Raw genomic sequence first — 91,979 nt, 5'->3', positions numbered from 1 at the left:
AGCTCATGATCTAAACAGGAGTGCTATCTTATTATTGGGAGGAATGCGCATTTGATCTTGTAACTCATAGACTGTTTTTATAATTTTACAATATGAAGGCTGCGAATGTTATTGGAAGATAAAGGATTGAAATGGGAGTTGCTAGGGCAACATTTGGTATTACTATCCGAAAAGGGCATATATTGGGAAGAACAAGAAACTCTTATTGTGTCTGATCTGCATATCGGTAAGGTAGGGCATTTTCGAAAAGCAGGTATTGCTATTCCTAAAATCATGGAGCAAGAAGAATTAGCTGTATTATCAGACCTAATTCATACTTATCATCCAAAGCGAATTATATTTCTGGGGGATCTCTTTCATAGTGAATATAATGATGACTGGAACTGGTTAATGCTCTGGACCGGCTTATTCCCAAACATTCAAATGGTTTTAGTAAAGGGGAACCATGACATCTTAAATGATAAACAGTACTGTGAGGCCGGATTTATTGTAATGAAAGAATATCGGTTATTTCCCTTTAAATTTATACATGAGCCTGTACCTTTCATTCATGACGCGCTACTTGAAAATGAAGATACTGAATGGTACTGTATCAGTGGACACATTCACCCTGGAGTTAAACTTAAAGGCAAAGGGAAACAGTCGGTCACCTTATCTTGCTTTTATTTTAATGCAACACAGGCGATAATACCCGCTTTTGGAAAGTTTACAGGTAACTACTGTATGGAGGTTACTCAGGGGGTACATGTCTTTGGTGTTTTAAACAATAAAGTGCTTAAGTTGTGATTAGATTGGTTCTAAATTGGGTAATGTAGCGCGTTTTTGACCAAATGGGTTATATTATTGTCATGTTATTGAATACTTTTGCAGTTCTATATATAATTTAAGAAAGGAAAATGGGTAGTTTAAGTAAAGCTTTCTCCTCAACACTGGGAAGAAAATTAATAATGGGATTAACTGGTTTATTTCTTAGCCTGTTTCTCGTCATCCATCTAGTTGGAAATCTTCAATTGTTTAAAGATGATGGTGGTAAAGCGTTTAATGAGTATTCTTATTTTATGACTCATTTTCTGCCAATTAAAATTGTTTCGTATGTATTGTATATCTCCATCATTTTGCATGCTGTTTATGCTTTAATTATTACGGCAAGGAATAAAAAAGCAAGAACTGTTCAATATGCGCAGTATAACGGAGCGGCAAACAGTAGCTGGAACTCCAGGAATATGGGTATTCTGGGAACTATCATTCTGTTATTTCTGGTTATTCACATGAAATCATTCTGGGCAGAGTATCATTGGGGAGGTTTACCTTATGTGCAATATGAAATGAAACTGGATAACCCGAATGTTGTAAAGATTACACAATTGCCGTTTAACGGTAAAGAATTGGTGCACGCTGAATATGTGGATGTACAGAACCAAACAGAAGTGGTTGTAGCAAAAGATCTTTACCTGATAGTAAAAGACTCATTTAGCGAGGCATGGTATGTGATATTATATGTATTGTCCATGATTGCTTTGGGCTTCCATTTGTATCATGGTTTTCAAAGTGGTTTCCAGACGCTTGGGTTTGATCACGTAAAGTATAAGCCAATTATTGATTTTGTGGGACTTTGGGTATTTAGTATTATCATACCTGCGGTATTTGCTGCAATGCCCATATATATGTATTTCGCACAATAGATGAATCCTCCCGTATAGGGATAAAATATAATTCTGACATGGTATTAGATTCAAAAACACCACAAGGCCCATTAGCGGAAAAGTGGAATAAATATAAATTCGATCTGAAGCTTGTAAATCCTTCAAATAAAAGGAAGTTTACAGTTATTGTAGTCGGAACTGGTTTGGCTGGTGCTTCTGCAGCTGCATCACTTGCAGAGCTTGGTTATAATGTAAAAGCATTTTGTTATCAGGATAGTCCCCGTCGTGCTCACTCTATCGCAGCACAAGGTGGGATCAATGCAGCAAAAAATTATCAGAATGACGGTGATAGCGTTTATCGCTTGTTTTATGATACCATTAAGGGAGGCGATTATCGCTCCAGAGAATCAAACGTACATCGGTTGGCAGAGGAATCTGTTAATATTATTGACCAATGTGTGGCACAGGGTGTTCCTTTTGCTCGTGAATATGGTGGCTTACTTGATAACCGCTCTTTTGGTGGTGCTCAGGTTTCCCGTACTTTTTATGCTAGAGGTCAAACTGGACAACAGTTATTGTTAGGTGCTTATTCTGCCTTAAACCGCCAGATTAATTTAGATAAAGTAGAGATGTACAACCGTCACGAAATGCTTGATTTGGTTATGGTTGATGGTAAGGCTCAGGGTATCGTTACCCGTGACCTGATTTCAGGTGAGATCGAATCTTTTGCTGGTCATGCTGTGTTGTTGTGTACTGGTGGATACGGTAACGTGTTCTACTTGTCTACTAATGCCATGGGATGTAATGCAACAGCAATTTGGAGAGCTCATAAAAAGGGTGCTTTTTTTGCTAATCCTTGTTATACGCAAATTCATCCTACTTGTATTCCTGTAACGGGTGACTATCAGTCTAAGTTGACATTGATGTCTGAGTCTCTTCGTAATGATGGACGTGTTTGGGTTCCTAAAACGAAAGAGTTGGCTGAACAGGTTCGTAAGGGACAGGTTAAGCCTGGTGATATTAAGGAAGATGATCGTGATTACTTTCTGGAACGTAAATATCCTTCATTTGGAAATCTTGTTCCCCGTGATGTGGCTTCCCGTAATGCCAAGGAAGCATGTGATGATGGTAAAGGAGTAGGAACAACAGGAAAGGCTGTTTATCTGGATTTTGCAGATGCTATTCATCGTCTTGGAAAGGATGCTGTTCAAGCTAAATACGGAAACTTATTTGATATGTATTATCAGATTACAGATGAGAATCCTTACGAAATGCCAATGCGGATCTACCCTGCTGTACATTATACCATGGGTGGACTTTGGGTTGATTATAACCTGATGACTACTGTACCTGGATTATATGCACTGGGAGAATGTAATTTTTCTGATCATGGAGCAAATCGTCTTGGAGCTTCTGCTTTGATGCAGGGACTTGCGGATGGCTACTTTGTGATTCCATATACTTTGGGTGATTACCTTGCAGGGATCGGTCCGAAACCTGTTGATACGAGTCATCCTGCTTTTGCCCAAACAAAGAAGGATATCACAGACCGGATCAATAAGTTTCTGGCGATGAAGGGAACGAAGACACTTGATGAGTACCATCGTGACCTTGGCTTAATTATGTGGGAATACTGTGGTATGGCCCGTAATGAAGCTGGTTTATTAAAAGCTAAGGGATTAATTCAGGCATTAAAAGTTGATTTCTGGAAAAATGCAATTGTGCTGGGTGAAAATGAAGAAATGAATATGTCTCTTGAAAAAGCAGGACGTGTGGCTGATTTTATTGAATTGGGCGAATTGATGGTGGATGATGCACTGAATCGTAAAGAATCTTGCGGTGGTCACTTTAGAGAAGAGAGCCAGACTGAAGAAGGCGAAGCGAAACGTGATGATGAGAATTTTGCATACGTAGCAGCTTGGAAATTCAAAGGGGAGAATACTCCTTCAGAATTGCATAAAGAGGACCTGATATTTGAAAATGTCAAACTTACTCAACGTAGTTATAAATAGTTATATAAGAAATCTAGATAAGCCATGAGTGGAAACATGAATTTAACCCTGAAGGTATGGAGACAGAAGAACGCTGCAGACAAGGGTCAATTTGTAACATATAAAGCTGCCGATATATCTCCTGAAATGTCTTTCCTTGAAATGCTTGACGTTGTGAATGAGCGTTTGGTTAAAGGGACACAGGATCCTATTCACTTTGATCATGATTGTCGCGAAGGAATTTGTGGCGCATGTTCATTATATATAAATGGTCGTCCACATGGTCCTAAACAGGCTATTACAACTTGTCAGTTGCATATGCGCAGTTTTCATGATGGGGAGATTATTACAATTGAACCATGGAGAGCAACTGCGTTTCCTGTAATTAAGGATTTAGCGGTAGATCGTTCTGCTTTTGAACGAATTCAACAAGCTGGTGGATTTATATCTGTCAATACAGGGGGTGTCCCGGATGCTAATGAAATACCTATTTCTAAGGTTATTTCAGATGAAGCATTTAACTCTGCGACTTGTATTTCTTGTGGTGCTTGTGTTGCGGCATGTAAAAATGCTTCTGCTTCTTTGTTTGTATCAGCTAAGATTTCTCAGTTGGCATTACTGCCTCAGGGACAACCTGAAAGATACCGAAGAGCGCAGGCAATGGTCGCACAAATGGACAAGGAAGGGTTCGGAAACTGTACGAATACAGGCGCTTGTGAGATTGAATGTCCTAAAGAAATTTCGTTAACAAACATCAATAGAATGCGTCGCGATTTTTACAACGCTAAGTTTTTTAAAGAAGAAGAGATAAATTAATTATTTTTGTTTTACGAGGCAAGGAGATATTGTGAAAAGAGCCCAGTTGCGAAAGCACTGGGCTCTTGTGATTATAATTGTTTTTATTACTTTTTGCTCGTAATAATCATCACTCCATTTTTACCTTTTGCTCCATATTTTTTAGTGGCTTCATCATTATTTAAAATAGATATAGACTGGATGGTCTCTGGATTGATGCTTTTTAAATTTGAGGAAGGGGTTTCTTTTCCATCAATAATTAAGAGGCCGTTGAAACTGGGAACGCTATTATCATTCATATTGATGGTGTTTGTATTGTAACCCACCACTACTACTGGGGATAATTTATTTGTGTTTTGATTTATTTCTTTGACAGGAACTTCCAAAGAGAGTCTGCTCAATTCACCTGGTTTTTTCAATTGAAGCTTAACTACTCCATTTTTACCCTTTTCTCCGTATTGAGCTGTTTGATCGCTCCGAATCACGTCAATAGATTTGATGGTATTTGCATCAATTGCAGATATCTCACTTTGTTTGATTTCCTTTCCGTCTAAGAGGTAAAGAGGCTGATTAGAGTCAATCTTTAAATTAGAATGTAGAGAGCCAATTTTTTTATCCCCTTCAAGATTGAGCATGATAGGTAGTGTATATTGAACACGTACGGGCTTTTTGTCTTTTATTCCAGGTTGCCATTTAGGACAATTTTGAAGTAATTTTAGTCCCTCTTCTGCAGTTCCATATCCAAGGTCTTGTAAGGTTTTAATATCAGTCAGTGTTCCATCTGTTTCAATAATAAAAGAAAATATCAATTTACCGGTTACCCCTTCTTTCTCGCTTCAACAGGATATATGTAGTTTTTCCCAACATAAGCATAGAAAGCAGGAATTCCTCCTTGAAATTCGGGTAGTTTATCTATGGCAGCGAAGGTAAATACACTGTCAGTGCTATTAAGCAGCGTATTCCTAGGCGTTGCTGTTGATTTGGGTTTAATCAGAGCGGATAAAGAGTTACTAACTGATTCTGAATAACCTCCTGTATTATCTGCGATTTCTGTATTAACATTACTAACCGTGTTCTTGATTTGTTCGGTTAGTTTATCAGACTGCGGACTAGCGGATGCAATAACTACCATACAGGCAAATAATGGAGCTGACAATCCGTACTTCAGCAAGGCGGTGCGTTTAGATTTGGTTTTTTGTAACATGATAATTCTCTTTTTTAGTAATGATTGGTTAAAAAAACTATTGGTTAAATGAAGTGGTTTAACTCCGAAAGCATTGCTCACCAGTAATACAGAATAATCGTGTTTCCCCATTGTATCTGCTGTATCCTCATCTGCAATGAACTCATGGATATACTTAATGGATTTGGTATAGAGATAACTTATTGGATTAAACCAGTTGATGATGGCCAGTATTTCGAAGAGGATCACATCAGCAGAATGCAACTGGTTTGCATGCACCATCTCATGTCTCCTAATCGATTCTTTTTCATCCAGTTCATCTGAGATCCTGATTTTGCTAAAGAATGACCAAGCTGGTTGCGTACTTTTATCTTTACTTTTTGTAATTTGATATAAATAATAAACAAACTTACCTGTTGCTATTAGAACGCCTGATAGGTAAATAATAAGTAACCAGTCTGTCAACGCCTTTGATTGAGTCACTGTAACCCCTGTTAAGTATAAGGATTCCAGCGTAACCGATACGGTATCCTGTTGAGTAAAAAACAGAGCATATATCCATTGAGATTGTAACACCGGAATGCAAAAGGAGAGCACTGCAGTTGAGACTAAGTAGATTCTGTTTAGAATAAAAAAGGTTTCGCGACACAATAGTAGGGTATAAAAACAATAGAATAAAATGAGGTAAATGTTGACCTGTATGAGATATATTGCCCAATTCATGACTTATTCTTTTTAAAGTTTCCAATCAGTTTCAGAATTTCATCAGCCTCTTCCAGATCAATTTTTTCCTTTTTTACAAAGAATGAAAACATTTTTTCTACCGAGTTGCCAAAGTAATTGTGGAGCAATTTGTCCGTAGCAAAACTTCGGTATTGCTCCCGTGTAATAACCGGAAAATACTGATGGCTATTTCCAAGTGCCAGATGATCTGCAAAACCCTTAGTTTCGAGAATCCGGATAATAGTGGATACTGTATTATAGGCAGGTTTTGGCTCAGGCAAGATTTCAATTAGATCTTTAACGAAGCCCTTACCTATGTCCCATAAGACCTGCATAATCTGCTCTTCCGCTTTAGTTAGTTCCTTGATTTCCATATGCTCACATTGTTTATATAAAAGTATAACTAAGTTTTTAGTTTTGCAACTAAATTATTAGTTCAATGAATAAAAAACTAATAATATATTTTGATGTTGTGGTTTACACATCTACTACTAAGAATATGACGATAACATTTCATGGGGCGGCAGGAACCGTCACGGGCAGTAAACACCTTATAAAACTTAAGAATGGCATTCAGCTTTTGCTCGATTGTGGAATGTTTCAGGGAAGAGGAGATGAGACAGATGAATTAAACGAGCATTTCGGTTTTAATCCTGAAGAAGTAAACTATCTTATTTTATCGCATGCGCATATTGATCATTGTGGATTGATACCGCGTTTGGTTGCTGATGGATTTAAGGGAACCATATTTTCTACTGCTGCTACTATGGATCTGGCGCGAATTCTTTTAAACGATTCGGCAGGTATTCAGAAAAATGATACCGATTATATTAATAAAAAAGAGGTAAGGACTGGTCGGGTTCCTATGGTGCCCTTGTATACGGAAGAGGATGTAATGGAAGCGATGCGACTTTTTAAAATTGTCGAGTATAACGAAGATTATGAAATTGACTCCAGGATAAAATTTTGCTTTACAGATGCAGGGCATATATTAGGGAGTGCGGCAATAAATATTACCATTTTGGAAGACGCTAAGTTTACTCAGATTACATTTAGTGGTGACCTTGGACGTTATAATGATATGTTGCTCAAGAGTCCGCAATCTTTCCCTCAGGCTGATTATATTATAATGGAGTCTACTTATGGGGATTCTTATCATAAAGATCTGGAGCCTATTGAAGGGCAATTGCAAGAAATTATCACGCAAACCTGTCTGGTTAAAAAGGGAAAATTAATTATTCCAGCGTTTAGTGTAGGGCGTACCCAGGAACTACTTTACGCGTTAAATGCACTTGAACTGAATGGTACTTTGCCTGATGTTCCCTTTTATGTTGATAGTCCACTGTCTTTAAAAGCTACTGAAGTGTTGAAAGGACATACTCAGGTATATAATAATAAGGTTCAGGATGTGTTGAAGCGCGATGAAGATATATTTCAGTTTACAGGGTTAAAGTTTATTGATAGTGTGGAAGAATCTAAGCGCTTAAATGATGATCCAAGACCTTGTGTTATTATATCCTCTTCTGGTATGGCAGAGGCGGGTAGAGTTAAACATCATATCAGGAACAACATTCAAAATAATAAGAATACCATATTACTGGTTGGCTATTGTGAACCAAATTCTTTAGGAGGACAGTTAATGTCAGGTAAAAAGATCGTTCAGATTTTTGGTGATGATTATGATGTTAGAGCTGAGGTAAAAGTGATCAGATCGATGAGTGCACATGGTGATTGTGCAGATTTGCTTCAATTTTTGTCTTGTCAGGACCCTAAAGAAGTGAAGCAGATTTATCTGGTTCATGGCGAAAACAAGGTACAAGAGAATTTTCGTGATAAACTATTGGAAGTAGGTTTTGCAAGCATAAAAATACCAGCTCAGCATCAGGTCGAAAACTTAGAATTAAAGGAAGTGATTCAGGATTAATATAAAGACTGAATCACTCCTTTTAGTACAGGTACGCTAAAGTAACTGGAAACTGTGTATTTTTCAGGATTCTTGTCTTTGCCTGCATTACTTACAGAAAGTATAATTGCAAGTAAAGCTGGAATTAACAACATAATAAATGGCGAAACTGAATGATGTGATTTGTTCATTGCTTTTTTAATTTCTTAATCAAATCAACAGTATAATTTCTTTAATTGAAATTTATTTAGACTAATAGCCATTTAGACTAGATGAACAGGTCAAAACAGAACGTTATTAATTTGGATTATTAATAATTAAATCGGTGTGCGATACTCTGGTTTCGAATTCTGTAATTGGTTTTTTGGTTTCAATAAGCTGAATAAGCAATTCCATTGCAGCCTGTCCCATCTCAAAGGCAGGTTGTCGTATCGCTGTAATTGGGGGATTAAATAAGTCGACGACTGTAGAATTAGTAAACCCTGCGATCTTTGTGCACAAAATGGCCGTAGTACCAAACTGGGAATGCTCCTGATGGATCGTTTTATCTTGGGAGACCATGGAGGCCTTATGCTATAGTCGTTTTTATTAAGTGTGATCTACGTAAAGTAATCAAACCTGAAGGATGGAATAATTGGGGTTAGGTTGCTAATGAACAAACCACCTATTATGCGGAATACAAAACACAGGTGCAGGGTTTTAGCCAACTCAGCGAGTCTCATGGTCACATCAGATTACCGATGAGGAAGTAAAAGAATACCAAATAGAGAAAATCTTTAGGAATTGGATTTCAGAATAAGATTGTAAGATCCAGGATGCTTTTCCAAAATATTAAATATGAAAAAAGGCTGCCTGATTAGGCAGCCTTTCCATATGATAAGGGCTAGATGCCCGATAATAATTATTCGTTTGATGCTTTTCCTAAAGAAGCAAGGATTCCACCGTCAACATAAAGAATATGTCCGTTTACGAAATCAGAAGCTTGAGAGGATAAAAAGATTGCAGCACCTTGTAAGTCATCTGTTTTTCCCCAACGGGCAGCTGGAGTACGACTTATAATGAAATCGTTAAATGGATGACCATCTACACGAATAGGAGCAGTCTGTGAAGTAGCAAAATAACCTGGACCGATACCATTAACCTGAATGTTAAATCCAGCCCATTCAGTTGCAAGATTTTTTGTCAGCATTTTTAAACCGCCTTTTGCAGCTGCATAAGCACTAACTGTATTTCTTCCAACTTCACTCATCATGGAGCACATATTGATAATTTTACCTGCACGACGTTCAATCATGTTACGGCCAACGTGTTTAGCCATAATGAACGGACCTGTAAGATCAATTTTTAATACAAGTTCCCAATCAGCCACTTCCATATCGATTACGGGAGTACGTTTGATTATACCTGCGTTATTAATTAAAATATCGATAGGACCTACTTCAGCTTCAATTTTAGCCACATTAGCTATTACAGCAGCTTCATCAGTTACATCAAAAAGATATCCTTTGATAGCAATACCTAAAACTGCGTATTCTTTAATTGCACTATCAAGTTTTTCTTGAGATATATCATTGATGATAATTTGTGCACCGGCATTGGCTAAGCCTACTGCCATTGACATTCCTAAACCGTGAGTAGCACCAGTAACGAGTGCTCTTTTACCTGTCAGATCAAATAGAGATAGAGACATTTTATTATTTTTTATAGTTTGAGTTCCAAATCAATAGGTGTTTGGAAACTTATGCAAGATTGTAATTATATCACAGGTAAAAAATGATCTGTATCACCTTGTGAGCTTTAAAGACTAATAAAACAATCAAAATGCTTTAATTTGTTGCTCCTGCACTAAATTTTAAATATACTTTAGACGGGGTCTTTATTTTGTGTATAAAATGTAATTTTGCATCACATTTTATCTCAAAAAGTAATGGGCAACAATTCTTTATTTGACTTATCGGGGAAAGTGGCCCTGGTAACCGGTTGTAATCGTGGTATAGGAAAGGCCATGGCCGAAGCTCTTGCAGAAGCAGGAGCAGATATAATTGGTGTTTCTTCCTCCATCGCACTGAGTGGTAGCGAAACGGAAAGAGACATCCATGCAATTGGACGGAAATTTACGGCTTATCAGTGTGATCTGAGTAATAGAAAGTCTGTAGAAGAGTTTTTGCAAAAAGTATTATCAGAAAATCTGACTATAGATATTTTGGTAAACAATGCAGGAACCATCTTAAGACAGCCAGCAGCAGAGCATTCTGATGAATTCTGGGACAAGGTTATCGAGATCAATCTGAATAGTCAGTTTGTAATCAGCCGGGAAATTGGAGCAAGAATGATTGAAAACGGGTCAGGTAAAATTATATTCACAGCTTCTCTGCTTACCTTCCAGGGCGGAATACATGTTCCAGGATATGCAGCTAGTAAAGGGGCTATAGGAAGTTTAGTTAAGGCTCTGTCAAATGAATGGGCCTCAAAGGGTGTAAATGTAAATGGCATTGCTCCCGGATATATTTCTACTGATAATACAGAAGCACTACGAAATGATGAAGAGCGGAGTAAATCAATTTTAGGCCGTATTCCCGCTGGCCGTTGGGGCGAAACAGATGACTTTAAAGGGCCTGTCGTTTTTCTGGCATCTAAAGCCTCTGATTATGTAAGTGGTACAATCCTGACAGTTGATGGTGGCTGGATGGGACGTTAATAAACACGTTAATTAATAAATTAGATTATGATAATGAATCAACGTTATGCACAAAGTCCTAAAGAAGTTGCCACTCTTGGCACTGCAGAACTTCGTGCAAGTTTCTTATTAGAAGACCTGATGCAATTAGGTCAGTTCAATTTTACTTATTCTCATTATGATCGTGCAATCACTGGAAGTGTTGTACCGGTAGATAAGCCTTTGGAGCTTCCTGGTTATGAAAATCTTCGTTCTGATTTCTTTTTACAAAGGCGGGAATTAGGTATTATCAATGTAGGTGGTGCTGGTACTGTTAACATTGATGGCACTGTATATGAAGTGAATAAACTTGATGCTGTTTATGTTGGAAAGGGGTCAGTATCCGTTGTTTTTTCAAGCAATGTAGCTACCGATCCTGCCAAGTTTTTCCTTTATTCAGTGCCTGCGCACAAGGAATACCCACATCAACTGATTAAGAAGGAAAATGCTATTCCTACAACTATTGGAAGTAAAGATACTGCTAACGAGCGAACTATTTATAAATATATCCACCTTGAAGGTGCTAAAAGTTGCCAGTTAGTAATGGGATTAACTGTTCTGAGTACTGGTTGTGTTTGGAATACCATGCCAGCTCATGTTCATGACCGCAGAATGGAATCTTACTTCTATTTTGATGTTCCTGCAGGCCAGGTTGTATTTCATTTAATGGGTCAGCCTCAAGAGACACGTCATGTGGTTGTTCAAAATCATCAGGCAATCATTTCACCGCCATGGTCTATTCATTCTGGAGGTGGTACTTCTAACTACGGATTTATATGGGCAATGGCTGGAGAAAATCTGGTATACTCAGATATGGATGCTGTAGCAATTAATGAATTAAGATAATAACTGACATATATTGTAACAGGCTTTTGAAAATCAATAGTCTTTTTACGATAACACACTAAATCGACAAAAGCACCCGAATTAACCGGGTGCTTTTTTTTTGCATCTATATTGTTACCTCCGATAACGTTTGCGTAAATATATATCCTCATTTCATCTTTATTTAAGGCTAAAGTCTGTAATCTTGCTTAATTCCTAATGAATCATTTATACTAACCATATAAAGATTAGATAATTGTAACAAAAATGCTGAATAAGTTGAGGGACCAACCGATTAGGTCAAACTTGAAGCTTAAGCATTTAGTGCCAACAAATAATATGAATAATATACAGAAATTAAAAGGAGCAATCTTAGTTGGAATACTGCAATTCGTGTCATTTCAGTCGTTTTCACAAACTGATCTTTCATGGGCAATCAGTAACCTACCCAAGGTAGAAAAACCAACATTCAAAGCTGATACCTTTAATATAATAAAATACGGTGCTGTAAGTGACGGAATTATCCTGAACTCTAAAAGTATTCATGATGCCACTGAGGATTGTAGCATTAAAAGTGGAGGTGTCGTGCTCATACCTGCAGGTTTATGGTCTACAGGGCCTATCGTGCTCAACAGTAACGTCAATCTGCATCTTCAAAGTGATGCTGTGTTAAGCTTCACAAAAGATCATTCTCAGTATAAACTAGTTCAAACTAATTGCGAAGGACTTGATGCAGTCCGTAACGAATCTCCTATTTCTGGGACCAATTTTGTCAACATTGCCATAACAGGTAAGGGGATCATTGATGGAAATGATGATTCATGGCGAATGGTGAAAAAGGAAAAGTTAACTGCTAGTCAATGGGACAATGTAGTGGCTTCCGGTGGCGTAGTTGATCCAAAAGGAAGAATCTGGTATCCTTCAGAACAATCTTTAAAAGGATCAACCTTAAAAGGAGCTGGTATTTTGGAAGCTGGCAAATTCCTCAAGGATTATGAAGATAACAAAGACTTTTTAAGGCCCAATTTAATTGGGCTGGCATCTTCCAAGAAAGTCTTGCTCGAAGGTGTAACCTTTCAGAATTCACCTGCATGGAATGTTCATCCATTGATGTGCGAAAACTTAACAATAAGCGATATTAGAGTTAGGAATCTATGGTATGGCCAGAATGGCGATGGCTTAGATTTTGAATCCTGCAAAAATGGGATGATTGAAAACAGTGTATTTGATGTCGGGGATGATGGAATCTGTATTGAATTAGGTCGCGATGCACAAGGTCGTAAAATAGCCATGCCTACCGAAAACATATTAATTAAAAATTGTACCGTATACCATGTTCATGATAGTTGTGTTGTAAGAAGTGAAATGTCTGGTGGTGCAAAGAATTTGTTTGGTACCGATATCGGCCTTCGTTTCAAAACTACACGTGGCAGAGGTGGTATTGTAGAGAAAATATACATCAAAAATATCACCATGAAAGATAGTGCCAGTGAGGCTATCTTATTTAATATGTACTACGCTGCCCTGGATCCTGTTGTATTAAAGGGAGAAAATCGCGAAGCTCCTAAAGTAGATCTTCTTCCTGTTACTGAAGAAACTCCGCAGTTCAAAGATATCTATGTTAAAAATGTAGTCTGCAACGGTGCCGAAACAGCTGTATTCATAAGAGGATTACGTGAGAGGAAAATTAATAATATTCATCTCGAGAATATCACCATTCAAGCGAAAAAAGGCATTGAAAGTCAGGATGCGAAAGACATTTCCTTTAAATACGTAAATCTCATCGTTAAAGAAACAACACCTGTTGTAGATGTTACAAATAGCAGTGGCCTTTCTTTCGACGGTTTAAAATACAGTAAGAATGCAGCGTTGCTTTTTAATATCAAGGGGGCAAGCAGTTAAAATATTTCTGATACTAATACAAATACCATAATAGCAAAGAGTAATGCCGAGTTTAAAGACGGAGCCAATAAGAAAGCAATAAAAATTAAATAGGAATCTTTATGAAAAGAATTACTACTATATTAACGCTCAGCCTGTTTTTCTGTTTTCAGGTACTCATTACTAAAGCACAGACCATTCCGTTGTCAGAACGGATGACCAATACTGTTATGGATATCTGGAGTGACTCGCTATGGGTTGGAAGACCATTTAAATGGACTTATGATCAAGGTGTATTACTGGAAGGTGTTTCATCTGTATGGCAACGTACGGGCGACAAAAAGTACTTTGACTATATTAAGAAAAGTATGGATTTCTTCGTTCAGGAAAATGGCGATATCCGTACCTACGATAAGAACTCACATAACATCGATAATATTAAAAATGGAAGGGCATTATTGCTGTTGTACAATGTAACAGGACAAGTAAAATATTTTAAGGCTGCTCAGCTTTTAAGACATCAGCTTAGCGAGCAACCTCGTACAAAAGAAGGAGGATTCTGGCATAAACGTATTTATCCTAATCAAATGTGGTTGGATGGTCTTTATATGGGACAACCTTTTTATGCTGAATTTTCAGCTGTAACCAATGATACCAAGGCTTTTGATGATATTACCAATCAGTTTGTATTTATGGAACGTCATTCCAGAGATGCAAAAACAGGTCTAATGATTCATGGCTGGGATGAATCTAAAGAGCAACAATGGGCTAATAAAACAACCGGTCAATCTCCACATGTATGGGGAAGAGCAATGGGCTGGTACGGAATGGCACTCGTTGATGCTTTAGAATATTTTCCTGATACACATCCAGGCAAAAAACAGCTGATCGATATCCTTAACCGTTATTCAGCTGCAGTAACCAAATCACAACAACCATCAGGCCTTTGGTATGATATTATCGACGTTCCAAAAGGAAAGGGTAACTATTTCGAATCCTCAGCAGCAAGCATGTTTGTTTATGCACTAGCTAAGGGTGTAAGACAAGGTTATCTTCCTCAGAGCTATTTCAAAGTTGCCCAAAAGGGTTACGAAGGAATGAAAAAAGAGTTTGTTGAAGAGGTAAACGCAGAAAAAATTAATTTCAAAGGAACAGTGACCGTTTCCGGTCTTGGTGGTAAACCTTATCGCGATGGTAGTTATGGATACTACATGAGCGAAAAGGCAATTACAAATGATCCTAAGGGTGTTGGGGCATTTATCAGTGCATCTAATGAAATGGAACTGGCAACCATGCCTAAACCAGGAATAGGTAAAACCGTAACCCTGGATTATTACTTCAATAATGAATATAAAAAGGGTCCACTAGGACAAGATGTTCGCTTTCATTATACCTGGGAAGATCAGGCTAATAGTGGCTTCTGGTTTTGGAGAAACTTATTTAATTACGCTGGTGCAAAAACTAACCACCTCGAAGTTGCTCCTACAGCATTAAATTTAAAAAATACATCAGTTTACATCATTGTCGATCCTGATACAGAAAAGGAATCACCGAAGCCTAACTTTGTTCAGGCAAAGGATGCAACGGAATTAGTAAATTGGGTAGAAGGCGGTGGCGTACTGGTATTAATGACTAACGATGTGGGTAATGCTGAATTTACACACTTTAATACACTGGCTCAAAAGTTCGGTATCACTTTTAATGAAGATCAGAAAAACCCGGTTACAGGCAGTCAGTTTGAAATGGCCGCCATACCAGTTCCTGCAGGCAATGCAATTTTCAAAACAGCAAAGAAGCTGTATATTAAAGAACTGAGCACGATACAAATAAAAGCTCCGGCTAAGCCATTCTTCACACATAAGGGCGATATCATTATGGCTACCGCTAAATTAGGTAAGGGAACTGTATTCGCAATTGGCGACCCTTGGTTTTACAATGAGTATGTTGATGGACGTAGGCTTTCTGCAGACTTTGATAATTTCAAGGCAGCAAATGACCTTGCAAACTGGTTGTTGCAACAAGCCTCAAAAAGATAAAAGAACGATCTCCTAAGGAGGTAAATTTATAAATCATGAAAAATTTTTTAGACGATAATTTTTTATTAACAAATCGTACCGCTGAGCGTCTCTTCCATGAGTACGCAAAGGATATGCCGATTATTGATTACCATAATCACCTTATTCCTGAGCAGATTGCCAATGATGTTAACTTTGATAATTTAACCCAGGTTTGGTTATATGGCGATCATTACAAGTGGCGTGCCATGCGTGCAAATGGTGTTAATGAAGATTTTATCACAGGTAAAAAAAGTGATTACGAGAAGTTTGAAAAATGGGCTGAAACAGTTCCTTATACGTTAAGAAACCCATTGTACCATTGGACACACTTAGAGTTGCGTCGTTATTTTGATGTACAGGATATCTTATCTGGCAGCACAGCAAAAAAGGTATATGACGAGTGTACCGCTAAACTACAGACTCCTGAATATTCCGTGCGTGGTTTATTAAGTAAGATGAAAGTGGAAGCAGTTTGCACCACTGACGATCCTATCGATTCATTGGAACATCATCAGAAAATTGCTAAAGAAGGTATCGCTTTGCAGGTTAGACCAGCATTCCGTCCCGATAAAGCAATGAGTGCAGATGACGTGGCCGGACTTAACGAATACATTGCTAAAGTAGAGCAGGTAACAAATTTAAGTATCGCCGATTTTGATACTTATTTAAAAGCACTAAAACTGCGTCACGATTACTTCGACCAGAATGGTTGTCGTGTATCGGATCATGGTTTAGAGCAGATCTACGCAGAAGACTATACAGATGAAGAGATTAGTAAGATCTTTATTAAAATACGAAGCAATGCAACACTTACAGACATGGAAGTGTTGAAATTTAAATCGGCTATGCTGGTTCATTTTGCCAAATGGGATCATGCAACAGGATGGGTACAACAGTTTCACCTTGGCGCGCTAAGAAATAATAACGCACGTATGTTATCTGTTCTTGGTCCTGATACAGGATGGGATTCTATCGGTGATTTCAGTCAGGGAAGACAATTATCTAAATTCCTTAACGGATTGGATGCTACTGATCAACTTGCAAAAACAATCATCTATAACTTAAATCCTGCAGACAACGAATTAATTGCAACCATGATTGGTAACTTCAATGATGGTTCAGTTGCCGGTAAGGTTCAGTTTGGTTCTGCATGGTGGTTCCTTGATCAAAAAGATGGAATGGTGAAACAAATGAATGCGCTATCCAATATGGGGCTTATCAGTAAATTCATTGGTATGCTTACCGATTCAAGAAGTTTCCTTTCTTACCCCCGTCATGAATATTTTAGAAGGATCTTATGTAACCTTTTCGGCGAAGAAGTAGAAAATGGGGAGCTTCCTAATGATGTCGAATGGATAGGGAAAGTGATAAAAGATATCTGTTACTATAATGCTAAAAACTATATCAACTGGTGATGAGTAAAGTGCTGTGTTTTGGAGAATTATTATTGAGGGTATCTCCTTCCTCAGATGAAGAAATGGATAAACACCCCTTTGCACTATATGTAGGGGGAGCTGAAGCCAATACTGCAACTGCACTTGCCGGATGGAATATTCCGGTTAAGTATTGTACGGTATTGCCTGATAACTTTATGTCGAAGTATGTATTGGAATACCTGGAATATAAGGGTATTTATACCTCTTCGGTAATTTTAACAGGTAACCGGATTGGCGTTTATTATTTGGATAGAGGGGCAGATTTAAAAAGCAGTGTGGTGTATGATCGGGATTACTCTTCGTTCGCCGGACTGAAAAGAGGCATGATTGATTGGGACAAAGTGCTCCGGGATGTTTCCTGGTTTAATTTTACAGCAATAAGTCCCGCCTTAAATGCTAATGTTGCCGATGTATGCCTCGAAGCCGTAGAAGCTGCTTCCCGGAAAAACATCACCATCTCTGTCGATCTGAATTACCGTTCCCGCTTATGGAAATATGGCAAAGAGCCTATTGATGTAATGCCTGAGTTGGTTAAATATTGTGACGTGGTGATGGGAAATATCTGGGCTGCCAACACGCTGCTTGGTACATCAATTGATGAAGATATACATGTAAAGGGGACTAGACAAGCCTATCTGGATCATGCAAAGAAAACATCTCTTGAAATTATTGAACGCTTTCCAAAGTGCAAAACGGTAGCCAATACCTTCCGGTTTGACAGTGATAAAAATGATCTTTCTTACTATACCAGTTTGTACACAGAAGGTAAGCAATACAATTCACCGGAATTGAGAACTGAAGGAGTGGTAGACCGCTCCGGTAGTGGAGATTGTTTTATGGGAGGATTAATATATGGATCTTATCTGTATCATTCCCCGCAGGAAATCGTAAACTATGCTACAGCAGCCGCATTTGGTAAGCTGCAGGAACAAGGCGACTCTACCAAACAGGATATTCTTCGTGTATCTAAAATTAAGAAAGACAGTCAAAAAGATTAAATCAAACGATAATAAAAGTCAATATATGCAATTGAGTAAAAAAGTATTCTCAGATTATGTTGAACGCCCTGAAAAAGTGCTCCAGTTTGGAGAAGGCAATTTCTTGCGTTGTTTCGTAGATTGGATGTGCTTTGAAATTAACAAATCTCTTAAAAGAGATCTACGCTCAGGTTAAACAGGATAAAAGAGTACCAATTCCTATCTCTAAAATTATCCGCGTTGCAAGCGGTGAGAAAGCGCATCACGAGGAATCAGGTTTCCGCGAGATTGCTATTTTCAAAACAGGAGTTACACTTTAAGCTGGTTTTAGTGTTCAATGAGAAGACCGGGTCTAATGACCCGGTCTTTGTTGTATAACAGCTTATTTTTTAAATACTTAGTCTTTTCTAACCTTAACAACCAATTTCTTAATCAGTCCTTCACCAATCATTGGTGCATGAACATCCTCAGGAAAGAAGATGGCAAACTGACCTGCTTTCAACTCGAAATACATACCTGGTTTATCATTAAAGAAGATCACGTCCTTTTCAGGATTGTACGCATCCTTCGGATCATTACACAAACTGCGTGTGCTCCATCCCATTGTCTCGCTAGCAGAGATACAAACCTGGATATCAAGGAAATTATTATGAGCTTCAAATTTAGCATCTTCTACAGACACGCCATCTTTAGCCGACACTGAAGCATGGATATTTGTACCGTCAATAGGGAATTTACCAGGTTCCATTGCGTTTAAATCCTGGCTTTTCAGATAGCCAAATGCCTGAGCAAAACGAGGGTGAACACTGTAATATTTTTTAGCGTTTTCTAATGAATCTATTATCATAATTTTGGTTTTAATAAAAAAATCCGCCGTTTAAACTAAACGGCGGATCTCTATAATGTAATTAACTTATCTCTGAACGCGACCTGAAGCATCACCCTTCATCAAGGTACTTACTTCTGCTAAAGTAGCATGGTTAAGGTCACCTGGAATAGTGTGTTTCAATGCAGAAGCAGCAACACCAAATTCAGCAGCTTCTCCCATTGGTAAACCAGTTACTAATCCATAAATGAATCCACTTGCGAATGAGTCACCACTACCAACACGGTCAACTATACGAACTTCGTATTTTTTAGTATTATAAAATTCAGTTCCATCATATACCAATGCAGACCATCCATTATCAGAAGCACTGTGGCTTACGCGAAGAGTAGAAGCAATATATTTGAATCCGAATTTTTCTTTCATTTGTTGGAATACATCTTTGTATCCGTCCAAATTCAATTCACCTTTTGTAATGTCAGTACCATGGCTTTTAAATCCTAATGTAGTTTCAGCATCTTCTTCATTTCCGATACATACATCAACATATTTACAAAGCTCAGTCATCACTTCTTTGGCTTTATCTTTACTCCAAAGTTTTTTACGGTAGTTAAGGTCGATACTAGTTGTAATTCCCTTTGCTTTTGCAGCCTTTAAAGCAGCAAGAGTAAGAGCAGCTGCTTTGTCGCTTAATGCAGGAGTAATACCTGTAGTATGGAACCAATCAGCACCTTCAAATATTTTATCAAAGTCAAAATCTGATATTTCAGCGTCAGCAATTGAAGCATCTGCACGGTCATATACAACCTGAGATGCACGTGCAGAAGCACCTGTCTCCAGGAAATAAATACCTAATCTTTTTCCACCACGAGCGACATATTGCGTGTCAACACCGTAACGGCGGATGTGATTAATAGCCGCTTGTCCTAATGCATTATCAGGAACTTTAGATACAAATACGCCGTCAAGACCGTAATTTGATATTGCTACAGCAACGTTTGCTTCTCCGCCACCATAGGTAACATCAAAAGAATCAGCCTGAACAAAACGCTCAAATCCTGGGGTGGAAAGACGCATCATGATCTCTCCAAGGGTTACTACTTTTTTAGACATCTTAAAACTATAAAATTAATATTATAACGGTTTATGAATATAATTACCAAAATTACTTTATTAAAGTCACACAGGCTCCGATTTTGTCACATCTTTTATTAAAATATTACGCAATCGTTTCCGAACCTACTTAAGGAATTAAACAATTCTATTTATTTCCATTTTTGTAACAAAACATTCTTTTTGTTGATACTTTAGTAAAATAACATTCTCCTCTAATATATGATTCTAGTCATGTTTAAATTAAACCTAAACTAAATTTTATACATTTATGCTCAATATATTTCCTAAAAATTCTAAAACAATGAGTAAGAAAGAAGAAGTTTTAAAAGTTATTCCTGCACAAGGAATTTTACCACTTTATTTTAACAAAGACACACAAGTAAGTATCGATTTATTAAAAGCATTATATACTGCTGGCATCAGAGCGGTAGAATACACAAACCGTGGAGAAGCAGCTTTTGCAAACTTTAAGGCAATGCGTAAAGTTTGCGATGCTGAACTTAAAGGTATGTATTTAGGTATCGGTACAATTAAAGATGCAGCAACAGCACAGTCATTTATTGACGAAGGAGCGGACTATATTATTAGCCCCGGACTTGTTGAAGATGTAGCTGAAGTTTCTGATAAAAACGGTATGTTATGGGTTCCCGGATGTATGACTCCTACTGAAATTATCAAAGCAGAAAACATGGGAGCAACATTTGTTAAATTATTCCCAGGTAACCTTTTAGGCCCATCATTCCTTTCCGGAATTAAAGAATTGTTCCCTAAATTATTGTTCATGCCTACAGGCGGCGTTGATTTAGAACGTGAGAATATTGCTGGTTGGTTTAAAGCTGGTGTTTGTGCAGTGGGTATGGGAAGTAAACTCGTAACCAAAGACATCATGGAAAATAAAAAGTATGATGAACTGATTGTATTAACCAAACAGGTTATGGAAACAATCAAGTCTATCAAACACTAAATTGCCGCTAACCACAAACTAATATTTAAATGGGTAAAGACAAAATAGGCAATTACAGGTGGACAATTTGTTCCTTGTTGTTTTTTGCTACAACAATTAACTATCTGGACAGACAAGTACTTTCCTTAACATGGACAGACTTTATCGCTCCTGAGTTCCACTGGACAAATAATGATTACGGAAATATAACTGCCTTATTTTCTATTTTTTATGCAGTAAGTATGTTGTTTGCCGGTCGTTTAGTCGATTGGTTAGACACAAAGAAAGGTTTTCTGCTGGCCATCGGAATATGGTCATTCGGAGCTTGTCTACATGCATTCTGCGGAATCGCCACATCAGGTATTACTACAGGCAACTGGTTCGTAGGGTTTGAAGAAGCCAGACATCACATTGCTATGGTTGATAATACAGGAATGGTTATTACTGTGAGTGTGACGTTATTCATATTTGCACGTTTTGTATTAGCAATAGGAGAAGCCGGAAACTTTCCAGCAGCTATTAAAGCTACAGCAGAATACTTTCCAAAGAAAGACAGAGCATTATCTACCAGTATCTTTAACGCTGGAGCCACTGTTGGAGCACTTGCTGCACCAATAACAGTTCCTTTTATCGCTAAAGCTTATGGATGGGAAATGGCTTTCATCATTATCGGTGCACTAGGCTTTGTGTGGATGGGATTCTGGGTCTTAATTTACAAGAAACCAGAGGTAAATCCTAAAATAAGCACTGCCGAGCTTGCGTATATCCAACAGGATGTAATATTTGATAAGAAATTTGTAGCTAATCCTGATGGAATTCCTGAAAAGGGAGTCACATTTACAGAGTGTTTTAAATACAAACAGACCTGGGCATTTGCATTTGGTAAATTTATGACCGATGGTGTATGGTGGTTTTTCTTATTCTGGACACCGGCTTATTTAAGCTCTGTGTACGGTATGGATTCGACTCAAAGTGCATTGCCATTGTTTCTACTTTACATGATCACATTACTATCAATTATCGGAGGATGGTTACCAACCTACTTCGTGGATAAGAAAGGAATGGATCCATATGCAGGCCGTATGAAATCGATGCTTATTTTTGCATTTTTCCCTCTTCTGGCTCTATTGGCACAACCGTTAGGTCATATAACTTACTGGATACCGGTTATTATCATCGGTATTGCCGGAGCTGCACATCAGGCTTGGTCAGCGAATATATTCACCACAGTTAGTGATATGTTTCCCAGGAAAGCGATTGGTACAATCACTGGTATAGGTGGTATGGCAGGTGGTATAGGTTCATTCTTTATCAATAAGGGTTCTGGTATGCTGTTTGATTATTCAAACGAGACACAAATGGTGTTTATGGGCTTTAAAGGCATAGAATCTGGATACTTTATTATCTTTTCAGTATGTGCGGTATCGTACCTTATCGGATGGGTTGTCATGAAGTCTTTGGTTCCTAAGTATTCACCTATTACTGATTTATAGACTAACTGAAGCTTGATCAGGGCGACAATTTGTTTTTTCCTGATCGTTGCAACAAGCGTTTATTATCAATAATAAAGTTTTAAATAAAGGCCTCCTGTATTCATTTACAGGAGGCCTTTTTGCGTCATGTATTTTGTTTTTCTTTGCTTGGCTGATCGGTATTACAGGTGCGATTTGCTTTTTTTTAGTAACTGAAAATTCTCTTTCCGATTCCTTATAACCTCAAGTCATTACATTCAAAGGACGAAGATTTTACCTATACGCGTATATTTGTAAGCTGTTACGTTGCGTTTCAGGTAGTCTTGATTTTTATAAAAAATCCGATTTCTGATACGGTACATGTGCAAATAAAAAATCAAACACGACTATGAGTGAAAAGTTAAATTTGGAGTCAATATTTGTTGAGGAAAGCCAGATTCCTTCAGAATTCCTTATCGATGAAGTCCATCAACGGGAATATCTGAGTAATGGAGAAATGAAACCATGGAATGGTGATGTACATTCCGTTTACTCTCCAGTATGTATAAAGACCGCTGAAGGTTATAAAAGAAAGCTGATAGGTACTTATCCCATTTGTACGCAAGAAGAGGCTATGTCCTCTCTGGATGCCGCTGTTGCCGCTTATAATAACGGTCGCGGACAATGGCCTACCATGAGTGTAGCCGATAGGATCCATCACGTAGAGCACTTTACTAAAATGATGATCGCACAGAAAGACATCGTTGTCAAGCTGATCATGTGGGAAATTGGTAAATCTTTTGCAGATTCAATTAAAGAATTTGACCGTACGGTTGAATATATCTATGCTACTATCGACGCATTGAAAGACGTAGATCGTCAGTCATCCCGTTTCGAAATAGAACAAGGCATCATTGCACAGATCAGACGATCACCACTTGGTGTAGTATTGTGTATGGGACCTTTTAATTATCCATTAAACGAAACCTTCACTACCCTGATTCCTGCTTTAATAATGGGCAATACCATTATGTTTAAACCACCTAAGCATGGAACGTTATTGTTTTATCCCTTGTTGAATGCGTTTAAAGAGTGTTTTCCAAAAGGAGTAGTCAATACAATTTACGGCCGTGGAGCAACCATTGTTCCTGAACTGATGAAGTCAGGAAAGATCAATGTGCTGACACTTATTGGCTCCAGTAAGGTTGCTAATGAGCTGAAAAAACTTCACCCTAAGGTGAATCGTTTACGTGCAATATTGGGACTGGATGCTAAGAATTTAGCTATCGTTACCCCAAATGCCGATATTAAACTAGCCGTTAGTGAGATCGTTTTAGGTTCCTTGTCGTTCAATGGGCAACGTTGTACCGCTTTAAAGATCATATACGTCCACGAAAAAGTTGTTGACGAATTCCTGCAATTACTATCCGCCGAAGTATCTAAACTTAAATATGGCATGCCATGGGAAAAAGGTGTTACTTTAACTCCGCTTCCAGAGCCTGGTAAACCAGCTTATTTAAAGGAATGTATTGACAATGCTATTGCGAATGGTGCAAAAGTGATCAATGAGCATGGAGGTGAATCATTTGAATCGTTCGTGTACCCAGCTATAGTTTATCCGGTGAATAAGAACATGAAGCTGTACAGGGAAGAGCAATTCGGACCTATTATTCCGGTTGTGTCTTATTCTGATGTTGATGAACCTATCGAATACCTGATCGAATCAACACATGGTCAACAGGTGAGTATCTTCAGTAATGATTCAGAAGAGCTTTCTGTATTGATTGACCCTCTGGTCAACCTGGTAAGTCGTGTGAATCTAAATTGCCAGTGTCAACGTGGTCCGGATGCATTTCCATTTACAGGAAGGAAAGATAGTGCAGAGGGAACCTTGTCGGTAGTTGATGCGTTAAGGTCGTTCTCTATGCGGTCATTGGTTGCTACAAAGATGAACGAGACGAATAAACAATTACTTAATGAGATTGTGAGTGAAAACACGTCAAATTTCTTAAGTACGAAGTATATTTTTTAATCATAAAATAAAGGATTTTTAAAAAAGCGGTCTGTCTCGAATGAGGTAGGGCGCTTTTTTTATTTATATGAATCTTATATAGAGAAGTTGACAGAAAGGAGGTAGGTAGGTAACGGGTGTATACTTGCTTCTTGGGTTGTTCGTTGTTTCTGGCTTGGTTACCCTTTGGTTGTTCGTCTCGAGGCGAAGCTAGAAGGGTGGACTGAGGAGCAAGCAGCGAGCAAGGGAGGGAGAGTGGATATAGACGGGTCGCTCTCAGTATACGACAGGGTAGGAAATTATAAACCGGTGAATTGAAACTTTCAAATAAATACAATCGTTATCCTTGTAAAATTTATGTTTGTTAAATTGACATCTATTATGAAAAGACGTTTTTTCGTAAAGACAACGATCCTAAGCAGTGCTGCTTCAGCATTACTACCTCGGATTGGATTTACTCAACTTAAACCTAAAAATAAGACATTCCTATATTATGAACTTAGAACCTATACATTAAAGGATGCGAACCAGCAGAGCCTAGTGGAAGACTATTTTGAAAAAGCGGCAATTTCTGCCTTGAATAAATTAGGTATCAAAAACGTCGGTGTATTTACCGAACTTAAGCCTTCAGGACAATCGATGTTGATTGCGCTAATCCCTTATCAATCGCTACAGGATTTTGAAACGATAAATAATAGGCTTGAACAGGATAAACGCTATATTACTGAAGGAGCTGCATATTTGAATGCTCCGGCAACAGAACCGGCTTATGAGCGTATAAATAGTTCCTTACTTAAAGCCTTTAAAAACATGCCTGGCCTAGAGCTCCCACCGAAGAATAAACGTATTTTCGAGCTGCGTAGATATGAGCATGCGAATGAGGCGGCAGGAACAAAAAAACGTGAGATGTTCAATGATGCTGGGGAGATTAACATTTTCAAACGGCTAGGTTTTAAGCCAGTTTTCTTTGGAGAAACGATCATAGGAGAGGCCCGTCCTAACCTTATTTATATGGTTACCTTCGATGATATGGCCGAGCACGACCAGCACTGGAAGTCTTTTGGTGCTGATCCTGAATGGAAGAAAATAAGTGTAATTCCTGAATATGCAAACTCAAAGCTTATATCCAATATAACGTCTACATTTCTCCAACCTACGGGGTATTCGCAGATCTAGCTAGTTATGTAAAGGTTAAAACGAGTTCATGAATTGAGCCACAACGAATTCATGAAAAGTCTATATTGCATTGTCTAAGAAAACGACTGTTTTTTGAAAATTTTATGTAGAGTAACCGGCTGATAAACGGAGCAATAAATGGTCATTCGCGCATGTGTTGATTAAAAATCTTCCTTCAGCTCTTTTAAGTTAGTCTTCAATGATTTTATCTTGTCACTGTATTTTAGTATGTGTAATAAATGTCCTATTGCTAATGTAAAAATGGTTAATAGTGCACACGTTAGCAAAAGAATATTTGTAGATGGGGTCCAAAAAGTTATAAACTTAATTATAGAATAAAAATAAGCCGGGTAAAGAAACATGTAAATGATGTTGAATTTCACATAATATTTTGTAAAATCATCAATAATTTTTGCAACTGTTTCTTTCAAATTTTTCGTATTATTCAAGGTAAATATTTCTTGTTGCCGTTTAAATATCCAAACGGTTGTGAAATAGTGAATTAGAATAATTGCCATGTATATTAATGATGTACCTATGTTTATTGCAAATGCCTCAATAGTTTCAGTTTTGTCAGCCATTAAAAATGCCTTCAATATGATGACCAGCAAAAAAGGTATAAGCAAACCTTTAAGCTTTTGGACATTAGTATTATTTGTCCTGATCCAGTAAGCCGATGTTTTTTGTAAGTAGTCTAAAGTGTCTGTTGTTTTCATAATAATCTGGTCTAATTTTTCGTTTGTTAGTTCTTGTTGTGTAAATTCTTTATCCTGAATTGTTTTCCAGTAATTTTTAAATTCATCCAGTTCCATATTATACAATTATTACGAGTGATCTTAATTTGGCCTTTATTTTATTCAGCTTAAAACCTACGTTTGTTTCTGATAGGCCCATAACCTCAGCAATTTCTTTGTAACTGCAATTATCTAAGTAGAGCATGGATAGCGCGCGCTCTACCTCTGTAAGCTTTTTTATGGCTTCATACATCATCAAAGCCTTTTCATCTATAGCGTTTTCTTCAACCATAACTTCAAAAGCTTCATCATTTAAACCTGAAAACTTTTCTCTTTTCGTTTCTTTTCTTAAGCGCGTAATCGCATTGTTAATAGCAATACGGTACATCCAGGTAGATACCTTGGCATCTCCTTTAAATGACGGAAAGGACCGCCATAGTTGTAAAACAATGTCCTGAAAAAGGTCTTCCTTATCCTCCTTGTTATTGCAATACATATTGCATACTTTAAAAATAAGACCTTGATGATTTGCTATCAGTAATGAAAATTGCTCTTTCAAAAACGTTGTTTAATAATTAGTCGTATAGTAGGAGAAAAACTTAGAGAAAATATAAAATAATTTTTTTACAGATTTTAAACTTGATTAAAATACAAGAAGCTACTGTAAAAAGATCCAATTAGTCACGTATAAAGTAAACTCTACCTTGATGCGATTGGCAAATTTACCATATAAACGACCTTTTTTTGATATTAATCATCTTTTACCATACATCTAGGTGATGATGATCTGGGTAATGCAGCAATGCTATTTTTAGACAAAATTATTTTTACAGCTGTTACCAATAATCCTGAACCTACATTGCCTATCTTTGTAAATCGAGCTTATGAGACAGGATATATCATATTTGTACTAGTACCAAGAATTTAACTAATGGAATCCTTGAATAAAGATTTGCGAATTACAACTGCTTTTTTGGCCACACTGATCTTGTTATGTGTCTTGTCGTGCAAAAAGTCTGAAGAATTGAGTAATGCCGAAGTACTGAAGGGTAAGTACAATCCTATATCAGCGTATGCAGATCATCCAGTAGACATAAATTTCGATGGATTTGAATCTATTGATCTTTTACAAGAAATTCCAGATATCAAAACTGCGCAACTGGAACTAATCGGAACCGACGGTTATAATTTATATTCCCACTTTTGGCCTGAACCATACTTTTTGTATGCGGAGCCCTCAGATATATATAATCCTGAAATTAAAGTAGTGTACGCTAAAAAAGCAAGCTATGGAAAGTTCCATATAAATAAAGATTTTACTGAAATTATAGTTCCGGATAAATCTTTATTAGATTTTGTCTCACCCTCTAAAATTTTGATTCTAAGTGATAATGATGTTAGTATTTTCTTCAATAAGCGCATCTATACGAAATCAGGTTGGCAGGACCTAAAAATCAATGTAATTTATAAGAGCTACACAACAACGTATTAAAAACGACTGGACGCTTAATCAGTTAAGATCCTATCTGATACCTGTCCTATTAATCCATCTCAATAATTAATGTGTTACTATCTTGCTAATAATGTTTTTATGAAAATTTAGAAATGTTAGTCGTTCAGTCATGTTGAATACGAAATGATCATTAGCTTTTGTCTCTTACTATTTTTCTATTTTTATGACAGCAGTTGTTGTAGTATTCATTGGGATTTATTAATAATTATCCTACTGATATAAGGTTGCGGACAAAAGTCATCAGGTATTGATACGGCATAAACTAATGTATCCACTTTTAGATTTTTTATTTTAACATAACAAGTATCACTGGCTTTTGACGAAGAAGTAGAGAAGGAAAAGTACTTCTTTGAGTCGTTTATTATTACTGGCGGCGTAATTGAATCTAATTTATTGATGCCATTTCTAAAATATACCTTAATATCTGATGAGGGGGAATATAAAGGAGAAGAAAAAAAGAAATCATCATTATTTGTCTGATTGATGACTTGAAAGTTAAGGACAGGTGGATTGTAAACATATACACAACCTAAAGTCTCTTTTTCTTTGTTATTAGAGCATGGATTAACGCATAGGATTGAAAATGCGCTGACTGAATTTGGTTGCACAAATATCTACCAAGAAAAGATTTCCGGAAAGAATACAGATAGACCGGAACTTAAAAAACTTCTCAAAAAGTTTAGAAAAGGCGATCAGATTGTTTGGAAATTGGATCGTCTCGGCAGCCCGCTAAGAGACTTGGTTAATCTAGTTGCAATTTTCTATAATCCTTTTATGCTAATTGCTCTTAAACTGCATCTTATAGCTATAATACCAGTAATCAATTCACTAATTTTAGCAAAGACCCAATTTCCTAAATTTATAATCGTATGAAAACTAAATTTTATACGACTAGAAAACCTAAAGACCCCCTTTTTAAACGCGAAATCAGGGTATGAGATAAACATCCCTTATCTTAATCCGTTTAATTTAAGTGATGTCTTGATAGGTTTAGTTTTTTTGCTTTTGATTGGAGCCGTATACCGAACGGTATGTACGGTGGTGTGAGAGGACCGATAGCCAAATAATGGCTATCTTCCTACTCGATTTGTCTTATTATTGAGGGATACTAATCGTCATCTGATGTATTTGGATCAAATTTCCAAAGATCATCAAGACGTGTTGCTCCTGATCTTCCAGTTGCAACATATCCTTTGTTATTTAAAGTGAAACCTGCTGCTCCTTCACGTGATACTCCTTCAAATACATCGACTTCAGTCCAGAAATCTGTTGAAGGATTGTACTGCCATGTTGTATTCAGCACCGAACTATTTGTTCCGGTAGTAATATAACCTTGTCCATCAATAACGAATGTAGCTGGTGATGTGCGTTGAAGATTATAGTCGTAATTGTCATTATCCTGAATCTCCTCACTATCTTCTGAATCGGTCGCTTGTGGATACAGGGAGGTTTTTCTATCCCAGGTGTTTGCTGTAGGATTAAATGCATAAAATGAAGATACCATTGATCCATTGTTGGATCCTCCTCCAACATATGCAACGTTGTTGATTACAAATACAAATGGGTTAATCCTTTTTGATTTCATACTGGATACCTGTGTCCAGGTATTGCTGGTTACGTTATAACGGTAAAAATCTTGTTGATCATTGTCGCCATCGTTTCCGCAACCTACATATCCGCTTTCGTTTATAGCAAAAGCGACTGCTCCATATCTGCCCTTAGTAGTAGGGAAGTCTGCAATTTGTTTCCATGTGTTGGTTCCTGGAGTGTATTCCCAGAAATCCTTCAGCACATTTGTTCCGTCTGTACCCAGACCTACATATCCTTTTCCATTTGCTGTGAAAGCTACTGCCTTATTTCTTGCTGTTCCTGGGAAAGCGGCAATAGAGAACCAGTTGTCCTGTGTGGGATCGTATTTCCAAAAATCTGTTAATCTAGTCTCAGTTGATGTTGCTGAAGTAAATCCTGTGCCTAAATAGGCAATATTGTCAATAACAAAAGAGGCAGCATCACTTCTGGAAACGCCTTCAAAATCTGATTGTCTTGTCCAGTCACCAGCCAAATCATCGTCATCACTATTGGAAGAACATCCGGCTAGAAAAATGACAAGGAATAAAAAAGAAATACATGAGAATAGTTTTTTCATAACTATAAAAGTTTAGTGTAAGTAATTATTAATTTAATTTTCGTGGAAGAGTTGTCTTGTGAACCTAGCTCAAGCCGGGTTAACGTGTTTTGTAAGTCGCTTATAGGCAGACTGAGCAGTAAAGAAGTATTGGTATAGGATTTAACATAACTGTTGATATAATCTGTAATAGGGTAATTGTACGAGGCTTTTGCTATTCCATCATCCGTATTCCTTAAATAGATACTTGAGGTACCAGCGGCTGCATCTGTGAGGGTTGACTGGGGCTGATCGTGTTGGTTGGCGACTAGCAAAATGAGTTCCGAGGGTAGCTTATAGGGCTTATCGGAGGCTTTGGTGCTTTGAATAATAAGCTCCGCCTTATTTATGGAAATAGTTTCATTGCCAACAATGGAGCTGATTGTTGGAAACTCAATTTTAGTAACCAAACCCAGTCCGCCCTGGATATATGTTTTATTGCCAGTTATGGCTGAAGCGATCTGTTTGTTTTGCAAACTGATGTCTTTTAGTGCGGTGTTACTTCTGTCGGCAGTGATGCTATTGAACTGATAACTGTTGTCGTAGAGACTGAATTTAAGTTCGTTTTTTATTTTTAATCCGTTTGTGCCTGTATAGGAATAGTAGATTTTAACTTCAGCCGTATCTTTATAGCCTATAACTGCATTTCCATCTGCCTTGAGCACAATGCCATTAAAGTAATCCAGGAACTCTTCGGTATTGCTGATTTTTGTATTACTAGTTTGGATCATAGAGAAAAGTTCTTTGCCTAGACTATTGGGAAGAGCCATCATGATACTGTCTCCGGATGCTGGTCGTGGGGAAAGTGTTTTCGAAGTTAGCGGAGTTGTATTGTAATTTACTTTGCTCCGGTTGTAGAAGGTTGCCGTGGACGAAAACACGTTCTGTTCTTCTGGCTCCAGATATCCGGGCTTTGTTTCAATTACAATGCGGTCTGTTAACTGGTGTGCTGATAAGGTTTGTTTAACTGTGGTATCCCCATAATAGTACCCCGAATACTGGAGCTTGAGCCGTATGGAATCAAACTTAGCATCATCGGGTAAAGTAATCCCGCTAAGATCTGTAGGCGAAATTTGAAAGTAAGATGCGGCTGTAATTATACCCAGATCGGGATCTGAAATCGTTCCAGCTAATAGAACCCCTTTTCCTGCAGTCGGTAACGAATCCAAAAGTAAAGTGGATGTTTTGACATTAAAGGTGTCCGAAATAATTACTCCTTGTAATTCATCTTGATTTAAACCTACCATATCGTTTTTACTACAAGAGAAGAGAAATAGTAAACATGAAAATAGGAGGAGTGCTTTGTAGACTTTTATTTTAAATAGTCCGTTAATGGATCGACGCATCGTATGATAAAGTATATTCTGTCTTGCAAATATGGCCTTTAGGTGTGTTTAAAGGCAATTTTTAACAGTATTTAACGATTCGATAGACATTGAGCATGTTTAATTAACAGTCATTAACATAGCGGAACAAAGGATAAACCTGTATTTAACAACATTTAACATTGCTGCAAAAGAAAAAGTTATTTCTTTATCTTAGCGCCAAATATTTGAATGATAAAGATCTATAATAAACATATGAACTATTTAAGCAGGAGCTTATTCATTCTGGTAAGCTTCTTTGCATTGAGCAGCTGCCAGAAAACGGATAATATAGGATTGGACATTGATCCACAAGATACTATTAACAGTAGCTATCTGGAAGAGTATAACATCGGCACTGTAACTGTAAGAGAAGATAGTGTGCTTGCATACAACCTGGCACAATTTCCGGTAGGACTTTTAACTGATCCTATTTTTGGTAGAACACAATCAGATATAGCTGTTGGTCTTGCCTTACCTTCTACGGCATTAACATTTGGAACAAGTCCCCAATTGGATTCAGGAGTTCTGGTACTGAAATATGGAAAGGAATTTTTTGGAGACTCTATTAATTCAACCTATAGTGTTACTGTTCATCAGTTAGATGAAGAATATAAGCCATCTTCGCAATATTTTAACACTAGAAACTGGAAATATAAAAGTACAGAAGTGATTGGATCCTTATCAAATGTGAGACATTTCACATGGAATGATAGCGTCTTTGTAAGACAGATTATCAAGGGAGCTGCTGATACTTTGCTAAAAGTTCAGCCTCAGTTGCGGATTCCAATGGATAGAACATTTATGGAAACTCATTTTCTTAATGCTGACCCTTCAAATTTTTTAACCGATGCAGCTTTTAAAAAGTATATACAGGGACTCTATGTAACCGTGAAAAAGGAACAGGCTGATGGTAAGGGTGGGGTTATTTTCTTTGACCTTGCGACTACTGGTGTAAGTGGTTTAGAATTATACTATAGGTCAACAAATACTAGTGCAACACTTGATACGACCAAAGTTACATTTGCAATAAGCAATACGACAACTTCTGCCAGTATTAAACATGACTATACCGGCACTCCTGTTAAAACGCAGCTTGACTACCCCAGTCAGTCATTCAGCACTGTTTATACACAGCCAATGGGTGGTCTTCGAACTAAAATTACCATGCCTAGTTTAGAACAGATTAGAGCGCTTGGGAAAATAGCAATCAATAAAGCGGAGTTGGTGATTTATGTTGAAAATCAAAGTGAAACATCCATAATTGAGAATTTCCCCAGATTGGCTCTATATACGACAGATATTGCCGGACAACGACAAGTGGTTGATCAGGTTTCTTATTTAGGAGTACCTTATGATAAGACGAATAAGCGATATATATTTAATGTGAGTACGTATGTACAGCGGCTTATTAATGGTAAGTCTGATCAGTACAATACCTACTTAGCTCCATTGGATGAAAAGTTTTTAAGTACTACGACTGCGAATATTAGTCCGGTTTTATCTACTGCAGGAAGGACTGCTTTGGCCGGAGAAAATAATTCAGATATGAAGATTAAACTGAATATTTACTATACCCGTCCGGATTAATATCTTAAGTTTTTCCTAATGTGGCTCAATTTTTTATAAATTCGCTGCTTTCGATCATAAAATTATGTGTGGAATTGTTGGATATATAGGTTATCGTAGTGCCTGGGATATTGTTATTAAGGGACTTCATCGGTTAGAATACCGGGGTTACGACAGTGCGGGAGTTGCCTTGATGAATGGGGGATTAAAAATTCTAAAAAAAGCAGGAAAGGTAAGCGACTTAGAAGCATTTGCTGTCGATGCAGATAAAACAGGTACTACCGGAATGGGACATACCCGATGGGCAACTCATGGAGAACCATCAGACCGTAATTCCCATCCCCATCAATCCGGAGATGGAAAGCTTTCTATCATCCATAATGGAATCATTGAAAACTATGCTGTAATTAAGGAAGCCTTAATCGCTAAAGGGCATGTTTTTAAAAGTGATACCGATACCGAAGTTCTTATTCATTTAATTGAAGAAATTCAGACTGATTCTGTAGATTTATTAGAGGCAGTACGTTTAGCTTTAAATAAGGTGATTGGTGCTTACGCAATTGTAGTTATGAGCAAGGATTTCCCTGATCAGCTAATTGCAGCACGTAAGGGTAGTCCAATGGTTATTGGTGTAGGCGAAGGTGAGTATTTCATTGCTTCTGATGCAACTCCTATTGTGGAGTATACCAAGAATGTGATCTACCTTAAAGATTTAGAGATTGCGCTGTTAAAACGCGATGAGCTGATCGTTAAATCCATTGATAATATTATTCAAACTCCCTATATCCAGGAACTTTCTTTAAAGTTGGAAATGCTTGAAAAGGGCGGCTTTGAGCATTTTATGCTGAAAGAGATTTACGAACAACCACGATCTGTTAGGGATTGTATGCGTGGTCGTATCTATCCGATTGAGGGCATGGTTCGCTTAGGTGGAATCAAAGACTATGCGGAAAAGTTAAAGAACGCAGAACGGATTGTAATCATTGCCTGTGGTACATCCTGGCATGCAGGATTGGTAGGTGAATATCTGATAGAAGAATTTGCGCGCGTATCGGTAGAAGTAGAATATGCTTCGGAATTCAGGTATCGGAATCCAATCATTTCTGAAAAAGATATTGTAATTGCTATTTCTCAGTCTGGTGAAACCGCTGATACTATTGCTGCAATTGAACTGGCAAAAGAACGGGGTGCAACCATATTCGGGATCTGTAATGTAGTGGGTTCATCCATTCCAAGACTTACACATGCTGGGGTATATACACATGCTGGTCCGGAAATAGGAGTAGCTTCAACTAAGGCGTTTACCGGACAGGTTACTGTGTTAACCTTAATGGCTTTATATATCGCTCAGCTAAAAGGAACGATTAACAATGCCAAGTTGGTTAACCTGCTTACTGAACTGGATGAAATTCCAGCACTAATTGAAAGGTGTTTTAAAGAAGATAAGAAGATTGCTTTAATCGCTGAAAAATTTAAGGATTCACCTAACTGTTTGTTCCTGGGACGAGGAAGTGGTTTCCCTGTTGCCCTTGAAGGCGCATTGAAACTGAAAGAGATTTCTTACATTCATGCTGAAGGGTATCCTGCGGCTGAAATGAAACATGGTCCTATTGCATTGATTGATGCAGATATGCCTGTAGTTTTTATAGCTACTAAAAACTCTTCTTACGAGAAAGTAATTAGTAATATCCAGGAAGTAAAGGCTAGAAAAGGAAAGGTAATCGCTATTGTGACCGAAGGTGATAAAATAGTGAAGGATATGGTCGATTATGTGATTGAAATTCCGGAGTCTAATGAAGCATTTTTGCCTTTGTTGGCTACTATTCCTCTTCAACTATTATCTTATCATATCGCTGTATTAAGGGGATGTAACGTAGATCAGCCTAGAAATCTGGCTAAATCAGTAACTGTAGAATAAAAATCCCTTTTAGAAGGGAACTACTTTTGATATAAATAAAGAGCCCCGGTTGATAAGATCAACCAGGGCTTCTTTATTTAATAATGATATATATAATTAAGCGGGCATCTGCTGCATGGCTTTTTCCATGTCAACACTTAATGCCTTAGCTACCCCAATTCCTAAACTTAAGTCTGCTCTAAACCAATGGCAGAGCTGGCGATTCACAATTTCTTCTTTTCTAGGTCCCTCAATTCCACTCATGGAGCTTGCAATATTGGCAATCAGATGTGCCTTATTTTGAGCATCCATTAAACGGTAAAGATCGCCTGGTTGTGTATAGTGGTCATTTTCACCTTCTGCATTCCTGTCATACCAATCAGCAAGGGATGAATCAAGGGCCATAGCTGGTTCCTTATACTTTGCATCTGCTTCAATGTTATCAAAGCTGTTAGGGAAATAATTAGGATTCGATCCGCCATTTCCATCTACACGCATTGCACCGTCACGTTGATAGTTGCTCACCATGAAAGGACATTGATTTACCGGAATATATTCGTAATTAGTACCCAGTCTGTAACGTTGTGCATCCGGATAGGATAATATTCTTCCCTGAAGCATTTTGTCGGGTGAATAACTGATTCCGCTTACTACATGTGCAGGAGCGAATGCTGCCTGTTCCACATCAGCAAAGTAGTTATCAGGGATGCGATTGAGTTCCAGTACCCCTACATCAATTAAAGAAAACTCACCCTGAGGCCATACTTTAGTTAAATCAAAAGGGTTCCATCTGAATTTAGCTGCTTGTGTTTCGGACATCAGCTGGATCTTTAAATCCCATTTAGGGAAATCTCCTCTTTCTATGGATTGAACCAAGTCGCGTTGAGCCCAATCAGGATCTGTACCTCTTTTTAATCCAGCTTCAGCATCGGTAAAATTCTTAATCCCCTGCTGGGTTTTAAAGTGGAATTTCACCCAGTTGCGTTCGCCTTTTTCATTTATTAAGGAGAAGGTGTGACTTCCAAAACCGTGCATGTGCCTGAAGGAGTATGGAGTGCCCCGATCTGACATTAATATCGTTACCTGATGTAAACTTTCCGGGTTCAGTGACCAGAAATCCCACATCATAGTAGCGCTTTTACAATTGGTACGCGGGTCTCTCTTCTGGGTATGGATAAAGTCAGAAAATTTTTTGGCGTCTTTGATAAAGAAAACAGGTGTATTGTTACCCACAAGGTCCCAGTTACCATCTTCCGTATAAAATTTCATAGCGAAACCACGAGGATCGCGTTCGGTATCTGCAGATCCTTTTTCGCCACCTACTGTAGAAAAGCGGGTAAACATTGGGGTTTCTTTCCCTATTTTATTAAATATTTTAGCTTTTGTATATTGTGTAATATCATGTGTTACCGTAAACTTTCCGAATGCTCCAGACCCTTTTGCATGAACTACACGTTCAGGGATGCGCTCACGGTTAAAATGAGCCATCTTTTCATGAAGTATAAAATCCTGCAACAGAACTGGACCTCTTGGCCCAGCAGTCATTGAGTTCTCATCTTCCGTATAAGGCATTCCTGAAGCGGTAGTGAGCTTTTGTTTATTGATCGTCATAATTACAAGGGTTTATTCCCGTTTGAAATCTTGTATAAATATCATCTTAATATATCGCAGTAAAAAATCGATATTTGTTATCTAATATAGATTTTAACTATATGACTCTTGTTCAATTAGAATATGTTGTAGCGGTAGACACACTCCGCAACTTTGTGCAGGCGGCTGATAAGTGTTGCGTAACGCAGCCCACCTTAAGTATGCAGATCCAGAAGCTGGAAGATAATTTAGGAGTAATTTTATTTGACCGGAGTAAGCAACCCGTGGTGCCAACTGAGATCGGTGTACAGGTGATTGATCAGGCGCGACTTGTTCTGGCAGAAGCTGATAATTTGAATGAAATTATCCATTCCTTTAAAAAAGAGCTTAGTGGTACGCTTAAAATAGGCGTAATTCCCACTGTTGCACCCTATCTGCTCCCTAAGATTATTTTAAGCTTCACCTCTAAATATCCAAAGGTACAGCTGTTGATATGGGAGTTTACAACGGAGCAAATTGTTCAAAAGCTAAAGGTGGGATTGTTGGATTGCGGAATTGTTTCCACTCCATTGGATGACAAGACGTTGAATGAGCTTCCCTTGTTTTATGAACCTTTTGCCTTGTATGCTTCAAAAGATAATCCGGTATTGAAAAGAAAGAGTATCGTGGCAGAGAATATTGAAATTAAAGACCTGTGGTTACTTAATGAAGGGCATTGTATGCGAAATCAGGTGCTGAATCTTTGCAGTAAAAAAGCCGAGCTGAACAAACTTAAGCTCTTTGAATACAATACTGGGAGTGTAGAAACCCTCAAGCGGATGGTTGATTTGAATTCAGGAATAACTATTTTGCCTGAATTGAGCCTTTCGGACCTGAGTAAAGAACAACTTAAACGGGTAAGGCGATTTAAAGACCCTGTGCCGGCAAGGGAAATAAGCATTATAACGCATCGTAATTTCTTGAAACGAAGTATTATAACTGCTCTTGAAAAGGAAATTTTAGATTCGCTAACAGATGAAATGAAAGCAAGTACGAAAAAAGAAATACTGGAGGGCTTCATGTAGATTCCCTCCAGTAGCTATTATTTTCTTCTAAAAAGGCTAAACAGCCAAAAGATCAACACTAACACAGCTATTACAACAAATATGCCTACGTAATAACCTGCCTTAAATATGTCGCCTATAGCCTGGCAACTTGATAACATGCTGATTAAAAAAAATACAGCTAAATAAGATAGTTTCTTTCCCATAAAAAAAGTAGTATACTCTTAAGTACACTACTTTTTAACAAAAGTTTTTAAAGAAAATTATTTTTTAAAACGTGCTGCAACTTCAGTCCAGTTCACCACATTCCAAAAAGCTGCAATGTAATCAGGACGTTTGTTTTGGTATTTTAAGTAGTAAGCATGTTCCCAAACATCTAATCCTAAAATTGGTGTTCCTTTAACATCCGCAACATCCATTAATGGATTGTCCTGATTTGGAGTAGATGATACCTGAAGAGCACCATCAGCAGAAACAGTTAACCATGCCCAACCTGATCCAAAACGAGTGGCACCAGCTTCAGCAAACTTCTTTTTGAAATCTTCAAATGAACCGAAAGCAGATTTGATTGCTTCTGCAAGTTCACCAGTAGGTTCTCCACCACCATTAGGACCGATAACAGTCCAGAATAAACTGTGGTTGAAGTGTCCGCCACCATTGTTACGTACAGGGGCTGGGTATGAAGAAATATTAGCTAAAATTTCTTCAATAGTTTTACCATCACCTGCAGTACCGGCGATCGCTTTATTTAAATTGTCTACATAAGCTTGATGGTGTTTCCCATGATGGATTTCCATTGTCGCTTTGTCGATATAAGGTTCCAGGGCATCAGTTGCGTATGTTAACGCAGGAAGTTCAAAAGCCATAATATTAAGTTTTTAAGTTAAAATTTAAGTTCTACAAAGATAACTTATGTGTGAAGATTTTGTTCAGCGCTATGTAAACTTTACTTTCTTTTGCTCAAAAAGAAATTTTTAATCAGCAATGCACAGTCTGATTCCTTCACTCCGGATACTATTTCAGTCTTAGGATGTGTGATCATGGATTTCACCAAACTAAAGCCTCTCTTTTCATCCTTAGCCCCATAGACAATACGGCTTATTTGTGTCCAGTAGGAGGCACCTGCACACATGACGCAAGGTTCTATGGTGACATATAAAGTGCAGCCTTTTAAATACTTACCACCCAGATAATTTGCTGCCGCTGTAAAGGCCTGCATTTCAGCATGTGCGGTTACATCATTGAGTTGTTCAGTTAAATTATGCCCTTTTCCTATGATCGTTCCGTTGCTGACTATGACCGCACCAATAGGAACTTCATCGAGACTTAAGGCTATTTTTGCTTCTTTAATGGCTTCATTCATAAAGAAGTCATCAGCAGATTGCGATGGTTCCGCTGTAAAGTTGTAGTATCTCATTGTTCCTAAAATCCTTTAATTCCTTTAAAATTCAAAATTTAATACCTTTAAGAATATAATTTTAAATCCTTTATGTAGCAAAATTAGACAAAAGCGAACAACTGAAACTATATCTTTGCGCGTATGCCACAGGTTAGTTTAAAAAAAGGTAAAGAAAAAGCGGTTCGCCAATTGCATCCATGGATATTTTCAGGTGCAATAGAAAACATCAAAGGTAAGCCGGAGAATGGGGAAATTGTTGACGTAACAGATCATTCAGGAGCATTTCTGGCAAGAGGTTTTTTTAATGACCAGTCACGTGTGGCAGTTCGAATATTAGAGTGGAATGAAGATGTGGTTGTAGATGAAACCTGGTGGAGAGCCCGAATTAAAAAGGCTGTTTCTGCTCGTCAGAGCCTTTTAGATTCTACTCATACCAACACCTACAGGCTTATATTTAGTGAAGCAGATTTTCTTCCCGGATTAATTGTAGATCGTTATGGTGATTATCTTTCTCTTCAACTCCTCACTTCAGGTATAGAAAAGCTTAAAGACGTCATTGTAGATGAATTGGTGACTTTACTCCAGGTGAAAGGGATCTTTGACCGGAGTGACGCCTCTGCGAGAGCTCATGACGGAATGGAAGCATCCTTTGGGATCCTTTATGGTGCAGAGCCCCCTGAATTTGTAGAAGTAATTGAAAATGATGTTAAATACCTGATTAATATAGCTGCAGGTCAGAAGTCAGGTTTCTTCTGTGATCAGCGGGATAACCGCCGGATCGTAGCACAGCATGCAAAGGGTAAAAGAGTATTGGATTGTTTTTCTTATTCTGGTGGATTTACATTGAATGCATTAAAATATGGGGCGTCGTCTGTAGTCAGTGTGGACAGTTCGGCACTTGCTATCGAAACGATGAACCAGAATATTGTATTGAATGGTTTTGATGCCAGTCAGTATCAGGCTATCCAATCCGATGTAAATAAATATCTCCGGGTATTAAAGGAGGGAAATGAGAAGTTTGATGTTATCGTTCTGGATCCGCCTAAATATGCTCCATCACGGTCATCCCTTGATAAAGCATCAAGAGCGTATAAGGACCTGAATCGGATGGCTATGGGGCTTTTAAATAGCGGAGGCATCCTTGCAACGTTTTCTTGTTCAGGCGCTGTTGATATCAGTCACTTTAAACAGATTCTTGCCTGGGCAGCATTAGATGCCGGAAAAGAAATTCAGTATATCTATCAGTTTTGTCAGCCAGAAGACCATCCTGTACGCTCCTCTTTTCCTGAAGGGGAATATTTAAAAGGATTGCTTTGTCGGGTGGTATAAAGGACAATATTGAATTTTAGGGATACCGTTTAGCAGTGATAAATTTTAGGTAGTCTAATAACTTAATTTTGGCCTTAACCCACTGAAATTAATTTTTAAAGAGGGCTTCATTTATACTAAAAAACGGTAATTTTCAATTTGAAAATTGCCGTTTTTTATTCTTTAGTAAAGTTTACCAAAATTACTTCTGTTTGTGAATCTTGATTTTGACTTATGAAACAGCCTCATTTTTTATTACTGAATTGAAAATACTACTAAGCTAGATGGAAGTAGGATACCGTAACTCCCTTTTGCAAAATTACTTCTTTTCCTCTTCTGGGAAATTCCTTAAATGAACAGGCTTTTCCGTACTAGCTTTCCTCAATTTTAAGTTCAGCATCTCTACAAGCACAGAGAAGGCCATAGCAAAATAGATATACCCTTTAGGAATATGCTGATCAAAGCCTTCAGCAAGAAGAGAAACCCCAATCAATAATAAAAACGATAAGGCCAGCATTTTAACTGTTGGATGCTCATTCACAAAGCCACTGATTGCATCAGCAGAGAAAAGCATAACTACTATCGCCAGGATCACAGCAGCAATCATAACCTCTACATGATCGGCCATACCAACAGCGGTAATCACAGAATCCAGAGAAAATACCACATCCAGAATCAGGATCTGAGCTAGTACACCCACAAATGAATGTACCTTTTTATTCTCTGTAATATGGTCCTCACCCTCCAGTTTGTCGTGAATCTCGGATGTGCTCTTATATATTAAAAATAACCCCCCTATCAGTAAGATTAAATCTCTTCCTGAGATAGCCAGCTTTTCCAGTAAATCAGGATTTGTAACGCCAACCCAATCGCCCATGTTAAACAATGCGGAGGTCAACGTCATCACCCAGCTTAAGGACAATAATAAGAGGACCCGGGTAATCATAGCCAGACCTAAACCCAACTGTCTGGCTTTTTTCTGTTGATTTACAGGAAGTTTGCCAGATAGTATCGAGATAAAGATAATGTTATCGATACCTAGTACAATTTCTAAAACAGTAAGAGTTAAAAGGGAGATCCAGATCTCTGGATTTGAAAGAAATTCCATAGTTACAAGTTGATGCCTCTAATATAATGCTTATGAAACAAAAAAACCTTCTGAGGGGCAGAAGGTTTTTAATCATTAATTAAAAAGAACGTATACTTAGGAGAGCTAAGTCAAAAGCTAAAAAATATTAACACTATCAATATAATACTTCTCAAATTCCGCCTCTCCAACTGTGCCTCAATGTAAATAGTCATTACTCGGAATGGCTAGTTACGTGGTGTTAATATTATGTTGTAAAAATAAAAAAACATTCTAAGATATTGTGTCAAAATATGTTAAGTAATTGTTAATTGCTATAATAGCATTTTCTTTTCTTAATGATGCTAAACCTGAAATAACTTGGTAGTTCGCATGAAGCATTTGCAATTCTTTATGCCATATATTCATAAAGTGCTCCCTCAAATGTGGGAAATCTCTTAAAGGATCCTCTTGCCAGGGCAAATCAATGTCCATTAATAAATAAAAATCGTAGGGACGCTTTGATAATTCGGATAGCACTTCTTCAGGCGCTTTGCCGAACATATATTCGCTCCAGATCTTTACTGTGATAAAAGTGGTGTCACAAATTAAGATTCCATTGGCTTGAGGGATTAACTGATTCTCCAGATCAATCTGTCCTTTAAACATATTGATTTCATCCTGCCAACTACAAGGTTCCGTGAGCTTACTGCAATATTCGCGGGAATACTCAGGCACCCATACCGTATTATAATGTAATGCTAACTCAGCCGAAATGGTTGATTTACCTGTAGATTCAGGTCCAACGACGGCTATTTTTTTTATTTCCTTGTAGCGATCCATGTTTTATTCCAGTCATTGTAACCCATTACTGCTATCCCCAGAAACAGAAGATACAATATTGCAGTAAGAGCCAGTTCTTTATATAAATAGAGGGGCACATAGATGGCATCAACCAGGATCCACAGCGTCCAGTTCTGCAGAATCTTCCTGGTCATCATGATCTGGGCCACAAAACTCATAGCGGTACAGGTGCCATCAAGGTATGGAACATCAGATGGGGTAAAATGATCCAGAAAAAGTCCTAATACAACAGATAATATGAGCACTGCTCCAATGGCCACCATGTAACCCTTTCTATCTAATGATGCGATGGGCTTTTGATGCTCTTCCTTGTTTTTTGCCCAGTAATACCAACCATATATAGCTGTTGCTAAGAAGTAAAGTTGTAAAACAGCGTCTCCAAAAAGATGGTAGTCATAAAATAGCAAAGCATAGGCGGCAACACTAATAATGGATATCGGCCAGTTTAAAATATTCTGTTTAGCTGCCAGATACACGCATAAAAAACCGGTTATAGTACCCAGCCATTCCAATGCCGATGTTTGAAGGAGTTGGTTTAGGAATAATTGTCCAAATGAAGCTTCGCAGATGATCACATACAAACTTAATTAAAATAACAGATAAGGGATGGGATAGTGTATTTCTATTCAGCCAATTTTTACAACTAAATTTCAAGGAATCACTATTACTATCTGCTTAAATGCGTTAAAATATCGCTAAAACCTTGTTTCTTAGTCCTACACGGAACGCCTCTTAAAAACTTTTCTAATTTTAATTAGCAGAAGTACTAGAATTATGTACCTTTGCATCCCGACAATCAGGTCGGGATTTTCAGTTAACAGCATAGGAAATCTCGCTGATTAAGAAGTCTTAAAATTTTTAATTTTAAACTTTTGACTTTAAACAACCTATGCCAAAAGATTCGTCCATCAAATCAGTCCTGATCATTGGTTCAGGACCCATTATTATCGGTCAGGCTTGCGAATTTGATTACGCAGGCTCACAGGCTGCTTTATCTCTTAAAGATGAAGGGATAGCAGTATCCATTATTAATTCCAATCCGGCTACCATTATGACAGATAAAGTGATCGGTGATCATATTTATCTTCTCCCTCTAACATGCGAAAGCCTTGAACAAATCCTTCAGGAACAAAAAATTGATGCTGTACTGCCTACAATGGGTGGACAAACAGCCTTAAATCTTTGTAAAGAAGCTGAAGAGAGAGGTATCTGGGAAAAGTATCATGTAAGAGTGATCGGAGTGGATGTCGCTGCTATCGAGAAGACTGAAAACCGGGAAGCATTCCGCCAGTTGATGGTAGATATCAATGTGGGTGTTGCCAAATCTAAGATTGCCAATTCCTTCCTCGAAGGAAAAGAAGCAGCTCAGGAAATTGGTTTCCCTCTTGTTATCCGCCCTTCCTATACCCTTGGTGGTACCGGAGGTGGTATTGTCCACAAAAAAGAAGAGTTTGACGCAGCTTTAAGTCGCGGTTTGCAAGCATCACCTACTCATGAAGTTTTGGTAGAGCAAGCGGTACTGGGCTGGAAAGAGTTTGAACTTGAGCTATTAAGGGACAGTAAGGATAATGTGATCATCATCTGCTCTATCGAAAACTTCGATCCAATGGGCGTTCATACTGGTGATTCCATTACGGTGGCTCCAGCAATGACCCTGAGTGACCGTTGTTACCAGGACATGCGTAATCAGGCTATAAAAATGATGCGTGCTATCGGTAACTTTGCCGGAGGCTGTAATGTTCAGTTTTCAGTAAATCCTGCCGACGAATCGATCATTGCCATTGAAATTAATCCACGTGTATCGCGTTCATCCGCTTTAGCATCAAAAGCAACAGGTTATCCGATTGCTAAAATTGCTGCTAAGCTAGCTATAGGTTACAACCTGGATGAAGTAGAAAATCAAATTACTAAAACCACTTCCGCTTATTTTGAGCCTACGCTCGATTACGTGATCGTGAAAATACCCAGATGGAACTTCGATAAGTTTAAGGGTGCCAACATGGAGCTGGGCTTGCAGATGAAGTCGGTAGGTGAAGTAATGGCCATTGGCCGTACTTTCATTGAAGCACTTCAAAAAGCAACACAGAGTCTTGAAATTGGCCGTTCTGGTTTAGGTGCCGACGGGAGACAAAAACGTAACCTCGACGAGATTATGTATGGTCTTGAGCATCCAAGCTGGAACAGGTTGTTCCTCATCAAAGATGCCATGAGTATGGGTGTGCCTTTGGAGTCTATCCGCAAGGCTACCCGTATCGATAAATGGTTCCTGATCCAGATTCAGGAATTGGTTAATCTGGAAATAGAAATCAAACGCTATTCGCTTAAAAATATACCCAAAGACTTCTTCCTTACCTTAAAGCAAAAAGGATATTCTGATATTCAGATTTCCTGGCTCCTGGGTAACGTAACTGAGGATGAGGTATATGACCGCAGAAAAGAATTGGGCATTAACCGGGTCTACAAAATGGTAGATACCTGTGCTGCAGAATTCCAGGCTAAAACACCATATTACTACTCTACCTTCGAAGATGAAAATGAATCCATTCCATCCGAAAAGAAAAAGATTATTGTATTAGGCTCCGGACCTAACCGTATCGGTCAGGGAATTGAGTTTGATTACTCTTGTGTTCATGGTCTGATGGCAGCTAAAGAAGCCGGTTATGAGTCCATTATGATCAATTGTAATCCCGAAACAGTATCTACCGATTTCAATATGGCTGATAAGCTATACTTCGAGCCGGTATTCTGGGAGCACGTACGTGAGATCATTGAGCTTGAAAAACCTGAAGGTGTCATTGTTCAGCTAGGTGGTCAAACTGCGCTTAAAATGGCGGAAAAGCTGCATGCGCTAGGTATTAAGATCATTGGTACTTCTTTTGACAGCATGGATATTGCTGAAGACAGAGGTCGCTTCTCCGATTTGCTGAAAGAGCTTGACATTCCTTATCCAAAATATGGTGTGGCAGAAAATGCTGAAGAGGCTATTGAAGTAGCACATCATGTCGGTTATCCAGTATTGGTTCGCCCGAGTTATGTATTGGGTGGACAGGGTATGAGTATCGTTATTAACGATGAGGATCTGGAAAAGGCAGTAGTTAAACTGTTGGGTGATCTTCCTGGTAACCGGGTATTGATTGACCATTTCCTCGACCGTGCGGAAGAAGCGGAGTCTGACTCCATCTGCGATGGTGAGGATGTGCATATCATCGGTTTAATGGAGCATATAGAGCCTGCCGGAATTCATTCGGGTGACTCCAATGCCATCTTGCCTCCTTTTAATTTATCCAAACATGTCACTGATTTAATGGAAGAATACACCATTAAACTGGCAAAGGCGATTGAGGTAAGAGGCTTGCTGAATATTCAGTTTGCTATAAAGGAGAACGTGGTATATGTAATTGAAGCGAATCCAAGGGCATCCCGTACGGTTCCTTTCATTGCAAAAGCCTACGACGTGCCTTATATCAATATTGCCACTAAGATCATGCTTGGCGCAAATAAGTTGAAAGACTTTAAGATTGAGCGTAAATTGATCGGCTTTGCGATTAAGGAACCTGTTTTCTCCTATGATAAGTTCCCTGAAGTAGAAAAGGAACTGGGACCTGAAATGAAGTCTACCGGAGAAGCGATTCGCTTTATTAAAGATCTGAATGATCCTTACTTTGTGAGATTGTACAAAGAGAAATCAATGTATTTAAGTAAATAAAGAGATAAGGGCTGCTTCAGAATTGGAGTGGATTTTTATTCTTTTAGGTTATTATAAAGCCTGGCTCTATTTGAGTCAGGCTTTTTTGTTGGTATTGAGTTTGTTTTATTGGGTTATGGCATAAAAAATGGCTTTTATTTTGCTTGGGTTTATGAGGGTTGGATGTGCCTTTATGATTGAGGTAAAAAGATATCATCCTATAGTCTGGTAGTTATTAATTGTATAATGAATCTAGGTTGAGTCCGTGTTAAGTCCATGTTTTTACGTAAATACATGGACTTAACATGGACTCAACCTAGTATCAATGTAGTTTCAATAATAATCTATCTATAGAAAGGGTATGTTTTAGTATTATGCTTACTTACCTTAATGATGTAAAATAACCTTTATTTTTTACATAAAAAAACAGGCTGTCTCTTTGGAAGAGGCAGCCTGCTATCTTAAAATGTAATCTATTTACTAGTTATCCGAATAAACTTTTTTCAAGATCATCTTAGTATTTATCCAATGCTTCTACATTGTTTTCATAACCGGAATATCCTTTATTCTGGTTAATCCGACCATTTGCGTTAAACCGCTGTGCTGATGCAGGAATTGGCCAAAGCACGTGGTAAGGAGCAATTTTATAATTTACTCCCATTACAGTAGGAACTTGATTCCTATAAAAGTCATTCTTCTCAATGATGCGGTCATAGAAGAAATTGTTCTCTGAGAAAGAAGCTAAATTATAAGTTTTACCATTATACGCGGTCTTTCCTGTCTTGGCAAAAATATAAGCTATCCTGGTTAGTTCTGTTTTACGGGGCTCTTCCCAATAAAGTTCGCGGGCTCTTTCATCGAGTATCGTGCCAATAGTAATGGCAGCAGAATTAGTCAATAATTGTGCATTTGCACGAGAGCGGACTTGGTTAATATCTGCCATTGCAGATGCAAGGTCACCTTTCCAGTAATAAGCTTCAGCGCGGAGTAAATAAGTTTCAGCTATACGGAATACATACCAATCTGTGTTTGTTCCTCTTGGTGGAGTCCAGTAAGGGTCATTGGCAATCAGGTTTGTCGAATTGATGAAAACCTTATAATGTGGCCATCCAAACCAATGACGGATCGTATCCAGTGCACCGTTTGTAAATCGTGCGGCTACATTAGAACTGTTGTATTCCTGAAGAGGTTTTCCGTAAAGGGCTTTATCTGCTGCATTGCTAGAGTTTTTTAGAGCCGGATTGTTATAAACCAAATCGGTCATGTTCATCCACATGCCGGGTGCATGTCTAAAATCGGTATTATCAGTCCATATATATTTAGTACTGTAGGGTGTACCTCTATAGCGGCCAATGCCTCTACCATACCATCTGGTAAGTGGAAATTCAGCGGTAACCGCATCTGTTATAGCTGTTGCACCAGATGGAGTTTTCACATTTGCAAAATGCCATGCAGGTACACAGTTACGCATCACCTGCGATCCAAAAGCAGTAAAGCCACTAGCCAGGTTATCGCGGTCTATCACTAGTAATAATGCTTCCTTGTTACTAGAAAGTGCTTTATTGTCCATGCGGTGAAGATCCCAGATAACATTTTTGCTGGCATCTGCAGCAGTACTTCCAAAGCGTGTTTTCATCAGGGCATACTGCGTTCCGTTAATGATATTGCTTGCTGATGCAATTGCGTCATCAAAATTGCCTAAAGCCAGGTTTACTTTTGTTAGTAAATGGCTTACAGCACCTTTCGTAACTTCTCCTTTGTTTACATTGTCTAATACCCAGGTTTGAGCGAATAATAGGTCTTCTTTTATTTTCTGAAGTATTACATCGCGTTTTGTAGAGTAGTAGTCATCTTTGGGTGCTACGATATCAACAAGTGGAAAAGGAACATCTCCGAACTGATTTACTAAACGGTAGTAATGGTATGCTCGATAGAAATATGCGGACCCTAGGATCGAATTACGTTCTGCTTCAGAAGTATATTTTACATTATCGATATAAGTGATGATCGTATTGGCATATCGAACGCCTCTGTACTCTTCAAGCCAATACCAACCGATCTTATTAAAATCGGTGTTATTTAACTCAGCGTCGGGTGTGATACGTGTAATCAAATCCTGTGCGGAGGTGCTTTTGTCGGTGGTTCCGTCTACTGCTACATCTGAAAAGATTGATTCTGTAAGTATTGGTGCGGCGTCTCCAAAATATTCCTGTCTCATATTCGCACCCAGCGAATTAAGGGCCGCTTTCATCGCAGCAACGTTGATCAATGATGTTTCTGGGGAATAGGAGGATAGTTGATCTGATTTAAGGTAATCTTTCTTACATCCGTTAGTTCCCAGCAAAATCGCCAAAATCAGTAATAGGGGTAATTTCTTATTCAAGGTTTTCATAATTATTAATCTGATTACAGTGAAATATTAAGTCCTAGTGTATAATATACAGGTGTTGGGCCATCATTTTGAGGATCCCAGTAATTCCAGGTAGGGGAATACACGGCTGCATTATTCACATTCAGATATATTTTAGTACTCTTCATTTTAAGTCTGTTAGACAATTCTTGTGGTACGGAATAAGCAAGTGCAACTGTATTCAGTCTGATAAAGGAGTTATCTCTGAACACATTAAAGGTTGATCCGCTTGTTCCGGAATTGAGCCGTGCATAATCGTTAATTGGGTTAGACGCAGTCCAGTAAGGAATTGCATAAGAGCTTGTGCGGCCTAAGCCTACGCCACCGGGTTGATGTTTTGCCTGGTTAAATTGTTTTTTCTGTCCCCAGTTGGATAGAAGCTGAAAGGAGAAGTCAAAACTCTTTAAAAAGTTGAATTCATTTCGAAGTGCCCAGGTAAATCGTGGTGTAGTATAACCGAGGAATTGTTTGTCCTCATCATTATAGAGATAATTTCCGTCTTTATCTTCCAGTTTAAAGTCGCCGGCTTTTATTCCTTTGTTAAACTTCAACGCTTCTTCCATTTCACTTTCTTGCCATACTCCCAAGATTTTATAGTCCCAGATTACATTGATGTCTTTTCCAATAAACCATCCATTACCAAGATCATTGGCAGGGGTTGCAAGTGCATTAATTGTATTTCGGTTAAGAAAGAAATTTACTGAGGAATTCCAGCTGAATTTATCGGATTTAATGTTTCTGCTGTTCAGACTTATTTCAAATCCTTTGTTCGTTACCTTGGCTAGATTTGAATTTACATTTACGTATCCTGATACGGTTGTAAGTGTTTGTCTGATCAGTAAATCGTTTGTCCTTTTGTCGTAGACATCTATTGAGCCGCTTAATCTGTCATTTAGGAATGAAAAATCAAGACCTGCATTGAAAGATTTTGTTTGTTCCCATTTCAGATTATCATTGCCAATTCTGTTATTAATGATCAGCGTGTTTACCTCGGAAGCTGCTCCGCTAGAATTGACCAGTTGATATTTTCCAATAGTTAACTGGGTTAATGCAGCATAAGGGTCAACGGTATTATTATCAGGATTCCGTAGATCACGGTTACCATTAATACCATAAGATACACGGAGTTTACCATAGCTTAACCAGTTGATTGATTTAAAGAATGGTTCTTCTGTGAAACTCCATGCAAAGGCTGCTGCTGGAAACAGTGCTCTCTTATTGTTTTCGCCAAATACAGAGTAACCGTCTCTACGAACAGATAAAGTCAAGTTATAGCGTTGTAATAAGCTATAATTTAATCTTCCCATTAAAGCATCGCCTGTATAGACTTTATCATCGCTATTTACAGTAGGTTTAATACCACTTGCAAGATTGTGATAACCTAGAAAATCTCCGGGAACAAAGCCTTCATTTCCACCTTGTGTCCACCAGGTTTGATATTTTTCTGCGTTAGCTAAAAGAGTTACATCGAGAGTATGGATCTTGTTGAATGTTTTATTCCACTTCAACAAGTTATCTACCTGCCAATTGTATCTTGTTTCGTTTGCACGGGTCACTGAGCCACCTGGTGTCGTAACGTTGGGGTTTAATGAAGACAAATGATTAAAGGTGCGGTACATATCAATACCAGGACTGAAATTTAACTGGTAAGTAATACCAAAGGGTAAATTTACTTTAGAATAAATGCTTCCAAAAAGAGTGTTTTGCCTATTAAACCTGGAGTTATAAGTCATGTCAAGAAAAGGATTTCTTGCATTTAATCCATTGTCGTCAGTAGGAATTCTGCGTAATGTTCCGTCTGCATTATACATGTCACCATAAGGGGATAATGCGGTCAGTTGAGACCAATCGGCTTCAATTGCTCCTTCATCCCTATCTGCATATTGAAGGTTTATACCAACGGTTAAGAATTTGGCGGCTTTACCTTCCAAATTAACACGAGCTCTGAATGTGCTGAATTCGCCTCCTTTTATCAGGTTTTCGTTTTTAAGATAGCCAAGGGACATATAATAGGAAACTTCTTCCTTTTTTCCTGACATACTTAAAGTATGGTCCTGACGCAATCCGGTTTGGAATATTTCATCATACCAGTTTACTACTTTTCCATTCAGGACGTTGGTTTTCTCATTGGCCACCAGGCCCAGTCTATTGAGCCACAGATCCTGCGGATCTCCGGATTGTCCATTGAGCCATTGGGTTAAAGTCACTCCTTCAGAAAGATTATCAGGGTTGTCATAGAGGTAGGATGCAGTAGCTCCTCCACTTCTCATAACGTCTGCGCGCCAATTTAAGAAGCCGGGGCCGTCATAAACGGCCTGATTACGAGCTAGCTTTGCAATGCCAATATTCGTATTAATGGAGATTGTAGGTGGTCCGGTTTTTCCTTTTTTTGTAGTGATGGCTATCACTCCTGTCGCGGCCTTTGCGCCAAAGACAGCAAGCGAACTGGCGTCTTTCAATACGTCAACTGATTCAATATCATTTGGATTAATATCGGATAGGTCACCGGAATAGATTACCCCATCAAGTACAATTAAAGGGGATGTGCTGGCACTTAGAGATGTTTTTCCGCGGACAAGTAGATCACCACCGCCTTTAGCACTGGTATTGAGACTAACATTCAGACCTGGAATATTTCCTCTCAGCAGGTCGGTGACATTCTGTGGATTTTCATTCTCCAGTTGAGCTGCCTTTACACTTGATACGGAACCTGTGACATCCTTTTTAGTGGCAGTTCCATAACCGATCACCACCACTTCATCTAGCTGTTTGGTGTCTTCTGTTAGCGTAATGTTGATTTCTGATCGGCTCCCTACACTTTGCTCTAGTGTATTAAATCCGACACTGCTAAATACAAGAACTCCATTTGCTGGAACTGGGATTTGAAAATCGCCATTTGCTCCTGTTGAAATTCCTTGAGTGGTTCCTTTTACTTTGATAGATACTCCCGGGATCGGGATACCTCCTTTGTCTTTAACGATTCCTCTTATTGTTCTCTCTTGTGCAAAAGAATGTAAAGTGCACATGAACAGGAATACAATAAAAAATGTAAACTTTCTTCCCATGATTTGTTGGTTATAGATGTAAGAATTTAGAATAAACTGGTTATGATTCTGCGATAAAGATGGAGAGATAAATATTGAATATCAAATATTTTAGCATTAATATTTGATATTCAATATGTTAAGATTTTAAAAATACGCATTAGTAGCACCGGAAACAGATCTAAATACGTTGATTATTAAGTATTTATGAATATCAATTTTAATATGTAATACGCTTGGATCACACTATTAGGTCAAAATAAAAAAATTAGCTAATGAATTGATTATTAGACCTTGTGATGGATTTTAAAAGATGGATTTATGGAAATATGTCAAACAGAAAATATAATTTATCTTTACAAAATCTATAATAATTAGAATATACAAGTAGATAAATTAATTTTTTAAGTTTATTATCCAAAAAGCGAAGCAAAGACATCTTCTATTTTAGAGGAAGTTTTAATTTCAATGGTATATCGGGTAGGATCAATACCTTTTTGATTGTATTTGGAGATGTAGATCTGTTCGAAACCTAGTTTTTGAGCTTCAGCAATGCGGTGTTCAATTCGGTTTACTGCTCTTATTTCGCCTGATAATCCTACTTCTGCTGCAAAGCAAATCTTCGATGAAACGGATATATCTTCATGGGAAGATATTATGGCTACTATAATGCCCAGATCAACAGCAGGGTCTTCCACACGTAATCCACCAGCAATATTTAAAAATACATCTTTTGCGCTTAAGCGGAAACCGCATCGTTTTTCGAGTACAGCCAGCAGCATATTCATTCTTTTTGTATCGAAACCGGTAGCAGAACGTTGGGGAGTGCCATAGGCGGAAGCACTTACGAGTGCCTGTGTTTCGATGAGCATGGGTCTGACGCCTTCTAACATCGCCGAAATGGTGATGCCAGTAAGTTCTTCATCCCGCTGTGAAAGGAGAATTTCTGAGGGGTTAGAGACTTCGCGAAGGCCTACGCCCTGCATTTCATAAATTCCTAGCTCTGAGGCAGAACCAAATCGGTTCTTTACTGCCCGGAGGATCCGATATACATGATGCCGGTCGCCTTCAAATTGAAGTACCGTATCAACCATATGTTCCAGAATCTTTGGTCCGGCTATAGATCCGTCTTTGGTAATATGTCCAATCAGGAAGACTGGGGTAGCGGTTTCTTTTGCAAAGCGCATCAATTCTGCAGCGCATTCGCGTACCTGAGATACACTGCCGGGTGTAGAATCGATATGTGCAGAATGTAGGGTCTGGATCGAATCAATGATGATTAAATCGGGTTCAAGGATTTCTATTTGCTTGAATATATTTTGGGTGGAGGTTTCGGTGAGAATAAATACACCGGTTCCATCTTTAGCAGGTTCGGCTTGAGAGAGTCTTTCGGCCCTCATTTTGATCTGCTGTTCGCTTTCTTCTCCTGAAACGTAGAGGATCTTTTTCCCTTTTAAATTGAGGGCGAGTTGCAGCATGAGTGTGGACTTTCCAATACCCGGTTCTCCGCCTATCAGTACTAATGAACCAGGAACAATGCCACCACCCAATACCCGGTTGAATTCATGGTCAGGAGTGGCTAAACGGCTCTCTTCGGTATAGGCTATTTCATGGATGGCAGATGGTTTTGCAACTCTGGATGTACCTCCGGGACCTTTCCATTCGGGTACAGCAGCGCTGGGCTTTTGAATAATTTCTTCTACAAAAGTATTCCATTGATTGCAGGAAGGACATTTGCCAAGCCATTTTGCTGATTCGTAACCACAGCTTTGACAGAAATATGCTGATTTAATTTTAGCCAATTTGATTTTCTTTGTATTGCGTACGAAAATACAACATGATCAGACAAAAAGATCAATTATTATGATGTGTTTGGGATAGAGGGTTATCAAGACAAAAAAAAGGTTCAAGCAAAAGGTATAATAACCTGCTTGAACCTCTTTTTATATTATAATTTAATTTCTTCCTCTTTAGAATTCGTAAAATGGAATTCTGTCAGATAGTAGGAAGGAGAAGATTTAACTGAAATCCACTTCCCATAGGTAAAAAACCATTTCCATTGACGGGTAATGAATCCTTTTTTAATGTATGCTGCAATGTACGGGTGCACAGAGAGCGCTACACTTTTTTCATTCTGCTCGTTTAAGATATAGTTCAGATTGTTTTCAATGTCATCCATCAATACAATACTGGCCTTAATCTCTCCGGTACCTCCGCATGCAGGGCATTTCTCGTTCGTTACAATGTTCATCTCCGGACGTACACGTTGTCTGGTTATTTGTACCAGTCCAAACTTACTAGGTGGGAGAATCGTATGTTTTGCACGATCAAGTGCCATTTGTTGCTTCAGGTAATCAAAAAGATCTTTCCTGTTGTTGGGCTTATGCATGTCGATAAAATCGACTACCACAATACCACCCATATCTCTCAGTCGCAATTGTCTGGCGATTTCTTTGGCAGCTTCCTTATTGACCATGAAAGCATTCTCTTCCTGGTTTTCCGGACTTGCTGTTCTGTTTCCGCTGTTGACATCAATAACATGTAATGCTTCTGTATGCTCAACCACAAGGTACGCACCTCCAGGGAGGTTAACGGTTCGTCCAAAGGTCGATTTGATTTGCTTTTCTACGCCAAAGTGTTCAAAAATGGACTCTTTGTGTTTGTAAAGCTTTACAATTTTCTCCAACTCAGGCGAAATGTCTTTTACATACATGCGGATCTCTTCATAAATAACCGTGTCGTTAACATGGATATTGGTGAAGTCAGCATTTAAAAGATCACGCAGGATAGTGGACGTTCTGCCCATTTCTCCCAGTATTTTCTTTGAAGGCTCTGTAGCTTCCAGTCTTGTATTGATGAGTTCCCAACGGGCGATCAGATCTAACAGGTCTTTTTGCAATTCAGATACACCTTTTCCTTCGGATACGGTACGTATTATTACCCCAAAGTTCTTAGGTTTTATACTTTCAACAATCTTTTTTAGCCTGGTTCTTTCGGTATTACTTTTTATCTTTTTAGAGATAGAGATGGATTCCGAAAAGGGTACCAGCACTACAAATCTTCCTGCAATAGAAAGATCAGAACTTAAACGTGGGCCTTTAGTTGAAATAGGTTCTTTGGCAATCTGAACGGGCAATAACATATTGCGGTTCAGTACTTCAGAAATTTTACCGGATTTATTGATATCCTCTTCCAGCTTAAAATTATTCAGCAATTTTTCTTTATAACTGCCGTTCTTTACGATCTTCGTCAGCTTTACTAGTGACTGTACCTGAGGCCCCAGGTCAAGATAATGCAAAAAAGCGTCCTTCTCATAACCAACATCAACAAAGGCGGCATTTAACCCGGGCATGATCTTTTTAACCCTCCCAAGGTAAATGTCTCCTACTGCATAATTGTTGTTAATATGTTCTGTGTGAAGTTCTACGAGTTGCTTATCTTGCAGTAAAGCTATAGTTACCCCATTAGGGGCCGAATTTATTATTAATTCCTTTACCAAGCTACCTCTTTTAGTGGCGACTTATTGGGCCGCCAATGTATGACACAAGAATTGATTCATAACACAAGAACCTCCATTCGCGTAAGCGTGGAGGTCTTTTGAACTAAATTATATTAGTTAGACTACTTTTTCTTGTGTCTGTTCTTTCTTAAACGTTTTTTACGTTTGTGGGTAGCCATTTTATGTCTCTTTCTTTTCTTACCGCTTGGCATAGTTTTTAGTTTAAAATGTTTTTATTGTTAATTAATTACTTTTTTAAGGTTTGAATACGTTGGTCTATATACGTGCTGAATCCTGGATCAGCAGCAAGAGTCTTGCTTGTTTCGTAGGCCTGTATGGCTTCCTCTTTTTGTCCCAGGTTTTCATAACATGTGGCCAAATAAAACCAGGCATCGGGAAGTTGTTGTTTTTCCAGAACGTTCTTAAATCGAATAACACCTTTGTCGAACTGGCCTGATTTGATCGAGAACAGGCCGAGGTTTAAATTCGCTTTAACATTTTTTGGATCTTCCTTAACCACTTCCAATAAGAGGGTAATACCTTTCATTGGTTCAGGGGTGCCGCTTACATAAGCTACACCTAATCCTGTTTTAGCATCTAAGCTTTTTGGATTTAAATCCAGTGCTTTCTGATAAGAAACAAGTGCTTTGGCAACCAATGCAGGTTGAATTAAGGTATCTTTCGTTGAGCTATATGCGCTGGTAAATAGATCACCAGTTTTAAGCCATGCAGAAAGCGTGTTTTCCTTTTCAGCAATTTGTTCATTGTAAAAAGCACTTGGAGCGGGTTGATTTACATCATCCCATTTTTGAGCAATTTGTTTAAGAAGGCTAAACCTCTCTGGCTCTCCGGCAGATTTAATGGAGGATTCCAGAGAAGATATCTGATCTGATAGGTTAGCATTTAACGCTTGCTTAGCAGTAGTAGAAACACTTTCGACGCTTACTAATGGAAGTTGAGACGCTTTTTCGGCTGCTTCGCCAGAATGTTGTCCCTCGTTTCCTTTTTTAAGCCCCTTAATGTCTAATGAGAGCAGAAGTCCCATTAACACCACCACTAAACCAATTACAGCTATCTGCTTTCCTTTTATCATTCTTCAGAAATTATGCTTCTGCTGCTGATTTTGCTTCTTCAGCTGCTGCTGCAAGTTTGGTTACATTACCGTTTTTTACTTTTTCAACAAATACTTTTGCTGGTTTGAAGCTTGGTACATAATGCTCAGGAATAATGATGGCTGTGTTCTTTGAAATGTTACGCGCTGTCTTTGTTGCTCTTTTTTTCACAACAAAGCTCCCAAAGCCTCGTACATACACATTTTCTCCATTTACCATAGAGTTTTTAATTACTTTAAAAAATGCTTCTACCGCTTCCTGCACATCTAGCTTTTCGATTCCGGTTTTGGTGGATATCTCTGCGATAATTTCTGCTTTAGTCATATCTTATTATGTTAACTTTTTACGTAAACTCTTAATTGTTTTGGGGTTGCAAAAGTATTAGTTTAATTCGTAATCATAAAATAAAAACATTTATTTTTCTTTTAACTTCTAAAATGCCAGATACATACCACGAATAAATCGTGTTTTTATTTTGCTAATTTAGGTTAAATAGTCTGTATATCTGTGTTCTGTGCACTTTTGAGCACTTTATATTGCTGCAAATGTGATATTTGTATTTTTATTGTTATTTCTTTCAAACACCTGAATATCCTGCTCATGTCGGTGGCAAATTTCCAATTTTGATTGATTGGACGTCAGATTCCTGATGTCTCATTTAAATTTTGATACTTTTTATCACCTTTGCATAATGCAGTTTATTGATGAAATAATGGGGTGGTATCAGCAGAATAAACGTGATCTTCCATGGCGAAATACCAGTGATCCTTACGTGATTTGGCTCTCTGAAATCATCCTTCAGCAAACCCGTGTAGAGCAGGGTATGCCTTATTTTAATCGTTTTCAGGAGAAATATCCTGCGGTTGCTGATTTTGCTGGTGCTGCAGAAAATGATATTTTGAATCTTTGGCAGGGACTTGGTTATTATTCCAGAGGAAGAAATATGCATGCTACGGCACAGCTTGTGATGGAAAATCATGGGGGGCTTTTCCCAACCAGGTATGATGATTTGATTCAATTGAAGGGCATTGGAGAATATACGGCTGCTGCCATATCGTCTTTTTCTGTCAATGAGCCCAGAGCGGTTGTTGATGGAAACGTTTTTAGACTCCTTTCTCGTTATTTTGGCATTAAAGAGGTGATTAATAGTTCCCAGGGTAAGAAAATATTTACTCAACTGGCCAATGAGGTCATGAATAAAGAGCAACCTGGGTTAAGCAACCAGGCGATGATGGAATTTGGTGCTCTTGTGTGTAAACCTAAATCTCCTGATTGTGTAATTTGTCCGCTTAACCAGGATTGTTATGCCTTGAAACAGGGCGAAATTGGAAATCTTCCTGTAAAAAAGAAAGGTGGCAGTTCCCGCTCGAGGTATTTCAATTATGTGGTTGTTTTGAAGGATAACGCGGTGCTGATGAATAAAAGGGGACCTAAGGATATCTGGGAGAATCTATACGATTTTCCTTTGTTTGAAACGGATACTGCTCTTGATGCTCCTGCTGTTTTAGCCTTGCCCGAATTTGTAGAAATCTTTGGTGCGAATGTTAGGCCAGAATCGGTATATCGCTCGGCAAAACATCTCTTGAGCCATCAAACTATATATGCTCAATTTATTGTCATTCAAGATTTTAACTTAACACTAGCGCAGAAAGTAAACTGGTCGTATATCCGTTTTGATGATTTGGAAAAGATGGCTCAACCAAAAATAATTTTCTCCTTTCTAAGAAACTTAGTACATTGACGCGACTAATAAAAAATTAAATTATGGCGGGAGTAAATAAAGTAATATTGGTTGGACATCTGGGTAAAGATCCTGAGGTCCGGCATTTAGAAAATGGGACAAGTGTGGCTAGTTTTACCTTAGCGACCTCGGAAAATTATACGAGAGATGGCAAGAAAGTTGAACAAACCGAATGGCATAATATTGTAGTTTGGAGGGGTTTAGCAGATGTAGCAGAAAAATACCTGAAGAAGGGTGAATTGATTTATGTGGAAGGTAAACTTAGAACCCGCTCTTATGATGATAAGAATGGAGTTAAGCGTTATCAGACAGAAGTTGTAGCCGATAATTTTACCATGTTGGGCAAAAAGAGTAGCTCTGGAGATGAACAATCTAATAGTACTGATGAGAAGAACACCTCTAATCACCAGGAACCAGCAGTAGATTTCGCTCCTGATACTTCGGATGATTTACCCTTCTAAAAGCAAGCATAAAGGGTAGAAATATGATAATCTGCCCTTTGTGTTCAATTTCTTGATCCCACATTTCGTTGTTTATTGACTTGCAGATGAATAAAAACACGAATGATTATATGATACTAAAATTAAAATCAATAATTTTGTATGGTATTAATAAGTTTTACCAAGTAAGTCATATCGAAATGAACAAGTCTCTTTTTAACATTACTACGGCATCCCCAGCTATGATTGGGCATGTTACTGTTGTGATAGGTGAAAAGAATATCAATGCAAAGTTGGTGTTCAGACACCGACGACCCTTTATGCCAAGGGTTTGAAAACTATAATGAATTCCCCCTCTCTAGATTCTGCTTCCCGCAGAATTCAATTAACAATTTTTCTGAAAAACTAAAGACGTCATAGTCTTCATCCGTGAAGAGCGGATTTTCATAAAATGAACGAAAAAGATTTCTCTGTAATAGTAGCTTCTGAATTGCATACCAGTTATGCCGAACAGATATGTGATGAAATGGCAGAATCCGCGAAAGCTCGTGGAACCGGAATAGCACGTAGAAGTCCCGAATACGTGGCCAATAAAATGCGTGAAGGAAAAGCTGTCATCGCGATTCATCAGGATGGTACATGGGCTGGGTTTTGTTATATCGAAACTTGGGGACATGAAGGATTTGTGGCCAACTCAGGTTTGATTGTCAATCCCCCTTACCGTAAATGTGGCCTAGCTAAAGCCATAAAGAATAGAATATTTAAACTTTCAAGGGAAAAATACCCTGACTCTAAGATCTTCGGTTTAACTACCGGTCTTGCTGTAATGAAAATTAACTCAGAACTTGGGTATGAACCGGTAACTTATTCCGAACTTACACAAGATGAGAAATTTTGGAGTGGCTGCAAGAGTTGTGTGAATTTTGATATTCTAACCATGAAGGAAAGAAAGAATTGTCTGTGTACAGCAATGCTTTATGATCCTGTGGAAAAAATGAAAGAGCTTGAAGAAAAGCAAAGGTTGCAAGACGAAAAGCTAAATAAGGTAACGCGCAAGTCGTCGTTATTTGAACGTATAGAAGAAAAACTAAAGGGATCGGCAAAGATGCTGTATACCGCTGTTCTTCATTCTTAACGTATTGGGTGTCAGTTGCAGACATCATGATCATATAAATTACTGAAATGAAAAAGAAAGTTGTTTTAGCCTTTAGTGGTGGATTAGATACTTCATACTGTGCTATTTATTTATCCCGCGATCTTGACCTTGAAGTACATTCGGTTATTGTAAATACCGGAGGTTTTAACAAGGAAGAACTGGATCTGATTGAAAAAAAGGCTTATGCTCTAGGTGTGACTTCTCACCATGCAGTAGATGCAGTTGAAGGCTATTATAACAGTTCATTGCGCTATTTAATTTATGGTAATGTATTGAAAAATAACACCTATCCACTTTCTGTAAGTGCTGAAAGGGTTACGCAGGCCACTGCTATAGCAAATTATGCGAAAGATGTTCATGCAGACTTTGTTGCTCACGGAAGTACAGGTGCAGGTAATGATCAGGTTCGTTTTGATATGATCTTCAATATCCTGATTCCTGGAGTGGGTATTATTACACCGATTCGTGACTTGAAGTTAAGCCGTGATGAGGAGATTGAGTATTTGCATCGTCATGGTGTAGAGATCAATGCGGAAAAGGCTAAATATTCAATTAATAAAGGGATTTGGGGAACATCTGTTGGGGGTAAAGAAACCTTGACATCAAACGGCATGTTGCCTGAAGAAGCATGGCCTACTCAGGTTACTAAAACAGATGCAGAGAACCTGGAGCTGGAATTTATTAAGGGTGAGCTTACATCTGTCAATGGCGTACATTACGATCATCCGGTGCAGGCTATTCAGGCTTTACAGGTTATTGCGGCTCCATTTGGAATAGGTCGTGATATACACGTAGGAGATACCATTATTGGAATTAAAGGACGTGTTGGTTTTGAAGCCGCTGCCCCAATGGTCATTATCAAAGCGCATCATGCTCTGGAAAAACATACTTTAACCAAGTGGCAGTTAAGCTGGAAAGATCAGTTGTCGATGTTTTATGGCAACTGGATGCATGAAGGTCAGTTTCATGACCCTGTTATGCGTGATATTGAAGCTTACCTGAGCAACTCACAAAAGACGGTTAACGGAAAAGTATTTATTCAATTATTGCCTTACCGCTTTGTTGTGCTGGGAATTGAATCAGATAATGATTTAATGAGCAGTAAGTTCGGTAGTTATGGTGAAATGAATGAAGGTTATACCGGAGATGACGTAAAGGGATTTTCTAAAATATTTGGTAACCAGGTATCGATCTGGCATAAAGTAAATGCCTCCAATTCCTGATTGACAGGCTTAAGATAGAAGAATGAAGAAAATTAAAGCCGGAATTGTCGGTGGTGCCGGCTATACAGGGGGAGAACTTCTCCGTTTACTGGTCAATCACCCCCAAGTGGAAATCACTTTCGTACATAGCAACAGTAATGCTGGGAACCTTATTTCGGATGTGCATACTGATCTTACAGGCGATACTGACCTGGTGTTTACTCAGGAGCTCACACAAGAAATTGATGTTCTTTTTCTATGTGTAGGTCATGGTGATGCAAGGAAGTTTCTGGAGAGCCATGAGATACACAGTAATATTCATTTAATTGACTTAAGTCAGGATTTCAGGTTGAGCAACAATGCAACTTATAAAGGAAGTGAATTCGTTTACGGACTCCCTGAACTGCAACGTGATGCTATTAAAAAGGCACAACATATTGCTAATCCGGGATGTTTTGCTACTTGTATTCAGCTGGCTTTACTGCCTTTAGCTGCTGCAGGTGTGTTGACCGATGAGGTGCATATTTCAGCTACTACAGGGTCTACAGGTGCGGGTCAGAGTTTAAGTCAGACTACCCATTTCAGCTGGAGGAACAATAATGCTTCCGTTTATAAAGCATTCGAACATCAGCATTTAAATGAAATTACGCAATCGCTTCAACAGGCAGGGTCATCACTAAACAAAGATCAACTTAACTTTATTCCTTATCGGGGTGACTTTCCAAGAGGGATCATCGCATCTGTATATACCAAGTGTTCTTTAACACAAGAAGAGGCAGTAAACCTTTTTGAGTCGTACTACAAAGAGCATCCCTTTACACATTTGTTGAAAAAGAATATTGATTTGAAGCAAGTAGTCAATACCAATAAATGTTTCCTGTATGTAGAGAAACATGGCGACAAGTTATTGATTGTGAGTATTATTGATAATCTGTTAAAAGGAGCATCAGGACAGGCGGTTCAAAACATGAATCTTATTTTCGGACTGGATGAACAGGCCGGATTAAAGTTAAAAGCAGCAGCTTTTTAAATATTGAGAGATGAAATTATTCGACGTATATCCATTAAACCCTATTGAAATTGTAAAAGGCAAAGGAAGCCTGGTATGGGATAATAATGGGCAAGAGTACCTTGACCTTTACGGTGGTCATGCGGTTATATCAATTGGTCACACGCATCCGCATTACGTAGAACGACTTACCGATCAGCTGAATAAAATTGGCTTTTATTCCAACTCTATTCGTATCAGAGGACAGGAAGAATTAGCAGAAAAGCTTGGTCATGTTTCTGGAAAGGTTGATTATCAACTTTTTTTATGTAATTCAGGAGCGGAAGCAAATGAGAATGCGCTAAAGCTGGCTTCGTTTTATAATGGAAGAAAAAAGGTTATTGCATTTAAAGGAGCTTTTCATGGGCGGACTTCACTAGCTGTATCCTGTACAGATAATCCGAAGATCATTGCACCTGTGAACGAAACCGATCATGTGGTGTTTTTGCCACATAACGACTTGGAAGCATTGCAGGATGCTTTTACTACCTATGGAAACGAAATCTGTGCCGTCTTAATAGAAGGTATTCAGGGCGTTGGAGGGATCAGACCTGCCACCAATGAATTTTTGCAATTAATCCGTTCTTTATGTGATCAGTACAATGCGGTATATGTTGCTGATTCCGTACAGTGTGGTTATGGCCGTTCAGGTAAATTCTATTCTCATGATTATGCAGGAGTAAATGCTGATGTATATACGATGGCTAAAGGTATGGGCAATGGTTTTCCGGTTGCGGGTATTTCTATTGCGCCTAAGTTTAAACCATGGCATGGCATGCTGGGTACTACTTTTGGTGGTAATCATTTGGCCTGTGCTGCAGCGCTATCTGTTCTGGAAGTTATTGAGCAGGATCATCTGATGGGAAACGCCGCTTCAATAGGGGCATACCTTACCGAAGAATTAAATAAGTTCAAGCAGGTAAGAGAAGTAAGAGGCCGGGGATTAATGATCGGCATTGATCTTCCTGAAGAGCTTTCTCATGTGAAGAAGGAATTATTATTTAAACATCATATTTTTACAGGAGAGGCTAAACCTAATGTAATCCGTTTATTGCCTGCTCTGAATTTAACTAAAGCTCATGCGGATCAATTTCTTGATGCATTTGGCCAGGTATTAAACGCTTAATTATTCATTTTGCTGCTTAAGGCAATTACTCTTTTAAAATGAAATTATTTACTTCCGTTCATGATGTTCCCAATGTAGACGAGCTTGTTAAAGAAGCTCTTTCTTTAAAAACTGATCCTTATGCACTACAACATATTGGAAAGAATAAGACTTTAGGACTTATCTTTTTAAATCCTAGTTTACGTACCCGTTTGAGTACTCAAAAAGCGGCTATGAACCTGGGGATGAATGTGATGGTGATGAATATGGATAAGGAAGGCTGGGCATTGGAAACAAGGGATGGAGTAATCATGAATGGTACTACAGTGGAGCATATCCGTGAAGCTGCAGCTGTGATTGGTGAGTATTGCGATATCATGGGTCTTCGCTCTTTTCCTACTTTAAAGGACCGGGAAGCAGATTATAGCGAAGACATCTTCAATAAGTTTATTAAATACAGCAACATTCCTGTGGTAAGTCTGGAAAGTGCTACTCGTCACCCCCTTCAGAGTTTTGCTGACCTGATCACTATTCAGGAATATAAAAAAACGGCTCGTCCTAAGGTAGTATTATCCTGGGCTCCTCATATTAAACCTTTGCCTCAGTCTGTACCTAATTCCTTTGCCGAATGGATGTGTCGTGCTGAAGCAGAAGGAATGATAGATTTTGTCATCACTCATCCCAGGGGATATGAACTGGCAGAAGAGTTTACGCCTAATGCAACGATTATTTACGATCAGGATGAAGCATTGAAAGATGCGGACTTTATATATGTGAAGAACTGGTCCAGCTATCAGGACTATGGTAAGATTTTACCAGGTGGTGAGGGATGGATGTTAGATTTAGAACGCCTTAAAATAACCAATCAGGCTAAAGTAATGCATTGTTTGCCGGTAAGAAGAGATTTGGAACTTTCATCAGAAATCCTGGATAGCGCTGAATCTTTGGTAATCAAGGAAGCAGGAAACCGCCTATGGGCAGCACAAACGGTATTAAAGAACCTTTTAACCTCTTTGTAAATCGGCTAATGGAATTATATGTTATCAAGATAGGGGGCAATGTAATTGACAACTCCGAGAACCTGCATCATTTTCTGAAAGACTTTTCTGCTCTAAAGGGGTATAAGATTCTTGTTCATGGAGGAGGAAAAATTGCAACAGACCTCTCTCATAGCATGGGTATTGAGCCTAAACTGGTGGATGGCAGAAGGATAACAGATATTGAAACGTTACGGGTGGTGACGATGGTTTATGCTGGACTGATCAATAAAAACATTGTGGCACAACTTCAACGCTATTCCTGCAACGCAATAGGACTAACCGGAGCGGATGCCAATTTGATTAAAGCGACGAAAAGACCCGTTAAAGATATTGACTATGGTTTCGTAGGCGATTTATCTGATACCTCAGTTGATGAGGAGAAATTAAGTACTTTATTGAAATCAGGTATTGTTCCTGTCTTTTCTGCCATTACGCATGATGGAGAAGGCCAGCTGCTGAATACCAATGCAGATACAATTGCTTCTGCTTTGGCTGTAGCGCTATCCTCTTTATATGAGGTGAGCCTGGTTTACTGTTTTGAGAAAAAGGGTGTACTTTTAGATGTGGATGATGATCTTTCGGTTTTAAGAGAGATTAATACAGCTGAATTCAAAAAACTTAAAGAAGATAATGTGATTGCCGGGGGTATGTTGCCTAAGCTTCATAATGCTTTTCAGGCCATTGAGAAAGGAGTGACTGAAGTTTATATAGGGAAATCGGATGAGCTTCAATTGCTGGGAAAAGAATCATTCGGCACTCGGTTATTCGCTTAAATTGCTGATACAGCCATTATGGAATGAAAATATTAAATTATGATTGCCTTTTGAATACGCGGACAAAGAAAATATTTTAGATATTGAAACTACTTAGAAAGATATCCATACTTAGAAATAATTTCACTGTTTATTCAGCAATTGAAAAGTTTAGGATAGCATCAAGGTTAATAGAGGCAATTCAACAAAATCAATGCAGTTAACTGATTAGAATGGCATATTAACAGAAGCAATTTAGTATAATCAATGCAATAGTTCAGATAGACATCCGTATTAGGAATAATGGGTTGATTACTAAGTAATTGCAATTGCTCAGAAAGGCATCATTACAAAAAGTAATAAGTTAATATCTAAGCAATTACAACTGCTCAGATAAACATCAAAATGTAATAAAATTCAGTAAACGCAAAGCAATTAAAACGGCTCAGAAAAGTATCAATATTTAATAATATAGTCTGATGAAAAATATACATGGAAACATTGCAATACTAGGAAGTGGAAATATAGGTCTTTCACTTGCTTATGGCTTAGTGAAAGCAGATTACCAGGATGCAGCATCTATATTATTAACCAGACGGAATGTCTCTCACCTCACAGAGCAGGCTCAAATGGGTTATCAGGTTTCTGCTAATAATCCAGAAGCAGTAAAAAATGCCTCTATTGTGATCCTTGCGGTTCTGCCACAACAGTTGGATGGCCTTTTACATGAAATTCAGCCCGTAATTGATGCAAGCAAACACCTTGTTATTTCTGTTATTTCAGGAGTGAGCTGTAAAGATATTAAAGCAAAGTTAGGTCACGATGTACAGGTTGTACGGGTTATGCCCAATACGGCCATTTCAATCGGACAGTCTATGACCTGTATTGCTTCTGATAATGCATCAACAGAGCAGGTTGCATTAGTGCAGAGCATGTTTGAAACCGTAGGTTCTGTAGTGGTTATTAATGAAGACCTGATGACTTCAGCAACTGCATTGTGCGCTTGTGGTATCGCTTTCTTTTTGAGAGCGATAAGGGCAGCATCGCAAGGCGGGGTAGAGATTGGATTTCATGCAGATATAGCCTTGAAGATGGCGGTTCAGACCGCTAAGGGTGCTGCCGATTTGTTATTGCAACATCACAGTCACCCTGAGCAGGAAATTGATAAGGTAACCTCTCCTAAGGGATGTACAATAGCCGGATTGAACGAAATGGAACATCAGGGATTTAGTTCCTCGCTAATCAAGGGAATAAAACTTTCCGCAGTTAAAGCCGGAGAACTATATATTGAAAGTAAGTAGGATGGTTAATCAACTTGGGTCTGAAAGTATAAGCTTACTCAAAGAGCTGATTGCAATTCCCTCTTTAAGCAAAGAGGAACAAGGCACTGCAGCTCTGCTTGAAGGTTTTTTTTTATCGCATTCCATTCCATTTCAAAGGAAAGTAAACAACATTTGGGCCTATAACCTTCACTTCGATCCTTTAAAACCAACCATACTACTTAACTCACATCATGACACGGTGAAACCTAATATGGGTTATAACAGGGATCCTTTTTCTGCAGATGTAGAAGATGGAAAATTGTATGGACTGGGAAGTAATGATGCTGGAGGGGCATTAGTATCCCTAATAGCTGCATTCAGGCATTTCTATACTGAAACAGGCTTACGTTATAACCTTTGTCTGGCTGCAACTGCAGAGGAAGAAATTTCGGGACTTAACGGAATTGAATTGATTATCCCTGATTTAGGTAAGCTTGATTTTGCTCTGGTTGGCGAACCAACACAAATGCATTTGGCTATTGCGGAAAAGGGATTGATGGTACTCGATTGTACAACAACTGGTAAAGCAGGGCATGCCGCAAGAGAAGAGGGCGATAATGCGATCTACAAGGCCCTTAAAGATATTGAATGGTTTCGCACATTTCGCTTCCCTTTAGAGTCGGATGTTTTTGGTCCTGTTAAAATGTCGGTAACGATCATCAATTCAGGCTCTCAGCATAATGTTGTACCTGCTACTTGTACCTTTACTGTTGATGTGCGGGTTACAGATGTTTATACCATGGAAGAGGTATTGGAAATCATCAGATCTCATGTTTCTTGTACCGTAAAAGCCAGATCTTTACGACTTAAGCCTTCATCAATTGATAAAAGCCACCCTATTGTACAGGCAGGTATTGATCTTGGTAGAGAAACCTACGGATCCCCTACAACAAGCGATCAGGCATTACTAAATATTCCATCGCTTAAGATAGGACCAGGTGATTCTGGACGCTCCCACATGGCAGACGAATATATTTTTGCCAAGGAGATCGAAGAGGGAATTGCACTATATATAGCCTTATTAAATAAAATAATATACTAATAAGGATTTTTAATATACATTACTTAACAAAATAATAGACTAGATGAAGCTTTGGCAGAAAGATAAAGAAGTGTCCGGATCGGTAGAGAAGTTTACGGTAGGCAAAGACCGCGAATTAGATCAATTCCTGGCAGAAGCTGATGTGCTGGGTTCGCTGGCACATACCAGAATGCTGGAAAGTATTGGCCTCCTTAACAAAGAAGACCTGGATGCTGTTCAAAAAGGACTTAAAATTATCTATCAGGATATTCAGGACGGCAAGTTTACTATCGAGGAAGGTGTTGAAGATGTGCATTCTCAGGTAGAGCTACAACTTACCAAACACATTGGTGATGCGGGTAAGAAAATCCATAGTGGCCGTTCAAGAAATGACCAGGTGTTAGTGGATCTAAAGCTGTATTTCCGTTCCGAAATTAGGAATATGGTAGATAATACCACTCTTCTATTTAATTTACTGATCGAGTTAAGCGAGACACATAAAGAAAAACTTTTACCCGGATATACACACCTTCAAATCGCTATGCCCTCTTCTTTTGGCTTGTGGTTTGGTGCCTATGCAGAAAGTCTGGCCGACGATATGGAGCTTATGCTTGCTGCCTGGAAAATCTGCAATAAAAACCCTTTAGGCTCTGCTGCCGGATATGGATCTTCCTTTCCACTGAACCGTACCATGACAACAAAACTTCTCGGATTTGATTCCATGAACTATAATGTTGTTTATGCACAGATGGGTAGAGGTAAAACGGAACGGATCCTCGCTCAGGCGATGTCTTCTGTTGCCGCTACACTGGCTAAACTTGCCATGGATGTTTGCCTGTTTATCAATCAGAATTTTGGTTTTATTAAATTCCCGGATGAACTGACAACAGGATCGAGCATTATGCCCCATAAAAAGAATCCTGATGTATTCGAACTCATTCGTTCCCGTTGTAATAAGATTCAGGCCATGCCGAATGAGATTGCAATGATGACGACTAACCTGCCTTCAGGTTACCACCGAGACCTTCAGTTATTAAAGGAAAGTCTTTTCCCTGCTTTTATTTCTTTGAATGAATGCCTCGAAATGACCGCTTTTATGTTGAAGCATATCACCATAAAAGCAGATATTCTTGAAGACCCTAAATATGCCTACCTTTTTAGTGTCGATGCCGTGAATGAGGAAGTTCTAAATGGAATGCCCTTCCGCGAAGCATATAAAAAAGTGGGTTTAGCGATTGAAAGTGGTAATTTTAAAGCCCCGGCATCCGTTAAGCATGTCCATGAAGGAAGCATTGGCAATTTATGTAATCAGGAAATTACAGATTCATTTCATGCTGTTGTAGCAAATTTTAACTTTACCAAAGTAGAAGCGGCCATTAAAGCCCTTGTATCTTAACCAAATATATCATCTATAATGAGTGTATCACGTTTAGCAAAAAAATTAAAAGGCTCAGAAATTATTAAAATTGCAGGAGAGATCAATGAACTTAAAAAGCAAGGGCAAAAGATCGCTAATTTAACTATTGGCGACTTTGATCCTTCTCTTTTCCCTATTCCTGAAGCACTGAAGGATGGCATTAAAAAGGCTTACGATGAGCATAATACCAATTATCCTCCCGCTGATGGAATTCTGCCTTTAAGGGAAAATATCAGCAGTTACCTGAAGAATACGTATGCATTAGATTTCAATATCAATCAAATTCTTGTTTCCTGTGGTTCTCGTCCGCTCATCTATTCGGCTTATATGGCTTTGGTTGATCCGGGTGATAAGGTGATCTATCCAGCTCCATCATGGAACAATGATCATTATAGTTCCCTGGTTGGCGCTGTACCTGTTGCTGTGACTACTAGTCCCGACAATAATTTCATGCCCTCAGCCGAAGATCTTCGTCCTCATGTAAAGGGTGCTACCTTACTGGCATTATGCTCTCCTTTAAATCCAACAGGAACCATGTTTACTAAAAAGGATCTGGAAGAGATTTGTGATCTTGTATTAGAGGAAAATAGTCAGCGTGAGCCAGGTACAAAACCTTTGTATGTAATTTATGACCAAATCTATTCGATGCTAACCTTTGGGAAACATGTTCATTATGATCCAGTTTCTTTACGGCCGGCAATGAAGGACTATGTGATCTATGTAGATGGTGCCTCTAAATGTTTTGCCTCTACAGGCGTGCGTGTAGGTTGGGGCTTTGGTCCTGCCGAAGTAATTGAAAAGATGAAAATCCTGGTGATGCACATGGGCGCGTGGGCTCCTAAGCCTGAGCAATTTGCAATGGCTGCATTTTTACAGAATAAAGAAAAGGTACAAGAGTTTCTATTAGGCTTTAAACTAAAGATTCAGGATAGCTTAAATACGATTTATACTGCCTTTAAGCAATTCAAGGAAGATGGGTTGAATGTAGATGTAATTGAACCGATGGGAGCGATATACTTAACCCTAAAGATCGATTATGCAGGTAAGACCACCCCTGATGGTAAGGTGCTAAAAGATAGTGAGGACATCAATTTCTACCTGATTAAAGAAGCTAAAGCCGCTTTCGTTCCCTTCTCCGCCTTTGGTGCCGACAGCTCTGTGAACTGGTTCAGAGCTTCTATAGGTGCTTGCTCTTTAACTGATATCAATGAAATGCTTCCCCGTGTAAAAGAAGCATTATTGAAATTGAAATAACTATATTAACTCATGTGGACCTTATGGTTCTCATGAGCTTTTACCCTTCCAGCAGAAATACGATTAACTCTTTAGGACCATGTGCTCCTAATACTAATGTTTTTTCAATGTCGGCCGTACGGCTTGGTCCTGTAACTGCCGATATCATGGAAGGAAGATCCGTGTCATACTTTGTTTTAAGTAGCTTAAAGGCATCTTTAAGGTCCAACACCAGCTGCGAAGTATAGGCCACAACAATATGGCAATGCGGATAAATACTCAATCTTCTTCCTGCTGCATTTCCGTTGGATACAATTACACTTCCGTTTCTTGCAACCAAAGATTCACATAAAGTGATCCCTACTTCCGCCTGAGCGATAAAGTCAGTATCGGTACTGTAAAACGGAAATTCAAAGTGTTCAAGTACTTTTTGAAGAGGCGGTTCCCAGCAATATATTTTTCTCCAGCCTTTTTCGTCTGCTAGCAAAAGTAAGTTTTCAACAAACTGCAGTTCATCTTCGCAGAAAACAAACTTTCCTGCTACCAAGCTAAGTTGTTCAGCAAATAAGACATCAAGATAGTCGGTATAAGGTTCATATACAGAAGTATCTTCAAGAGTTGGATACGGATTATCCCGCTTTTCAAGCAAAGCTTTCCGTATTTTCTTGAGCATTTTTTCTTTAGAAGTAGTCTCTTTCATTTGGTGCTACGAAGATCAATATAATTTTAATATAGGCAGATAAAATTTAAATAAATAAGGGTTGCTTCGTATTCGAAACAACCCTTATTTATTTAAATTTCAAAAGAATGCATGTAAAAACAAGCCTCCTTTTATAATTACATACTAAGATGCTTCATCTGGTTTTAAAACAGCCGAATTGTTTGAATCTGTTTTTTGAAGTGGTTGTGTTGAATCTCCAAAAGGTTCAGGATGTAAGTTCTCCGCTACCAAAGTCTGGTCGCCGGTATCATCTCCATTCACAAATTCATCATATGTTGTTCTGCTGCTGAAAGGTCTTTTTCCTAAAATTTCTTCCAAATCACTTTGGAATAAAATTTCCTTTTCTAGTAATTTACTAGCCAGTTTTTCTAGTCCTTCGCGTTTCTCAACAAGCAAATCTTTCGTTCTGTCATAAGCTGACTTAATTAGGATACGAACTTCAGAGTCTATCAGCTCACCTGTAGTTTCAGAATACGGTTTGATAAACTGCTGATCCTGGTGATTAAATGAAATGTTACCTACTTTTTCATTCATACCATAAACAGATACCATTCCGTAAGCCAGATTAGTGATCCGTTCCAGGTCATTCTGAGCACCAGTAGAGATCTTGTTGAATACAATATCCTCAGCTACACGACCACCAAGTGTCATACACATGCTATCTGTAAGCTGCTCTGTGGTATAAAGGAACTGTTCTTTTGGTAAATACTGCGCATAACCTAAGGCAGCAACACCACGAGGAACAATAGATACCTTAACCAATGGATCGGCATGCTCAAGGAACCATCCTGCAATAGCATGTCCCGCTTCATGATAAGCAACAATAAGCTTCTCTTCTGGAGAGATGATCTTGTTCTTTTTCTCTAACCCACCAATTACACGGTCAATTGCATCCTGAAAATCATGCATGTCCACCGCTGTTTTGTTTCTACGTGCAGCAATTAAGGCAGCCTCATTACAAACATTCGCAATTTCAGCTCCCGCAAAACCTGGTGTTTGTGCAGAGAGCTTTTTAGGGTCTACTTCTTCGGCTAGTTTAAGAGGGCCAAGGTGAACTTTAAATATTTGTTCACGACCAACTAAATCGGGTTTATCAATAGATATTTGTCTGTCAAAACGTCCTGGGCGCAATAGAGCGGAGTCAAGCACGTCAGGTCTGTTGGTAGCTGCAAGGATTATGATCCCCGAATCGGTACCAAAACCATCCATTTCAACCAACAATTGATTCAGTGTATTTTCTCGCTCATCATTACCCCCAACAATGTTGTTTTTCCCTCTGGCACGGCCAATAGCATCAATTTCATCAATAAAGATGATACATGGTGCCTTTTCTTTAGCCTGTTTAAATAAGTCACGTACTCTGGAAGCACCAACCCCTACAAACATTTCAACGAAATCTGATCCGGATAGAGAAAAGAAAGGAACCTGTGCTTCTCCTGCTACAGCCTTAGCTAGTAGCGTTTTACCAGTTCCTGGTGAACCTACTAAAAGTGCTCCCTTAGGTATTTTACCCCCTAGGTTAGTGTATTTCTGAGGATTCTTTAGGAAATCCACAATTTCCATGACTTCAAGTTTCGCTTCTTCAAGACCTGCAACATCATTAAAGGTAACAGATACTTGTGCTTCTTTATCGAACAGGGTCGCTTTTGATTTTCCAATATTGAAAATCTGACCACCTGCACCACCACCTGCACCACCGCCCATACGGCGCATAATAAAGATCCAGAATCCAATTAGTAATAAAACCGGAAGAATGATGGACATAAACCAACTTGCCCAGAAATTCTCACGTGTGCTAAACTTCAGCGGAGTACGTTGATTGGCTGGCAAATCTTTTTCGGCTTCTTTTAATTTGGCTTGAAGTCCGTCAAACGAACCGTCAGTAAACTTATACTGAGGAGTTGCAGCGGTATTTTTCATACTAAGATTATCCTGAGGGCGGACATCTTTGTACTTAGCCTCTTTTAGCCTGTCTGGTTTGATAAAAACTTCGGCAACAACATAGTCATTGCTTTTATATGCCTCAATTCTTTCTACGTCCCTTGGTTTAAGGTACTCTGTTTCGAACTGCTGGTAACTGATTTCTTTAATAGTCTGACTATTAAAAAACCATTGTACAACAAAAAGAAGCAGAATAATTCCTGCATATACCCACATGATATTAAACCGCGGTGGTTTAGGAACTAATTTCTTTCCTGTCTTTTTGATAAACCCTTTTTTATTATCGGTATTTACGTCTTTCATTTTTGAATATTATTTAAACAAATTTTAGGCACTTTGATAGTGCATAGTCTCAGCATCTCCCCACAACTCTTCGATACCGTAATATTCGCGTTTATCAGTTTTAAAAACATGTATAACTACGTCCACATAGTCCAAAAGGATCCATTCGCCATGTTGAAGGCCTTCAACTCTTAAGGGCCATTCACCGGTCACTTTATAGACCTCATCTTCAATGCTTTTTGTGATTGCTTTAACCTGGGTGGTTGATTCCGCATGGCAGACTACAAAATAATCTGCAACAGAACTATTAATATTTCTTAAATCTAATCTTACTATTTGATTTCCTTTTTTTTCCTGAATTCCAAATATGGCCAGTTCTGAAATGTAAGTAGATTCGTTAACTCCTTTGTTTTTTATCATTAAAAAAAATTAAGTTTGGCAATATTAGTCTTTAAACATTTTGCAAAATAACACAATTTCAGGATTATTTATAGGTCAAAATCTTATCTCTCTGAAGAGTGTCGATTCTACCAACAATTATTTAAAGAATCAATTGGCAAAATCTAAGCCATTGCCTGAAGGTACTGTTATATTGGCAGAAGACCAATTTGCAGGCAGAGGCCAGTTTGAGAATAAATGGCTAAGCCAGCCAGGCAAAAATTTAACGTTCAGCATTCTGTTATTTCCAGTTTTTTTAGCTCCTCTTAAACAATTTTTGTTAAATATAGCTGTAAGTTTAGCTATTAACGATACAATAACCTCTTTTATTGGCTGTGATTGTAAGATTAAATGGCCAAATGATATTTACTTTAAAGATAAAAAAATTGGCGGAGTTTTAATTGAGAATATTTTACAAGGATCGAAGTGGAAATATGCCATTGTAGGGATCGGAATAAATGTAAATCAGCTTCAATTTGATGACCGTATCAAAAATATTACTTCCCTGTCTGCTATTATAGGTAAAGAACTAGCGCTTGATACACTTTTGTCTGCTTTGTCTTCTTCAATCAACAACAGATACAATCAATTAAAGGGTAATGATTTTGAAAATCACATCGAAGAGTATAAAAAAAACCTCTATAGGTATCAAAGTATGCATGCTTATGAGTCAAATGGAATTCCTTTCGAAGGGAGAATTACCAATATTAAGCCGGAAGGGCAGCTAGAAATAACTGTTGGTGACGAAGTGAAATCGTTTTCACTCAAAGAAGTTAAATATTTGTAAACAAAACCAATGTGGCTTTTTGAAGATTTCAAAAGGAGTATTATTAATTCAGGACTAAGTATAGCTATATCAGGACGAGACATGTTATTAATTGTGGCGCACTTTCTACCCACCTCCTTCGCAGCTTCTCCGCACCTTGTCCGCTCGGAAAGCGAATTAGGTGCGAGTTAGTTGCCTGTCATTTGAATAAATGGTAACTAGAAGTATAGTGTAATTCCGGAGTGCAGATGTTAAATGTGTGATAGGGGTTTACTGCTTTTGTAACATTGCTTATTATGAAGAACATCTGAAATATAAAAAGAAATGAATGCAGGTAAAATTTACTTTTTTTAGTAACCGGATTTACTGTCTTCTAATTATTCTTTCCTGTTTTTTTTAATATTGAGCAATTAATGAGTTATATCAGATAATTATATGTAAATATAATTTTAAAGGTTAAAACTTAAAAGCGAAATTAGCGCCTGAATAAATCAAGCATGGATAAGATTAAAAATATAGGGGTATTTACCTCAGGAGGTGATGCACCGGGTATGAATGCCGCTATTCGTTCCGTTGTTAGAACTGCATTGCATTATGATATACAAGTCACCGGTATCATGAAAGGCTTCGAAGGCCTTATCACTGGCGACTTTATGCCCATGAACAGTAAATCTGTTGCTAATATCATTCAGCGGGGTGGTACTATTTTAAAGACGGGCAGAAGTGACGCATTCTTAACAAAAGAAGGTCGTCAAATTGCCTACGATAACCTTGTGCGAAATAATATTGATGCGCTGGTAGCTATTGGTGGAGAGGGAACGTTTAAAGGTGCAAATATTTTTGCAAAGGAATTCAATGTACCAATCGTTGGAATGCCTGGTACGATCGATAACGACCTGATCGGTACTGACCATACAATTGGTTATGACACAGCAACGAATACCGTTATTAATGCTGTTGATAAAATCAGGGATACTGCCGAATCGCACGACCGTTTGTTCATTGTAGAAGTTATGGGCCGCGATTCAGGCTTAATCGCTTTGAGAAGTGGTATTGGTGTAGGAGCTGAAGCAATTCTGATCCCAGAATCAAAGACTGATGTTGAAGTTTTATTCAACACCCTTTCTAGTGGCAGAAAAGATAAAGCATCTAAAATAATAATCGTTGCTGAAGGAGAAGAAATTGGAGGTTTTGAAATTGCGGAGCTGGTTAAAGAAAAGTTTCCTAATTATGATACCAGGTTATCTATTCTTGGACATATTCAACGTGGAGGCCGTCCGAGTTGCGCAGACAGGGTTCTAGCAAGTAGGCTAGGTGTTGCAGCAGTTGAGGCTCTTTTAAATGGCAAAAAATGCATGATGGTTGGTTTAATGAACCAGAATGTGGTTTACACTCATTTTGATAATGCGATCAAACATCTGTCTGAAGCAGATCCTAATTTACTTAAAATAGTAAGAATCCTTTCTTAGTTTCTTCTCCTAGCATTTTGTAAAATCGATATCATGAGTTCAGTAAAACAACATTTTATAGAAGCACAGTCTGTATTAATAGATTTTTTGGCTGATGATTCGAATTTTCAAAAGATTGAAGATGCAGGAAAATTATTATCTGATGCGCTTGCAACAGGTAATAAAATAATTTCATGTGGCAATGGAGGTTCTATGTGCGATGCGATGCATTTTGCTGAAGAGCTGTCCGGCCGTTACCGAAATGATCGTAAAGCTCTGGCTGCCTTGTCTATATCTGATCCTTCGCACCTCTCTTGTGTGGGCAATGATTATGGTTATAATTTTGTCTTTTCAAGAATGGTGGAAGCTATTGGGCAACCGGGTGATGTTTTATTTGCAATCAGTACGAGCGGAAATTCAGAGAACGTGATCCAGGCAATTCTTGCTGCGAAAGAAAAAGGATTGAAAGTGATTGGATTGACGGGAAAAGATGGAGGCAAAATGGCTTCATTGTGTGATGTTGAAGTTAGAGCACCAAAATCAAACTATGCAGATAGGGCCCAGGAGATTCATATTAAAGTGATTCATTCGCTGATAGACTATGTAGAGCGTCACCTGTAAGCGTTATTTTTGATGCAATTTCTCCTTTGTCCTTAAAAAACAGCCTAATAAGTTTTTTATGTTGTCATAATTGCTATCTTTGCATCCCCGCAGAAGGACACTCCGGGAACTATGTTGAATACATAAAACAAAACAAAACAATGGCAACTAAAATCAGACTGCAGAGACACGGTAAAAAAGGAAAACCTTTTTACTATGTAATCGTAGCAGACTCACGCGCACCAAGAGATGGCCGCTTTATCGAACGTTTAGGTTCTTATAACCCAAACACTAATCCAGCAACAATCGATTTAAACTTCGAAAGATCACTGGACTGGATCAATAAAGGAGCACAACCTACAGATACTGTCCGTACACTTCTTTCAGACAAGGGAGTTCTTTTCATGAAACACCTTGAAGGTGGTATCGCGAAAGGCGCACTTACTGCTGAACAAGCTCAATCAAAGTTTAATGAATGGGTACAGAGTAAACAAGAAAAGGTATTAGGTAAAAAAGAAGATTTCAACACAAATAAAGATGCTGTTAGAAAAGCGGCTTTATTAGCTGAAGCTAAAAAGAAGGAAGATAGAGCGGCTGCAATAGCAATCAAAAATACTCCTCCAGCACCTGAAGTAACAGAAGAACCTGTTGCTGAAGATGCAGCTACTGAAGAAGCTTCTGAAAATCCTGAATAATTTTTCAAAAAAACACTAAATGTCATTTTGGCAGATTCGAATTATCTGATATCAGATATTCTAATTTGTTGAAATGACATTTTTATTTAAAGAAATGACGATCGAAGAAAGCTTTTACATCGGTTATATTACCAAGACCAAGGGGCTGAAAGGCGAAGTTCAGGTTTATTTTGAATGTGATGATTATGAGGAGCTGGAGTTTGAATCTGTATTTGTCGAAATAAATAAAAAGTTAGTCCCTTATTTTATATCATCTTATAAAATTCATCCCAACTCTACAGGGTATTTTTACTTTGAAGATATCGATGTGATTGAAAAAGCGGCAAAATTGCTTAAGAAAAAGCTTTATCTGCCCCTTTCTAAAAAACCGGAGCGAACAGACGACGAGTTTTATTACACCGATCTGAAAGGTTTTATAGCTTTTGACGAAAAGCTGGGTGAGCTTGGTGAAATTCTTGACGTTCATGAATACCCGCAACAATTTATAGCAGTGGTGGCCTATCAATCAAATGAAATTATGTTCCCGTTGAATGATGACCTGATCATATCGATTGATGAAGAAGCAAAAACTTTGCATGTTGACCTTCCGGATGGATTAACCGATATTTACAAAAGCTAAAACATCATGAGATTTGATATCATATCTGTTCTTCCGGGCCTTTTAGAAAGTCCCTTTGCTCATTCTATCCTTCAGCGTGCACAAACAAAAGGGTTAGTGGAGATCGTTGTTCATAACCTAAGGGATTACTCGACCAACAAACACAGGAACGTAGATGACTATCCTTACGGAGGTGGAAGTGGAATGGTGATGTCTATTCAACCCTTTGCCGCCTGCATTGAAAGCCTGCAAGCTGAGCGGAAGTACGATGAGGTGATCTTTATGACTCCTGATGGTGTGACGCTTAATCAATCTACTGCAAATGAACTTTCTCTGGGTGAAAATATACTGATCCTTTGTGGTCATTATAAAGGTATCGATCAGCGGATTAGGGATCTTTATGTTACCCGCGAAATATCAATCGGTGATTATGTGGTATCGGGAGGGGAACTTCCGGCTGCCATACTGGTAGATTCCATTGTGCGCTTAATTCCTGGCGTTTTATCCGATGAAACATCTGCGCTGTCTGACTCCTTTCAGGACGACCTGCTTGATGCTCCAGTATACACCAGACCTGCTGATTGGAAAGGATTAAAGGTTCCTGAGATCTTATTAAGCGGTGATGAGGCTAAAATACATAACTGGCTACACGAAAAAGCCTTAGAGCGAACTACAGAACGCCGTCCCGATTTGTTGAAGTAATTTGAAGAAAGAGATGTTGGGATTTTAGCGTTCTATATTGAATAATATAGAACTTCTCTGATTAGGCATGGCCTTTTAGCTTACTCATTTTTATTATTACATTTGGTACCACATCATTTTATTTGATTAAGCCCAGCTTTTTATTGAGTAGTACGTTTTGCACCATGCTAATTTCTTTAATTAGGCCTGGTCTTTTAGCTGCTTCATTAATTAATGATTAGTTCAATATCCTGTTGTTTTTTCTGCTTAAACTTAGTCTCTAAGTTCCTTGTTTGGTAAGTGTTAAATTTAGTACTACACTATTTCCTTATTTATGCTCTTCCAGAAATGTTTATTTGCAATTATTCTTTCTTTTGTAAAAAATTATGCCTAACATTGCACTCCGAAAAACAGGAGCGGATATTAAGGTATAATGCCGTTTAATAAATAATAAAGCATGGATTTAGTAAAATTTGTTGAAGAGCAGGCTGTAGCCAGGAAAGAAGTGCCTGCATTCAAATCTGGCGATACAGTAAGTGTGCACTATAAAATCCGCGAAGGAAACAAAGAGCGTATCCAGATTTATCAAGGAGTTGTTCTTCAACGCAATAGTGTTGGAAACAATGAAACATTTACTGTAAGAAAAGTATCTAACGGTATTGGGGTTGAGCGTATTTTTCCAATCAACTCACCTAATATTGCTAAAATAGAAGTACATAGTATTGGTAAAGTTCGCAGAGCCAAATTGTTCTACCTACGCGCCTTAACTGGTAAAGCTGCCAGAATTAAGACTAAGAGAACCAGATAAGTTCTTTTAACAGAAAGACATTCTAGTCCTGTTCGTGATGATTCGCGAACAGGATTTTTAGTTTATAGCAAGTTCTGCTGCTATTTATTAAGATTTTAAAGGAATATTTATTCACGAGTATTCAAACTGACCTGAATCTGATGCTATAATCCATGTAGCCGACACTTTCCTTGCATCCCCTATATTGCTTGTCATTCAAAACATACCTTTACTCCATTCCCTTATAATTTATTGCTGCAGTCAAACTATAACTTAAGGAAGTTAGAGGGATTGAGAAACTTAATTATTTAATGAGTTCTCCATATAAAAAGGGACTTTAGTTATAAAACAGGTATAATGGTGATTTGATTATGTATTTACCTGTATCAGGAAGATCGAAATCCTTATTTCAAATCTTCTTTAAAAGCATAGAGACTGCAATTAAGGAGGGAAGTAGGATAATGTCCATGGGAGGAAGAAAAGAGCTCAGTTGGCTCTGTAATCTACTTTAAGGAAAGGTTATTATATGGAATTGACTTATGAAGGATTAGAAATGTCGGCTAGTACAGTAACTCCGCCCTTCACTATATCACCTAAATTAACTTTTACTTCGGTTCCAATAGGTAAATATACGTCTACTCTGGAGCCAAACTTTATAAATCCAAATTGCTCTCCTTGCTCCACATGATCGCCTTCCTTAACATAACAAACAATCCTTCTCGCTAGTGCACCTGCAATCTGCCTGAATAGTATTTCTATGCCATTGCTGTCCTCTACTACCACTGTGGTACGTTCATTATCTGTGGACGACTTAGGATCCCATGCAACCAGATATTTACCCGGATGGTACTTAAAGTATTTTACGATTCCTGATATAGGGTTTCGGTTCACATGTACATTGATTGGCGACATAAACACAGAAATCTGCAAACGTCTGCCTTTAAAATATTCAGTCTCTTCTGTTTCCTCAATTACGACTACTTTACCATCAGCCGGACAAATAACATGTTCTACATTGACCGTTGTTTGGCGGGTAGGGTGTCTAAAAAACTGAACTACTATGATAAAAATAGCCAAGGAAAAGCAATAAATGATCCACTTAATTACAGTTTGGTTAGGCAAATAGTAATGAGCTAACGCATTCATAATAAATATCAGTAGAACGGTAAGCGCTATTGAAGTATAACCTTCTTTATGGATTGTCATTTATGATTATTTTTTAACGCAAATATGCTAAAAATGTCTTTAAGTTTCCGAAGGAAGACTGATTGCCCGATAAATATCCTTCAAGTTTCTTCCTAAGCCTTTGTAATCAAGTCCATAGCCGACTACAAATTCATCTGGAATTTCAAATCCCACATAAGCAATCTCCTGCACTTCTACCTGAAGTGCATCAGGTTTCAGGAGCAAAGTACACACTACTACAGATGCAGGATTATATTCTTTTATTTGCTTTAATACATGCGTAATCGTGTTGCCAGTATCCACTATATCTTCTACAATAATGACATCCCGGTTCTGTAAGTCAATGTCCAGCCCAATTATTTCTTTAACTACGCCACTACTTGATTCACCTCCATGGTAGGAAGATAGTTTCACAAAAGAGACTTCAATGGGTACAGTAAGCTCTTTTACCAGGTCTGCCATGAAAAGGAAACTTCCATTAAGCACTGCAATGACAACAGGAAGCTTGTCCTCATAATCCACATTCATTTGAATTCCAAGCAATCTTGTTCTCTTTTTTATCTGTTCATACTCCAGGAAACAGCTAAATTCTTTATCCTCAATCTGGATTTTCATATTGAATGATTTTAATTTCAGGCGATGTCACAAGCATAAGCTATGCAGATGCCTGGTACTACTGTTTTTAATTATCTTTTTCCTTCTCCAAACGTTTCATGTCTCGTTTAAGTTTCCTTTTTTCCGAACGTGTTAACGTAGTATCAGCCAATATCGCTTTTTTAATTTCTTCTTCATGGCGGACGGTATCTCTCTTTGGGATTTTAAAAATATCCCTCAATATTCCTCCTTCATCCATATCCTGGAATTCAAACAAGGAATCTACTTGCATCGTATCAACAGGTGCTTCAGGACGGAGGCTTTCACGTAGCCTGACATTGTAAAATCCGTATGCACTGGAATCTCGCATAGTATAACCCCTTTCAGCCATTAAATTACCTATTAACCTGAAATAACCTCTTAAACTGTTACGCAGGCTGCCATCATACAGGAAATAGTATAGTGATGATTTCGGTCGTGGTACAATACTAGCCAGAAAGATACTTTCGCCTATACTTAATTCGGAAGGTTTTTTGCTGAAATAATAACGAGCTGCCTCCCCTATACCATATACATTTCTACCCCATTCAATAATGTTCAGGTAAACTTCATACATGCGATTTTTCGTAGATACATGATTGTTTTCAATCAGCCATACAATCAGAATTTCTTCAATTTTACGTGCTAGTGTTTTTTGTCTGATCAGAAAAACGTTCTTCACTAATTGCATGGATATTGTACTTCCACCTCTTATAAAAGCCTTTTCTTTAAAATTGGTTGCAATAGAACGGCGAATAGAACTTTCCACAAATCCTCGATGCGAGTAAAAAGATGGATCCTCTGAGGTCAGCAGTGCATGGCGTAGATCCGGTGAGATTTCGTTAATAGGTGTATAATCAGGATTCTTTGGCCCGACTATAATATCCCGCATGGGCTTTCCAAACTCGTAAGGAGTGTACACAAAAGGGCTGTTAATTTTCGCCAGATTAGTTTTGCCCCACTGAACGATCCTGAACCCTGAGGAATTAAGAGATGAACTAAACCTGACACTATCCGGATTTCTGGTATCAAGAGAAAAGTCAAGATCATAGCGGAGTTTCCCGGCTACTTTTATTCCTTCCAACGACTCAAATAAACCGGTAGGGAATGAATTAAATAACTCCTGGGCGTCAAGATCGTCAGTTTTAAGCTTCAATTCGTACTTTTTAAAAGTCCCTAACGTATATTTAATAAAAGGCCGGGCTTCAATATTCTTTAAGTGGATCACAGAAGAACTGTCAATTGCCAGGTAATTCTTGCCAATCAGGATATCCGCATCGATAGAACCACTTGGAATAATGATGTCGTTTGCAGCAATCTTTGGATGATTGATCAAGAGATTCCTGATGGCCCATGAACCATAAATATGATACTCCTCACCATCTTTTCGAGTGTTCTTTAACTGCGTATATACCGTGTCAAAGTTGATCTTGACACCAAACTTCTTTTCCAATATAGGAAGTTCCACTTTTTTATTCTCAGCATATAGCTTAATGTCTAGCTTTTGGTCAGATGCTTCGACCAGTCCATCCAGATGCCATATCGATTCGTTACCATTAATGAGGATCCGCGACTTCAATTCCCCATCCTTGATGATTGCCGATGTGGTATTAAAATTAAACTGCTCAGCATCCCTGATTATGGTTAATTTGAAATTCCGCACATCCATTTCATCCGGAATCTTATAAAGAAGCTGATTTAATAGATTATTAGCCAGTTCAGCATAATCCGCTTTTCCCCGTTCAGTTGAATCTGTTTTCTTCTTTTTAAATAAAAAGTCATAGTTGCGCAGCGAATCACGCTTTACTAAATTTACCCGGGCTTCACTTACCTTTAATCCCAATAATTTAATATCGCCAAATAAAAGGGGCATTAATTTTACACCAATGTGCAGGTCACGGATCAAAAGCAAACTATCCCTGTTCTCGGGTACAATAGCGACATCCGAGAAAGCGATAGTTCGTAATCCCTCAAAATGAGGGTTATTGATCGTTAAATTCAAGTTATAATCACGTTTAGCCTTAACTTTTGCTTTTTGGATAAGTTCCTTTAGGATAGCTTCCCTTTTAGAATAAGCAATAGCGCCTGCAATTACAGAGAGGATTAATAAAACCCCTAGTACAATGCCAGCGATTTTAAGGTATTTTTTGTACTGGAGAGGAATACGCATGTATTCGGACATATTTATGTTTTTGAGACTTAACTGGAAACGCGAAATCAAACGATTAGTTTCCACAGTGTAAATATCTGCAAAAACATAACGTAAACAAGGACTTTAGCGTGTAGGTTTCATATTTTTGTGTTTTTAATACACAACAGATGATTACAAAGGAACAAGTACTACATGCCTTGAGCCATGTGGAAGAGCCGGATCTTAAAAAAGACCTGGTTACCTTAAACATGATTGAGGATATATTAATTGAAGGGAATCACCTGATATTCACTGTGATTTTAACAACTCCGGCATGTCCTTTAAAAGGGTTTATTGAAAATGCCTGTCGGAATGCTATATCCCATTTCATCAGTCCTGATGTAGCAGTTGAAGTAAAAATGACTTCAAGGGTCACCACACAAAAAAATCAGCCATTAAATAATATCAGTAATATAATAGTGGTAGCTTCAGGTAAAGGAGGGGTAGGTAAGTCTACCGTTGCTTCCAATATTGCTTTAGGTTTAGCAAGGAAAGGCGCAAGGGTAGGGTTGATAGATGCAGATATTTATGGACCATCAATCCCGATTATGTTTGGAGTAGAAGACGCGAAACCGGAGGCTAAAGCAAGCCCTGAAGGTAAAACACGGATCCAGCCAATTGAAAAATATGGAATAAAGCTACTTTCTATCGGCTTCTTTACCGATCCCGAGCAACCTATTCCATGGAGAGGCCCAATGGCCTCTAATGCAGTGAAACAGCTGTTTAACGATGCCGATTGGGGCGAACTGGATTATCTCATTGTGGATCTTCCTCCAGGTACAGGTGATATTCACATTACGCTTACTCAGACCTATCCGGTGGCAGGTGCAGTAATCGTTACTACCCCACAAAAAGTAGCGTTATCTGACACAAAAAAGGGTATTGGTATGTTTATGATGAATGCAATCAATGTACCTATTTTAGGTATTGTTGAAAACATGTCTTATTTTAGTCCTGCTGAACTTCCCGATAACAAATACTATATATTTGGTAAAGGTGGCGGCAAGTCCCTGGCAGAGAAGCTTAATGTTCCTTTTTTAGGCGAGATACCTTTAGTTCAATCCATCAGTGAAGCAGGAGACGGAGGAGAACCAATTATAATGCAAACCGATCATCCAATAGCTCTGGCTTTTCTTCAAGTGGCAGAAAGGGTTGCGCAACAGGTTGCGATACAAAACGCCAAGCCTGTTTCGGTTTAATGGAAGATTTTTTTTAATTTTATAAAAATATTATTATGGATTTATTGCAAAGAGTAGAAAACGCATTAGATAGCATCCGGCCTTATCTGGAAGCAGATGGGGGCAATGTATCAGTTGAAGAAATTACTCCGGACAATATCGTTAGACTTAGGTTACTCGGATCATGTGGTTCATGTCCGATGAGCCTGATGACTTTAAAAGCTGGAATAGAGCAAGCAATACTGCGATCTGTGCCTGAAATTGTAGGTATAGAAGCTATAAATTTGACAGATGTGGATGATCCTAATGCTGTAATGCCAAATTAGCACAATTTAAGCTATGGATAAAAAGCGAATCATGTAACATGTTTCGCTTTTTTTGGTTTTTAACAGTATTTAACGAATATATAGCACAATTATTGATACGTTTACATCAATGAAAATAATATTCACCGCAGTAATCATATTATTCATAACCGGTTACACACAAGCACAGGAGAAGCCACTGGTGCAGTTTTCTGGTATAATCTATAATATAGATTCAAATGTAGTGGTTCCCTATGTCACCGTTACGAATAGATCAAAACAAAACAAAATGGTTTCTGCTAATTTTCAGGGGTATTTTTCATTCGTTGCAAATGAGGGTGATACAATCGTTTTTAGTTCAGTAGGTTACCGTCGCGAAGCCCTTGTTATTCCCCCAGGTAGAGAAGATAAAAGTTATACCGTGATTGTAAAAATGAAAGCTGAAGTCGTCAATCTTCCTATGGTAACCGTACTTCCCTGGGCAAGTGTGGATGAATTTACCAAAGAATTCATGTCGCTGAAGTTTGCAGATGACGATCTTGAAATCGCTAAGAAAAATGTTACCCGCTCTTCCCTGATGGCTATGGCAAAGAATTTACCGCGTGATGGACAGGAAATGCGGGGAGTAAATTTCCAGAATAATCATATTGCGTTAACCAATAAAGCGATGAATATGCGGATGGCTAATCCGCTTCTCAATCCTTTTGCCTGGGGTTCTTTTATTCAACAAATCATCAACGGAGATAAGGGCAAGGGAAACAATTAATTAACGCCTCTTAGAAGCCATAGGAAACTTCATTTTATAATCCACGTCAATAGCTCCTTTTTTGATCGCATCAAACCTGCTTTTTAACATCGCTCTTCTAAGCGGACTTAGTTTGTCGATAAAAAGCTTTCCTTCAATGTGGTCGAATTCATGCTGTATTGCCCTGGCACCCAGTCCGTCATACGTTTCATTCCGCAACTGCCAGTTTTCATCGTAATAAGATATAGTCACGGTATCCAATCTTTTTATATCTTCCCTGATATCAGGAATACTCAAACATCCTTCATTAAATTCCCAGATCACACCCTTTTCTTCTACGATCGTTGCATTTATAAAAACCTTTTTAAAGTCTTCATACCCAGGATCATCTTTATCAGAAAGATCAATTACAAACAAGCGGATAGACAGACCCACCTGTGGCGCAGCTAATCCAACCCCACTGGCATTATACATGGTCTCGAACATATTTGAAATGAGTTCCCCCAGATTAGGATAATCTGCTGAAATTTCTACTGCCTTCTTGCGAAGAACAGGATCGCCATATGCTACTATAGGTATTTTCATGATGTAAAATTACTAAATTATTCAGCCTCATCGGGCACAAAAGTGAGTGTGCTCATGGTTGCCGGGTTAAAAATTTCGTTTGCAATTTCTAGAAGTTCATTGGATGTGATGGCGTTGATCCTAGCAAAGACCTCTTCAATCGATTCAACCCTGCCATGATCGATCAGACTCTTACACATTCCGATGATCAGACCCATACGGTTGTCCTCACCAAGGGCAATCTGACCATTTATTTTTTTCTTTGCACGGCTCAGATTTAGATCAGTCATTTTGTTGTCTCTTAACAGCGCAAGTTGCTTATACACCAGTTTAAGGGCTTTATCCGATTTCTCCGCATCGGTACCGAAGTAAATAGAGAATATTCCACTATCACACATCGGCGTAAAATTTGATTCAATGGTATAAGCAATGCCATACTTTTCTCTGATAATTAAATTAAGTATCGAGCTCATTCCGTTGCCTCCTAAAATATTATTCAATACAAGCAAGCCTGTTTTTTTTGAATCATGAATTGAATAAGCCTGGTTGCCTAGAACGCAATGTGTTTGAGCAATAGATTTTTCGACCGTTTTAGTCAGCGGAGTATAATTTGGTGTCACCCTGCAAGGTTTATTGCGATTGGCCGGAATGTTTTCAAAAAGCGAAATGAATAATTTCTGAACCTCTCTAGACGTATAGTTTCCATTTACACCAACTACAATTTCTTCCGTGTTGTAATTAGCCGTTAAAAATGAAAATATATCCTGTTGTTGAAAAGCAGTAACCGATTCAGCAGAACCCAGAATATTTCTTCCTAACGAATGACCCGAAAATAACAAATCTTCAAAGTCATCTTGTATGGCTTCCTCTGGTTGATCCTGGTACGATGCAATTTCATCCATGATCACTCCCTTTTCTTTTTCCATTTCCTTTACCGGAAAGAGCGAATGAAATACCAGATCTTCAAAAAGATCAAGTGCCTTTTTTAAATACGGAATAAGAAATGAAGCATGAATGCAGGTATATTCTTTAGTTGTATACGCATTTAAGTCGCCACCAACAGCTTCCAGATAATTCAGAATCTGATTAGTGCTTCTTTTCTCTGTTTTTTTAAACAGCAGATGCTCAATGAAATGTGCCAGACCATCTTTCTCTTCCGGCTCATCCCTTGAGCCAGTATTAATAATAATACAGGCATGTGATACAGAAGAAACAGTTGGTTTAAATAATAACCTGATGCCGTTGGGCAGTGTAAAAACCTCGTAGTCCATGAACAGGCAAATGTAAGAAAATAAAATGCCTAGTTCTTCATTTTCAGCTTACAGGCCCGCTGAAACTTGTCAAACCTGGGTAATGAAACAGCCCTCACATATGAATTATAGGGGTTCTCTGAAGTATAGTTCTGATGATACTCTTCCGCCCTGTAAAAAGTAGTTAGTGGTGCCACCTCTGTTACGATCGTTTTCTCGAACTTAGGAGTCCACTTTTTAATGGCTTCTGTGGCTTGTATTTCCTGTTCTTTATCGGTATAAAATATAGCGGAGCGATAAGAAGGACCCACATCAGGACCCTGTTGATTTAAAGTAGTAGGGTCATGCGACTGGAAAAAGGCATCCAGAAGCTGTGAGTAAGAAATGATTTTAGGATTAAAATAAACAAGCACTGTTTCAGCATGTCCGGTCTTCTCGGTACAAACCTCTTCATAAGTTGGGTTCTTGGTATGTCCCCCTGCATAACCTGAAACGGCAGAATCCACACCTGCCAGCTCTTCGAAAATATGCTCAGAGCACCAGAAGCATCCCTCTGCAAATGCAGCAACTGATTTCGCTTTTCCATCCTTCACCTTGATCTCCGTAGTACCCTTCTGCTGGCCGGAGGAATTACATGCCAGCATAGAACTAAATGCCAGGGTTGCGATTGCTAATTTAATGACGTTCATGATGGTTAAACGTTGAAAAAAATAAAACATTGTTGCGCCAAAATCAGGATAATGTAACCTTTTTACCCCGCCCAACCCTGCCGGTCCAGACTCCTGTAATGGATTGCTTCCGCCAGATGTTCTATCCGAATCTCCTCCGAACCCGCCAGATCCGCAATAGTCCTCGAAACCTTCAAAATCCGGTCGTAAGCCCTGGCTGATAAGCCCAGTTTTTCCATCGCCTTTTTGAGTAAAAGCTGTCCAGCTTCCGTTATTTTACAAAGCTTCCTCACCGTTTTCGATCCCATCTGCGCGTTGCAATACACATCTGGGATCTCCTTAAACCGGATTTCCTGAATCTCTCGCGCTTTAATCACGCGTTGCCTAATCTCCGCACTGCTTTCCGCTTTACTCTCCGATGCCAGTTCCGTAAAATTAACAGGAGTAACCTCCACATGCAGATCAATCCGATCCAGCAATGGTCCCGATACCTTACTTAAGTATTTCTGAACAGCACCTGGCGGACAAGTACACTCCTTTTCAGGATGATTATAAAACCCACATGGGCAGGGGTTCATTGAAGCGATAAGCATAAAACTAGCCGGATATTCCACCGAAAGCTTCGAACGGGATATCGTTACTTTACGTTCCTCCAGCGGCTGTCGCATCACTTCAAGCACCGAACGCTTAAATTCAGGAAGTTCATCCAAAAACAGCACACCATTATGCGATAAGGAAATCTCTCCCGGTTGCGGATAAGCGCCCCCACCAACCAATGCCACATCACTAATCGTATGATGAGGCGAGCGGAAAGGCCTTACAGTGATTAAAGAATCAGCAGCAGCAAGTTTACCAGCCACTGAATGAATTTTCGTAGTTTCAAGAGCTTCCTGAAGATTCAACGGAGGCAATATACTGGGCAACCGCTTAGCCAGCATGGTTTTCCCTGATCCCGGGGGACCAATTAAGATCGCATTATGACCACCGGCAGCAGCAATTTCCAATGCTCTTTTAATATTTTCCTGTCCTTTTACATCCGAAAAGTCAGACTCATAATTGCAAATGTTATTATAAAACTCTTCCCTCGTATCTACTACAGTAGGCTTCAACAAAAGCGAGCCTTTCAAAAAGTCAAGAACCTCAGTCAGGTTATTCACCCCCAGCACATCTATATTATTCACAATAGCCGCTTCCCTGGCATTTAATTTAGGAAGGATCAAACCCTTAAATCCTTCCTGTCTGGCCTGAATAGAAACAGGCAATGCACCTCTGATCGGTTGAATAGCGCCATCTAGGGAAAGCTCACCCAGAATCATATACTGATCAAGCAAGCTCGCGTCGATTTGTTCAGAAGCACATAGGATGGCAACAGCAATGGCCAGATCATAGGAAGAACCCTCTTTACGAATATCAGCAGGGGCCATATTAACCAGGATCTTTTGCCTCGGCATGCGATATCCACTGGTAACAATAGCACTTTCTATGCGAAGCAGACTCTCCCGCACAGCCGTATCTGGGAGACCCACTATATAATAACGGGTTCCACTGGTAATATTGACTTCAATAGTTATAGTTGTAGCCTCTATTCCAAAGACAGCACTTGAAAAGGTTTTTATCGGCATGGTATAATTGGGTATGCCGGGTAAATCTACAATGTTGGAATTATAAGAAAAGTGATAGTGATCACAATTTTAAGAATACATTAATTTGCAGCTACCGGTTCTACCCGCAACCCCACATCGATAATTTCTTTGAGGGGATTGTCGCGCATATTTTGTTCAATTTCAAACACATACGTTCCAGCGGAAGGGAATTTGTAATCCTTTCTAAAAGGGAGCTGATACGAATAAAAATTACCTGTACCACTTCCCAGCCATTCCCCGTCGGGGTAGGCCAGTTTAAACTCCTTGCGCTCTGTAATCGTCTTTAATCCCTTTGCCTTTTGGTGGATCAGCACAAAAATATTCGAATACTGGTAATTACTCGTATGCCTTAAATTAAAATACAGGTTATATAACTTTGATGCATCAGTAATCTGCACCGGCACATTAATCTTTTTATCATAACCCCATGATCCATTATCCATACTTGTATTGACATCGACCACCGCATTTTCTTCACAACCCTGCAAACCCGATAAACATATAAAAATCAGGACTGCATATAGGCGCCATCCTTTATTCTGCATTAGGCCTGGGCTTGTTATTACTGTTTTTATTCCTTCGGAAGTGACGGTTTGCATTTGCTTTCTTAGTTTCCGCAGTCTTTTCAACAGGCTCTCCAGCCGGTTGCTCCTTCTTTAAAACCACAACAGGTTTAGTTGTATGAGGAGGTTGAGTGCCTGCAGGTTGCGTATTGCCTTGCGGTTCAACCTTTTTAGGCCCTTGTTGATTGCCCTGTTTTGCAGGTTGTCGGGGGTTGTTCTGAACCGCACGCTGCACAACAGGTGCAGGAGTACCCTCAGCCGTTACTCCGGCATCACCCTCAGTCTTTGGCTTGTTTTTATTCGTCCGCTTTTTCTTCTTTTTAGCCTGTCGCTCGTCCAAACGGGTAATGCTATCCTGCCCTACCACGTTTTCATAATCGAGCACCTTAGCCACAGGAGTCGTTTCCAGCTCTGCTGCTTCGTCTTTTAAATCATCAGGTTTAATACCCTCTTTATTTAATTTCTGAATGTCTTTAACCCTTGAAATTTCAATTGGAATCCAGCTTTCCTGATTCGGATAACTAAACCACATCAGCTTTTTAAAGATGTCCGTTTTTTGCAAACGAGCCACTCCTACCAATGTTTCCAGGCGTTCTACGTCCTCAGGAATATCCTTCAACGCATCCATATAAGTATCCAGCTCGTAGTTCAGGCAACATTTAAGTTTACCACACTGACCAGCCAGTTTCAATGTATTTAATGATAAATTTTGGTAACGGGCAGCCGATGTAGAAACCGTTTTGAAGTCCGTAAGCCAGGTACTGCAGCATAATTCGCGTCCGCATGAACCCAATCCGCCAAGCCTGCTTGCTTCCTGACGCATTCCAATCTGTCGCATTTCAATGCGAATCCGGAAGCTCTCCGCCATTTTTTTAATCAGTTCCCTGAAGTCAACACGCCCTTCTGCAGTATAGTAGAAAGTAGCTTTCGTTTTATCCCCCTGGTAATCCACATCACTGATCTTCATGGAAAGGCCCAGCGTTAATGCCAGTGTACGTGCTTTATGCATCGTTTCCCACTCCATGTCTTTGGCCGCTTTCCATTTGTCCACATCAGCAGGAGTAGCCCTTCTAATCACCTTGCGGGTTATTTCCTCCATCTTTGTATGCTTCTTTTTGATCTGCATACGGACTAATTCACCCGTTAAAGATATGTGGCCGACATCGTATCCCCCAGTAGTCGTTTCCACAACAACAAGGTCTCCCATCTCCAGATATGCGTTATCGTGGTTGATATAAAAGTCTTTCCTTGAGCCTTTAAACTTGATCTCAAGTATATTAAATGGTTTATAGTTAGTTGGCAAATCCATATGTGATAGCCAATCGTATACGTCTAATTTACTGCATCCACCTGTAAGGCAAGAGCCGTTACTTTTGCAACCACCTGGCGTGCAGCCGCCACCCGTTGAACATGATCCACATCCCATTTATTGATATATATAGTGAGTCCCCTTAGGGAGCGTTTTAAATTTGAGAATTCTAGTAAACTGCAAAGATACATCTAAAAATAAAATTTTAGCGTTTGCATTGCGTTCAATATGATAATGAGCCTTTTCGACCTCATTAATTAAAGCTTCAGTTTGGGCCAGCGTCGCACTCTTGCTGAATTTAACCACAAACTCTTTTTCATTAGGTGGCAAATGAATCAGGTTATCCGCTCCGGATAATTCCATCATCACCTCCCGTAATAACTTGGTACCATACCGCAAAAAGTTCTTCTGATTTTCTCTTCCCCATTTCGCTGCGGCATCCGAAAAATCAATCAGCGCAATCATATTATTCGCAAAGCTGTTTCTTAGCCATGCTGTAAAGTCGCCAAAAGCATTGCCATTATCCTCTTTGCTCAACTGCAGAGCCATCTGTATATTTCCTTCACTTAAATAAGCGATCCGCGAGGCCTGCAATTCAGGCACCTGCATCTGATCAACCAGATGGTGTTTCACTTCCTCATCGCTCAGGCGGTTAATCTTCATCAGCTGAGTACGGGAGAGGATTGTATTTAAAATCTGATCCTGATTTTGAGCTACCAGTAAAAAAGTGTCTTTTGTGGCGGCTCCTCAATCACCTTCAGTAGTGCATTTCCTTCCTTATCCAGATACTCAGGAAGCCACATGATCAGCACCTTATATTCCGATTCAAAGGGTTTTAAACTCAGCTTCCGAATAATCTGATGGCATTCCGCAATATTAATATTTGCCTGTTTATTTTCCGCATCAAGCTGATGACGCCACTCATCCAGATTCAGATACGGGTTTTTAAGAAAAGCTTCGCGCCATTCCTGAATAAAGTTAAGCGCTGTTTCGTCTGGCTTCTTGGCGAAGAAGGGATACGAAAAGTGAAGATCCGGATGGATGAGACGACTGTACTTCCGACAAGAAGCGCAGACCCCACAACTATCTTCCGGACTGCGGTTCTCACAGGAAACATATTGCGCATAAGCAAGCGCAAGTGCAAGACTCCCAGATCCTTCAGGACCCAGAAACAATCTGGCATGGCTCACCCTCTGCTCCGCAACTGTCTGTATTAACTGTTGCTTAATTTCCTTCTGTCCTACAATTTCACTAAACAGCATCGTGCAAATTAAGAAATAGTAATGATATTTTAGCATATCAGCCATCCCTTATATAGGATAACAAGTGTTAAAGGTGCATTATGACTAAAAGCGTATTAAAATCAATAGTTTTGCATCAGCCGTGGATATTCTAAA

At 38.7% G+C, this 91,979-nt stretch carries 84 protein-coding genes; 46 read left to right on the top strand and 38 right to left on the bottom strand.

All coding sequences use genetic code 11. The features are described from left to right. Positions 1 to 105: 105 nt before the first annotated feature. The 4 genes from pdeM (at position 106) to ADIARSV_RS09965 (ending at position 4,450) form a co-directional block, all read left to right on the top strand. Positions 106 to 786: a ligase-associated DNA damage response endonuclease PdeM gene (gene pdeM / locus ADIARSV_RS09980; RefSeq protein WP_016195377.1), complete on the top strand. Its 681-nt coding sequence runs from the start codon at positions 106 to 108 to the stop codon at positions 784 to 786. Positions 787 to 896: 110 nt separating this feature from the next. After that, a complete protein-coding gene (locus ADIARSV_RS09975) occupies positions 897 to 1,682 on the top strand; it encodes a succinate dehydrogenase cytochrome b subunit (RefSeq protein WP_016195376.1) in 786 nt (261 codons plus the stop codon). A gap of 38 nt (positions 1,683 to 1,720) precedes the next feature. Then, positions 1,721 to 3,655, top strand: a complete 1,935-nt coding sequence (locus ADIARSV_RS09970; protein WP_016195375.1) for a fumarate reductase/succinate dehydrogenase flavoprotein subunit — start codon at positions 1,721 to 1,723, stop codon at positions 3,653 to 3,655. Positions 3,656 to 3,679: 24 nt separating this feature from the next. Then, positions 3,680 to 4,450 carry a succinate dehydrogenase/fumarate reductase iron-sulfur subunit gene (locus tag ADIARSV_RS09965; RefSeq protein ID WP_016195374.1) on the top strand — a complete coding sequence of 257 codons (771 nt, stop codon included), beginning with the start codon at positions 3,680 to 3,682 and terminating at the stop codon, positions 4,448 to 4,450. A gap of 86 nt (positions 4,451 to 4,536) precedes the next feature. Here ADIARSV_RS09965 and ADIARSV_RS09960 read toward each other — a convergent pair whose 3' ends face one another. The 3 genes from ADIARSV_RS09960 to ADIARSV_RS09950 are packed head-to-tail and all read right to left on the bottom strand — an operon-like array spanning position 4,537 to position 6,709. Continuing rightward, positions 4,537 to 5,238: a TonB-dependent receptor plug domain-containing protein gene (locus tag ADIARSV_RS09960; RefSeq protein WP_016195373.1), complete on the bottom strand. Its 702-nt coding sequence runs from the start codon at positions 5,236 to 5,238 to the stop codon at positions 4,537 to 4,539. 8 nt (positions 5,239 to 5,246) lie between these two features. Beyond that, complete coding sequence (locus ADIARSV_RS09955; protein ID WP_016195372.1) at positions 5,247 to 6,335, bottom strand: M56 family metallopeptidase; 1,089 nt, start codon at positions 6,333 to 6,335, stop codon at positions 5,247 to 5,249. Then, positions 6,332 to 6,709, bottom strand: a complete 378-nt coding sequence (locus ADIARSV_RS09950; protein WP_016195371.1) for a BlaI/MecI/CopY family transcriptional regulator — start codon at positions 6,707 to 6,709, stop codon at positions 6,332 to 6,334. The genes ADIARSV_RS09955 and ADIARSV_RS09950 overlap by 4 nt, the downstream gene beginning before the upstream one ends. Before the next feature lie 65 nt (positions 6,710 to 6,774). Between ADIARSV_RS09950 and ADIARSV_RS09945 the strand changes: the two genes are divergently transcribed. Then, positions 6,775 to 8,259 (top strand): MBL fold metallo-hydrolase RNA specificity domain-containing protein, encoded by a 1,485-nt coding sequence (locus ADIARSV_RS09945; RefSeq protein ID WP_235048396.1) that lies wholly within the window; start codon positions 6,775 to 6,777, stop codon positions 8,257 to 8,259. On the opposite strand, the gene ADIARSV_RS21875 is transcribed toward ADIARSV_RS09945, so the two are convergent. Beyond that, positions 8,256 to 8,429 carry a hypothetical protein gene (locus ADIARSV_RS21875; protein WP_016195369.1) on the bottom strand — a complete coding sequence of 58 codons (174 nt, stop codon included), beginning with the start codon at positions 8,427 to 8,429 and terminating at the stop codon, positions 8,256 to 8,258. The two genes, ADIARSV_RS09945 and ADIARSV_RS21875, sit on opposite strands and share 4 nt — an antisense overlap. A 106-nt stretch (positions 8,430 to 8,535) precedes the next feature. Next, positions 8,536 to 8,799 carry a substrate-binding domain-containing protein gene (locus tag ADIARSV_RS09940; RefSeq protein WP_040299699.1) on the bottom strand — a complete coding sequence of 88 codons (264 nt, stop codon included), beginning with the start codon at positions 8,797 to 8,799 and terminating at the stop codon, positions 8,536 to 8,538. A 14-nt stretch (positions 8,800 to 8,813) separates the two neighbouring features. Here ADIARSV_RS09940 and ADIARSV_RS23185 point away from each other — a divergent pair, with 14 nt between their 5' ends. Then, a complete protein-coding gene (locus ADIARSV_RS23185) occupies positions 8,814 to 8,882 on the top strand; it encodes a hypothetical protein (RefSeq protein ID WP_394331148.1) in 69 nt (22 codons plus the stop codon). A gap of 257 nt (positions 8,883 to 9,139) precedes the next feature. Here the strand turns inward: ADIARSV_RS23185 and ADIARSV_RS09935 are convergent, their stop codons facing one another. Next, positions 9,140 to 9,928, bottom strand: a complete 789-nt coding sequence (locus ADIARSV_RS09935; RefSeq protein WP_016195366.1) for a gluconate 5-dehydrogenase — start codon at positions 9,926 to 9,928, stop codon at positions 9,140 to 9,142. A gap of 237 nt (positions 9,929 to 10,165) precedes the next feature. Between ADIARSV_RS09935 and ADIARSV_RS09930 the strand changes: the two genes are divergently transcribed. The 7 genes from ADIARSV_RS09930 to ADIARSV_RS21870 all read left to right on the top strand — a co-directional run bounded on the left by ADIARSV_RS09930 (position 10,166) and on the right by ADIARSV_RS21870 (position 18,450). Then, positions 10,166 to 10,936, top strand: a complete 771-nt coding sequence (locus ADIARSV_RS09930) for an SDR family NAD(P)-dependent oxidoreductase (RefSeq protein ID WP_016195365.1) — start codon at positions 10,166 to 10,168, stop codon at positions 10,934 to 10,936. Between the two features lie 33 nt (positions 10,937 to 10,969). After that, entirely contained in the window at positions 10,970 to 11,800 is an 831-nt protein-coding gene (gene kduI, locus ADIARSV_RS09925; RefSeq protein WP_040299698.1) for a 5-dehydro-4-deoxy-D-glucuronate isomerase, read from the top strand. A 318-nt stretch (positions 11,801 to 12,118) separates the two neighbouring features. Further along, positions 12,119 to 13,681, top strand: coding sequence for a glycoside hydrolase family 28 protein (locus ADIARSV_RS09920; protein WP_235048395.1), 1,563 nt, complete (start codon positions 12,119 to 12,121; stop codon positions 13,679 to 13,681). A gap of 101 nt (positions 13,682 to 13,782) precedes the next feature. Continuing rightward, positions 13,783 to 15,696 carry a glycoside hydrolase family 88/105 protein gene (locus ADIARSV_RS09915; protein ID WP_016195362.1) on the top strand — a complete coding sequence of 638 codons (1,914 nt, stop codon included), beginning with the start codon at positions 13,783 to 13,785 and terminating at the stop codon, positions 15,694 to 15,696. Between the two features lie 35 nt (positions 15,697 to 15,731). Then, the gene (gene uxaC / locus ADIARSV_RS09910; RefSeq protein ID WP_016195361.1) at positions 15,732 to 17,132 is read left to right on the top strand and encodes a glucuronate isomerase; all 1,401 of its coding nucleotides are present in this window, start codon (positions 15,732 to 15,734) and stop codon (positions 17,130 to 17,132) included. Beyond that, a complete protein-coding gene (locus ADIARSV_RS09905; protein WP_016195360.1) occupies positions 17,132 to 18,151 on the top strand; it encodes a sugar kinase in 1,020 nt (339 codons plus the stop codon). Before uxaC ends, ADIARSV_RS09905 begins: the two co-directional genes overlap by 1 nt. Before the next feature lie 131 nt (positions 18,152 to 18,282). Next, on the top strand, positions 18,283 to 18,450 hold the full coding sequence (locus ADIARSV_RS21870; protein WP_016195358.1) for an altronate hydrolase: 168 nt from the start codon (positions 18,283 to 18,285) through the stop codon (positions 18,448 to 18,450). Between the two features lie 77 nt (positions 18,451 to 18,527). On the opposite strand, the gene ADIARSV_RS09900 is transcribed toward ADIARSV_RS21870, so the two are convergent. Both ADIARSV_RS09900 and ADIARSV_RS09895 read right to left on the bottom strand, forming a co-directional pair. After that, entirely contained in the window at positions 18,528 to 18,977 is a 450-nt protein-coding gene (locus ADIARSV_RS09900; RefSeq protein ID WP_016195357.1) for a YhcH/YjgK/YiaL family protein, read from the bottom strand. 66 nt (positions 18,978 to 19,043) lie between these two features. Continuing rightward, positions 19,044 to 20,069 (bottom strand): sugar kinase, encoded by a 1,026-nt coding sequence (locus ADIARSV_RS09895; protein WP_016195356.1) that lies wholly within the window; start codon positions 20,067 to 20,069, stop codon positions 19,044 to 19,046. Between the two features lie 304 nt (positions 20,070 to 20,373). Here ADIARSV_RS09895 and ADIARSV_RS09890 point away from each other — a divergent pair, with 304 nt between their 5' ends. The 4 genes from ADIARSV_RS09890 (at position 20,374) to ADIARSV_RS09875 (ending at position 25,653) form a co-directional block, all read left to right on the top strand. Further along, positions 20,374 to 21,036 (top strand): beta/alpha barrel domain-containing protein, encoded by a 663-nt coding sequence (locus ADIARSV_RS09890; RefSeq protein WP_040299706.1) that lies wholly within the window; start codon positions 20,374 to 20,376, stop codon positions 21,034 to 21,036. A gap of 29 nt (positions 21,037 to 21,065) precedes the next feature. Next, positions 21,066 to 22,508, top strand: coding sequence for an MFS transporter (locus ADIARSV_RS09885; protein WP_016195354.1), 1,443 nt, complete (start codon positions 21,066 to 21,068; stop codon positions 22,506 to 22,508). Between the two features lie 367 nt (positions 22,509 to 22,875). Continuing rightward, complete coding sequence (locus ADIARSV_RS09880; RefSeq protein ID WP_040299697.1) at positions 22,876 to 24,498, top strand: NADP-dependent glyceraldehyde-3-phosphate dehydrogenase; 1,623 nt, start codon at positions 22,876 to 22,878, stop codon at positions 24,496 to 24,498. A 360-nt stretch (positions 24,499 to 24,858) separates the two neighbouring features. Continuing rightward, positions 24,859 to 25,653, top strand: coding sequence for an NIPSNAP family protein (locus tag ADIARSV_RS09875; RefSeq protein ID WP_040299695.1), 795 nt, complete (start codon positions 24,859 to 24,861; stop codon positions 25,651 to 25,653). Between the two features lie 161 nt (positions 25,654 to 25,814). On the opposite strand, the gene ADIARSV_RS09870 is transcribed toward ADIARSV_RS09875, so the two are convergent. Together ADIARSV_RS09870 and ADIARSV_RS09865 are read right to left on the bottom strand one after the other, a co-directional pair. Continuing rightward, the gene (locus ADIARSV_RS09870) at positions 25,815 to 26,465 is read right to left on the bottom strand and encodes a hypothetical protein (RefSeq protein ID WP_016195350.1); all 651 of its coding nucleotides are present in this window, start codon (positions 26,463 to 26,465) and stop codon (positions 25,815 to 25,817) included. A 1-nt stretch (position 26,466) separates the two neighbouring features. Beyond that, positions 26,467 to 26,946 carry an RNA polymerase sigma factor gene (locus ADIARSV_RS09865; RefSeq protein WP_040299693.1) on the bottom strand — a complete coding sequence of 160 codons (480 nt, stop codon included), beginning with the start codon at positions 26,944 to 26,946 and terminating at the stop codon, positions 26,467 to 26,469. A gap of 372 nt (positions 26,947 to 27,318) precedes the next feature. Here ADIARSV_RS09865 and ADIARSV_RS09860 point away from each other — a divergent pair, with 372 nt between their 5' ends. Continuing rightward, positions 27,319 to 27,879, top strand: a complete 561-nt coding sequence (locus tag ADIARSV_RS09860) for a hypothetical protein (RefSeq protein ID WP_016195348.1) — start codon at positions 27,319 to 27,321, stop codon at positions 27,877 to 27,879. A 567-nt stretch (positions 27,880 to 28,446) separates the two neighbouring features. After that, positions 28,447 to 28,773, top strand: a complete 327-nt coding sequence (locus tag ADIARSV_RS09855) for a recombinase family protein (protein WP_052016990.1) — start codon at positions 28,447 to 28,449, stop codon at positions 28,771 to 28,773. Positions 28,774 to 29,008: 235 nt separating this feature from the next. On the opposite strand, the gene ADIARSV_RS09850 is transcribed toward ADIARSV_RS09855, so the two are convergent. Then, positions 29,009 to 30,046: a Kelch repeat-containing protein gene (locus ADIARSV_RS09850; protein WP_016195347.1), complete on the bottom strand. Its 1,038-nt coding sequence runs from the start codon at positions 30,044 to 30,046 to the stop codon at positions 29,009 to 29,011. A 2-nt stretch (positions 30,047 to 30,048) separates the two neighbouring features. Beyond that, positions 30,049 to 31,311 (bottom strand): DUF4270 family protein, encoded by a 1,263-nt coding sequence (locus ADIARSV_RS09845; RefSeq protein WP_016195346.1) that lies wholly within the window; start codon positions 31,309 to 31,311, stop codon positions 30,049 to 30,051. A 333-nt stretch (positions 31,312 to 31,644) separates the two neighbouring features. Between ADIARSV_RS09845 and ADIARSV_RS09840 the strand changes: the two genes are divergently transcribed. Together ADIARSV_RS09840 and glmS are read left to right on the top strand one after the other, a co-directional pair. Beyond that, positions 31,645 to 33,018, top strand: a complete 1,374-nt coding sequence (locus tag ADIARSV_RS09840) for a DUF4270 domain-containing protein (RefSeq protein WP_016195345.1) — start codon at positions 31,645 to 31,647, stop codon at positions 33,016 to 33,018. A 64-nt stretch (positions 33,019 to 33,082) separates the two neighbouring features. Next, positions 33,083 to 34,915, top strand: coding sequence for a glutamine--fructose-6-phosphate transaminase (isomerizing) (glmS, locus tag ADIARSV_RS09835; protein WP_016195344.1), 1,833 nt, complete (start codon positions 33,083 to 33,085; stop codon positions 34,913 to 34,915). Between the two features lie 96 nt (positions 34,916 to 35,011). On the opposite strand, the gene ADIARSV_RS09830 is transcribed toward glmS, so the two are convergent. Continuing rightward, on the bottom strand, positions 35,012 to 36,505 hold the full coding sequence (locus ADIARSV_RS09830; RefSeq protein WP_016195343.1) for a catalase: 1,494 nt from the start codon (positions 36,503 to 36,505) through the stop codon (positions 35,012 to 35,014). A 101-nt stretch (positions 36,506 to 36,606) separates the two neighbouring features. Here ADIARSV_RS09830 and ADIARSV_RS09825 point away from each other — a divergent pair, with 101 nt between their 5' ends. Beyond that, a complete protein-coding gene (locus ADIARSV_RS09825) occupies positions 36,607 to 37,548 on the top strand; it encodes a hydrogen peroxide-inducible genes activator (RefSeq protein ID WP_040299691.1) in 942 nt (313 codons plus the stop codon). A 242-nt stretch (positions 37,549 to 37,790) separates the two neighbouring features. Here ADIARSV_RS09825 and ADIARSV_RS09820 read toward each other — a convergent pair whose 3' ends face one another. Together ADIARSV_RS09820 and ADIARSV_RS09815 are read right to left on the bottom strand one after the other, a co-directional pair. After that, positions 37,791 to 38,393 carry a superoxide dismutase gene (locus tag ADIARSV_RS09820; protein WP_016195340.1) on the bottom strand — a complete coding sequence of 201 codons (603 nt, stop codon included), beginning with the start codon at positions 38,391 to 38,393 and terminating at the stop codon, positions 37,791 to 37,793. Positions 38,394 to 38,473: 80 nt separating this feature from the next. Continuing rightward, positions 38,474 to 38,944 carry a nucleoside deaminase gene (locus tag ADIARSV_RS09815; RefSeq protein WP_016195339.1) on the bottom strand — a complete coding sequence of 157 codons (471 nt, stop codon included), beginning with the start codon at positions 38,942 to 38,944 and terminating at the stop codon, positions 38,474 to 38,476. Between the two features lie 123 nt (positions 38,945 to 39,067). On the opposite strand from ADIARSV_RS09815, the gene ADIARSV_RS09810 reads away from it, so the two are divergent. Next, positions 39,068 to 40,255, top strand: a complete 1,188-nt coding sequence (locus ADIARSV_RS09810; RefSeq protein WP_016195338.1) for a class I SAM-dependent rRNA methyltransferase — start codon at positions 39,068 to 39,070, stop codon at positions 40,253 to 40,255. A gap of 298 nt (positions 40,256 to 40,553) precedes the next feature. Here ADIARSV_RS09810 and ADIARSV_RS09805 read toward each other — a convergent pair whose 3' ends face one another. From ADIARSV_RS09805 to pnuC, 3 genes are all read right to left on the bottom strand, one after another. Beyond that, the gene (locus ADIARSV_RS09805; RefSeq protein WP_016195337.1) at positions 40,554 to 41,342 is read right to left on the bottom strand and encodes a TerC family protein; all 789 of its coding nucleotides are present in this window, start codon (positions 41,340 to 41,342) and stop codon (positions 40,554 to 40,556) included. Between the two features lie 252 nt (positions 41,343 to 41,594). Then, complete coding sequence (locus ADIARSV_RS09800) at positions 41,595 to 42,143, bottom strand: AAA family ATPase (RefSeq protein WP_016195336.1); 549 nt, start codon at positions 42,141 to 42,143, stop codon at positions 41,595 to 41,597. Continuing rightward, positions 42,122 to 42,739 carry a nicotinamide riboside transporter PnuC gene (pnuC, locus tag ADIARSV_RS09795; RefSeq protein WP_152439826.1) on the bottom strand — a complete coding sequence of 206 codons (618 nt, stop codon included), beginning with the start codon at positions 42,737 to 42,739 and terminating at the stop codon, positions 42,122 to 42,124. Before pnuC ends, ADIARSV_RS09800 begins: the two co-directional genes overlap by 22 nt. 314 nt (positions 42,740 to 43,053) lie before the next feature. On the opposite strand from pnuC, the gene carB reads away from it, so the two are divergent. Beyond that, complete coding sequence (gene carB, locus ADIARSV_RS09790) at positions 43,054 to 45,870, top strand: carbamoyl-phosphate synthase large subunit (RefSeq protein ID WP_016195334.1); 2,817 nt, start codon at positions 43,054 to 43,056, stop codon at positions 45,868 to 45,870. Positions 45,871 to 46,363: 493 nt separating this feature from the next. Here carB and ADIARSV_RS09785 read toward each other — a convergent pair whose 3' ends face one another. The 6 genes from ADIARSV_RS09785 to ADIARSV_RS09760 all read right to left on the bottom strand — a co-directional run bounded on the left by ADIARSV_RS09785 (position 46,364) and on the right by ADIARSV_RS09760 (position 56,238). Further along, complete coding sequence (locus ADIARSV_RS09785) at positions 46,364 to 48,241, bottom strand: RagB/SusD family nutrient uptake outer membrane protein (protein WP_040299690.1); 1,878 nt, start codon at positions 48,239 to 48,241, stop codon at positions 46,364 to 46,366. Between the two features lie 14 nt (positions 48,242 to 48,255). Beyond that, entirely contained in the window at positions 48,256 to 51,324 is a 3,069-nt protein-coding gene (locus tag ADIARSV_RS09780) for a SusC/RagA family TonB-linked outer membrane protein (protein WP_016195332.1), read from the bottom strand. Between the two features lie 392 nt (positions 51,325 to 51,716). Further along, complete coding sequence (radA, locus tag ADIARSV_RS09775) at positions 51,717 to 53,105, bottom strand: DNA repair protein RadA (RefSeq protein ID WP_016195331.1); 1,389 nt, start codon at positions 53,103 to 53,105, stop codon at positions 51,717 to 51,719. A 146-nt stretch (positions 53,106 to 53,251) separates the two neighbouring features. After that, positions 53,252 to 54,802: an Rne/Rng family ribonuclease gene (locus ADIARSV_RS09770; RefSeq protein WP_016195330.1), complete on the bottom strand. Its 1,551-nt coding sequence runs from the start codon at positions 54,800 to 54,802 to the stop codon at positions 53,252 to 53,254. A 247-nt stretch (positions 54,803 to 55,049) separates the two neighbouring features. Next, the gene (locus ADIARSV_RS09765) at positions 55,050 to 55,895 is read right to left on the bottom strand and encodes a tetratricopeptide repeat protein (RefSeq protein ID WP_016195329.1); all 846 of its coding nucleotides are present in this window, start codon (positions 55,893 to 55,895) and stop codon (positions 55,050 to 55,052) included. A gap of 10 nt (positions 55,896 to 55,905) precedes the next feature. Continuing rightward, positions 55,906 to 56,238 (bottom strand): HU family DNA-binding protein, encoded by a 333-nt coding sequence (locus tag ADIARSV_RS09760; protein WP_016195328.1) that lies wholly within the window; start codon positions 56,236 to 56,238, stop codon positions 55,906 to 55,908. A 367-nt stretch (positions 56,239 to 56,605) separates the two neighbouring features. On the opposite strand from ADIARSV_RS09760, the gene mutY reads away from it, so the two are divergent. The 12 genes from mutY (at position 56,606) to ADIARSV_RS09695 (ending at position 69,412) form a co-directional block, all read left to right on the top strand. Continuing rightward, positions 56,606 to 57,655 (top strand): A/G-specific adenine glycosylase, encoded by a 1,050-nt coding sequence (gene mutY / locus ADIARSV_RS09755; RefSeq protein ID WP_016195327.1) that lies wholly within the window; start codon positions 56,606 to 56,608, stop codon positions 57,653 to 57,655. Between the two features lie 23 nt (positions 57,656 to 57,678). Continuing rightward, positions 57,679 to 58,116 carry a single-stranded DNA-binding protein gene (locus ADIARSV_RS09750; protein WP_016195326.1) on the top strand — a complete coding sequence of 146 codons (438 nt, stop codon included), beginning with the start codon at positions 57,679 to 57,681 and terminating at the stop codon, positions 58,114 to 58,116. Positions 58,117 to 58,546: 430 nt separating this feature from the next. Next, the gene (locus tag ADIARSV_RS09740) at positions 58,547 to 59,230 is read left to right on the top strand and encodes a GNAT family N-acetyltransferase (protein ID WP_016195325.1); all 684 of its coding nucleotides are present in this window, start codon (positions 58,547 to 58,549) and stop codon (positions 59,228 to 59,230) included. Between the two features lie 47 nt (positions 59,231 to 59,277). Then, a complete protein-coding gene (locus ADIARSV_RS09735) occupies positions 59,278 to 60,474 on the top strand; it encodes an argininosuccinate synthase (RefSeq protein ID WP_016195324.1) in 1,197 nt (398 codons plus the stop codon). A 22-nt stretch (positions 60,475 to 60,496) separates the two neighbouring features. Then, complete coding sequence (argC, locus tag ADIARSV_RS09730; RefSeq protein WP_016195323.1) at positions 60,497 to 61,483, top strand: N-acetyl-gamma-glutamyl-phosphate reductase; 987 nt, start codon at positions 60,497 to 60,499, stop codon at positions 61,481 to 61,483. Positions 61,484 to 61,493: 10 nt separating this feature from the next. Further along, positions 61,494 to 62,627 (top strand): aspartate aminotransferase family protein, encoded by a 1,134-nt coding sequence (locus tag ADIARSV_RS09725; protein WP_016195322.1) that lies wholly within the window; start codon positions 61,494 to 61,496, stop codon positions 62,625 to 62,627. A 38-nt stretch (positions 62,628 to 62,665) separates the two neighbouring features. Then, positions 62,666 to 63,625 (top strand): Rossmann-fold NAD(P)-binding domain-containing protein, encoded by a 960-nt coding sequence (locus tag ADIARSV_RS09720; RefSeq protein ID WP_016195321.1) that lies wholly within the window; start codon positions 62,666 to 62,668, stop codon positions 63,623 to 63,625. A gap of 8 nt (positions 63,626 to 63,633) precedes the next feature. Further along, a complete protein-coding gene (gene argB / locus ADIARSV_RS09715) occupies positions 63,634 to 64,419 on the top strand; it encodes an acetylglutamate kinase (RefSeq protein WP_016195320.1) in 786 nt (261 codons plus the stop codon). A 458-nt stretch (positions 64,420 to 64,877) separates the two neighbouring features. Next, positions 64,878 to 65,699 carry a pyrroline-5-carboxylate reductase gene (proC, locus tag ADIARSV_RS09710; RefSeq protein ID WP_016195319.1) on the top strand — a complete coding sequence of 274 codons (822 nt, stop codon included), beginning with the start codon at positions 64,878 to 64,880 and terminating at the stop codon, positions 65,697 to 65,699. A gap of 1 nt (position 65,700) precedes the next feature. Continuing rightward, entirely contained in the window at positions 65,701 to 66,762 is a 1,062-nt protein-coding gene (locus ADIARSV_RS09705; RefSeq protein ID WP_016195318.1) for a M20 family metallo-hydrolase, read from the top strand. Between the two features lie 43 nt (positions 66,763 to 66,805). Further along, a complete protein-coding gene (gene argH / locus ADIARSV_RS09700) occupies positions 66,806 to 68,137 on the top strand; it encodes an argininosuccinate lyase (protein ID WP_016195317.1) in 1,332 nt (443 codons plus the stop codon). 18 nt (positions 68,138 to 68,155) lie between these two features. Further along, entirely contained in the window at positions 68,156 to 69,412 is a 1,257-nt protein-coding gene (locus ADIARSV_RS09695; RefSeq protein ID WP_016195316.1) for a pyridoxal phosphate-dependent aminotransferase, read from the top strand. Between the two features lie 40 nt (positions 69,413 to 69,452). On the opposite strand, the gene ADIARSV_RS09690 is transcribed toward ADIARSV_RS09695, so the two are convergent. The 3 genes from ADIARSV_RS09690 to rsfS all read right to left on the bottom strand — a co-directional run bounded on the left by ADIARSV_RS09690 (position 69,453) and on the right by rsfS (position 72,755). After that, on the bottom strand, positions 69,453 to 70,091 hold the full coding sequence (locus tag ADIARSV_RS09690; protein WP_016195315.1) for a LutC/YkgG family protein: 639 nt from the start codon (positions 70,089 to 70,091) through the stop codon (positions 69,453 to 69,455). Between the two features lie 144 nt (positions 70,092 to 70,235). Continuing rightward, on the bottom strand, positions 70,236 to 72,356 hold the full coding sequence (gene ftsH / locus ADIARSV_RS09685) for an ATP-dependent zinc metalloprotease FtsH (protein ID WP_016195314.1): 2,121 nt from the start codon (positions 72,354 to 72,356) through the stop codon (positions 70,236 to 70,238). 24 nt (positions 72,357 to 72,380) lie between these two features. Next, entirely contained in the window at positions 72,381 to 72,755 is a 375-nt protein-coding gene (gene rsfS, locus ADIARSV_RS09680; RefSeq protein ID WP_016195313.1) for a ribosome silencing factor, read from the bottom strand. Positions 72,756 to 72,795: 40 nt separating this feature from the next. Between rsfS and ADIARSV_RS09675 the strand changes: the two genes are divergently transcribed. From ADIARSV_RS09675 to rplS, 7 genes are all read left to right on the top strand, one after another. Further along, positions 72,796 to 73,560, top strand: a complete 765-nt coding sequence (locus ADIARSV_RS09675; protein WP_016195312.1) for a biotin--[acetyl-CoA-carboxylase] ligase — start codon at positions 72,796 to 72,798, stop codon at positions 73,558 to 73,560. A gap of 476 nt (positions 73,561 to 74,036) precedes the next feature. Then, the gene (pfkA, locus tag ADIARSV_RS09670) at positions 74,037 to 75,008 is read left to right on the top strand and encodes a 6-phosphofructokinase (RefSeq protein ID WP_016195311.1); all 972 of its coding nucleotides are present in this window, start codon (positions 74,037 to 74,039) and stop codon (positions 75,006 to 75,008) included. Between the two features lie 33 nt (positions 75,009 to 75,041). Continuing rightward, a complete protein-coding gene (lpcA, locus tag ADIARSV_RS09665) occupies positions 75,042 to 75,608 on the top strand; it encodes a D-sedoheptulose 7-phosphate isomerase (RefSeq protein ID WP_016195310.1) in 567 nt (188 codons plus the stop codon). A 140-nt stretch (positions 75,609 to 75,748) separates the two neighbouring features. Then, positions 75,749 to 76,282: a 30S ribosomal protein S16 gene (locus tag ADIARSV_RS09660; RefSeq protein ID WP_016195309.1), complete on the top strand. Its 534-nt coding sequence runs from the start codon at positions 75,749 to 75,751 to the stop codon at positions 76,280 to 76,282. 94 nt (positions 76,283 to 76,376) lie between these two features. Next, entirely contained in the window at positions 76,377 to 76,901 is a 525-nt protein-coding gene (gene rimM / locus ADIARSV_RS09655) for a ribosome maturation factor RimM (RefSeq protein WP_016195308.1), read from the top strand. A gap of 6 nt (positions 76,902 to 76,907) precedes the next feature. After that, positions 76,908 to 77,582, top strand: a complete 675-nt coding sequence (trmD, locus tag ADIARSV_RS09650; protein ID WP_016195307.1) for a tRNA (guanosine(37)-N1)-methyltransferase TrmD — start codon at positions 76,908 to 76,910, stop codon at positions 77,580 to 77,582. Positions 77,583 to 78,018: 436 nt separating this feature from the next. Continuing rightward, positions 78,019 to 78,369: a 50S ribosomal protein L19 gene (gene rplS, locus ADIARSV_RS09645; protein ID WP_016195306.1), complete on the top strand. Its 351-nt coding sequence runs from the start codon at positions 78,019 to 78,021 to the stop codon at positions 78,367 to 78,369. Between the two features lie 516 nt (positions 78,370 to 78,885). On the opposite strand, the gene ADIARSV_RS09640 is transcribed toward rplS, so the two are convergent. From ADIARSV_RS09640 to ADIARSV_RS09630, 3 genes are all read right to left on the bottom strand, one after another. Then, on the bottom strand, positions 78,886 to 79,554 hold the full coding sequence (locus ADIARSV_RS09640; protein WP_016195305.1) for a phosphatidylserine decarboxylase family protein: 669 nt from the start codon (positions 79,552 to 79,554) through the stop codon (positions 78,886 to 78,888). Positions 79,555 to 79,593: 39 nt separating this feature from the next. Beyond that, positions 79,594 to 80,148, bottom strand: a complete 555-nt coding sequence (hpt, locus tag ADIARSV_RS09635; RefSeq protein WP_016195304.1) for a hypoxanthine phosphoribosyltransferase — start codon at positions 80,146 to 80,148, stop codon at positions 79,594 to 79,596. 67 nt (positions 80,149 to 80,215) lie between these two features. Beyond that, the gene (locus ADIARSV_RS09630) at positions 80,216 to 82,348 is read right to left on the bottom strand and encodes a transglycosylase domain-containing protein (RefSeq protein WP_016195303.1); all 2,133 of its coding nucleotides are present in this window, start codon (positions 82,346 to 82,348) and stop codon (positions 80,216 to 80,218) included. Between the two features lie 137 nt (positions 82,349 to 82,485). Between ADIARSV_RS09630 and ADIARSV_RS09625 the strand changes: the two genes are divergently transcribed. The 3 genes from ADIARSV_RS09625 (at position 82,486) to ADIARSV_RS09615 (ending at position 84,606) form a co-directional block, all read left to right on the top strand. Further along, positions 82,486 to 83,556, top strand: coding sequence for an Mrp/NBP35 family ATP-binding protein (locus tag ADIARSV_RS09625; protein ID WP_016195302.1), 1,071 nt, complete (start codon positions 82,486 to 82,488; stop codon positions 83,554 to 83,556). A gap of 35 nt (positions 83,557 to 83,591) precedes the next feature. Then, on the top strand, positions 83,592 to 83,861 hold the full coding sequence (locus ADIARSV_RS09620; RefSeq protein ID WP_016195301.1) for a NifU family protein: 270 nt from the start codon (positions 83,592 to 83,594) through the stop codon (positions 83,859 to 83,861). Positions 83,862 to 83,970: 109 nt separating this feature from the next. Then, positions 83,971 to 84,606: a peptidase associated/transthyretin-like domain-containing protein gene (locus tag ADIARSV_RS09615; protein ID WP_016195300.1), complete on the top strand. Its 636-nt coding sequence runs from the start codon at positions 83,971 to 83,973 to the stop codon at positions 84,604 to 84,606. On the opposite strand, the gene def is transcribed toward ADIARSV_RS09615, so the two are convergent. The 8 genes from def to ADIARSV_RS23025 form a co-directional block, all read right to left on the bottom strand. After that, positions 84,607 to 85,170 carry a peptide deformylase gene (gene def / locus ADIARSV_RS09610; RefSeq protein WP_016195299.1) on the bottom strand — a complete coding sequence of 188 codons (564 nt, stop codon included), beginning with the start codon at positions 85,168 to 85,170 and terminating at the stop codon, positions 84,607 to 84,609. It abuts the gene before it with no gap. A gap of 17 nt (positions 85,171 to 85,187) precedes the next feature. Next, positions 85,188 to 86,420: a M16 family metallopeptidase gene (locus ADIARSV_RS09605; protein WP_016195298.1), complete on the bottom strand. Its 1,233-nt coding sequence runs from the start codon at positions 86,418 to 86,420 to the stop codon at positions 85,188 to 85,190. 29 nt (positions 86,421 to 86,449) lie between these two features. After that, positions 86,450 to 87,088, bottom strand: a complete 639-nt coding sequence (msrA, locus tag ADIARSV_RS09600) for a peptide-methionine (S)-S-oxide reductase MsrA (protein ID WP_016195297.1) — start codon at positions 87,086 to 87,088, stop codon at positions 86,450 to 86,452. A gap of 62 nt (positions 87,089 to 87,150) precedes the next feature. Next, positions 87,151 to 88,689 carry a YifB family Mg chelatase-like AAA ATPase gene (locus ADIARSV_RS09595; protein ID WP_016195296.1) on the bottom strand — a complete coding sequence of 513 codons (1,539 nt, stop codon included), beginning with the start codon at positions 88,687 to 88,689 and terminating at the stop codon, positions 87,151 to 87,153. A gap of 80 nt (positions 88,690 to 88,769) precedes the next feature. After that, positions 88,770 to 89,255, bottom strand: a complete 486-nt coding sequence (locus tag ADIARSV_RS09590) for a gliding motility lipoprotein GldH (protein ID WP_040299687.1) — start codon at positions 89,253 to 89,255, stop codon at positions 88,770 to 88,772. Beyond that, positions 89,245 to 90,699 (bottom strand): regulatory iron-sulfur-containing complex subunit RicT, encoded by a 1,455-nt coding sequence (gene ricT, locus ADIARSV_RS09585; RefSeq protein ID WP_083936552.1) that lies wholly within the window; start codon positions 90,697 to 90,699, stop codon positions 89,245 to 89,247. Before ricT ends, ADIARSV_RS09590 begins: the two co-directional genes overlap by 11 nt. After that, positions 90,700 to 91,245: a hypothetical protein gene (locus ADIARSV_RS23030; protein WP_016195293.1), complete on the bottom strand. Its 546-nt coding sequence runs from the start codon at positions 91,243 to 91,245 to the stop codon at positions 90,700 to 90,702. 50 nt (positions 91,246 to 91,295) lie between these two features. Next, positions 91,296 to 91,844, bottom strand: a complete 549-nt coding sequence (locus tag ADIARSV_RS23025) for a DNA polymerase III subunit (protein WP_016195292.1) — start codon at positions 91,842 to 91,844, stop codon at positions 91,296 to 91,298. Positions 91,845 to 91,979 lie beyond the last annotated feature (135 nt).

Source organism: Arcticibacter svalbardensis MN12-7 (assembly GCF_000403135.1).
Lineage (GTDB): Bacteria > Bacteroidota > Bacteroidia > Sphingobacteriales > Sphingobacteriaceae > Arcticibacter > Arcticibacter svalbardensis.
This window is presented reverse-complemented; position numbering and strand designations above follow the sequence as displayed.

Excerpts from the sequence above, each read along its gene's own strand:
- pdeM (WP_016195377.1), top strand. The coding sequence starts at position 106 with ATGTTATTGGAAGATAAAGGATTGAAATGGGAGTTGCTAGGGCAACAT.
- ADIARSV_RS09975 (WP_016195376.1), top strand. The coding sequence starts at position 897 with ATGGGTAGTTTAAGTAAAGCTTTCTCCTCAACACTGGGAAGAAAATTA.
- ADIARSV_RS09970 (WP_016195375.1), top strand. The coding sequence starts at position 1,721 with ATGGTATTAGATTCAAAAACACCACAAGGCCCATTAGCGGAAAAGTGG.
- ADIARSV_RS09965 (WP_016195374.1), top strand. The coding sequence starts at position 3,680 with ATGAGTGGAAACATGAATTTAACCCTGAAGGTATGGAGACAGAAGAAC.
- ADIARSV_RS09955 (WP_016195372.1), bottom strand. The coding sequence starts at position 6,335 with ATGAATTGGGCAATATATCTCATACAGGTCAACATTTACCTCATTTTA.
- ADIARSV_RS09950 (WP_016195371.1), bottom strand. The coding sequence starts at position 6,709 with ATGGAAATCAAGGAACTAACTAAAGCGGAAGAGCAGATTATGCAGGTC.
- ADIARSV_RS09945 (WP_235048396.1), top strand. The coding sequence starts at position 6,775 with ATGAATAAAAAACTAATAATATATTTTGATGTTGTGGTTTACACATCT.
- ADIARSV_RS21875 (WP_016195369.1), bottom strand. The coding sequence starts at position 8,429 with ATGAACAAATCACATCATTCAGTTTCGCCATTTATTATGTTGTTAATT.
- ADIARSV_RS09940 (WP_040299699.1), bottom strand. The coding sequence starts at position 8,799 with ATGGTCTCCCAAGATAAAACGATCCATCAGGAGCATTCCCAGTTTGGT.
- ADIARSV_RS09935 (WP_016195366.1), bottom strand. The coding sequence starts at position 9,928 with ATGTCTCTATCTCTATTTGATCTGACAGGTAAAAGAGCACTCGTTACT.
- ADIARSV_RS09930 (WP_016195365.1), top strand. The coding sequence starts at position 10,166 with ATGGGCAACAATTCTTTATTTGACTTATCGGGGAAAGTGGCCCTGGTA.
- kduI (WP_040299698.1), top strand. The coding sequence starts at position 10,970 with ATGAATCAACGTTATGCACAAAGTCCTAAAGAAGTTGCCACTCTTGGC.
- ADIARSV_RS09920 (WP_235048395.1), top strand. The coding sequence starts at position 12,119 with ATGAATAATATACAGAAATTAAAAGGAGCAATCTTAGTTGGAATACTG.
- ADIARSV_RS09915 (WP_016195362.1), top strand. The coding sequence starts at position 13,783 with ATGAAAAGAATTACTACTATATTAACGCTCAGCCTGTTTTTCTGTTTT.
- uxaC (WP_016195361.1), top strand. The coding sequence starts at position 15,732 with ATGAAAAATTTTTTAGACGATAATTTTTTATTAACAAATCGTACCGCT.
- ADIARSV_RS09905 (WP_016195360.1), top strand. The coding sequence starts at position 17,132 with ATGAGTAAAGTGCTGTGTTTTGGAGAATTATTATTGAGGGTATCTCCT.
- ADIARSV_RS09900 (WP_016195357.1), bottom strand. The coding sequence starts at position 18,977 with ATGATAATAGATTCATTAGAAAACGCTAAAAAATATTACAGTGTTCAC.
- ADIARSV_RS09895 (WP_016195356.1), bottom strand. The coding sequence starts at position 20,069 with ATGTCTAAAAAAGTAGTAACCCTTGGAGAGATCATGATGCGTCTTTCC.
- ADIARSV_RS09890 (WP_040299706.1), top strand. The coding sequence starts at position 20,374 with ATGAGTAAGAAAGAAGAAGTTTTAAAAGTTATTCCTGCACAAGGAATT.
- ADIARSV_RS09885 (WP_016195354.1), top strand. The coding sequence starts at position 21,066 with ATGGGTAAAGACAAAATAGGCAATTACAGGTGGACAATTTGTTCCTTG.
- ADIARSV_RS09880 (WP_040299697.1), top strand. The coding sequence starts at position 22,876 with ATGAGTGAAAAGTTAAATTTGGAGTCAATATTTGTTGAGGAAAGCCAG.
- ADIARSV_RS09875 (WP_040299695.1), top strand. The coding sequence starts at position 24,859 with ATGAAAAGACGTTTTTTCGTAAAGACAACGATCCTAAGCAGTGCTGCT.
- ADIARSV_RS09870 (WP_016195350.1), bottom strand. The coding sequence starts at position 26,465 with ATGGAACTGGATGAATTTAAAAATTACTGGAAAACAATTCAGGATAAA.
- ADIARSV_RS09860 (WP_016195348.1), top strand. The coding sequence starts at position 27,319 with ATGGAATCCTTGAATAAAGATTTGCGAATTACAACTGCTTTTTTGGCC.
- ADIARSV_RS09850 (WP_016195347.1), bottom strand. The coding sequence starts at position 30,046 with ATGAAAAAACTATTCTCATGTATTTCTTTTTTATTCCTTGTCATTTTT.
- ADIARSV_RS09845 (WP_016195346.1), bottom strand. The coding sequence starts at position 31,311 with ATGGTAGGTTTAAATCAAGATGAATTACAAGGAGTAATTATTTCGGAC.
- ADIARSV_RS09840 (WP_016195345.1), top strand. The coding sequence starts at position 31,645 with ATGAACTATTTAAGCAGGAGCTTATTCATTCTGGTAAGCTTCTTTGCA.
- glmS (WP_016195344.1), top strand. The coding sequence starts at position 33,083 with ATGTGTGGAATTGTTGGATATATAGGTTATCGTAGTGCCTGGGATATT.
- ADIARSV_RS09830 (WP_016195343.1), bottom strand. The coding sequence starts at position 36,505 with ATGACGATCAATAAACAAAAGCTCACTACCGCTTCAGGAATGCCTTAT.
- ADIARSV_RS09825 (WP_040299691.1), top strand. The coding sequence starts at position 36,607 with ATGACTCTTGTTCAATTAGAATATGTTGTAGCGGTAGACACACTCCGC.
- ADIARSV_RS09820 (WP_016195340.1), bottom strand. The coding sequence starts at position 38,393 with ATGGCTTTTGAACTTCCTGCGTTAACATACGCAACTGATGCCCTGGAA.
- ADIARSV_RS09815 (WP_016195339.1), bottom strand. The coding sequence starts at position 38,944 with ATGAGATACTACAACTTTACAGCGGAACCATCGCAATCTGCTGATGAC.
- ADIARSV_RS09810 (WP_016195338.1), top strand. The coding sequence starts at position 39,068 with ATGCCACAGGTTAGTTTAAAAAAAGGTAAAGAAAAAGCGGTTCGCCAA.
- ADIARSV_RS09805 (WP_016195337.1), bottom strand. The coding sequence starts at position 41,342 with ATGGAATTTCTTTCAAATCCAGAGATCTGGATCTCCCTTTTAACTCTT.
- ADIARSV_RS09800 (WP_016195336.1), bottom strand. The coding sequence starts at position 42,143 with ATGGATCGCTACAAGGAAATAAAAAAAATAGCCGTCGTTGGACCTGAA.
- carB (WP_016195334.1), top strand. The coding sequence starts at position 43,054 with ATGCCAAAAGATTCGTCCATCAAATCAGTCCTGATCATTGGTTCAGGA.
- ADIARSV_RS09785 (WP_040299690.1), bottom strand. The coding sequence starts at position 48,241 with ATGAAAACCTTGAATAAGAAATTACCCCTATTACTGATTTTGGCGATT.
- ADIARSV_RS09780 (WP_016195332.1), bottom strand. The coding sequence starts at position 51,324 with ATGGGAAGAAAGTTTACATTTTTTATTGTATTCCTGTTCATGTGCACT.
- ADIARSV_RS09765 (WP_016195329.1), bottom strand. The coding sequence starts at position 55,895 with ATGATAAAAGGAAAGCAGATAGCTGTAATTGGTTTAGTGGTGGTGTTA.
- ADIARSV_RS09760 (WP_016195328.1), bottom strand. The coding sequence starts at position 56,238 with ATGACTAAAGCAGAAATTATCGCAGAGATATCCACCAAAACCGGAATC.
- mutY (WP_016195327.1), top strand. The coding sequence starts at position 56,606 with ATGCAGTTTATTGATGAAATAATGGGGTGGTATCAGCAGAATAAACGT.
- ADIARSV_RS09750 (WP_016195326.1), top strand. The coding sequence starts at position 57,679 with ATGGCGGGAGTAAATAAAGTAATATTGGTTGGACATCTGGGTAAAGAT.
- ADIARSV_RS09740 (WP_016195325.1), top strand. The coding sequence starts at position 58,547 with ATGAACGAAAAAGATTTCTCTGTAATAGTAGCTTCTGAATTGCATACC.
- ADIARSV_RS09735 (WP_016195324.1), top strand. The coding sequence starts at position 59,278 with ATGAAAAAGAAAGTTGTTTTAGCCTTTAGTGGTGGATTAGATACTTCA.
- argC (WP_016195323.1), top strand. The coding sequence starts at position 60,497 with ATGAAGAAAATTAAAGCCGGAATTGTCGGTGGTGCCGGCTATACAGGG.
- ADIARSV_RS09725 (WP_016195322.1), top strand. The coding sequence starts at position 61,494 with ATGAAATTATTCGACGTATATCCATTAAACCCTATTGAAATTGTAAAA.
- ADIARSV_RS09720 (WP_016195321.1), top strand. The coding sequence starts at position 62,666 with ATGAAATTATTTACTTCCGTTCATGATGTTCCCAATGTAGACGAGCTT.
- argB (WP_016195320.1), top strand. The coding sequence starts at position 63,634 with ATGGAATTATATGTTATCAAGATAGGGGGCAATGTAATTGACAACTCC.
- proC (WP_016195319.1), top strand. The coding sequence starts at position 64,878 with ATGAAAAATATACATGGAAACATTGCAATACTAGGAAGTGGAAATATA.
- ADIARSV_RS09705 (WP_016195318.1), top strand. The coding sequence starts at position 65,701 with ATGGTTAATCAACTTGGGTCTGAAAGTATAAGCTTACTCAAAGAGCTG.
- argH (WP_016195317.1), top strand. The coding sequence starts at position 66,806 with ATGAAGCTTTGGCAGAAAGATAAAGAAGTGTCCGGATCGGTAGAGAAG.
- ADIARSV_RS09695 (WP_016195316.1), top strand. The coding sequence starts at position 68,156 with ATGAGTGTATCACGTTTAGCAAAAAAATTAAAAGGCTCAGAAATTATT.
- ADIARSV_RS09690 (WP_016195315.1), bottom strand. The coding sequence starts at position 70,091 with ATGAAAGAGACTACTTCTAAAGAAAAAATGCTCAAGAAAATACGGAAA.
- ftsH (WP_016195314.1), bottom strand. The coding sequence starts at position 72,356 with ATGAAAGACGTAAATACCGATAATAAAAAAGGGTTTATCAAAAAGACA.
- rsfS (WP_016195313.1), bottom strand. The coding sequence starts at position 72,755 with ATGATAAAAAACAAAGGAGTTAACGAATCTACTTACATTTCAGAACTG.
- pfkA (WP_016195311.1), top strand. The coding sequence starts at position 74,037 with ATGGATAAGATTAAAAATATAGGGGTATTTACCTCAGGAGGTGATGCA.
- lpcA (WP_016195310.1), top strand. The coding sequence starts at position 75,042 with ATGAGTTCAGTAAAACAACATTTTATAGAAGCACAGTCTGTATTAATA.
- ADIARSV_RS09660 (WP_016195309.1), top strand. The coding sequence starts at position 75,749 with ATGGCAACTAAAATCAGACTGCAGAGACACGGTAAAAAAGGAAAACCT.
- rimM (WP_016195308.1), top strand. The coding sequence starts at position 76,377 with ATGACGATCGAAGAAAGCTTTTACATCGGTTATATTACCAAGACCAAG.
- trmD (WP_016195307.1), top strand. The coding sequence starts at position 76,908 with ATGAGATTTGATATCATATCTGTTCTTCCGGGCCTTTTAGAAAGTCCC.
- rplS (WP_016195306.1), top strand. The coding sequence starts at position 78,019 with ATGGATTTAGTAAAATTTGTTGAAGAGCAGGCTGTAGCCAGGAAAGAA.
- ADIARSV_RS09640 (WP_016195305.1), bottom strand. The coding sequence starts at position 79,554 with ATGACAATCCATAAAGAAGGTTATACTTCAATAGCGCTTACCGTTCTA.
- hpt (WP_016195304.1), bottom strand. The coding sequence starts at position 80,148 with ATGAAAATCCAGATTGAGGATAAAGAATTTAGCTGTTTCCTGGAGTAT.
- ADIARSV_RS09630 (WP_016195303.1), bottom strand. The coding sequence starts at position 82,348 with ATGTCCGAATACATGCGTATTCCTCTCCAGTACAAAAAATACCTTAAA.
- ADIARSV_RS09625 (WP_016195302.1), top strand. The coding sequence starts at position 82,486 with ATGATTACAAAGGAACAAGTACTACATGCCTTGAGCCATGTGGAAGAG.
- ADIARSV_RS09620 (WP_016195301.1), top strand. The coding sequence starts at position 83,592 with ATGGATTTATTGCAAAGAGTAGAAAACGCATTAGATAGCATCCGGCCT.
- ADIARSV_RS09615 (WP_016195300.1), top strand. The coding sequence starts at position 83,971 with ATGAAAATAATATTCACCGCAGTAATCATATTATTCATAACCGGTTAC.
- def (WP_016195299.1), bottom strand. The coding sequence starts at position 85,170 with ATGAAAATACCTATAGTAGCATATGGCGATCCTGTTCTTCGCAAGAAG.
- ADIARSV_RS09605 (WP_016195298.1), bottom strand. The coding sequence starts at position 86,420 with ATGGACTACGAGGTTTTTACACTGCCCAACGGCATCAGGTTATTATTT.
- msrA (WP_016195297.1), bottom strand. The coding sequence starts at position 87,088 with ATGAACGTCATTAAATTAGCAATCGCAACCCTGGCATTTAGTTCTATG.
- ADIARSV_RS09595 (WP_016195296.1), bottom strand. The coding sequence starts at position 88,689 with ATGCCGATAAAAACCTTTTCAAGTGCTGTCTTTGGAATAGAGGCTACA.
- ADIARSV_RS09590 (WP_040299687.1), bottom strand. The coding sequence starts at position 89,255 with ATGCAGAATAAAGGATGGCGCCTATATGCAGTCCTGATTTTTATATGT.
- ricT (WP_083936552.1), bottom strand. The coding sequence starts at position 90,699 with ATGGGATGTGGATCATGTTCAACGGGTGGCGGCTGCACGCCAGGTGGT.
- ADIARSV_RS23030 (WP_016195293.1), bottom strand. The coding sequence starts at position 91,245 with ATGAAGATTAACCGCCTGAGCGATGAGGAAGTGAAACACCATCTGGTT.
- ADIARSV_RS23025 (WP_016195292.1), bottom strand. The coding sequence starts at position 91,844 with ATGCTGTTTAGTGAAATTGTAGGACAGAAGGAAATTAAGCAACAGTTA.